This window comes from Streptococcus sp. 449_SSPC (assembly GCF_001073005.1).
In the GTDB taxonomy this organism is placed as follows: domain Bacteria; phylum Bacillota; class Bacilli; order Lactobacillales; family Streptococcaceae; genus Streptococcus; species Streptococcus salivarius_F.
The window spans coordinates 1-115,343 of sequence record NZ_JVGR01000022.1; the positions used below are offsets into that span (position 1 = coordinate 1).

114 protein-coding genes, 1 tRNA gene and 2 pseudogenes (1 of these 117 running past the window's edge) are annotated in these 115,343 nt (G+C 40.6%); 16 read left to right on the forward strand and 101 right to left on the reverse strand.

Annotated elements, in window-relative coordinates; translation table 11 throughout:
• Positions 1-354: 354 nt before the first annotated feature.
• The 15 genes from ADH51_RS04310 to ADH51_RS04380 form a co-directional block, all read right to left on the reverse strand.
• The gene (locus ADH51_RS04310; RefSeq protein WP_048674672.1) at positions 355-1,401 is read right to left on the reverse strand and encodes a D-alanine--D-alanine ligase; all 1,047 of its coding nucleotides are present in this window, start codon (positions 1,399-1,401) and stop codon (positions 355-357) included.
• Between the two features lie 138 nt (positions 1,402-1,539).
• Positions 1,540-1,743 (reverse strand): copper chaperone CopZ, encoded by a 204-nt coding sequence (gene copZ, locus ADH51_RS04315; RefSeq protein WP_002891592.1) that lies wholly within the window; start codon positions 1,741-1,743, stop codon positions 1,540-1,542.
• 74 nt (positions 1,744-1,817) lie between these two features.
• Entirely contained in the window at positions 1,818-4,046 is a 2,229-nt protein-coding gene (locus tag ADH51_RS04320) for a heavy metal translocating P-type ATPase (RefSeq protein WP_048674674.1), read from the reverse strand.
• 3 nt (positions 4,047-4,049) lie between these two features.
• Positions 4,050-4,481: a CopY/TcrY family copper transport repressor gene (locus ADH51_RS04325; protein ID WP_048674676.1), complete on the reverse strand. Its 432-nt coding sequence runs from the start codon at positions 4,479-4,481 to the stop codon at positions 4,050-4,052.
• A gap of 167 nt (positions 4,482-4,648) precedes the next feature.
• Positions 4,649-5,821: an MFS transporter gene (locus ADH51_RS04330; RefSeq protein WP_048674679.1), complete on the reverse strand. Its 1,173-nt coding sequence runs from the start codon at positions 5,819-5,821 to the stop codon at positions 4,649-4,651.
• A 715-nt stretch (positions 5,822-6,536) separates the two neighbouring features.
• Positions 6,537-7,319 (reverse strand): tryptophan synthase subunit alpha, encoded by a 783-nt coding sequence (trpA, locus tag ADH51_RS04335; protein ID WP_048674682.1) that lies wholly within the window; start codon positions 7,317-7,319, stop codon positions 6,537-6,539.
• 3 nt (positions 7,320-7,322) lie between these two features.
• Positions 7,323-8,531 carry a tryptophan synthase subunit beta gene (gene trpB, locus ADH51_RS04340; protein WP_002891598.1) on the reverse strand — a complete coding sequence of 403 codons (1,209 nt, stop codon included), beginning with the start codon at positions 8,529-8,531 and terminating at the stop codon, positions 7,323-7,325.
• A complete protein-coding gene (locus ADH51_RS04345) occupies positions 8,528-9,109 on the reverse strand; it encodes a phosphoribosylanthranilate isomerase (RefSeq protein WP_048674685.1) in 582 nt (193 codons plus the stop codon). Before ADH51_RS04345 ends, trpB begins: the two co-directional genes overlap by 4 nt.
• On the reverse strand, positions 9,096-9,863 hold the full coding sequence (gene trpC, locus ADH51_RS04350) for an indole-3-glycerol phosphate synthase TrpC (protein WP_048674687.1): 768 nt from the start codon (positions 9,861-9,863) through the stop codon (positions 9,096-9,098). The genes ADH51_RS04345 and trpC overlap by 14 nt, the downstream gene beginning before the upstream one ends.
• Positions 9,860-10,864: an anthranilate phosphoribosyltransferase gene (trpD, locus tag ADH51_RS04355; protein ID WP_003094346.1), complete on the reverse strand. Its 1,005-nt coding sequence runs from the start codon at positions 10,862-10,864 to the stop codon at positions 9,860-9,862. Before trpD ends, trpC begins: the two co-directional genes overlap by 4 nt.
• A gap of 89 nt (positions 10,865-10,953) precedes the next feature.
• On the reverse strand, positions 10,954-11,520 hold the full coding sequence (locus tag ADH51_RS04360) for an aminodeoxychorismate/anthranilate synthase component II (RefSeq protein WP_002884711.1): 567 nt from the start codon (positions 11,518-11,520) through the stop codon (positions 10,954-10,956).
• Positions 11,517-12,872, reverse strand: a complete 1,356-nt coding sequence (gene trpE / locus ADH51_RS04365; RefSeq protein WP_002884468.1) for an anthranilate synthase component I — start codon at positions 12,870-12,872, stop codon at positions 11,517-11,519. Before trpE ends, ADH51_RS04360 begins: the two co-directional genes overlap by 4 nt.
• Before the next feature lie 661 nt (positions 12,873-13,533).
• Positions 13,534-13,884: a PBECR2 nuclease fold domain-containing protein gene (locus ADH51_RS04370; protein ID WP_048674695.1), complete on the reverse strand. Its 351-nt coding sequence runs from the start codon at positions 13,882-13,884 to the stop codon at positions 13,534-13,536.
• A gap of 95 nt (positions 13,885-13,979) precedes the next feature.
• Complete coding sequence (locus ADH51_RS04375) at positions 13,980-16,328, reverse strand: cation-translocating P-type ATPase (RefSeq protein WP_048675003.1); 2,349 nt, start codon at positions 16,326-16,328, stop codon at positions 13,980-13,982.
• A 163-nt stretch (positions 16,329-16,491) separates the two neighbouring features.
• Complete coding sequence (locus ADH51_RS04380) at positions 16,492-16,998, reverse strand: hypothetical protein (protein WP_048674697.1); 507 nt, start codon at positions 16,996-16,998, stop codon at positions 16,492-16,494.
• A gap of 309 nt (positions 16,999-17,307) precedes the next feature.
• Here ADH51_RS04380 and ADH51_RS04385 point away from each other — a divergent pair, with 309 nt between their 5' ends.
• Positions 17,308-17,607 carry a YbaB/EbfC family nucleoid-associated protein gene (locus tag ADH51_RS04385; RefSeq protein ID WP_048674700.1) on the forward strand — a complete coding sequence of 100 codons (300 nt, stop codon included), beginning with the start codon at positions 17,308-17,310 and terminating at the stop codon, positions 17,605-17,607.
• A 119-nt stretch (positions 17,608-17,726) separates the two neighbouring features.
• Here the strand turns inward: ADH51_RS04385 and ADH51_RS04390 are convergent, their stop codons facing one another.
• Positions 17,727-18,344, reverse strand: coding sequence for a hypothetical protein (locus ADH51_RS04390; protein WP_048674703.1), 618 nt, complete (start codon positions 18,342-18,344; stop codon positions 17,727-17,729).
• A 1,102-nt stretch (positions 18,345-19,446) separates the two neighbouring features.
• Between ADH51_RS04390 and ADH51_RS04395 the strand changes: the two genes are divergently transcribed.
• Positions 19,447-20,148 (forward strand): ABC transporter ATP-binding protein, encoded by a 702-nt coding sequence (locus tag ADH51_RS04395; RefSeq protein ID WP_002884692.1) that lies wholly within the window; start codon positions 19,447-19,449, stop codon positions 20,146-20,148.
• Between the two features lie 14 nt (positions 20,149-20,162).
• Positions 20,163-22,805, forward strand: a complete 2,643-nt coding sequence (locus ADH51_RS04400) for an FtsX-like permease family protein (RefSeq protein WP_048674706.1) — start codon at positions 20,163-20,165, stop codon at positions 22,803-22,805.
• Positions 22,806-22,856: 51 nt separating this feature from the next.
• Here the strand turns inward: ADH51_RS04400 and ADH51_RS04405 are convergent.
• The 3 genes and pseudogenes from ADH51_RS04405 to ADH51_RS04415 form a co-directional block, all read right to left on the reverse strand.
• Positions 22,857-23,585 (reverse strand): annotated as a pseudogene (locus tag ADH51_RS04405) (MerR family transcriptional regulator).
• A gap of 174 nt (positions 23,586-23,759) precedes the next feature.
• Entirely contained in the window at positions 23,760-24,350 is a 591-nt protein-coding gene (locus ADH51_RS04410; RefSeq protein WP_002891650.1) for a 3'-5' exonuclease, read from the reverse strand.
• Positions 24,351-24,399: 49 nt separating this feature from the next.
• Entirely contained in the window at positions 24,400-24,936 is a 537-nt protein-coding gene (locus ADH51_RS04415) for a DUF536 domain-containing protein (protein ID WP_002884601.1), read from the reverse strand.
• 503 nt (positions 24,937-25,439) lie between these two features.
• Between ADH51_RS04415 and ADH51_RS04420 the strand changes: the two genes are divergently transcribed.
• A complete protein-coding gene (locus ADH51_RS04420; protein ID WP_037598415.1) occupies positions 25,440-25,799 on the forward strand; it encodes a metal-sulfur cluster assembly factor in 360 nt (119 codons plus the stop codon).
• Between the two features lie 156 nt (positions 25,800-25,955).
• Here the strand turns inward: ADH51_RS04420 and ilvD are convergent, their stop codons facing one another.
• Entirely contained in the window at positions 25,956-27,674 is a 1,719-nt protein-coding gene (gene ilvD / locus ADH51_RS04425) for a dihydroxy-acid dehydratase (RefSeq protein WP_155222567.1), read from the reverse strand.
• A gap of 112 nt (positions 27,675-27,786) precedes the next feature.
• Here ilvD and ADH51_RS04430 point away from each other — a divergent pair, with 112 nt between their 5' ends.
• Positions 27,787-28,968: an NAD(P)/FAD-dependent oxidoreductase gene (locus ADH51_RS04430; RefSeq protein ID WP_048674710.1), complete on the forward strand. Its 1,182-nt coding sequence runs from the start codon at positions 27,787-27,789 to the stop codon at positions 28,966-28,968.
• A gap of 109 nt (positions 28,969-29,077) precedes the next feature.
• On the opposite strand, the gene ADH51_RS04435 is transcribed toward ADH51_RS04430, so the two are convergent.
• The 5 genes from ADH51_RS04435 to ADH51_RS04455 form a co-directional block, all read right to left on the reverse strand.
• Positions 29,078-29,164: transfer RNA gene (locus ADH51_RS04435), tRNA-Ser, on the reverse strand.
• A 58-nt stretch (positions 29,165-29,222) separates the two neighbouring features.
• Positions 29,223-29,864, reverse strand: a complete 642-nt coding sequence (gene trmB / locus ADH51_RS04440; RefSeq protein ID WP_003096317.1) for a tRNA (guanosine(46)-N7)-methyltransferase TrmB — start codon at positions 29,862-29,864, stop codon at positions 29,223-29,225.
• A 9-nt stretch (positions 29,865-29,873) separates the two neighbouring features.
• Complete coding sequence (gene ccrZ / locus ADH51_RS04445; protein ID WP_002884270.1) at positions 29,874-30,665, reverse strand: cell cycle regulator CcrZ; 792 nt, start codon at positions 30,663-30,665, stop codon at positions 29,874-29,876.
• Between the two features lie 57 nt (positions 30,666-30,722).
• Positions 30,723-31,760 carry an ABC transporter permease gene (locus tag ADH51_RS04450; protein WP_048674714.1) on the reverse strand — a complete coding sequence of 346 codons (1,038 nt, stop codon included), beginning with the start codon at positions 31,758-31,760 and terminating at the stop codon, positions 30,723-30,725.
• A complete protein-coding gene (locus ADH51_RS04455; protein ID WP_048674716.1) occupies positions 31,757-32,488 on the reverse strand; it encodes an ABC transporter ATP-binding protein in 732 nt (243 codons plus the stop codon). The genes ADH51_RS04450 and ADH51_RS04455 overlap by 4 nt, the downstream gene beginning before the upstream one ends.
• A 64-nt stretch (positions 32,489-32,552) precedes the next feature.
• On the opposite strand from ADH51_RS04455, the gene ADH51_RS04460 reads away from it, so the two are divergent.
• Positions 32,553-32,972, forward strand: coding sequence for an HIT family protein (locus tag ADH51_RS04460; protein ID WP_004183267.1), 420 nt, complete (start codon positions 32,553-32,555; stop codon positions 32,970-32,972).
• Entirely contained in the window at positions 32,969-33,268 is a 300-nt protein-coding gene (locus tag ADH51_RS04465; protein ID WP_004183269.1) for a hypothetical protein, read from the forward strand. The genes ADH51_RS04460 and ADH51_RS04465 overlap by 4 nt, the downstream gene beginning before the upstream one ends.
• A 180-nt stretch (positions 33,269-33,448) precedes the next feature.
• Here ADH51_RS04465 and ADH51_RS10095 read toward each other — a convergent pair whose 3' ends face one another.
• The 23 genes from ADH51_RS10095 to ADH51_RS04570 form a co-directional block, all read right to left on the reverse strand.
• Entirely contained in the window at positions 33,449-33,616 is a 168-nt protein-coding gene (locus ADH51_RS10095; RefSeq protein WP_162837453.1) for a hypothetical protein, read from the reverse strand.
• Between the two features lie 574 nt (positions 33,617-34,190).
• A complete protein-coding gene (locus ADH51_RS04470) occupies positions 34,191-34,799 on the reverse strand; it encodes a DUF4230 domain-containing protein (protein WP_002884297.1) in 609 nt (202 codons plus the stop codon).
• Between the two features lie 17 nt (positions 34,800-34,816).
• Positions 34,817-34,942 carry a hypothetical protein gene (locus ADH51_RS10270; RefSeq protein ID WP_002884447.1) on the reverse strand — a complete coding sequence of 42 codons (126 nt, stop codon included), beginning with the start codon at positions 34,940-34,942 and terminating at the stop codon, positions 34,817-34,819.
• 436 nt (positions 34,943-35,378) lie between these two features.
• On the reverse strand, positions 35,379-37,484 hold the full coding sequence (locus ADH51_RS04475) for an AAA family ATPase (RefSeq protein WP_048674718.1): 2,106 nt from the start codon (positions 37,482-37,484) through the stop codon (positions 35,379-35,381).
• Between the two features lie 689 nt (positions 37,485-38,173).
• A complete protein-coding gene (locus ADH51_RS04480; RefSeq protein WP_048674721.1) occupies positions 38,174-38,428 on the reverse strand; it encodes a Txe/YoeB family addiction module toxin in 255 nt (84 codons plus the stop codon).
• A gap of 3 nt (positions 38,429-38,431) precedes the next feature.
• Positions 38,432-38,686 carry a type II toxin-antitoxin system Phd/YefM family antitoxin gene (locus ADH51_RS04485; RefSeq protein ID WP_013991075.1) on the reverse strand — a complete coding sequence of 85 codons (255 nt, stop codon included), beginning with the start codon at positions 38,684-38,686 and terminating at the stop codon, positions 38,432-38,434.
• A 140-nt stretch (positions 38,687-38,826) separates the two neighbouring features.
• Positions 38,827-39,918 carry a nucleotidyltransferase gene (locus ADH51_RS04490; protein ID WP_048674725.1) on the reverse strand — a complete coding sequence of 364 codons (1,092 nt, stop codon included), beginning with the start codon at positions 39,916-39,918 and terminating at the stop codon, positions 38,827-38,829.
• Between the two features lie 6 nt (positions 39,919-39,924).
• The gene (locus ADH51_RS04495; protein WP_342585656.1) at positions 39,925-40,665 is read right to left on the reverse strand and encodes a class I SAM-dependent methyltransferase; all 741 of its coding nucleotides are present in this window, start codon (positions 40,663-40,665) and stop codon (positions 39,925-39,927) included.
• Positions 40,666-41,107: 442 nt separating this feature from the next.
• Positions 41,108-41,461 carry a ribosome silencing factor gene (rsfS, locus tag ADH51_RS04500; RefSeq protein ID WP_014632696.1) on the reverse strand — a complete coding sequence of 118 codons (354 nt, stop codon included), beginning with the start codon at positions 41,459-41,461 and terminating at the stop codon, positions 41,108-41,110.
• A 23-nt stretch (positions 41,462-41,484) separates the two neighbouring features.
• Positions 41,485-42,075, reverse strand: a complete 591-nt coding sequence (yqeK, locus tag ADH51_RS04505; protein WP_048674731.1) for a bis(5'-nucleosyl)-tetraphosphatase (symmetrical) YqeK — start codon at positions 42,073-42,075, stop codon at positions 41,485-41,487.
• The gene (locus ADH51_RS04510; protein WP_002884372.1) at positions 42,072-42,704 is read right to left on the reverse strand and encodes a nicotinate-nucleotide adenylyltransferase; all 633 of its coding nucleotides are present in this window, start codon (positions 42,702-42,704) and stop codon (positions 42,072-42,074) included. The genes yqeK and ADH51_RS04510 overlap by 4 nt, the downstream gene beginning before the upstream one ends.
• A gap of 107 nt (positions 42,705-42,811) precedes the next feature.
• Positions 42,812-43,129: a ribosome assembly RNA-binding protein YhbY gene (yhbY, locus tag ADH51_RS04515; protein ID WP_002884193.1), complete on the reverse strand. Its 318-nt coding sequence runs from the start codon at positions 43,127-43,129 to the stop codon at positions 42,812-42,814.
• Positions 43,130-43,158: 29 nt separating this feature from the next.
• The gene (gene yqeH / locus ADH51_RS04520; RefSeq protein WP_048674734.1) at positions 43,159-44,277 is read right to left on the reverse strand and encodes a ribosome biogenesis GTPase YqeH; all 1,119 of its coding nucleotides are present in this window, start codon (positions 44,275-44,277) and stop codon (positions 43,159-43,161) included.
• A complete protein-coding gene (locus ADH51_RS04525) occupies positions 44,277-44,804 on the reverse strand; it encodes a YqeG family HAD IIIA-type phosphatase (protein ID WP_002891674.1) in 528 nt (175 codons plus the stop codon). The genes yqeH and ADH51_RS04525 overlap by 1 nt, the downstream gene beginning before the upstream one ends.
• A gap of 136 nt (positions 44,805-44,940) precedes the next feature.
• A complete protein-coding gene (locus ADH51_RS04530; RefSeq protein WP_048674737.1) occupies positions 44,941-45,858 on the reverse strand; it encodes a DMT family transporter in 918 nt (305 codons plus the stop codon).
• 76 nt (positions 45,859-45,934) lie between these two features.
• Positions 45,935-46,318, reverse strand: a complete 384-nt coding sequence (locus ADH51_RS04535; protein ID WP_048674740.1) for a hypothetical protein — start codon at positions 46,316-46,318, stop codon at positions 45,935-45,937.
• An 89-nt stretch (positions 46,319-46,407) separates the two neighbouring features.
• Positions 46,408-47,754, reverse strand: a complete 1,347-nt coding sequence (gene celB / locus ADH51_RS04540) for a PTS cellobiose transporter subunit IIC (RefSeq protein ID WP_048674742.1) — start codon at positions 47,752-47,754, stop codon at positions 46,408-46,410.
• Between the two features lie 58 nt (positions 47,755-47,812).
• The gene (locus ADH51_RS04545; protein WP_048674744.1) at positions 47,813-48,319 is read right to left on the reverse strand and encodes a hypothetical protein; all 507 of its coding nucleotides are present in this window, start codon (positions 48,317-48,319) and stop codon (positions 47,813-47,815) included.
• A 29-nt stretch (positions 48,320-48,348) separates the two neighbouring features.
• Complete coding sequence (locus ADH51_RS04550) at positions 48,349-48,663, reverse strand: PTS cellobiose transporter subunit IIA (protein ID WP_048674745.1); 315 nt, start codon at positions 48,661-48,663, stop codon at positions 48,349-48,351.
• 9 nt (positions 48,664-48,672) lie between these two features.
• Positions 48,673-50,649: a BglG family transcription antiterminator gene (locus ADH51_RS04555; RefSeq protein WP_048674748.1), complete on the reverse strand. Its 1,977-nt coding sequence runs from the start codon at positions 50,647-50,649 to the stop codon at positions 48,673-48,675.
• Between the two features lie 163 nt (positions 50,650-50,812).
• A complete protein-coding gene (locus tag ADH51_RS04560) occupies positions 50,813-51,127 on the reverse strand; it encodes a PTS cellobiose transporter subunit IIB (RefSeq protein WP_048674751.1) in 315 nt (104 codons plus the stop codon).
• A gap of 131 nt (positions 51,128-51,258) precedes the next feature.
• Complete coding sequence (locus ADH51_RS04565) at positions 51,259-51,498, reverse strand: SemiSWEET transporter (protein WP_004183305.1); 240 nt, start codon at positions 51,496-51,498, stop codon at positions 51,259-51,261.
• A gap of 52 nt (positions 51,499-51,550) precedes the next feature.
• Positions 51,551-52,987 carry a 6-phospho-beta-glucosidase gene (locus ADH51_RS04570; protein WP_048674755.1) on the reverse strand — a complete coding sequence of 479 codons (1,437 nt, stop codon included), beginning with the start codon at positions 52,985-52,987 and terminating at the stop codon, positions 51,551-51,553.
• Between the two features lie 157 nt (positions 52,988-53,144).
• Here ADH51_RS04570 and ADH51_RS04575 point away from each other — a divergent pair, with 157 nt between their 5' ends.
• Positions 53,145-53,510: a hypothetical protein gene (locus tag ADH51_RS04575; protein ID WP_048674758.1), complete on the forward strand. Its 366-nt coding sequence runs from the start codon at positions 53,145-53,147 to the stop codon at positions 53,508-53,510.
• A 102-nt stretch (positions 53,511-53,612) separates the two neighbouring features.
• On the opposite strand, the gene gatB is transcribed toward ADH51_RS04575, so the two are convergent.
• The 11 genes from gatB to ADH51_RS04630 form a co-directional block, all read right to left on the reverse strand.
• On the reverse strand, positions 53,613-55,055 hold the full coding sequence (gene gatB, locus ADH51_RS04580) for an Asp-tRNA(Asn)/Glu-tRNA(Gln) amidotransferase subunit GatB (protein WP_048674761.1): 1,443 nt from the start codon (positions 55,053-55,055) through the stop codon (positions 53,613-53,615).
• Entirely contained in the window at positions 55,055-56,521 is a 1,467-nt protein-coding gene (gene gatA / locus ADH51_RS04585; RefSeq protein WP_048674763.1) for an Asp-tRNA(Asn)/Glu-tRNA(Gln) amidotransferase subunit GatA, read from the reverse strand. The genes gatB and gatA overlap by 1 nt, the downstream gene beginning before the upstream one ends.
• A complete protein-coding gene (gene gatC / locus ADH51_RS04590; RefSeq protein WP_002884769.1) occupies positions 56,521-56,823 on the reverse strand; it encodes an Asp-tRNA(Asn)/Glu-tRNA(Gln) amidotransferase subunit GatC in 303 nt (100 codons plus the stop codon). The genes gatA and gatC overlap by 1 nt, the downstream gene beginning before the upstream one ends.
• Positions 56,824-56,962: 139 nt before the next feature.
• Positions 56,963-58,435 carry a glycosyltransferase gene (locus ADH51_RS04595; protein ID WP_048674766.1) on the reverse strand — a complete coding sequence of 491 codons (1,473 nt, stop codon included), beginning with the start codon at positions 58,433-58,435 and terminating at the stop codon, positions 56,963-56,965.
• Positions 58,416-59,714, reverse strand: coding sequence for an accessory Sec system glycosyltransferase GtfB (locus tag ADH51_RS04600; protein ID WP_048674769.1), 1,299 nt, complete (start codon positions 59,712-59,714; stop codon positions 58,416-58,418). The genes ADH51_RS04595 and ADH51_RS04600 overlap by 20 nt, the downstream gene beginning before the upstream one ends.
• A 50-nt stretch (positions 59,715-59,764) precedes the next feature.
• On the reverse strand, positions 59,765-60,646 hold the full coding sequence (locus tag ADH51_RS04605; RefSeq protein ID WP_037611917.1) for a glycosyltransferase family 2 protein: 882 nt from the start codon (positions 60,644-60,646) through the stop codon (positions 59,765-59,767).
• Between the two features lie 3 nt (positions 60,647-60,649).
• On the reverse strand, positions 60,650-61,858 hold the full coding sequence (locus tag ADH51_RS04610; RefSeq protein WP_048674772.1) for a glycosyltransferase: 1,209 nt from the start codon (positions 61,856-61,858) through the stop codon (positions 60,650-60,652).
• A 194-nt stretch (positions 61,859-62,052) separates the two neighbouring features.
• Complete coding sequence (locus ADH51_RS04615; protein ID WP_048674775.1) at positions 62,053-63,492, reverse strand: 6-phospho-beta-glucosidase; 1,440 nt, start codon at positions 63,490-63,492, stop codon at positions 62,053-62,055.
• A gap of 156 nt (positions 63,493-63,648) precedes the next feature.
• Positions 63,649-64,200: a cysteine hydrolase family protein gene (locus tag ADH51_RS04620; RefSeq protein WP_004183314.1), complete on the reverse strand. Its 552-nt coding sequence runs from the start codon at positions 64,198-64,200 to the stop codon at positions 63,649-63,651.
• Positions 64,201-64,265: 65 nt separating this feature from the next.
• Positions 64,266-65,051: a GTP-sensing pleiotropic transcriptional regulator CodY gene (gene codY / locus ADH51_RS04625; protein ID WP_002884784.1), complete on the reverse strand. Its 786-nt coding sequence runs from the start codon at positions 65,049-65,051 to the stop codon at positions 64,266-64,268.
• Positions 65,052-65,318: 267 nt separating this feature from the next.
• A complete protein-coding gene (locus ADH51_RS04630) occupies positions 65,319-66,533 on the reverse strand; it encodes a pyridoxal phosphate-dependent aminotransferase (protein ID WP_002884715.1) in 1,215 nt (404 codons plus the stop codon).
• A gap of 359 nt (positions 66,534-66,892) precedes the next feature.
• On the opposite strand from ADH51_RS04630, the gene ADH51_RS04635 reads away from it, so the two are divergent.
• Positions 66,893-67,345 carry a universal stress protein gene (locus ADH51_RS04635; RefSeq protein WP_002884397.1) on the forward strand — a complete coding sequence of 151 codons (453 nt, stop codon included), beginning with the start codon at positions 66,893-66,895 and terminating at the stop codon, positions 67,343-67,345.
• Between the two features lie 78 nt (positions 67,346-67,423).
• Here ADH51_RS04635 and ADH51_RS04640 read toward each other — a convergent pair whose 3' ends face one another.
• From ADH51_RS04640 to ADH51_RS04655, 4 genes are all read right to left on the reverse strand, one after another.
• Positions 67,424-68,176: a hypothetical protein gene (locus ADH51_RS04640; protein ID WP_002891688.1), complete on the reverse strand. Its 753-nt coding sequence runs from the start codon at positions 68,174-68,176 to the stop codon at positions 67,424-67,426.
• Between the two features lie 69 nt (positions 68,177-68,245).
• The gene (gene pflA, locus ADH51_RS04645; protein WP_002891689.1) at positions 68,246-69,046 is read right to left on the reverse strand and encodes a pyruvate formate-lyase-activating protein; all 801 of its coding nucleotides are present in this window, start codon (positions 69,044-69,046) and stop codon (positions 68,246-68,248) included.
• Between the two features lie 186 nt (positions 69,047-69,232).
• Positions 69,233-69,961, reverse strand: a complete 729-nt coding sequence (locus ADH51_RS04650; protein ID WP_048674778.1) for an LPXTG cell wall anchor domain-containing protein — start codon at positions 69,959-69,961, stop codon at positions 69,233-69,235.
• Positions 69,962-70,314: 353 nt separating this feature from the next.
• Positions 70,315-71,646: a hemolysin family protein gene (locus ADH51_RS04655; RefSeq protein WP_048674781.1), complete on the reverse strand. Its 1,332-nt coding sequence runs from the start codon at positions 71,644-71,646 to the stop codon at positions 70,315-70,317.
• A 109-nt stretch (positions 71,647-71,755) separates the two neighbouring features.
• On the opposite strand from ADH51_RS04655, the gene ADH51_RS04660 reads away from it, so the two are divergent.
• A complete protein-coding gene (locus tag ADH51_RS04660) occupies positions 71,756-72,538 on the forward strand; it encodes an ABC transporter ATP-binding protein (protein WP_048674784.1) in 783 nt (260 codons plus the stop codon).
• 98 nt (positions 72,539-72,636) lie between these two features.
• On the opposite strand, the gene ADH51_RS04665 is transcribed toward ADH51_RS04660, so the two are convergent.
• Complete coding sequence (locus ADH51_RS04665; protein WP_048675009.1) at positions 72,637-73,800, reverse strand: hypothetical protein; 1,164 nt, start codon at positions 73,798-73,800, stop codon at positions 72,637-72,639.
• Between the two features lie 256 nt (positions 73,801-74,056).
• Between ADH51_RS04665 and ADH51_RS04670 the strand changes: the two genes are divergently transcribed.
• Positions 74,057-74,377: a hypothetical protein gene (locus ADH51_RS04670; protein WP_048674787.1), complete on the forward strand. Its 321-nt coding sequence runs from the start codon at positions 74,057-74,059 to the stop codon at positions 74,375-74,377.
• 45 nt (positions 74,378-74,422) lie between these two features.
• Here ADH51_RS04670 and ADH51_RS04675 read toward each other — a convergent pair whose 3' ends face one another.
• The 14 genes from ADH51_RS04675 to dinB form a co-directional block, all read right to left on the reverse strand.
• On the reverse strand, positions 74,423-76,489 hold the full coding sequence (locus tag ADH51_RS04675; protein WP_048674790.1) for a cation:proton antiporter: 2,067 nt from the start codon (positions 76,487-76,489) through the stop codon (positions 74,423-74,425).
• Positions 76,490-76,497: 8 nt separating this feature from the next.
• Positions 76,498-76,740 carry a hypothetical protein gene (locus tag ADH51_RS04680; RefSeq protein WP_022495909.1) on the reverse strand — a complete coding sequence of 81 codons (243 nt, stop codon included), beginning with the start codon at positions 76,738-76,740 and terminating at the stop codon, positions 76,498-76,500.
• Complete coding sequence (locus ADH51_RS04685; RefSeq protein ID WP_014634968.1) at positions 76,737-77,285, reverse strand: tRNA (mnm(5)s(2)U34)-methyltransferase; 549 nt, start codon at positions 77,283-77,285, stop codon at positions 76,737-76,739. Before ADH51_RS04685 ends, ADH51_RS04680 begins: the two co-directional genes overlap by 4 nt.
• Entirely contained in the window at positions 77,282-78,226 is a 945-nt protein-coding gene (locus ADH51_RS04690; protein WP_004183328.1) for a TIGR01212 family radical SAM protein, read from the reverse strand. Before ADH51_RS04690 ends, ADH51_RS04685 begins: the two co-directional genes overlap by 4 nt.
• Positions 78,227-78,311: 85 nt before the next feature.
• On the reverse strand, positions 78,312-79,388 hold the full coding sequence (locus tag ADH51_RS04695) for a SepM family pheromone-processing serine protease (protein ID WP_048674793.1): 1,077 nt from the start codon (positions 79,386-79,388) through the stop codon (positions 78,312-78,314).
• On the reverse strand, positions 79,366-79,863 hold the full coding sequence (gene coaD, locus ADH51_RS04700) for a pantetheine-phosphate adenylyltransferase (protein WP_048674796.1): 498 nt from the start codon (positions 79,861-79,863) through the stop codon (positions 79,366-79,368). The genes ADH51_RS04695 and coaD overlap by 23 nt, the downstream gene beginning before the upstream one ends.
• Before the next feature lie 32 nt (positions 79,864-79,895).
• Complete coding sequence (rsmD, locus tag ADH51_RS04705; protein ID WP_082160359.1) at positions 79,896-80,495, reverse strand: 16S rRNA (guanine(966)-N(2))-methyltransferase RsmD; 600 nt, start codon at positions 80,493-80,495, stop codon at positions 79,896-79,898.
• A 90-nt stretch (positions 80,496-80,585) separates the two neighbouring features.
• Positions 80,586-81,539: a thioredoxin-disulfide reductase gene (gene trxB, locus ADH51_RS04710; RefSeq protein ID WP_255296714.1), complete on the reverse strand. Its 954-nt coding sequence runs from the start codon at positions 81,537-81,539 to the stop codon at positions 80,586-80,588.
• 32 nt (positions 81,540-81,571) lie between these two features.
• Positions 81,572-81,796, reverse strand: a complete 225-nt coding sequence (locus ADH51_RS04715; RefSeq protein ID WP_002884393.1) for a DUF4059 family protein — start codon at positions 81,794-81,796, stop codon at positions 81,572-81,574.
• A 211-nt stretch (positions 81,797-82,007) separates the two neighbouring features.
• On the reverse strand, positions 82,008-82,751 hold the full coding sequence (locus tag ADH51_RS04720; RefSeq protein ID WP_048674802.1) for an amino acid ABC transporter ATP-binding protein: 744 nt from the start codon (positions 82,749-82,751) through the stop codon (positions 82,008-82,010).
• Positions 82,751-83,497: an amino acid ABC transporter permease gene (locus tag ADH51_RS04725; protein ID WP_096832659.1), complete on the reverse strand. Its 747-nt coding sequence runs from the start codon at positions 83,495-83,497 to the stop codon at positions 82,751-82,753. The genes ADH51_RS04720 and ADH51_RS04725 overlap by 1 nt, the downstream gene beginning before the upstream one ends.
• 596 nt (positions 83,498-84,093) lie before the next feature.
• Complete coding sequence (locus ADH51_RS04730; RefSeq protein ID WP_048674808.1) at positions 84,094-84,924, reverse strand: transporter substrate-binding domain-containing protein; 831 nt, start codon at positions 84,922-84,924, stop codon at positions 84,094-84,096.
• 215 nt (positions 84,925-85,139) lie between these two features.
• The gene (locus ADH51_RS04735) at positions 85,140-86,030 is read right to left on the reverse strand and encodes a hypothetical protein (protein WP_048674811.1); all 891 of its coding nucleotides are present in this window, start codon (positions 86,028-86,030) and stop codon (positions 85,140-85,142) included.
• A gap of 100 nt (positions 86,031-86,130) precedes the next feature.
• Complete coding sequence (dinB, locus tag ADH51_RS04740) at positions 86,131-87,240, reverse strand: DNA polymerase IV (protein ID WP_048674813.1); 1,110 nt, start codon at positions 87,238-87,240, stop codon at positions 86,131-86,133.
• Positions 87,241-87,507: 267 nt separating this feature from the next.
• On the opposite strand from dinB, the gene pflB reads away from it, so the two are divergent.
• The 3 genes from pflB (at position 87,508) to ADH51_RS04755 (ending at position 91,403) form a co-directional block, all read left to right on the forward strand.
• Complete coding sequence (gene pflB / locus ADH51_RS04745; RefSeq protein ID WP_048674815.1) at positions 87,508-89,820, forward strand: formate C-acetyltransferase; 2,313 nt, start codon at positions 87,508-87,510, stop codon at positions 89,818-89,820.
• Between the two features lie 262 nt (positions 89,821-90,082).
• Positions 90,083-90,865: a carbonic anhydrase gene (locus ADH51_RS04750; RefSeq protein WP_048674819.1), complete on the forward strand. Its 783-nt coding sequence runs from the start codon at positions 90,083-90,085 to the stop codon at positions 90,863-90,865.
• An 85-nt stretch (positions 90,866-90,950) separates the two neighbouring features.
• Positions 90,951-91,403 carry a GNAT family N-acetyltransferase gene (locus ADH51_RS04755; RefSeq protein ID WP_048674822.1) on the forward strand — a complete coding sequence of 151 codons (453 nt, stop codon included), beginning with the start codon at positions 90,951-90,953 and terminating at the stop codon, positions 91,401-91,403.
• A gap of 16 nt (positions 91,404-91,419) precedes the next feature.
• Here the strand turns inward: ADH51_RS04755 and ADH51_RS10080 are convergent, their stop codons facing one another.
• From ADH51_RS10080 to ADH51_RS04775, 4 genes are all read right to left on the reverse strand, one after another.
• Positions 91,420-92,082, reverse strand: coding sequence for a hypothetical protein (locus tag ADH51_RS10080; protein ID WP_048674824.1), 663 nt, complete (start codon positions 92,080-92,082; stop codon positions 91,420-91,422).
• A gap of 87 nt (positions 92,083-92,169) precedes the next feature.
• Entirely contained in the window at positions 92,170-92,673 is a 504-nt protein-coding gene (locus tag ADH51_RS10050) for a hypothetical protein (protein ID WP_142255245.1), read from the reverse strand.
• A gap of 103 nt (positions 92,674-92,776) precedes the next feature.
• On the reverse strand, positions 92,777-93,721 hold the full coding sequence (locus tag ADH51_RS04770; RefSeq protein WP_048674831.1) for a serine hydrolase domain-containing protein: 945 nt from the start codon (positions 93,719-93,721) through the stop codon (positions 92,777-92,779).
• Entirely contained in the window at positions 93,721-94,476 is a 756-nt protein-coding gene (locus ADH51_RS04775; RefSeq protein ID WP_048674834.1) for a CppA family protein, read from the reverse strand. The genes ADH51_RS04770 and ADH51_RS04775 overlap by 1 nt, the downstream gene beginning before the upstream one ends.
• A 266-nt stretch (positions 94,477-94,742) precedes the next feature.
• On the opposite strand from ADH51_RS04775, the gene ADH51_RS09830 reads away from it, so the two are divergent.
• Positions 94,743-95,321, forward strand: a complete 579-nt coding sequence (locus tag ADH51_RS09830) for a CPBP family intramembrane glutamic endopeptidase (protein ID WP_226973127.1) — start codon at positions 94,743-94,745, stop codon at positions 95,319-95,321.
• 88 nt (positions 95,322-95,409) lie between these two features.
• On the opposite strand, the gene gla is transcribed toward ADH51_RS09830, so the two are convergent.
• Complete coding sequence (gla, locus tag ADH51_RS04785) at positions 95,410-96,276, reverse strand: aquaglyceroporin Gla (RefSeq protein ID WP_048674836.1); 867 nt, start codon at positions 96,274-96,276, stop codon at positions 95,410-95,412.
• A gap of 120 nt (positions 96,277-96,396) precedes the next feature.
• Between gla and ADH51_RS04790 the strand changes: the two genes are divergently transcribed.
• Complete coding sequence (locus tag ADH51_RS04790; RefSeq protein WP_048674839.1) at positions 96,397-98,664, forward strand: Xaa-Pro dipeptidyl-peptidase; 2,268 nt, start codon at positions 96,397-96,399, stop codon at positions 98,662-98,664.
• 78 nt (positions 98,665-98,742) lie between these two features.
• Here the strand turns inward: ADH51_RS04790 and ADH51_RS04795 are convergent, their stop codons facing one another.
• From ADH51_RS04795 to rsmH, 18 genes and pseudogenes are all read right to left on the reverse strand, one after another.
• The gene (locus tag ADH51_RS04795; protein ID WP_048674841.1) at positions 98,743-99,123 is read right to left on the reverse strand and encodes a hypothetical protein; all 381 of its coding nucleotides are present in this window, start codon (positions 99,121-99,123) and stop codon (positions 98,743-98,745) included.
• Between the two features lie 123 nt (positions 99,124-99,246).
• On the reverse strand, positions 99,247-99,663 hold the full coding sequence (locus ADH51_RS10085) for a hypothetical protein (RefSeq protein ID WP_048674843.1): 417 nt from the start codon (positions 99,661-99,663) through the stop codon (positions 99,247-99,249).
• A 606-nt stretch (positions 99,664-100,269) separates the two neighbouring features.
• On the reverse strand, positions 100,270-100,437 hold the full coding sequence (locus ADH51_RS10100) for a hypothetical protein (protein ID WP_048674846.1): 168 nt from the start codon (positions 100,435-100,437) through the stop codon (positions 100,270-100,272).
• 283 nt (positions 100,438-100,720) lie between these two features.
• The gene (locus ADH51_RS10305) at positions 100,721-101,122 is read right to left on the reverse strand and encodes a hypothetical protein (RefSeq protein WP_048674851.1); all 402 of its coding nucleotides are present in this window, start codon (positions 101,120-101,122) and stop codon (positions 100,721-100,723) included.
• A 282-nt stretch (positions 101,123-101,404) separates the two neighbouring features.
• Complete coding sequence (locus ADH51_RS04820; RefSeq protein WP_048674855.1) at positions 101,405-101,593, reverse strand: hypothetical protein; 189 nt, start codon at positions 101,591-101,593, stop codon at positions 101,405-101,407.
• 12 nt (positions 101,594-101,605) lie between these two features.
• Positions 101,606-101,839, reverse strand: a complete 234-nt coding sequence (locus tag ADH51_RS04825; protein ID WP_048674859.1) for a Blp family class II bacteriocin — start codon at positions 101,837-101,839, stop codon at positions 101,606-101,608.
• Between the two features lie 159 nt (positions 101,840-101,998).
• A complete protein-coding gene (locus ADH51_RS04830; protein WP_002891739.1) occupies positions 101,999-103,747 on the reverse strand; it encodes an ABC transporter ATP-binding protein in 1,749 nt (582 codons plus the stop codon).
• Positions 103,737-105,497, reverse strand: a pseudogene (locus ADH51_RS04835) (ABC transporter ATP-binding protein). The gene ADH51_RS04830 and the pseudogene ADH51_RS04835 overlap by 11 nt, the downstream one beginning before the upstream one ends.
• A 63-nt stretch (positions 105,498-105,560) precedes the next feature.
• Positions 105,561-106,007 carry a hypothetical protein gene (locus ADH51_RS04840; RefSeq protein ID WP_037611931.1) on the reverse strand — a complete coding sequence of 149 codons (447 nt, stop codon included), beginning with the start codon at positions 106,005-106,007 and terminating at the stop codon, positions 105,561-105,563.
• 102 nt (positions 106,008-106,109) lie between these two features.
• Positions 106,110-106,637 (reverse strand): VanZ family protein, encoded by a 528-nt coding sequence (locus tag ADH51_RS04845; protein ID WP_022495882.1) that lies wholly within the window; start codon positions 106,635-106,637, stop codon positions 106,110-106,112.
• A 1-nt stretch (position 106,638) separates the two neighbouring features.
• Complete coding sequence (rlmN, locus tag ADH51_RS04850; RefSeq protein ID WP_096832658.1) at positions 106,639-107,748, reverse strand: 23S rRNA (adenine(2503)-C(2))-methyltransferase RlmN; 1,110 nt, start codon at positions 107,746-107,748, stop codon at positions 106,639-106,641.
• Between the two features lie 63 nt (positions 107,749-107,811).
• Positions 107,812-108,534, reverse strand: coding sequence for a YutD family protein (locus ADH51_RS04855; protein WP_048674861.1), 723 nt, complete (start codon positions 108,532-108,534; stop codon positions 107,812-107,814).
• A 54-nt stretch (positions 108,535-108,588) separates the two neighbouring features.
• Complete coding sequence (locus tag ADH51_RS04860; RefSeq protein WP_048674863.1) at positions 108,589-109,944, reverse strand: bifunctional metallophosphatase/5'-nucleotidase; 1,356 nt, start codon at positions 109,942-109,944, stop codon at positions 108,589-108,591.
• Between the two features lie 95 nt (positions 109,945-110,039).
• Positions 110,040-111,383: a DEAD/DEAH box helicase gene (locus ADH51_RS04865; RefSeq protein ID WP_048674866.1), complete on the reverse strand. Its 1,344-nt coding sequence runs from the start codon at positions 111,381-111,383 to the stop codon at positions 110,040-110,042.
• A gap of 73 nt (positions 111,384-111,456) precedes the next feature.
• Positions 111,457-112,479 carry a phospho-N-acetylmuramoyl-pentapeptide-transferase gene (gene mraY / locus ADH51_RS04870; RefSeq protein ID WP_048674869.1) on the reverse strand — a complete coding sequence of 341 codons (1,023 nt, stop codon included), beginning with the start codon at positions 112,477-112,479 and terminating at the stop codon, positions 111,457-111,459.
• Position 112,480: 1 nt separating this feature from the next.
• Positions 112,481-114,748, reverse strand: a complete 2,268-nt coding sequence (gene pbp2X / locus ADH51_RS04875) for a penicillin-binding protein PBP2X (protein WP_048674872.1) — start codon at positions 114,746-114,748, stop codon at positions 112,481-112,483.
• Positions 114,749-114,751: 3 nt separating this feature from the next.
• The gene (gene ftsL / locus ADH51_RS04880; protein ID WP_002891750.1) at positions 114,752-115,072 is read right to left on the reverse strand and encodes a cell division protein FtsL; all 321 of its coding nucleotides are present in this window, start codon (positions 115,070-115,072) and stop codon (positions 114,752-114,754) included.
• Positions 115,073-115,074: 2 nt separating this feature from the next.
• On the reverse strand, positions 115,075-115,343 hold the 3' end of the coding sequence (gene rsmH / locus ADH51_RS04885) for a 16S rRNA (cytosine(1402)-N(4))-methyltransferase RsmH (protein WP_048674875.1). Its footprint extends 682 nt past the window's final position; the window shows 269 of its 951 coding nt (coding positions 683-951); its start codon lies beyond the right edge, outside the window — the gene reads right to left on this strand; it ends in the stop codon at positions 115,075-115,077.

Genomic DNA, 115,343 nt, shown 5'->3' on the forward strand with positions numbered 1-115,343 from the left:
AGTTTATCTTTTGCTCTAGGAATTTAGCCTGTGTTCAATTCTACAAGATACAAAAGGCGTGGAAAATTCCGTCAACACTTGCTGACTGCCATCTACTTCTAGCCCTTTGACCTTCACTCGCCTCTGATAATCATTGCGATACGCAAATCTTCATCAAACACGAACGAATTGCTTTATTTCATTTGAAACGTTAGATTTATTCTACCACCTGTTAGATTATTTGGATAATATGTATTTTTTATCGAGGTGATAAAGAAAAGATATAAATAAAATCTAGATTTCTGTAAAGAAAAAAACACCTTAGTCTCAGAGATTTATCCGAGACTAAGATGTCTGTGTTCTAAATCATAGTGCTTAAATCAAATGGCTTTCACGTTTATCAAACATTTCTTGTCCCAAGGCCACCAATTCCTTGATAAGGTCTGAGTAAGAAAGTCCCATATTTTCCCAAAGAAGTGGGTACATTGACCATTGGGTGAAACCTGGCATGGTGTTGAGCTCGTTAAGGTAGATGGCTCCATCCTCTGTCAGGAAGAAATCACAGCGGGCAAGACCACAACCACCGAGAGCACGGAAGGCCTTAGCCGCATAGGCACGCATTTGCGTCATGACTTCTGCAGGCACGTGAGCTGGGATGTCCATGGTAATCTTATTGTCGATGTACTTGGCTTGATAGTCATAAAAAGCCACGTCTTTGACCACTTCACCTGGATCTGTTGTCTTAACATTTGTATTGCCAAGGATACCAACTTCGATTTCTCGGGCAACCACACCTTGCTCAATCAAGATACGGCTATCATATTTGAGTGCTAAATCAATCGCTGCACGAAGCTCTGCTTCATTTTCAGCTTTAGAAATCCCAACAGATGACCCCATGTTAGCAGGTTTGACAAACACTGGGAAGGTTAATTTTTCAAGTGTCTCTGCTACTGCTGCTTCCAAATCTTCACCCTCGATGAAGACTGTGTAGGCAACCTGAGGCACACCAGCAACTTCAAGAATATGCTTGGTCATAATCTTGTCCATAGCCACACTTGAAGAAAGAACATTAGTACCCACGTATGGCAATTTGAGGGTTTCGAGGAAACCTTGGATAGAACCATCCTCACCCATTGGACCATGAAGAACTGGGAATACCACAGCGCCTGCTTCATAAATATCGCTCGGTTTGATAGCCTGACTAGCCACAACTGTGTCATTAGTCATGAGCTTCTCGTCATCACCTGGTGTTTCTGTAAATTCTTGTGTTTTAATAAAATCACCAGACTGAGTGATAAAGTAGGTTTTAACCTCAAATGCGCTGTAATCCACCGCACGCATAACACTCTCAGCTGAGAGTACAGACACTTCACGTTCTGCTGAACGTCCACCGTAGAGAAGGATAAGGATTTGTTTAGACATAGGTATACCGTTTTCTTTTCTTGATTTTCTAGTCTCAATTTTGAGAACATAATTACCTTAATCATATCACAAAAGAGAGGGATTTTCAAAAAGATTATGGGCAGAAAAAAACAGCCTGATAGCTGTTTTTTTCCTGTCTTAAATTTCATCACCAAGTTCGAACTTAGTGCCTTTAAGGGCACGTTTGAGAGACCACTTCCATGGTTTACCTTCGATAGTGACTTGTTTGTTTTCGAGGTCAACTTGAACCTTGTCTACGCCTTTGACAGCAGAGAGTTTTTCGGTAACGGTGTTGACACAACCTTGGCATTTCATTCCTGTAATATTATATGTTTTTGTCATTTTTCTTTCTTCCTTTTCTTTAATTATTTTTTTGATACACAGCTTAAGTGGCGGGAGTTATAAGTAACTGACGCTTAGACTTTGCGGCGTTTGAGTCGCAGAGCATTGAGAACGACGGAGACAGAGCTAAAGCTCATGGCCAGTCCTGCTATCATTGGGTCAAGTAGGGGACCTCCAAAGAGGTGGAGGACACCCATGGCCACTGGGATAGACAAGATATTGTAGATAAAGGCCCAAAAGAGGTTCTCTTTAATCGTTGTGATTGTCGCCTGACTAATTTTCAGAGCCTTAACGACATCCATGAGGCTTGGTTTCATAAGGACCATATCGGCACTTTCCATGGCAATATCTGTCCCTGAACCCATGGCAATACCGATATCAGCAGTCGCAAGGGCTGGGGCATCATTGATACCATCACCAACCATGATGACTGATTTTCCTTCTGCTTGAAGGTCGCTAATCACCCTAGATTTTTCTTGCGGAAGCACTTGACTGATAACACGCTTGATACCAACCTTTTGAGCGATGGCTTGGGCTGTTTGGTCATTATCACCAGTCAACATGATCACTTCCTTGCCCATTTGATGAAGGGCCGCCACCATATCGGCGCTATCCGCTTTAACCTGATCAGCTACACCAAAGAGTCCGATTAACTTACCATCTTCAGACAAGAAAATCGGTGTCTGACCATCAGCTGTCAAGTTTTGGAAATCAGCTTGTGCTGAAGTCAAGTCGACTTTTTCCTCTGCCATAAGGGTTTGATTCCCAGCTAGATAAGTTTTTCCTGCATAGCTAGCAGTTAGTCCTCGTCCAGTCAAACTTGAGAAATTATCCATTTCTAACAAGTCCAAGTTAGCATTCTCTGCCGCCACAAGGATAGCTTGACCCAAAGGGTGTTCAGACTTGGCTTCCAAGGATGCCAAAAGTTGCAAGGCTGCTCCGCTATTGCCATAAGTATAGCTAGAAACTAGCTGAGGTTTGCCCTGAGTAATGGTTCCTGTCTTGTCAAAGACGAGGACATCAGCCTTGTGAGCTAACTCGAGCACATCCCCACGCTTGTAGAGAATACCGTGTTCTGCACCAAGCCCTGTACCAACCATGATAGCCGTCGGTGTCGCAAGTCCCAATGCACATGGACAAGCAATAACCAAGACGCTAACTGCTACTGTCATAGCGAAGGTAAAGGTTTGTCCCATGACAAAGTACCAGAAGAGACCTGAAACAAGGGCGATAGCCATGACAACGGGAACAAAGACCGCTGACACCTGATCGGCTATCTTGGCAATAGGAGCCTTGGTTTGTTGGGCATCCTCAACCAATTTGATGATTTGGGAAAGCAAGGTGTCCTTACCAATCTTTTCCGCCTCATAAATCAGACTACCTTGACCATTAATAGAACCTGCAAATACTGGTTTACCAGCTGATTTTTCAATAGGAAGCGACTCACCTGTAAGCATACTCTCATCAATAGCAGAGCTGCCAGAAATCACTTGACCATCCACGGCTATCTTTTCCCCAGGTTTGACCACAATATGGTCACCAAGAACAACCTTATCCACAGGAAGCTTAACTTCCTTACCATCACGAAGGACAGTTGCTTCCTTGGCTGACAAGTGCATGAGTTTCTTGATAGCTTCTGAAGTTCGACCCTTAGAGAGGGTTTCAAAGTACTTACCAAGAGTAATCAGGGTCAAGATAACGGCCACCGACTCGAAATAGAGTTGGTGAACGTGATGGGCATGCCCCAATGAAATGTGGTAAGTACCATAAAGACTATAAAGAAAGGCTGCCGATGTTGCCAAGGCTACCAAGGCATCCATGTTAGGATGACCCTTGGCCAAGGTACGAAAACCATTACTATAGAAGGAACGGCCCAGCCACATGACGGGCACTGTCAAAACTAGCAAAACCAAGGCATAAGTCAAGGCTGCATGATGAGGAGACAAGAAGTTTGGCACAGGTAGACCGACCATTGGACCCATAGCTAGATAAAAGAGGGGAACGGTGAAGATTGATGACCAAATGAGACGCTCACGCACCTTGTGAATCTTGTCCTCTTCACGTTCTTCCTGACTTTTAGCTGTATCTGGGTTGTAGACTTCGGCCTCATAACCAGCGTCAGCCACAGCTTTTTCAATAGCTTCTGGACTGACCTTATCCCCAGCATAGTCCACAGACATTTTTTCGGTGGTTAGGTTAACCACAGCCTTGTCCACACCATCCAACTTATTAACAGCATTTTCAACATTGACTACACAGGATGCACAGGTCATCCCATTAACCACAAAGGTTTCTTTTGCCATTTCCTATATCACCTCCATATGATGCCCACAGGCGCATTGGCCTGGCACACAGTCACAAACCACCTGATCCACAGGTTTTTTTGCTAGAAGCAAGGCCTGTAACTTATCCACATCAGCTTGGGTCATGGGTGTCTTTGCCATGAGTTGTCCCAACAAATCGCTGTGTTTGGTCAAACAAATCTTGTCAAAAACAGCCTCTAAAGCTTGAAAATTCGCTTCATCTTCCCCCAAGCTAGCTTGATAGATAAACCCTCGTCCTTGACGCTGACTGGTTAGGTAACCCTTGTCCGCCAAACGCCCAAGCAAGGTCTTAACTGTCGAAGCCGACCAGTCAAGCTTTTTAGCTAGAATCGCTATAATCTCTGAAGAAGTCGCCTGCCCCTTAGCCCAGAGCACTCGCATGACTTCCCATTCCGCAGATGAAATTGTCAGCATGATATTTCCTTTCTGAATTTCGTTATTCGTTTACGTTTGTAAATTCATTTTAACGCTATCTTAGAAACGTGTCAAGAGTTTTGTTTACATTTGTAGATTTATTTTTAAAAAAATTTCCAAGATCACTTCAAGGACCTTGGAATGTTTTCATTATCTTTGGATAAAAGTTATGCCTCAGGATTTCTCTTATACAGTTTAGTCATAAGCATTATTCCCAAGACGAGTATAATGACTGGAAGACTGTATCCCAAATAAATCGTAGTGACCTGCAGACCTCTCTTAATAAGCATACCACTGACAAATACAACAATCCCTGTCAAAACCTGATTCAAGACCTCGATTTTCAAATAAAGCTTGTTGAGCTGTAGGGGATTCAACTTCTCTTGCAGGTAAACATTTTGCGAGATTCCAGAAATAGTTTGACCAACTGCTAAAAAGATATAGCTAAGCAAAACAGTCGGTAGGTTAGGTACAAATGGAAAGACGACAACGTAACCCAAATAGACAAGAGACCCCAACAAGTAAACGGTCATAGGGGAGTATTTAGTGAGACTTTTGAAAGATAGAATTGAACTCGTTGCTAGAAAGGCAATGGCCAAGAAGGACAGAGAGAAAGAATATGCCTGACTAGAAATACCGACATCTTTGGTCAGGAAGATAACCTCATATGCATCATATAAGACACCCACTGATTGTAAGAGTATAGTCATCATAACCATCTTAAGGACGACACTCTGCCTTCCAAAAATAGGACTACTTTGACTGGAAGAAACCTCCTCTTCTGAATCATTCTCACGGTCAAAAATAATCGGTCCCAGTTTAAACAACAAGAGGGTTGCTAGTAGCGTTAGCACACTGTAGACCAAAAATAAGCTCCCTAAATCAAGGCTACCCCAGAGACCAACTATCATAGGTGCTAAGAAATAGGAAGCCGACCCAATCATGGTATAGGTACTGTTAAATTTTTGTAAGTTGGCTTTTTTAACAAGCACAGGCACCGCTGAGGACAACAAACTGTTAAAGTAAGTCGTCAGCACTTCAGTCAAAACCACCAAAGCAAATACAAAAACACTACCCATGGCAAGATAAATCAAAGCCAGACAGACTGCCTTAAGCAATTCAATACCAATCAAAACATATTTTTTATTTGTGATTTTTCCTACAAATTGATGTCCCACATTGGCAAGAATCCCTCCTAAGAATTTGGCAATCCATAACCCTAAGACATAGTCCACTGAGATTTTAGAGAAAATAATGCTCAGTGCTATCGCATAACCGTACTCGATAATCAGCGACAAAAACCTATTAAGGAAAATAATTCTGGAATTGTTGGTAAACATTAACGATTTCTAAACCTTTTCTTTTTCATTGCCCTTATTGTAACACTGAGCATATTAGCCTTCAATAGTTCAACGCATTAAAAAAGCACCTCCTAAGAGGTGTCACACTTTACTAAGATAAGATTGAGTGGACGAGGCTACGTCCAAAATTCCTGCCTTCACCATACAAAAATGTAAACATGCCAGGATAAATAACAGCCAAGCAAATTATCATAAAGAGTATTGCTAGAGCTTTTTTATTTGATACAAAGAATGAAAAAATATAATCAATCATCTTTAGTGATACCTTCTCTTCTTTTTTTAGCTATAAAATCAGTCTATAGCTAAAAAAAGAAAAAAATAGTGACATAAATGTCACTAAGAAGGCTTATTCATTCGATACGAGATATACAAAAGCTGATTACGAGATTTAACTCTCAACTCAGACCTTTGTAGAGATACAAGGCACCAACCAAAAGAAAAATCAGTGCATAGTGATTCTCTCCTCGATAGAAAAAGAGTAAGGCTCCTATTAAGAAACAGACCCCTAGTATTACCCTCAATGATACTTTCATGTGTCTACCTTCTTTCTATAAGTAAGACGAAAATAAAAACAAGAGATAAATTTAATTCGCTACAATCCACCCATATTATAAGCTTGATAACTAAGAAAATCAAATTGTCCCAAAGAATGATTTGATAAAAAATACTCCCCATTTCTGGAGAGTATCATCTGCTATTTTTCAAAGTGTGAACCGAATGTAACAAATTCAGCGACGTCTTCTTCCTTACCGTCGTGAAGGTCACGGACGATTTTTGATCCCACGATAACACCGTCTGACACAGCGTTAAAGCGTTTGATGTCTTCCTCTGTTGACACACCGAAACCTGTGAGGACTGGAATGTCAGCATGAGCAGTCAAGTTAGCCAAGTGTTTATCAAGGTCATCACGGTAATTACCAGTCTTACCAGTAACGCCATTGATGGCAACGGCGTAGATAAAGCCTTCTGCACCATCAATCAACTGTTTCTGACGGTCAATACCTGTAGTCAAGCTTACCAAAGGCACGAGAGCAATATCACTGTCTTTCAAATAAGGGGTGATAAAGTCAGCGTGTTCGTCTGGCAAATCAGGAATAATGAGCCCCTTGACAGATGTATCTGCAAGATCCTTAACAAAGGCTTCGATACCATATTGATAAACTGGGTTGATGTAGGTCATGATAACCAAAGGTACCTGTGTTTTTTGTTCTTGAAGCTTCTTGATGATAGCTGTCAAAGTCACATCTTTAGCCAAACTACGTTGTCCTGCCAGTTCAATAACGGGACCATCGGCCACAGGGTCTGACCATGGAATACCCACCTCAATAGCTGAGACACCACTTTTTTCTAAGAGAGCGATAGTCTCAAAGAGCCCGTCTAGACCTTTTTCATGGTCACCAGCCATGATATAAGGTACAAAAATGCCACGTTTACTGTCTTTGATAGCTTGTAGGTGTTTTGTTAGTGTTTTTGTCATGGTTTATTTCCCTTCTGCTTCAGCTTCGAAACGTTCTTTAACCTGCATAACATCCTTGTCCCCACGACCTGAGAGGCAGACGATGAGGCTTTGATCTGGCGACATCTTAGCTGCCACTTTTTGCGCAAGCGCAATGGCATGGCTAGACTCAAGAGCTGGGATAATACCTTCTAAACGTGACAGAAGTTTGAAGCCTTCAAGAGCTTCTTCATCTGTGATAGAGTCGTAAGTCGCACGTCCAATTTCGTTGAAATAACAGTGCTCAGGACCAACCCCTGGGTAGTCCAGACCAGCTGAGATAGAGAAGGCTTCCATGATTTGACCATGGGCATCTTGGAGGACATCCATAAGCGCTCCATGAAGGATACCTGGACGGCCTTTGGCAAAGGTTGCGGCATGTTTTTCAGTATCAAGCCCCAAACCAGAAGCCTCAGCACCATACATGGCTACTGATTTATCATTAACAAATGGGTAGAACATACCGATAGCATTTGAACCACCACCGATACAAGCCATGACGGCATCAGGCAGTTTACCGCCAGAAATCTCTGCGTATTGACGTTTGGCTTCACGACCGATGACAGATTGGAAGTCACGAACAATTTCTGGGAATGGTGCGGGACCAAGGGCAGATCCCATGATGTAGTGAGTATCCTCGATACCTGCTACCCAAGCACGAAGGGCTGCATTTACAGCGTCCTTAAGCACGCGCGAACCATCTGTAACACTGAAAACTTTGGCACCAAGCAACTCCATACGGAAAACATTAAGCGCCTGACGTTTAACATCTTCCTCACCCATATAGATTGTACAGTCCATGTCGAAAAGGGCTGCGGCTGTCGCTGTTGCAACACCGTGTTGACCTGCACCAGTTTCGGCGATGATTTTCTTCTTGCCCATACGTTTGGCAAGTAAAACTTGACCAAGGGCATTGTTAATCTTGTGGGCACCTGTGTGGTTAAGGTCCTCACGTTTAAGATAAATTTGCGCTCCACCAATATGATCAGTCAAACGTTTGGCGTGGTAAAGAGGCGTCTCACGGCCCACATAGTTTTTGAGGAGATCATCCAATTCCGCTTGGAAACTTGGATCTTCCTTGGCCTCACGATAGGCCTTGTCCAATTCAATAACGGCTGTCATCAGCGTTTCTGGAACGAACTGACCACCGAATTTTCCGTAAAATCCTTTTGCATCAGGTTGTTGATATGTCATGCTTTCACTCTTTCTATAAATGCTTTAATCTTATCTAAATCTTTGTGACCATCTGTCTCGACACCTGAGGACACATCTAAGGCATAGGGCTGGAAAGTTTCCTTGGCCTCTGCCACATTGTCCACAGTCAAGCCACCAGCGATGAAATAGTCCTGTTCAATCTGTTTGTCCGCCAAGAGTTGCCAGTCAAAGGTCTGACCACTGCCAGCAATAGGAGCATCAAAAAGAAGATAATCCGCCTGGCTCTTGACTTGAGACTCACTATCCGAAATCTGAATAGCTCTAATAACTGGTACTGATATCTTTGGAATCAGAGCTTCATCAAAAGTTCCATGAATCTGAACGATATCTAAGGGAACCTGATTAATCGCTTCTTCCAACTCCTCAAGACTAGGTGAAACAAAGACACCGACAATTTTTGTCTGGCCTGTCACCCCTTTAGCCAGCTCGTGAGCTTGTTCAAGACTCACTTGACGCTTGCTTTTGGCGAACACAAAGCCAATGTAGTCAGCACCTGCTTCAACTGCAGTTGCTACCGCTTCTGGTGTCGATAGTCCACAAATTTTAACCTTTGTCAATTTGCAACTCCTTGACCTTTTCAGCCACATTTTCAGCTGTCATAAGGGCAGTTCCTACTAGAATCCCATTAAAATATGGGGCAACTAAGGCAGCATCCTGACCTGTAAAAATAGCCGACTCAGAAATATAAACAGGCTTGTCCTTGAAATGCGTTGATAACTCAAGACTGGTGTTGATATCTGTCTCAAAAGTGACTAAATTACGGTTGTTAACGCCGATAATCTCAGCACCAATACGATGAGCAACTTCCAATTCTGGCAGATTATGCGTTTCAACCAAGACTTCCAAGCCAAGGCTTGTCGCAAAATCGTAGAGCTCCTTGAGGCGAGCCTCTGGCAAGGCCGCTACAATCAAGAGAATGACTGTCGCACCCGCATTACGACTACTCACAATCTGTTTCTCATCAATAATGAAGTCCTTAGCCAAGGTTGGAATAGCCACCTGTGACGAAATTTCTTTCAAATAGGAAATATCACCCTTGAAGAAGACTTCGTCTGTCAAAACAGAAATCATAGCTGCCCCATTTTCTTCATAGGTCTTGGCCTGAGCCACAATATCCACATCTAGGTTAATATCACCCATGCTTGGACTGGCTTTTTTCACTTCAGAAATAATTTGCAGCTTGTTTTGATTTGACTTGAGAAAATCATAAAGACGATAGGTCTGACGCAAGGGCTGCAAGTCTTCCATGACCAACTGAGCCACTTCTTTTTCTTTTTGTTCTAAGATTGTTGGGAGAAAGGCTTTACTCATACTTGTACCTCTTGGAGTTGGCGAAGTTTTTCTAGGGCTGAGCCGTCCGCAATCAATTGACGAGCAAGCTCAACACCTTCTTTAATGGTCGCAACCTTACCATTGGCAAAGAAGCCAAGACCTGCATTAAGCACTGTTGTTTCAAGATAAGGACTAGCTTCATTTTTCAAGACACTAAGGAGAATCTCTGCATTTTCCTTAGCATCACCACCTGTGATATCAGACAACTCAACCTTTTCCATACCCAAATCTTCATAAGTGAAAGTGTGCTGGCTGATGTGACCATCTTCCAAAAGGGTGTAGGTGTTGGTGCCATAGAGGGCAGCTTCGTCCATATTGTCAGGACCTGTGATAATAACCGCACGTTTACGTCCCAACTGTTGAATAGCATTAGCAACAATTTCTTGTAATTCCACACGATAAAGCCCCATGAGTTGTGTCTCAAGGTCAAGTGGATTAGCCAGTGGCCCAACCAAGTTCATAATCGTTGGAATCCCAAGAGCTTGGCGGGCTGGACCGATAAAACGCATAGCTGGGTGCATGGTTTGAGCAAAGATAAAGGCCAAACCAACCTCATCAAGTGCTTTAGATAGGGTTTCTGGTGATGCTGCAACGTTGATTCCAAGGGCTTCAAGGACGTCAGCCGAACCAGATTTAGAGGAAATCGAACGGTTACCAGCCTTGGCCATACGAATACCACCTGCTGCTAGGACAAAGCAAACCGTTGTCGAAATGTTAAAGCTATAAGACTGGTCCCCACCAGTTCCACAGTTACACATAGCATCTGTGAAGGTCTCAGGCAAGACAGTCGCATGTGATTTGAGGGCACGCACGATACCTGTGATTTCATCTGCTGTTTCCCCCTTAGTCTTAAGCCCCATAAGGAAGGCAGCGATTTGGCTTTCTGAAACTTCATTTTTGAGAATACGGTCAAAGACTGCTTGGACTTGATCTTGAGACAAGTCTTGGCGGTTTGAGATTTGTAGGAATATTTCTTTCATATCTGTTTTCCTTTTAAAAACTGTTCAATGTTTTCTGATGCACGCGAGAGATTTTGAGCATAGACAAATCTAGTCCAAAGACTGTCCAACTAGCCTGCAACGATTTTTACGAAATTTTCAACCATCTTAAGTCCATCTGGACTTCCAATGCTTTCTGGGTGATATTGCAAACCGTAAATAGGTAGCTCCTTATGTTGAATGGCCATGATTTCTTGATCATCAGTTGTGATAGCTGTCACATCAAAGCCCTCTGGCATTTGGTCAACAACGATGGAATGGTAACGCATGATTGGGACATCATTGTCGATATCCTTAAAAATAGGCGATGGTGTTTCAAAAGTGATGTTACTTTGTTTTCCATGCATGACATTTTTAGCCAAGCCAAGTTTACCACCAAAAGTTTCCGCAATAGCCTGATGCCCCAAGCAAATTCCCATCATCGGTTTTTTACCAGCGAAATCCTTGATCAAGGCTTCCATTTTACCCGCATCAGCTGGCCAACCTGGACCCGGTGAAAAGACTAGCCCATCAGCTTTTTCCGCCTCTTCATAGAGGTTCTCATCATCGTTACGCAAGACCTTTACCTCTGTAAATGTCCCTAGGTATTGTGCCAAATTATAGGTAAAAGAGTCATAGTTATCAACTAATAAAATCATTGGGCATCTCCTATTCTTGTCATAGCTTTCGCCTTGTTAATCGTTTCGTAAAATTCATTTTCAGGAACACTATCGTAAACAACACCTGCACCTGCTTGAACATAAGCTTTTTGATTTTTGAGAATCATGGTACGGATGGCAATGGCAAAGTCCATATCTCCTGTCGCAGACAGATAACCAATAGCTCCCGCATAAATACCACGTTTTTCCTGCTCAAGCTCATAGATACGGCGCATGGCACGAATCTTAGGTGCTCCTGATACGGTTCCAGCTGGTAGGGTTGATTTAAGCGCATCAAGTGCTGTCAATTCCGGCAAGAGTTGCCCCTTAACCACACTGGTAAGGTGCATCACATAGCGGAAATACTCAACCTCCATATACTTGGTCACCTTGACCGTACCATTTTTAGCAATCTTACCAATATCATTACGTCCCAAGTCAACCAACATACGGTGTTCCGCAGTTTCTTTAACATCATGTGAGAGTTCATCTGCCAAAGCAGCGTCTTCCGCCTCATTAGTACCACGAGGGCGAGTTCCAGCAATCGGATTGGTTACCACCTCTCCATTTTTCACTGAAACCAAACTCTCTGGGCTAGCACCAATCACCTGATAATCTCCAAAATCGTAGAAATAAAGATAGTTTGATGGGTTGGTCACACGCAAGTTACGGTAATAATCCAAAGGATCTCCCTCAAAGTCCGCCGAAAAGCGTTGGCTAAGCACACATTGGAACATATCTCCCTCACGAATAAGTTTCTTGGCCTTAGCCACCATATCCATGAAGACTTCTTTTTCGATATGATTTGAAAATTGCAAGGCTTGCAAGGCCTGAGGTGTAAACTCGTTTGGCGCCTGAGTCTGGAGATTGGTTACCACCTGACCAAGAGCTTGACGCACCGCATCGTTGTCACGACCAGAGTAGATATTGTCTTCAACCACATATACCTTTTCCTTCTTGTGGTCAAAAATCAAATAAGACTCATAGATGAAGAAATGCATATCAGGTGTTCCAATCGTATCTTCTGGAATCTCACCGATATTTTCATAGAGACCAATCATGTCATAGCCTGCAAACCCGATAGCACCACCTGCGAAAGGTAGGTCAGACTTGATGCCCTTGACTGTTACTTGGTCCAAGTATTCGAAAGGATCTTGATCAATCGCCTTACCATTTTCATAAAGAACACCATCCTTGAAGGTCACTTCAAAGACCGGATTGTAGGCAACAATAGAAAAACGTGCATTTTCCTTCTCACGAGGAATAGATTCAAGGATAACCTTGTGTTCCCCTTGAACACGCATATAAGCCAAGATTGGTGTTAAGGTATCGGCTGGTAAAATTTTTCTCATAATATTTCCTTTCAAACTGGTTTATCGAGAGTAAGAAGACTGATGCAAAATCCTGTCACAGCTTGCAAAGACTAGCTGCCACTGGAGCAACTAAATCTCCTTTAGATGTAATCATAGCAACTATGATTGGACAAAACTAAACAAAAAACCTCACAGAGAAAAACTCTGTGAGGGCATTAAATCTAGTTTAACACGGTACCACCTCAGTTAATGGTCTCCAAAAAAACGACCATCATCTCTATCTCCTCTAACAAGGAGTTGCACGGTAAGGGGTGCCAACCGAGAAGAATATGTATTACCTTCTCATTATCATCCAATCAGCCCAATGTTCGCTCATCTCGATTACCTACTCACAATCACCGCAGGCTCCCTGAAAATCTAAGACCAGTTACTTTCTGATTTACTAACTATTGTACTCCTTTTTAGAGGGATGTCAAGAATTTTCTGTTAATTTTGACAATTCCTCCCTTATAAGATTCGTCCATACCTAAGCCAGAGAGCTATATATTATCGTCCTCTTAATTTACAAAATAAAAAAGCCCCAAAAGGGACTTCTCGGTTTGATAAACAACGGCAGGGTGACAGTCCTGCATCTCTTTCAGACCCGAAGGTGCGGCGGCTGCCTCTTCCGCCCTCGTTGTTAACTCTTACCTATATTATATCACATTTTCTTAGCTCTACCAGCATTTAGATAGTTTTTCAGCTTAGAATCTTTAATCACGAACATGGTACGGACATTAAGTTTATCACATAATCTGACAGCCACTAGAACGTTACCATCAATGCGTTTGATGTATTCCAAGGACTGGCCATTAGGATGGCGACCGATATAGTCCGGATGAGCAATAATCTCTGGAATACGCTCATAGGTGGCATCAAAATCACTGAATTCCTGGCGATGTTTTTCCATATGCTTCTTACGTTGTGCAGACAGCGTGATTTCTTCGCCAGGCTTGTAGTCCAAATCAAAAGCTTTAATGGCTTTTGGTGTCAAGTGCCCTACTATTTTCATGCCTCTATTGTACCATACCTCATACACATCAAGGTCTTTCCTACTGTTGAGGTATCAAAAAAAACTCAAGCCTGTTACCAAGCTCGAGTTTTGACTTATGTTTTTTGGAAAGCACCTTGTTTGTAGCTAATCCAGAAGAAAAGCGGTGTACAGATAGCCATTGCTACCAGATAGATTGGCAAGGTGTAGCTATTAAGTGTCGAAATTTCAATCACATCTCGAAGATAGTAAGAGCTAATTAAGAAACCAAAGACTGAGTAAATAATCAAGGCCACACGCCCCTTATTCAACGGGATACAAGCACGAATAACGGCAAGAACACCCGTTGATCCCATCATATAGTAAGACAGCGTCAGCATGTCCGTATTGCTCATACCAAGATAGACCTGAGATAGATGGAAAATAAGAACACTGATAACCAGCATCAAGGCATTAGGAATAGACAACTGGAGCGAACGTCTGAGGAAATGTTTCTCAACAGGTCGTATATTACGTTCGAAGGTCAAAATAAATGGTGGAAGACCCTCGATAAATTGCCCCGCTAAAGTCATCTGAACCTGAATGAATGGGAAGACCAAGAGGTACTCTGCCTTTCCAAAAACAATACTGGCAATACAGATAAGTCCCAAAAGGAAGGAATAGACCGTTTTAATGAGGAAAATAGGTGCAATGTGGGCAATATTATTAACCACACGACGTCCCTCAAATAGAATTTCAGGAATATCCTTAAACTCCGAATCCATAAGCACCAAGTTGGCAATCTGACGAGTAGCGGGATCCCCTTCAGCCATAACAATCGAACAGTCCGCTTCACGTAGTGCCAAAATATCGTTGACACCATCACCAGTCATAGCTGTGGTATGCCCGTTGGCATTAAGGGTTTGGATTAACAACTTCTTCTGATGTGGAGATACGCGGCCAAAGATTGCCGTATCTTCAGCCAAAGCCTCCAACTCCTCATCACTGACCTTAGAACAGTCAATATAGCTTTGATAATCCGCAAAACCAGCCTGGTGGGCAATATGAGAAACCGTCACAGGATTGTCACCAGAAATAATCTTAAGCGTCACATCTTCTGAACGTAGGTATTCCAAAGTTTCTGCAGCATCCTCACGAATAGGATCGGCAATTTCGAGCAAGGTCAAGCCTTCAACATCATTCGGCAAACTCATGGTCTCTGTATCAACCGCTGACTGACTCCATGCCAAAATCAAAACACGAGAACCACGAGCCTGAGCCTGATCGACTGCTTTTGGATTTTCCTTAAGAAGCATCTCAGGCGCTCCCAAAAAGAGAGTTCCTACCCCGTCAATGCTCATAGCACCCCATTTACGATCACTTGAAAATGGAATAATATCCCCTACCTGATAGTGATGCTCCAGACCTTCATAGGCATTCCGAATCGCCTGAGCCGTTGCATTGTTATCCTTGCTATGCTGCATGTAAGCCGCAAGCAAGCGCTCCAACTCCTCTTTAGTGAAACGCTCTGACAGTAGTTTCAGACCCTTAACGGTCATCTTTCCTTGCGTAATTGTCCCTGTCTTATCTAAACAAAGCACATCGACACGCGCCAAGGTTTCGACAGAGTACATCTCCTGCACCAGGATATGTTTCATTCCAAGCTTAATAACGGCCGTCAAAAGAGAGGTAATTGTCAAAAGGGCAATCCCCTTAGGCAACATTCCCAAAAGGGCTGTCGAACTGGTAACTACCGACTCTTGAAGAGAGAGCTGTTTAATCAAGTAAGCCTCAAAAAAGAGCGCAAGCCCAAACGGTATCACAATCTTGCCCGTAAACTTAGCAATCTTATCCATATTATAGAGGATACGTGACACGATTGGCTTATGCGTCTTGGCCTCTAGCATGAGTTTATTGGCGTAATTGTCCTCGGCTACGTTAATAACCTTAGCATAAACTTGACCACTTACAAGGTAAGAACCCGAGAGCAACTCCTTCCCATCCTTCTTGAGAATAAGGTCACTCTCACCCGTCAGCATAGCCTCGTTGAGCTCAGCCATCCCATCAACAACCACGGCATCACTAGGCACCTGTTCACCCGCAGACAAGAGCATGATATCATCCAAGACAATATCCTGAGGATCAATAGAAGTCACCTGACCATCACGCACCACACGGATCTGATCCTTATTCATAAGATTGAGCTTATCAATCATGCGACGGGCACGCAACTCTGTCATCATCCCCGTAAAGGCATTAAGCACAATGATTCCGAAGAAAAAGAGATTCGACCAAGCCTGAACAGCAATCAAGGCCACAAAAATAGCAAAATTGAGCATATTAAAGGAGTTAAAGACATTACGTCTAAAAATCTCCCAGTTGCTGGAGCCAGTTTTTGCTTTAAAATGATTTGTTTTACCGGCATCTATCCGCCGCTTGACCTCCACCTGCGTCAAGCCTTGTAACTGTTTTTTCATAACTTTCATAGTAGCATAAAAATGAGGTGTTTTCAAAGGTTAGCCGTCATAGATAGCCAGGAAATAGACCTATTATATCGAACCGCTCTTCCGACTATTTCACTCAACCTAAACTACTTTCAAATAGCAAAGACAGGAGTCCCTACAAAACACTTCTATGCTATCTTATTTCCTAATTAAACCTACTTTGGTAAATTAAATTAAACAACCATTGAAGATTGATAAAGGGTTTTGTTTGAACCTTCATAATTGGGGAAAAATCTTCCCTAATCTCTCGTTTAATTTGTGATTCATTAACTTTAGTTCTTTTTGCTTCTTCTGAAAAATAACTGACGTCCTCAAATCTAAACGTACTGTCAAAACCGATAGTCATATTATCTTTATCATATAAAAAACTTCCTAAGCTTTTTGTTAAATAAGATTTGCTTTTAGTATTTATAATAGCATTTGTTCCATCATCGTCGTATCGAATACCATCAATCTCCGGCGTATAAATCCATCCCATATTCTCTACCAACATAACTAGATCTGGCTCCGTCCCCACCTTATGAGGGATATGCTGAGCATAATAAACAGAGTGGTATTTTAAATTAAAAAAAGTAAATAGGCTCATTCCTAAGACTGTATACAGCCCTATAATTAGTCCTACAAAAATCGTCAAAATATTTCTTTTTTGCATTCTTATCTTCTCTTTCTTTTTTATCTCCAATCGAATCTTGACTGGATTAACAATAAACCATTGTACACTATTTATAACAAATCTTACAATTTAAGGATTTATGGCTTTTGTGATTGCTCTAACATTTTTTTGAATAAGAAAAATGAAGTCTTACCAAATTTCCCTCAATACTCCTTCTACTTTTTCAATCAAGCTAAACATGGTATAATAGTTGAGGTTTTGACTGCCTATTCTATAAGGCAAAATAAGGCAGTATAATTTAAGAAACAGGGGCTAAACCCTTGATATGAAAGGAATCTAGAAAATATTATGATGAACATGCAAAACATGATGAAGCAAGCTCAAAAGCTTCAGAAACAAATGGAAAAAAGCCAAGCTGAATTGGCTGCTACAACTTTCACTGGAAAATCAGCACAAGACTTAGTTGTTGCTGAATTAACTGGTGACAAAAAAGTGGTTAACATCACTTTCGCTGATGCTGTCGTGGATCCTGATGATGTGGAAACACTTCAAGATATGACTGTTCAAGCACTTAACGATGCTCTTGGACAAATTGACGACGCGACTAAAAAATCAATGGGTGCCTTTGCAGGTAAATTGCCATTCTAAAAAATGATAAGGAATCTCGCGGTTCCTTTTTTCTATACACTCATTAAGCAATTCAGTCATAACATACAAAAGACTTGGACAAGAAATCCAAGTCTTTTTGTGATAGTCATATAAAAACTTTATTCTTCAACCAAAGCAAGGCCTGACTGTGCGTCTTCTTCGTTGGCTAATTTATAGCGATTCTTTTGACCTAAGTAGATGCTCGCCGAATTTAATGAACTTTCTAAAGTAGGGTAATTCACATCCTCATTCGCTGTTTGGGTAGGTACAGGTCCTGAAATTAATAGCTCATCATCATTCTTGACATAAATCTGGTATTCCCCAACTTCGCTAGTTTGAGCTAAAATCTCATTCAACAAGTCTGGGTTAAGCGTTTGAGCGACGCCATCAACCACTTGATTAGAGTCCTGCTTATGCTCCGACGAATCCACTACTTCAGTGATAACGATGTAATCAGGAGTTTCTTCATCTGAAGTCTTAGATTCGTCAGTTTCTGGCTGTTTTTGTCCAGGTGTATCTTGTTTCTTCGTATCTTGAGCTTGCCCATCATGAGTCTTCAATTCCTCATCACTAACGGTTTGAACCTTAGTCTGATTGGCATCTAAATCAAGTTTTGGCGCTTCTTTGACATCAGCTGAAGCTCCACTGGTACCCATGAATAGAGCTAGAGTCCCCAAAGTAGCAATCAAGCTGATTATTGCTTTGCCGATAAAACCATTATCTTTGTTCTTAATCATAAATCCCTCACTATTTGTTTGGTTAGCTCTAACTAGCTAACAACGAGTCTAATTTGCTGCTGTAGGAGGTAAAAGGTTGGTTGAGCTGTTTGACCAACCCTTCACCCAGATAACAATCTTAGCATGCAAAACCCTTGATTTCAAGCATTTCTTTAATTTTTAAGCATTTTAAATAAATGACAACTTCATGTCTTAAAATTGATGACAATCTATTATCAGATTAGCTTTTTTAAGCTATGCAAATGGTAATTTCTTTAAGTAGTACTTAGGGAAATAATACTTGTTTTTTAGACAGATTCTTCAAAAACCACTTTTGCTGACTCATCTCCCCCAAAATTTTATCGGATAGCAAAATTCTGTCCAAACACTTTAAATGTAACTATAAAATAGAATTCTTGAGTAAGAATGTCGAACTCTCAATACCCTAAAATAAGATTAGAAACTAAAGTCCCTCGATTAGTTCAAAGAAAGTTACAACAAAAGGATTTATAAACAACTTTATAAACCACCTCCCAATAAACAACTCATTCTAAAAATGTACATCCCTCATTTAGATATCACATTTTAAGGTAATCGCAACTTCTTTAAAAATAACTAACACACAAAAAATCATTACGAAAAGCCCTCTATTTCCCCATAAATAACTTTCCCCATATAGAAAATCTATCCTCCAAATTAAAAAAAATGTCCGTATTCTGGATACGTCATTGCTAGAAACTATGAAAAAACTCTTTATCTATCATCAACTTTGACGGAAAACTAGATCCCCTTTGGCACCCCTATGATGAAGTATTTACCGACCTAAACTCTCCGATAATTATGGAAATTGAAAAAAATAGTATATCCACTCCGTAAAAGACTAAAAATAACCTAACTTTATAACTATTTCACCAAATCTTCACCTTACTCAAAGCTCATTTGAAATAGTATTTTCTCATATGTAAGCGCTTCGTCCACATTTCTGTCACATGTAAGAAGAACTTCTCCACTTTTAAACCTTTTTTCCCTCAAAACCTAGATATTCCAAGGAAAATCCGTTACAATAGAGTACGGAAAGATAGGTAATTGTCAGCATCATTATTTTCGTATGAAAGGGAAATTCATGGCTTATATTCAAATGAAGCATAGCTATAAACGCTATAAAACCGGTGATCTGGAAATTATCGCAAACAACGACGTAAGCTTTGATATCGAAAAAGGGGAGCTTGTCGTTATTCTTGGTGCCTCTGGCGCTGGGAAATCAACTGTTCTTAACATCTTGGGTGGTATGGACACCAATGACGAAGGCCGCGTCATTATTGATGGTAAGGATATCTCTGAATACACAGCCAAAGAACTTACAACCTATCGTCGTGAGGACGTTGGCTTTGTGTTCCAATTTTACAACTTAGTTTCTAACCTTACGGCCAGGGAAAACGTCGAACTAGCATCTGAAATCGTTCCAAACGCTAAAGATGCTACTCAAACACTGGTCGAAGTCGGTTTGGGAGACCGCTTAGACAACTTCCCATCACAACTATCTGGTGGGGAGCAACAACGTGTCGCTATTGCACGCGCCGTTGCCAAAAATCCAAAGATTCTTCTTTGTGATGAACCAACAGGGGCTCTGGATTATCAAACAGGGAAACAAATCCTGACCCTCCTTCAAGAAATGGCTCGCAAACAGGGAACAACTGTTATTATCGTGACCCATAATGCTTCTCTAGCTCCAATTGCCGATCGTGTCATTCGAATGCACGATGCCAAGATTAAGAGTGTGGAACTTAATCCTAATCCACAAAAAATCGAGGACTTGGAATACTAGAAAGGAGCAACGTCATGAAAAAAACAACTTATTGGAAAGATGTTTGGCGAACCTTTATAGCTTCTAAAGGGCGTATGCTCTCTATTGCCTTACTTATGGCACTGGGATCCTTTGCCTTGATTGGTCTTAAAGTAACTTCTCCTAATATGAAGAAAACTGGGGAACACTTCTTCAAGACGCATCAAACAGCTGACTTGAGCTTAATCAGTACTTACAATATCAACCAAACCGATCAGGACCTTCTCAATACAATAAAAAAGAAGAATGTAGACATTGAGTATGGTTATTTCAAAGATGCTGTCGTCAAGGGAACGAATACGGCATTTCGTATCTTCTCTAAACCTAAGAAAATCTCCACTTACGACCTTATTGAAGGGAAACTTCCTACTAAGGACGGGGAAATCGCTCTTTCCTCAACTTATAAAGAAGAATATAGCGTCGGAGATAAGATTAACTTTTCTGAGCCAGTAGATAGCTCTGGGCAAAAACAGTTAAAGGAACAAACATATACCATTACGGGTTTTGTTAATTCCTCTGAACTTCTCTCTAGGAACCGTCTTGGTAATGCCAGTGCTGGTACGGGGAAACTAGATGGCTACGCCATTGTTCCAGAGACGGACTTCACCTCTAACGATTACATGATTGCCCGCATCCGCTACAAGGATTTGGAAAATGTTAGTCCTTTTAGTGAGGAATACGCAAATAAGATTTCTGAACGAAAGGCTGAACTTAAGAAACTCTTTAAAGATGAACCTGAGAAACGCCTAACTGAGATCAAGTCTCAGTCTCAAGCTCAAATTACTCAAGTTAAACAAGAACTTGAAACAGCCCTCGCACAGACCCAGCAAATGGCTACAAGCAACGCTGCTGAAGCTGCTAGTGTCAAAGAAGCTACTACCAAGATTGAAGCCAAGCAAAAAGAACTCGAAGAAAGTCAAGCAATGGTTGATAATTTACCAGCGCCTAGCTATCAATTCTACTCACGTCGAGAGATTCCGGGTTCCGAGGGATATGTTGCTTATGAAAGTAATATTAACATCATTCACGATGTGAGTAACATCTTCCCTGTCGCTCTCTACTTTATGGCAGCTTTGGTTACCTTTGTAACCATGGGACGCTTTGTTGAAGAAGAGCGTGGTAAGGCTGGGATTTTCAACGCCCTAGGCTACAGTAATTCGCGAATTATCCATAAATTCGTCATTTATGGTTTGATAACGAGTATTACTGGTACAACCGCAGGTGTTATTACCGGTCATACACTACTTCCGATTCTAATTCACAACACTTATAAGAGCGATTTGCAGCTTCCTGCTTTTGAATTGCACTTCTACTTAGGACTTACCCTTGTGGCCTTCCTCTTAGGTCTCTTATCTGCTGTGCTACCTGCCTTTGTGGTTGCCAAGAAAGAGCTCTGGGAAAAACCTTCCCAACTCCTCCTTCCAAAACCACCTCGAGCAGGAGCTAAGATTGTCCTAGAGCGCATCACACCGCTTTGGAAACGTCTCAGCTTTACGGAAAAAGTTACCATGCGTAATATTTTCCGCTATAAGCAACGGATGTTTATGACCCTCTTTGGTGTCGCAGGTTCTATTGCACTTCTCTTCGCAGGTTTAGGAATTCGATCTTCTGTATCTAACCTTAACCAGCAACAGTTTGAAGACATCATTCACTATGATATGATTGTTGCCAAGCAACCAAATGCGTCAAGTGCTCTGGATGAGGAACTCACTAAACTCCTCGATAGCAAAGACGTCAAAGAATACTTGAGTGTCCATTTTGAAACCTTGCAAAAAATTGCCGGTACCAATAAGGACACCCAAGAAATCTCAACTCTTGTCTTTAACGACCGTGACGAAAAACTCATTGACAGTTACGTTAGCTTACATGACCGAGACCGTAATAAAACTCTCAGGCTATCTAATGACGGAGCAATTATCTCTGAAAAAATGGCAAAACTTCTAAACCTCAAGGTCGGAGATACCATTACTGTGCAAAACAGTCAGGATGAATCTGTCAAGATTAAGATAGCTGGTATCACTGAAATGTACATGGGGCATTTCCTCTTTATGAATGCTAGCTACTACCAAAAAGCTTTTGGTACACCTTCAGTGAACAATGCCAACCTTGTTACTCTCGCTGAACCAACTAAGCAAAATGTTGAAAATATGGCAGCCAAATTCATCAACTTGCCAAATGTTTACGGTGTTGTTCAAAACAACAACCTTAAACTGCAAATCAGCACTATGGTCAATTCATTGACACAGGTTATTGGTATTTTGATTACGGTTTCCATTCTCCTTGCTGTGGTTGTTCTCTATAACCTAACTAACATCAACGTTTCAGAACGTATCCACGAACTTTCAACCGTTAAGGTTCTTGGTTTCTACAATAATGAAGTATCCCTCTACATCTATCGTGAAACTATTTACCTGTCTATCATCGGTATCTTCGTAGGGTTTGGTCTTGGACAAGCACTCCACCAATATATGGTAAGCATCATTCCGCCAGATCGTATCATGTTTGATCCATCTATCGGTTTGGCTACCTACCTTCTACCAGCTGTTCTTATCGGCTTCATTCTTATTATCCTTGGCTTCGTTGTTAATAACCGCTTAGCCAAGCTTAATATGCTCGAAGCTCTAAGTTCAGTTGAATAAGCTAAAAACGCCTGAGAAGTAATTCTCAAGCGTTTTTTATATTCGATAAATTTATTTCGTTTTAGTCTTAGCCAACTCCAGACAGTAGGTCTTCACATGACAATGAGGACAAGTCAGTTTACGAGTCCTAGGAGTATGCCCTGCAAGAGCAAACTCTTTAAAACTAGGGTCAAAAGCCTTATGACAATTAGGACAGAGGTATTCGAACTGCTTTCTATAGTGAAACACCACTAAATTTGTGGCTATGATAAATGTGGGGCAGACAATAAACAAACCTCTCGGATCCTTAAAATAATAAATAACTATCAGTAGACCTATCAGATAAAGAAGGGAGATTAGAACGACACTCCCATACATTCTCAACTGCAAATTTCGCCATGATTTTTGATTTTCCATAAGACGTGAAATGTCTGACAAATCTTCTAGTGAAAGTTGACGCCACTTAGCAGTTTCTTTTTACAAGTGACGGGCACGTTTTAGTTTGACCTCTATTTCCTTCGAAGACTTTTCCAAGCTCTCGATTTGATCTGTCAACAAAAGCTCTAAAACCTGTTCCCTATTCTCCTCTTGCAAGAGTTTCTTGATTTGATTAATTGAGAAATCCAAATCTCTTAAGAAACAAATGACTTGCAGGCGTTCCAAGTCTGAGTCGTGATAGATTCTCCGACCACCTTCTGTGACTTCAGATGGCGTCAAAATACCACGTTGATCATAGTACTGGATAGTCCTAACAGACACCTCTGCTGCTTTAGCCAACTCTCCTGTTGAAAACTGCGACATCTCAGTCACCTCCTTTTAAGATTTTCTATCAAAGGAGGACCTTGGCCACCCTTGATACCTAGATTCTACCTTATAACGCTAGGTAATATGCAAGCCCTAACCCTAGAGGATTTTCTTTTCTTACAGAAAAAGTTAGCTATCACTCTTTACAACCTTTACAGCTTCTGTAAATCCCTAGTCGAAAAGGCCACCCAAACCTAAGGCAGCAAAAGGATTGTTACTGACTTCTTCCTGTTGCTCCAAAAGTTTAGCATTCTCATCTAATTCGAGAAACTTCTCGTAAATCTGTGCGGTCATACGAGCATCCTCCAAGCTGTTATGACCGTGTCCCTTGATTCCAAAGAAATCTGCCACACTTGTCAACTTGAGGTTAACAATACCGTTCAAATCAGAAGCACGACGGTCAAAGGCCTCATCGAAAACATCTAAAGCATATTGCTCTTCCAAGTCTAAACCATTTTCAGCTAGAATAGGCAAATCTGATTTAAGAGCATTGTAGCCAATAAGTGGAGTGTCACCAACAAATGATTTAAAATCCGCTAAAACAGACTCTAGCTTTGGTGCCTTGGCAATCTTATCCGCTGTAATTCCAGTCAAACCATTGATAAAGGATTGCAAAGGAACATCCGAATAGACGAAAGAATCAAACTGGTCCACTTCCTCATGCTGGTTCAGCTTAACAGCCGATACTTGGATAATATGGCTAACACCATCCACTGTGTTAAACTCCAAATCAAAGGCAATATAAGTTTCTAAATTTTCCATTTTAATCTCCTACAATAGTTAAAGCTGAGACTGAGTCCCAGCTTCTTTTTTATTTTCCAAATAGACGTCCAAAGAAACCTTTTTTAGAAGCTTCTTCTTGTTTGGTCTGGATTTCTTCCACTTGGGCCTTGGCTTCATCAACCTCAACCTTAGCCTCATCAAGTTCCAGCTTAAGCTCTTCCTTGTCCTTCATAGCAGTCAAGGTCAATTGCTGCTGTTGATCAATTTGCTTGTCCTTTTCGGCGATTTGAACGTCTTTGACACGCAATTGATCATCCATATTAGACAACTGCTCGTCCTTAGCCTTCAACTGAGCATAGAGACGGGCAATCTCAGAGTTTTTCTCGTCTACAAGAATCTCCAACAACTCACGTTGTTTTGTTTCTTCATCGATTGGCTCATCGTCAAAGATGGTTTTCTTGTAAATTTCCTCCAACTTAATTAAGCCACTGCGTTTAACGACAGTAACCCCTTTAGCATTTTTTTCTAGATCTTCTTCTGGAAGTTGTTTGACACGATTATTGACTGCTTGACGACTAACACCAAGGATTTCAGCAATCTCGCTGACTGTCTTTTCAATACTCATAATAGCCTCATTTTCTCTTGAAATGTCTTACTATGAGAATATCACAATCACTCCTTTCTGTCAATTTGACTAGTTATTCTGGATATCTGAAGGACTTTTTTCCTTTCACTCTTCAAACAATTTACTTGATAGGAAGCTAAGCTTTTGGTAAACTAGGTGTGGGTATAAATGTATATAGAGGGAAAGTCCTTGACTTAAACAATCGGTACTTCCAAATTGGGTTTGGTCGGTATCAGATCTGTTGTATCTAGGAATGGTGGGAACAATTCCACAAGGTTTGGGATTTTCATTCTTGCTCCAATTTTTGATGGTATTCGAGCAACCTTGGTTGCAAAACGACTTGATATTGAAGCATAAATCACATTATCTTCAACGGTTTGACTGTTGGAGTTTTTTTATTGTTACTTTACTCGCTTACTAAAGCCTCATATTGCCATCCGAGATTGAAAAAAGCCTTAAATTATGCCATAATAAACAAAAGCAAAATAGAAAGAATGAGTCCTATGAAAAACTTCCGTGATGATATTAAGGTCAATGATTTGGCCCAGCCCTTCTTAGAGCCAATCGTCGAACAAATGACCACTGTATTCGATCCTGAGATTGAGCTAGACATTTACAACCTTGGTTTGATTTATGAAATCACTGTCGATGAAAATGGCCACTGCTACTTCCTTATGACCTTTACTGATACTGGTTGTGGCTGTGAAGAGACTATGCCTTATGAAATCGCTGAAAAGCTAAAATCCATTGACGGTATTAACTCTGTCAAGGTGGAAACCACTTATTCACCGGTCTGGAAGATGACACGCATCAGTCGTTATGGACGTATCGCTCTTGGTATCTCACCTCGAGGCGGAAAATAAAAGGAAAACCGGTTGGACATTTCCAACCGGTTTTTTACTAGAGTAACAACAGACAAACCATTACTTGTCATCACACTGCCAACAACTGTCTTAGAAATTAATATCAAAAAATCACATCGAACAAATGTCCGGTGTGATTTTGTTGATATCATTTCATTAGGCTTTACCTGATTTATCCATATTCCAGAAGTCGGTAACGGCACCACGTGACGCTGAAGAAACGATGTGAGCGTATTTACCGAGGACACCACGGCTATAAAGTGGTGGCAACTCAGTTTCCGCTTTACGTTTCGCCAACTCTTCGTCTGAAACGTGCATCGTAATTTCTTTGGTATCTTGGTCAACTGTAACCATATCACCTGTACGGAGGTAGGCAATAGGTCCACCAACCTGAGCTTCAGGAGCAATGTGACCAACAACGAGTCCGTAAGTACCACCTGAGAAACGTCCATCTGTCAAGAGGGCAACCTTGTCCCCTTGACCTTTACCAACGATCATTGAAGACAATGACAACATTTCTGGCATACCAGGACCACCCTTAGGACCTACAAAACGTACAACAACTACATCGCCATCAACGATTTCATCAGAAAGAACTGCTTCGATGGCATCTTCTTCTGAGTCAAATACTTTAGCAGGACCAGTGATGTTACGAACTTTAACCCCTGATACTTTGGCAACCGCACCTTCTGGAGCCAAGTTACCTTTCAAGATAATCAATGGACCATCAGCACGTTTAGGATTTTCAAGCGGCATGATGACTTTTTGACCTGGTGTCAAATCATCGAAGGCCTCCAAGTTTTCTGCAACAGTCTTACCAGTACATGTGATACGATCACCGTGAAGGAAACCATTCTTAAGAAGGTATTTCATAACGGCTGGTACACCACCAACATTGTAAAGATCTTGGAAGACATATTGACCTGAAGGTTTCAAGTCAGCCAAGTGAGGCACACGCTCTTGGAAATCGTTGAAATCTTCAAGTGTCAAATCAACGTTAGCTGCATGAGCAATAGCAAGCAAGTGAAGTGTCGCATTTGTTGAACCACCAAGTGCCATTGTGACAGTGATGGCATCTTCAAAGGCTTCACGTGTCAAGATATCTGATGGCTTAAGACCTAGTTCAAGCATCTTAACAACTACACGACCTGCTTCTTCGATATCTGCTTTCTTCTCAGCTGATTCTGCAGGGTGAGATGATGATCCTGGAAGGCTCATCCCCATTACTTCGATTGCTGTCGCCATTGTGTTGGCAGTATACATACCACCACAACCACCAGGGCCAGGGCAGGCATTACATTCAAGATCTTTAACCTCTTCTGCGGTCATATCACCGTGGTTCCATTTACCGATACCTTCGAAAACAGAAACCAAGTCGATATCCTTACCATTAAGGTTACCTGGTGCAATGGTACCACCATAGGCAAAAATCGCTGGAATATCCATGTTAGCAATGGCAATCATAGAACCAGGCATGTTCTTATCACATCCACCAATAGCAACAAAGGCATCGACGTTGTGACCACCCATAGCTGCTTCGATTGAGTCAGCGATGATATCACGAGATGTCAATGAGAAACGCATTCCTGGTGTCCCCATGGCAATACCATCTGCAACAGTAATCGTACCAAATTGAACTGGCCAAGCACCCGCGTCTTTAACACCTTCTTTGGCAATTTGACCAAAACCGTGCAAGTGGATATTACATGGTGTGTTCTCAGCCCAAGTTGAGATAACCCCAACAATAGGCTTTTCAAAACTATCATCCGTCATCCCAGTCGCACGAAGCATGGCACGGTTAGGTGATTTAACCATACTATCGTAGACAGATGAACGGTGTTTCATGTTATTTTCAGACACGATATTTTCCTCCATAGTTAATAACTATTCTAATTTAAACTTCTACTCCTATTCTAACATAAATTATCTAAAAAAACTGACCATTTACAAACTATTCTCCCTTTTTAAATTATGCTAAAATAAAGGCATGAAACATTTTGATACTATCGTTATTGGTGGGGGGCCTGCTGGCATGATGGCGACCATTGCCTCAGCCTTCTACGGCCAACAAACCCTTCTAATTGAAAAAAATAAACGTCTCGGAAAGAAGCTGGCTAGTACTGGTGGTGGACGTTGTAATGTTACTAACAACGGGACTTTAGACGATCTTCTAGCAGGTATTCCAGGTAATGGCCGTTTCCTCTATAGCGTCTTTTCACAATTTGATAACCACGATATCATTGCTTTTTTCGAGGACAATGGTGTCAAACTAAAGGTTGAGGATCACGGACGTGTCTTCCCTAAGACAGATAAATCACGGACCATCATCCAAGCTCTGGAAAATAAGATTCAGGAACTTGGTGCTAGCATCCTCACCAATACAGAAGTTGTCTCCGTCAAAAAGGTTGATGAGCAATTCCAAGTTAAGTCTTCGGACCAGACTTTTACCAGTGATAAACTCATCGTTACAACTGGAGGAAAATCTTATCCATCGACTGGTTCAACTGGTTTTGGACATGATATTGCCCGCCATTTTAAGCTCCAGGTCACTGATCTTGAAGCTGCGGAAAGTCCACTCCTAACCGACTTCCCCCACAAGGCCTTACAAGGAATTTCTCTTGATGATGTCACTCTGTCCTATGGCAAGCACAAGATTACCCATGACCTTCTCTTCACCCATTTTGGCCTATCTGGCCCAGCTGCCCTACGTCTTTCCAGTTTTGTCAAGGGTGGTGAGATAGCCCATCTAGATTTTCTTCCTAACCAAAGCCAAGAAAATCTCAAAATCTACTTTGAGGAGAATCGCGAGAAATCTGTTAAAAATACTCTCAAAGGTCTAGTGCCTGAGCGTGTCGCTGAATTCCTAGCAGAAGACAAGGCTGATAGCAAGGTTAAACAACTGCATCCCAAAGACTTAGAAAACATTATCAGTCAGCTTAAGGGCATGGAAATTCCAATCACAGGTAAAATGTCACTTGCCAAATCCTTTGTGACTAAAGGTGGCGTTGACCTTAAGGAAATTAATCCCAAGACTCTAGAAAGTAAAAAAGTCCCTCACCTACACTTTGCAGGAGAGGTCCTTGACATCAATGCCCATACTGGTGGCTTTAACATTACTAGCGCCCTCTGTACTGGTTGGGTAGCAGGGATTCAGAGCCCTTGGGACTAAGGATTGAGTCCTCCTATCATAAAAAGCTGTTAAAACCATCTTCTTTTTTATTACTATACCTAAAAAGTGTCCCTTCTAAAACGGAAGGGACACTTTGTCTATTTCTCAAAGGAGAGGAGGGGATTCGAACCCCCGAGCCCCGTTAAGGACTACACGCTTTCCAAGCGTGCGCACTCGGCCTCTATGCGACCTCTCCACATCAAACGATTAGCCATCAATAGGCTAATCGTTATTTTTAATCAAGTTTTCAAGAGTTAATCTTTAAACTGGGCCTCTACTCGATAGATGACCTGACCTTTTTCTGAGAACTTACGCTCGTATTCAGTCATGACGTTGCCTTCATAATCACTGGCATGAAGGTCCAACCAAACTTTGTTGAGAACCATTCCATACTGTGAAAAGCTCGCCAAACTGTATTCAAAAAGTCCACGATTGTCTGTCTTAAAGTGAATCTCTCCATTTTCAGGCAAAATTTGCTTATAAGTATCTAGGAAAGTCTTGTATGTCAAACGACGTTTCTCGTGGCGACTCTTAGGCCATGGATCTGAGAAATTCAGATACATCATATCCACTTCGCCATCTTCAAAATAATTGGTCAAGGCTGAACCATCCACGCGCAAGAGTTTGACATTTTCAGCACCCGAAGCCAAAACCTTATCCAAGGCATAGCTCAATACAGACAGCTGAATATCAATACCAATGTAGTTGATGTCAGGGTTTTGTTGGGCCATACCAGTAATGAAGGCCCCTTTACCAGATCCTACCTCGATATGGATAGGATTGTCATTACCAAAAAGCTCATGCCACTTACCTTTAGCAGCCTCCGGCTCAAGGATAACGTACTGAGGATGGTTAGCTAGGTGTTCCTCTGCACCTTTACGTTTTCTAACTCGCATGTCTACTTTCTAATATCTGTGCAAGGTCTCTCTGAATTTACGAAGTTCATAAATTTCTCGGTTGGCATGTTCCATATCACGACTATCAAAGAATTTTGAAATCTGTGTCAAATATGAAAACTGCCCATACCAATAAATCTTGTCCATCACAAGGTCGTTGTTCTTATAGCCATAGTATGACAACCACTGTGGCCAATGTGCCAATGGAATGTAATGGCTGAGGATCTGCGCCACATCATACATACGATCTGTTAGACGTACAGAATCCCAATCAACCAAATAAATCAATCCTGAGGTTGTGATGACAAAGTTACTATGACGAGCATCTCCGTGAACAATTGTTGCAATTTCCGCACGAAACTCTGGAAGATGACGTTTCAAATCTCTAACAACGTCTTGAAGGAAGCCATTTTCACGCAATTGGTAAGCGGCATTTTCCTCCCACTCGTGTAGAAGATCGAAAGGATTTTCAATATGATAATCCAACTGCAAGAGTTGATTAACCAAGTGTTTAGAGCGGTGCAAATTACCAAGAATTTGGATAATCTGTTTACTGTTCATGTCATGTTTGGTCAAAATACGACCATCAAGCCACTCCTGTGCACTCATCATGTCACCATTTCCCAGACGCTTAGCCCACAAGAGCTGTGGTGCAATCTGTTCCTTGGCAAGAGCTGCCAAGATTGGTGTTGTATTCATCTTCACAAAGACGCGATCTCCGTTTGGGTAAGTTCCCATATAGGCCTTACCACTATTTCCTTTGAGAGGAGTCAGGCTCAAATCTTTATCTGTTGATGTCACCTAGGCATCTCCTTTTTCTTTAGTCATTCGTTTCTATTTTAACTTATTTAATAGGTGTTAGTCAATCATCTTCTTAAGCTTGGCTGGTAGGTAAACAAGGCTCAGAACTAGCATCATTCCAACCAAAATCAGGCTAAACTTAAGGTCGAAGAGACAAATAGCCTGTACCAGAGTCATCCCAAGTACAATCTGGCTAATCAAGCGCTTAAGATTGCTTACCTGCATGTCTTTTCCAACTGGCATAAGGTTAGCCATTCTCTGATAAGCAAAGTGCGATTTAAGTGCCGTGAGCTGAAAGAGCAAGAGGTAATCAAAAACAACCACAAGCACCATAGCCAACCATTTTTCAGGAACCAAAAAGATAACTAGAAGTGTTAGGGCAAACAGGCGTAAACTAAGGGCAAAGTAATCCCCAGAACGCAAGAAGGCTCTTAGGTAAAGATTGTACCAAGTATGTTCCTTGTCTTTCTTTGTACGTTTGAGAATACCATCCAAATAAGCACGGCGTTTAACACTCGACGTAATCCCTTTAACATTGGTAAAGAGTGAAAAGAACTTCAAGATCGATTGTTGACGCTTATTTTCTCCTGCAATAGCCTCAGTCCAATTCAGTCCAGACTGCTTATAAAAAGGTTGAGCCTTTTTCTGGAAAATAATATACTTAAGAATAGCCATAGCCACAGCTACAAGGATAACTCCCCAAACTGGAAGTCCCAAGGCTAAAAAGAGAGGAATAACCAAAATAAAAATCAGGGTTTGTACTATTACCCAAAATCTAAAAGCACGCCCTGTTGCCTTCTTAACATGGTCTAGCACCTCTTCTTCCTTAACCAAAAGGTAGTGCTTGTCCGCAGGTTCTAGATAAGTCGCAATATTCCCCCAGAAAGGTAATAACAGACAAAGCACAAGCAAGCCAAGAATGATTGCCCACGGATTTTTTGGAAAATGCTTCAGCAACTGGCTATACTGAACCAAGACAAAGCCTAGCAGAAAGAGAAGAACCAAGATAAAATGATCATTAAAAACGTAGCGACTATACTTAGCACAGCGGGCATTGAATCGCTTGCTACGCTCCTTAAATAGCTTAGCTATCATGACAATTCTCCCTTAGTTAACTGCATGTAGATATCGTTAAGACTAGCACTATCGTCGCCAAAAGTCTGACGGAGCTCCTCGAGAGTCCCCTGTGCTAAGACTTGACCGTGATGCAAGATCACAAAGCGATCACACATCTTCTCAGCTGAATCCAAAACGTGGGTAGACATGAGAATCGCCTTGCCCTTAGCTTTTTCCTCAGCTAAAAGCTCAATTAGGTCGGAGATTGCCAAGGGATCCAAACCCAAGAAGGGTTCATCAACAATGAAAAGACTGGGGTTAACAATAAACGCACAGATAATCATGACCTTCTGCTTCATTCCCTTTGAAAACTGAGTCGGGAACCAATCTAACTTTTCATCTAAGCGAAAGAGTTTGAGGTACTTGTCCGCACGCGCCATCCCCTCAGTCACATCAAGACCATAGGCCATCAACACCGTTTCCAAATGTTCACGAAGCGTCAACTCTTCATAGAGACTTGGCGTTTCAGGAATATAGCCAATCTTCTGACGATAGCTAGCTGAATCTTGTTGAATAGTTAACCCATCAATGGCAATCTGTCCCCCATAAGGTGTTAAGAGACCAATAATCTCGTTAATTGTTGTTGATTTCCCAGCACCATTAAGACCAATGAGACCAACCAATTCACCATCAGCCACCTCAAAAGTCACATCTTTTAGGACGGGAATATTAGCGTAACCACCCGTCACCTTTTCTAATTTAAGCATTATCTTTTCTCTCTTTGGTATGATATAATCTATTATAACAAAAACTCATGGAAAGGTCGTTATTATGGATAATTGTATTTTCTGTAAAATTATATCTGGAGAAATCCCTTCATCAAAAGTCTACGAGGACGACAAGGTTCTAGCCTTCCTCGATATTTCACAAGCTACAAAAGGACATACCTTGGTTATTCCTAAAGAGCACGTTCGTAACATCTTAGAAATGTCTGCTGAAACCGCAGAGACTGTCTTTAGCCGTGTCCCAAAAATTGCTCGTGCCGTCCAAAAAGCAACGAAAGCTATCGGAATGAATATCCTTAACAACAACGAAGAAGTTGCTGGACAAACCGTCTTCCACGCTCATATTCATCTCGTTCCTCGTTACGGTGCAGACGATGGTATCCACATGGGATTTGACGAACACGAACCAGACTTCGCTGCCCTGGCCGACCTTGCTGACAGCATCGCTAAAGAGGTAACAGAATGAAAATCGGACGCTTTCTAGCTCTTGGAACTCTTGCCTACGGTGCCTACTACGCCTATAAACGACGTGAAGACATCAAAGAGGAAATCCTAGACCTCAACCAATCACGAGAAAATATCTCTCACGATCTGGACAATATCAAACGCAACCTTGACATCATCAAGGAACAAAACCTTGTTCTCGCTGACATCAAACAAGACCTTAACTATAAAACACGCGTCTTCAAGAAAGACCTCGAACCCCGACTCAACATCATCCAAGAACGCTTGAAAAAATATCAGGGTGAGGATAAAGAATAAAGGTAAGTAGCCTGTGCTACTTACCTTTTTTATCAATGATGAAAACTTATAAAAAGTTTATGGATAGTGTAATAGTCACTCAATGTTCCTTTTTTTCACAACAGAAAGTACCATTCAATAATAAAAGGCACCACTAATCTGATTAAAGAGAACACTACTAAACCTATTTTCATATAATTACTATTTCTTTTTTAAAGCATTAATAATAGAACGTGTTGCTGATTTCGTTAAGCCTTGATTTTTAGGATGTGTCCTTAAATAGGAATGGACCTTGGTACCAGTATCTGAACGTGTGTAACCATTTGTATTAACAATCTTATTACTTAACAGTTTATCCAATAAATCCATTCTGCATCTCCTCACAATTAGTAATTAAAATTTATACTAAATGAATTCATTGTATCATAGTTACCATTCTGTATATTAGCAGTCCACCCAATATTTTCACCGCTCTTCATTTTATGCTTATAGTAGTTTGCTTTTTTTGCTTTTTCGTCTGATTCCTCAACTTTCTGTCCTGGATTAACTGCAACAAATTCTGATATAGATACTGACTGCTTTCCTTTCGGATCGATACTAGATTGTGACGAACTAAATGGTGTTGCTTCAATACTATTGTTAATTACAATAGTTGATTCAATATTAATTTCTTTATCCGTTAAGTTATCAATAATAATATCTCCACCAGTTCTTGTTATTTTAATATTTTTATCACTATATAGTTCTTCCGTTTTTGCTACTTTTTTTTCGAACCCGTAATACTTTGTCCTACTTTTGACGTATTATTGCCATTAGTAGAATTTTCATTCGAAGAATCTCTAATAGCCAAAAAAATTATTAACAATGTAAATATAAATCCAAAAACTGCAAATACATAAACGCTAACATTAAAAATTTACTTTAACATATCTTTTCCTTACCTTTATTTTTGAGTTTCAATTGTCACTTTTGCCTCGTGGTCCAAAGATTTAATCATTGTAGAGTAGTACTTCTCGGCTGACTCCTTTAATAATTTTTTATTGTCCTTTATAAAACCTTGTTGTTCCTTATTTGAAAAACCTTCTGCAACAGCCTCACCAGTATCTATGTCTTTAGTCGAATAACTAAGAATCCCTCCACTAGTATCGTAGAGTGTATAAGGTTTGTCTTTATCTAATTCAACACCAATAACTTCAAATTTGGGTAATGTAACTTGATAATTATGATTACCATTATCTTTAATGGTTACATCATTCTTAATACCGAATTTTGCCGTATAATTTAGAATAATGAGTGCTTTCTTTTCTGAACCAGGTATTACAAAGTTACTACCAAATAACTTTGTATTATTTTCTATTGACTTAACTTTTTGAATAGATGCATTGAGTAAAACTAACTCACTGACCTTTTCCAAAGATTTTACATTTACTATGATTTCTGTCTTTGGTTTTTGATTACCAGATGACTCACTCCCTTTATATACGCTAAGAAAAATGAATCCTACGACAATCACTAATAAAATCGCTAAAATACCATATATTATCTTTTTCATACTTTTTCCCTATTAACTCATTTCTTCAAAAACAACTGGATTAACAATCCTGCAATCACAATACCAGCTGCAATTAGGGGGTTCAACATTGCTATTCCTACAAGAAGTAGAATAGCCAAAATCCATAAAACTACTTTTAACATTATTTCTCCTTATCAAATAACAAAAGATTGTAATATTAAACCCAAGAAATCACTAACTAAAATTTAATTTTACACAAAAATTATATAGCGATATGAATGCGTTGTCAACGCTTTCTTGAAAATAGAATATATTTTTAACTATTTATCATATTATCATAATTTAAACAATTTTATCTCATTTTATATTTAAGAATAAATATAAAAGTCACAGCTATACACAAAACAAGACTTTCTGCTGTGCTAAAAGTAAGAGAAGTCCTATTGCTTCTCTCACTCGGAAGATTTGAGACCCAGACTCAAATCTTAGGAATGGAATTCCGTTAGGAAGTCGCTTCCGTCCCTAGCACCCAAGGAAAGTCTTAAATAAAAAAGAAAAAAACAGAGATGTCTACTAACATCTCTGCTTCATAAATAGGATTAGGAGGTTTTATGCTTTTTATTTAGAATCTTTTTCTTTGATAACCAAGACACCATCTTCCATATCAGCTTCTAGATGTTTAGCATCAAGGTTATCCAAGTGGAAGTCTGTGACTTTGTCACGGATTTGTTGTTCAACCACACGACGGAGTGGACGAACACCCATGACTTCGTCGTAGCCTTCTTCAGTCATGTATTCTTTAGCAGCTTCGCTAACTGCCAAGTCAATGTCTTTCTTAGAAAGCGTCTTGTTAACTTCAACCAACATAAGGTCTACAATCTTAGAAAGATCTTCTTTGCTCAAGTGTGAGAATTCGATGACAGCATTGAAACGGTTAAGGAATTCTGGACGGAAGTAAGGTTTCAAACGATCCATAAGTTCTGGTTTATCAGCATCTTCTGTCAAGTTAGCTTCGTAACCAAAGCCTGCGTTTGAAGTTGCGATAATCACAGTATTCTTGAAGTTTACAGTATTACCTTGACCATCTGTCAAACGACCATCGTCCAAAACTTGGAGGAGAAGGGTGATGACTTGAGGGTCAGCCTTTTCAATTTCGTCGAGAAGAACGATTGAGTATGGGTTACGGCGAACACGTTCTGTCAAAGTATTGCTATTGTCATCATAACCAACATAACCAGCTGTTGTACCAATCAATTTAGAAACGGCTGTGCGGTCGCTGTATTCTGACATGTCCAAACGGATAATGGCATCTTTAGTACCGAACATATCAAGAGCCAATTGTTTAGCCAACTCAGTTTTACCAACACCAGTAGGTCCTACAAAGAGGAAGCTACCGATTGGACGGTTACCTTCGTCAAATCCTGCACGGTTACGACGGATGGCACGTGCCACTGCTTCAACGGCCTTATCTTGACCGATAACTTTAGTTTGCAAACGGTTGCCCATATCTTTCAAACGTTCGATATCAGTTGCTCCCATTTGCGATACTGGGATACCAGTCATACGTTCTACAGATTCAGCCACATCGTTAACAGTTGCAGTGACTTTAAGGTCTGCTGTATGGTTAGCAATTTTCTTTTCAAGTTCTTCAATACGAACCTTAGCGTTTAGAGCTGCTTCGTAGTCTTCTTTGGCAGCTGCAGCTTCTTGTTTAGCTTTTTCAGCTTCAATTTCATGTTCAACAGCATTCACATCAGTCACTGGGTGTTGAGCAGCTAAGTGAGCAGCTGTTACATCGACAAGGTCGATAGCCTTATCTGGCAAGCTACGTTGTGGAATGTATTGTACAGAGAAATCTACCGCTGCCTTCAAAACATCATCTGGCAAGATAACATTGTGGTGTTTTTCATAAAGATCACGGATACCTTGGAGAATCTTGAAAGTATCTTCAGCAGAAGGAGCATTGACCTTAACTTCGTTGAAACGACGAGCTAGGGCAGCGTTCTTCAAGATAGTGTTACGGTATTCATCTTGAGTTGTTGCACCAATCACTGTCAATTCACCACGTGAAAGAGCTGGTTTCAAGATATCAGCAAGACCTTTAGACCCTTGACCATCACCAGTGCTTCCGGCACCAAGAATTTGGTGGATTTCATCGAAGAAGAGGATAATGTTTCCAGCTTCTTTGACTTCGTTTACCAAGTTTTGAATGTTTTCTTCAAAGCTACCACGGTATTGAGTACCAGCTTCAAGTCCAGAAATATCAATTGAAATGATTTCTTTATTCTTGATAGCAGCTGGGACATCACCATTGACGATGGCTTGAGCCAAACCTTCAACTACGGCTGTTTTACCAACCCCAGCATCCCCGACAAGGACTGGGTTATTCTTGGTACGACGAGCCAAGATTTCGCAAGCTTCTTGGATTTCTTTGTTACGTCCGATAACAGGATCCAATTTACCTTCGCGAGCTTCTTCAGTCAAGTTACGACCAAGTTTAGCAAGAATACCATCTTGTTTAGGTCCTTTACCTTGTTGTTGAGTTGGGTTCACTGCTTCACCTTCATTACCAGGCAATTGACCTGTTTGACGGTAAATCGCAAATTCTTCAGGTGTCACTTCACGACCGTTAATCATGTAGCGACGGTTTTCTGAACGGTAACCACCCATGTTACCCATCAATTGATTGAAAAGATCATCCATATTGTTAAAGTTGTTGTTCATATAATTACCTCGTTTTGTGTTTTCTTGTGAAATTTTTTAAGTGTTATTTTTATGTTAATGTGTTTTTTGACTTTTACTGACCAAAACCCTAAAAATTTTTAGTAGCTTCAACTACTCTTCTAATAATTTCAGGTTTTGCTCTTGGTAGGAGACTGAGAACTTTCACAGCCTTAAATAAATTGTCATTTAGCATAAGAGCCACCTTCTTTCTGTGAATCTCTCAATATAGCTAACTTCCAAGCCTCTTTCAAAACTATGAATAGCTTTTTTCAGAAAGAAACTTGTACAGTAAGGAATCCTTTTTCCTTACAATTTTATCATATACCTTTCATTTGACCAGGTCAAGAATTTAGTTTTGACTTTTACTGACCTTTTTATTGGTATATGGGCTATTGACACAGCCTTCATAAGGATTTCATTTCCTTATGTTTATATTGTACAACATTGGTCAGTAATAGTCAATAGTTTTTTTTGACTTTTTTTGACCTTTGTCATAAATTTTTTTGTAGCCAAACCAAAATAACTTTATGACAAGTATTTAGGATAGCACTACAAGATTTATAAGGAAGATAAATCCTTATGTGACTATCATACACTATTAGTCAGTAAAGGTCAATGGTTTTGTTTGATCTTTTTTGACCTTTTTGAGAATATTTTCCGAAAAGTAAAAAAGCCTACCAAGGGTAGACCTAATAATGATCTTTAAAAGATAGAAAAGCGACGCTCTTACCATCAATCATATAAATCAAACGATTTTCAGCATCAATTCGTCGAGACCAAGCTCCTTGAAAGTCATACTTTAAGGGTCCTGGCTTACCAATACCTGAAAAAGGATCCCGTTGAATATCTTTAATTAATTTATTGATTCGCTTGAGGATCTTCCTATCTTGATTTTGCCAATAACAATAATCTGTCCACGCATCTTCAGTAAAAGTGAGTAACATTTTCTACTCCTTTATTGCATGTTCTTGAGTCTCTCCAGCACGTACCTGAGCCATTCCTCTTAAAACCTTGTCTGATAGTTCTTTATTTTGAACAATACGCAATGTTTCTTGAATGCTATCCCATTCACTCTTTGAGACCACTACAATATCTTCATCAGGATTTTTATTGACTACAGCTAGAGGTTCAAATTCATCATTAACCTTTTTCATATAATCCTTTAAATGATTTCGAAACGTTGAATAGACGACTGCTTCCATTAGCATACCTCATTTTCCTCTTTTCCTATATTATATACCAAAAGGACAAACTTGTCAGGAACTTGTACAAGTTCATCCTTTCTATTACATTTATTCGAAAAAAATTTAAAAAGCCTACCAAGGGTTGGCCTTCTATAAAACTATTTTACTCTAATTGGTATGCGTCCGAAGTTTTGTTGAGAAAGCTCGGGATTACCTAATTGATAAACATTATCTGCTTGCTGTGTAAGCATATCCCAAGGCTCCCTTCCAATCCGAGCCACTATATCCACAGATTTTTTCACAGATTTGAGATGAGCCTGCCCTTTTTGAGAAAATCCAAGAACATGAACAGCCTGGGGTAAAGGATTTTCCACAGCTCCAACTAGGATATAGGTCAAAAGACGACGTACCCGTGCTTTTGTATAGCGTTTAGTCGACACCTTATCCACTAGTTCCTCCACAGAAGAAACCTCACGAATAGCAGCTTTTAAACGACTAGCAATCTCTTCATTCACCTGGAAAACACTGGTCAAATCAGAGTTTGTGAGAATCTGATAAACCAGCAATTGGAAATAATTATCCCAAGAGACCTGTGGAGAAGTCTGAAAAAGTTTGCTATTTGGCATGAACTTATCCACAAAATCACTATCTTGCTTGTGGAGACGTAGGCTGGTTGCTGAGGCGAAAGATACTTCCTTGTCTGAGGAATGATAGCCAGCCCCTTGTCTCTGGATAGGATTCAACTTAATGTCCTTACCAGCACAAGCTTTAGCATAGGCTAAGCCTAGGATATGATTGGGTGTATTGCCAGTAAAGGCTACACCAGCAAACTTTTCCCACATTTTTTGTGTCTTCTGTGGATAAGATAAGTCACTTGGTAAATTTTCCACAAAGGCTTCCATGTCCTCGGACTTTTCAGCATAGACATCCGCTATAGACTGATAGTCTAGGACTTCTTCCGTACCAAAAGTAAGGCTATCAATTCCCAGTCGGGACAAGATATCAACGGCCCCAGTAGCAAAATAATCAGCAGACTGGACTGAAGTCAAGAAAGGTAACTCAACCACGAGGTCAGCTCCATTTTCCAAAGCCATCTGAGCCCTAGTCCACTTATCCACAATAGCTGGCTCACCTCGCTGAACAAAGTTCCCAGACATGGCAACGATTTTTACGCCCTCAGCCTGATCCAAGAGATACTTGTGGCCGTTATGAAAAGGGTTGAACTCAGCAATAATACCTGTAACTGTCATAGGCTCTTACTTTTGGGCCACAAAGAACCAACGGGCACTAGTTTCAGTCGGTTCCTTGTCCTCGAAATCGGCATAAAGTTTGAAAGATTTGAAGCCAGCCTGCTCCAACAAAATATCATAAGTCAAGACCTCATAAGTGCGTTCCTCATGGACCTCATCATAACGGCTAAAGCTTCCATCTTCCTCTTGGACAAAGAAAGTTAATTCATGGACAATAGAATGCGGAGCCGCATCCTCATAGGTATCCCAGAGCATAGCGAAATCCTCAGCATTTTCATGGTAGGAATAGCCAGGGAAAACCTCATCCGTCTGATAGGTTGAGTGCACATCAAAGATAAAGACGCCATCTTCATTCAGTGCATTATAAACCTCCTTGAAGACGTCCCCAACCTCTACTTCATCCTGCATATAGCAGATTGAATCTGAGTAGCAAGTCACAAAGTCGTACTTACCAGCTTGCGATAAATTCAACATGTTGCCTTCAATAAAGTCAATTTTCTGTTTGGCGGAAGCCGCACGCTTCTCCGCAATCTTCAACATATCAGCACTCAAATCGAGTCCAGTTACATCAAAACCAGCTTGAGAAAAGCGAACAGACTGAATTCCAGTTCCACAAGCCAATTCAAGCAATTTCTTTTTATCCTTAGTCTTTGGCAAATGACGGAGGGAGAAATCCGTCCATAAATCGTAAAGACTATCATCCATGACAGCGTCGTAGACCGCCGCAAAAGTTTCATAAGTAGCCATAATGATGATACCAAGTTCGCCCGTAATCGGAAAGAAAATTAGGGGGAGTGAGACAGAACGAGTTTTCTTAAAAAAATCGTTCGTTGTCTCACCCCCGCAAGGCTGATTAGGTACTCTTCCGAGCTTAAAAAGCGAATGAAGAGTCCAATCAGCTACTGCGCCAAATAATAAATTTTAATATTGATAATTTGACATAGAACTGTCTATTTTCCGACGATTACAGGACGAGTTCAAATCCTTTCTAAGATACAAAGGGCGTCAAAAGCACAGAGAAAATAGGAAACTTTCTGCCATATCGCTAGATACAAAGAAAGTTTATCTTTTTCTCACAGCTTTTAGCTCGTGTTCAGTTGACAAATTAACTAAACACGAGGCCCTATCCTTCCTATTAAATCTTTATTTTAAGCAACAAAACCCAGTTGTCGCCAACTGAGTTCAATTTTTATGCCAAATAAGCTGACACATCCACCATTGGTGCTTCATGCCAGAGTTTTTCGAGGTTATAGTGTGCACGTTCATCTTCTGTAAAGATGTGAACAACAACATCGTTAAGATCCAAAAGAATCCAACCACCCTTATTGTCACCTTCCATGTGACTGGCATCAAGGCCAGCTTCTTTCACTTTCTCACGGATGTTGTCGGCAATAGCTTCCAACTGACGGCTGTTCATTGCACTCAAAATAACAAAATAATCTGTTAGGCTTGTAAGGCCGTACAAATCAAGGGCAACAATGTCTTCAGCTCGCTTTTCATCAGCAGCTTTGACAACCAATTCAAGTAATTCTTCTTTAGTCAATGATATTCTCCAGTAATTTGTTATTAATCTTTTAAGCAATGCACAAAAGCATTATAGGTTTCCAAGGTTTGTGGGAAAATCGGCAAGGCCTGGTGGGCCAAGTGTTCTACCGTATGGACTGTTTCAAAAGCAACTGCTTTATCCAAAGATTGCTCAGCTACTTGTCTAGCTTCCTCTACCAAAGGGAAATTACGGTTATGCTCAATATAATCAGCCACATAGACAATTTTATCTAGGGTTGACATTTCATGGCTTCCGACGGTATGGATCTCAATACTGCGTAGAATCTCAGAATCAGTCAAACCCAAATCTTCTTGGATTTTGTAAATCCCAACCATGCCATGCCAGACATTGTTCCCCCATTTTTTCAATTCAGGGTCGAGCTCATACTTATCGATTAGCTCTAAGAATTCCTGATCCGGAAGTTCCTTGGCATAATCATGAAGGAGGCCAGCCAAACCAGCTTTTTCAGTATCGTAACCATACTTTTCAGCAAGAGCAACGGCAGCTCGCTCAACTCCCAAAACATGATTGAAGCGTTTAGGACTCATGACCGCTCGAACTTTTTCAAGGAGTTCTTCACGAGAATAGTCTAGATATTTTTCATAGGTCATTTATAGAGCCCCGCTTTCTTGATGTAGGCAAGTACAGACTGCGGCACCATAAAGTTAGGTGTACGATCCTTCTTAATGTAGGCTCTGACTGCACTCGAACTAATATCCATAAGGGGCACATCCACCCAAATAACTGGGTAAGAGGTTCCAGCCTTATACTTAGGACGCTGAACACCAACAAATTGGACCATCTCGATTAGTTCATCAATACGATGCCATTTTGGTAGGTATTCGACCATATCCGCTCCAATAATAAAGTAATAATCCGTATCAGGATTAGCCTCTGTCAAAAGCTTCATGGTGTCATAGGTATAGCTGATTCCCTTACGTTCCAACTCGATGGTTTCAATATCCAAACCTTCAATGCCGTTAATAGCCAACATGAGCATATTTAGGCGGTGTTTTTCATCAATGGTTTCTTTTTTATCGACATGAGGTGGCTCATATTCAGGCATGAGAAGAACTTCATCGAGACCTAACTGCTGACGCACCTGATCGGCAACAACCAAGTGGGCATTGTGAACAGGATTGAAATTTCCACCTAATATTCCAACCTGCTTACGGCCGGTATCCTTAATTTCTTCCTCTAGTTGAACCTTTGTAAACGGGGTTACAAGATCTAATGCCATGTTCGTCTCCTCTTATTCAAGCATTATACAACTGACTTAAGGCCAGCTTTAATGATTCAAAAGTGTTCCTATACCTTAGTTTATCCTTCACCAAGCAAAGTCAGCAACTATTTTTGGATAGCTTTGACCTTCGGTGACAACTTACGATTTTCTTTTTTAGCTGACTCTTTATAGAGAATCAAGATACGTCCAATCTTAAGAACTGTATCACAGCCAATTTCTTCTTCCAAGATTTCAGCAACTTCATGGATATCTTCCATAGTATTTTGAAGAAGAGTAACCTTAATTAACTCACGGGCATCAAGGGCGTTACGAACGCTAGTTTTGATATGATCGTTAAGACCATTTTTCCCGATTTGTACAATAGGTTTAAGGGTGTGTGCTTCCGATTTGAGGAAGGCACGTTGTTTTGATGTTAATGACATGTTTATTCCTTTTAACTACTTAATTAAGTTTAAATAATCGCTTTTCGTACGACAACGCCAACACCTTCTGGTGCCCAAGCAGCAACGATGGTTGGTTGGTCAGCTTTTCCTTGGACACGGATCCATCCTAATCCTGAGAAGACAATGTCTGTCTTATCTTTGACAGTGAACTCGTGACGAACAAGTTTTGGAAAATCAGCCAATTCCTTTGGTCCAGGAGGCATGAGAAGACTTCCAACATGCTTATCATAGAAGGCATCTGCGCCTTCAAGTTTGGTACGATGTAGCTTCAAGTTATTATCAAAGAAGGCTGTAAAACCTTGTTTATCACCATCAATAAAGTCAAAGCGACCAAGACCACCTAGGAATAGAGTCTGCCCTGCATTTAACTGGTAAGTTTTTGGCTTAATTTCCTTCTTAGGACTAACGTATTTGAGGTCCTTAGCTGACAGATAGTGCGCCATCTGGTGTCGGTGAATAATTCCTGGTGTATCAAAAATATAGCTACCGTCATCTAATGGGATTTCAATCTTATCAAGGGTCGTTCCTGGGAAACGAGAGGTTGTGATAACATCTTTATCACCAGTAATTTCTTTGATAATGGCATTGATTAAAGTTGATTTACCAACATTCGTAACACCAACAACATAGACATCACGACCCTTACGGAGTTTTTCAATACGTTGAATCAACTCTTTAATGGCGTGGTGGTTTTGGGCAGACGTCAACATAACATCCACCGGACGCATTCCTTCTTCGTGGGCACGTTCTGTCAACCATTGGGTTACCTTACCATCTTTAACAGATTTAGGCAGGATATCCTTTTTATTTCCAACCAAGAGCACATCATTATCCGAAACAAAGCGTGATAAGCCTGGTATGATTGATCCATTAAAATCAAAAATATCAACGACATTGACAACGAGGGCATCACTATCACCAACTTCATGAAGCAATTTTAAAAATTCATCATCTGTGATGTGGACATCCACAATCTCATTGTAATGACGAAGACGGAAACAGCGTTGGCAGTATAACTCACCTGTTTCTTCGGCCTTTTTAATAGAGCTAGCAGGTGTGAAACCTGCTTTTTCTTTATCTTCTGTTTGAATTTGGGCTCCACACCCAATACAAAATAATTCTTCCATTAAATTCCTTTGTTGAAGGTCATTGGACCATATGCTTTTTCAATCTTTTTCCACATGCGACGTTCACGCCAACGGTTAAACTTGGTTACCCAAGCATCTGATTTCACCAAAGGCTTGACCAAAATCGATCGAATTCCAGCTCTGTGGCTAGCTCTGATGTCAGTCATTAGCTGGTCTCCCACCATAACGACCTCGTCTCGATTAAAGTGGTAACGCTCAATCGCTTCATTAATACCTTTAGTGAAAGGCTTCATGGCACGACTCACGAAATCCACATGGAAATTGGCAACCGCACGTTCAACACGTTCATATTTATTGTTAGAGACCACAACTACCGGAATATCAGCCTCTGTCATCTCATCCAACCAAGCACGTAGCTCAGGAGTCCCATCAGGGTTGTTCCAAGCAATCAAGGTATTGTCTAAATCGACCAAGACGGCACGAATACCGTGTTCACGTAGCTGGTCAGGTTTCAAATCATAAACAGCCTCCACCATAAAATGGGGCCTATAATCGTCTATAGTCATTTTCTCTCCAAAATGTTAGTTTACCTCTTATTCTACCATATTTTTAAGGTTTATGTGTGGGACTTAAGTCCTATTTTTTAAGAACATCCTTTACAGAACAATAAAGAAAAGAGCCACAATCACTCGGGCTCTATCTTTATCTTTGAATTTTCTCTTGTTTTTTAAGGGCTACTAAATCCTTAAGCGAAATGAGAATGACGGCAAGAACAATTAAAATCATTCCAAGCACATCAATGGCAAAGAAGTGGTCACCCATGATTAAGACCGTTAAAATGACCGATGCCACAGGTTCTACCGAAGCTAAAAGACTCCCTTTTACGGCTCCAACCATGGTCGTCCCCTTAAGGAAAACCGTATAGGCAAAGACTGTCCCGATAAAAACCAAACCAAAGAGAGCTAGAAGATTTCCACTAGTCAAGGGTAACTCATACTTCCAGGCTTGGATAGCAATCGGAAAGACCAGACCACCGAGCAGCATTCCTAGACCGATGACAATCATACTGCCCCACTTTTCAATAGCCTTAGCAGGCAATAAGATATAAAGCGCATAGGTCACCGCTGAAAAGAGGCCCCAGAACAAGCCAATAGGTGTGATGGCCAACTCTGTCACTTGACCATGTGTGGCGATGATAAAGGTTCCCGCAATAGCCATGATAATCGCCACAAGCTCTGAAACCGTTGGAAATCTGCGGTTCTTAGCACACACAAAAGCCAGAATAAGGACTGGTGTGACATACTGTAGAACAGTCGCAGTCCCAGCATTAGTATGTTGAATAGCACTGAGATAGGCATACTGATTTAGTACCAGACCAAAGAGTGCAAATAGGGCGATGCTTACTAAGGTGTTCTTATCTTTAAGAGCTTGAACCAATTTTTCTCTCTGCCTAAAAAAGACCGAAGCTGTCAGCAAAATTCCAGCTAGAATTAAACGTAAACTCGTCAGAAGATTGACGTTAACCCCATGAGCCATCAGGTATTGACCAGAAACCCCTGAGATTCCCCAGGCAATTCCTGCTGTCAATACCATCAAGCTCCCTTTTAGTTGTTTAGACATGTGTTTTCCTCGATTATAATAATGCCCATTTATTATAACACAGGGAGTCGTAAGTCAGGCGATAACTTCAGAAAAATTAAACTCTTTTTCTTGAGGAGTTTTCAAGCCACCAACCTACAATCCAGCCAAGGACTAAAAGATAATTTTCAAGTGCACCTATGGCGTTGACTGAGTGATGATGTTGAAGATAGCTAAGGAAATGATTGGTCCCAATTCCAAGGCCTCCAATAATCAAAGCTATCAGTACAGCTCTCAGATAAAACCAATCGTACTTGAGATTCACAGCAAGAAGGATGATTAGAACTGCCACATTCCAGATACCAATCTCCCTCTGCCAACCAACTGAAATGCCATACCCCGAGTGACTTCCCATATAGGTTGGGAAAAATAGCTGAAAAATAATGGCACCAGTCATGGCGAGAATGACGAGGATAAATAGGACTCTTAAGAATTTGTTCATAGGGTTGCCTCCTACTTAATAGATGTTTTATTGAATACCATTAGTATAGCAAAAAAGACCTTAACAAAGTTAAGATCTTTAATCATAAATTAAGCTTCTTGTTCCTCTTTCAACAATTTCTTATCGTAAACACGAATGAATGGGAAGTAAACAAGGAAGGCAGCAACTGCACAGACAAGAGCAACTAAGACAGCACGGAGATCTGCTGTTCCTAAGAAGGCTCCGATTCCCACTGGGGTTGGCCATGGAACTTGTGCAATAACAGGATTAATCAAATGCAATGCATTAACAAAGTAGTAAATAGTAGCTGTAACCATTGGAGCTAAGATAAATGGAATCGCTAATGCTGGATTATAGATAATTGGTAAACCAAAAATCAAAGGTTCATTAATGTTGAACAATGCTGGAACAACTGAGGCACGTCCAATCGCTTTAAGTTGCTCTGACTTAGCAGCAAAAGCAATGTAGAGACACAGACCAAGAGTTGCACCTGATCCACCAGCGATAACGAACATGTTAGAGAACTCACCAGCTACAGCATAGTGTCCTCCAGCAGCATTTTCTGCCATATTAGCAAGTGCGATAGGGTTAACGAAAGCAAAGATAATGTTAGCACCATGAATCCCTACAATCCAGAGGAGTTGAGTTAAAAGATAAATAATCATTAATCCAATCCATGAGTTAGTTAGGTTAGCAACAAACCCAAATGGAATAGCAATAACTTTAAAGATGTCAGTTCCCAACGCCACGAGTGCACCGTTAATAAAGATAACTACAAATGCAACGACGAATCCTGGAATCAAGGCTGTAAATCCGCGAGAAACTCCTTCTGGAACAGCTTCAGGCATTTTAATGACCCAATTACGTTTTACACATGTCCGATAAATAAGGACTGTCACAATAGCCATGATAATAGCTGTGAAAATACCAGTAGTACCAAAACGAGTAACTCCATTGCCCATTGCCCAACCGTCAACAACGACTGCACCTTCTTTAAGACTACCTACAGCTTTCATCATTCCACCGTCAAAAATGATTTGTGGAACTGTCATAATGAAAGCCATGAGTGCAAGAAGAGCACCGTTAAGAGGATTCATATTTAGTTCTTCTTCTTCTGCATAGATTTTAGTTAACTCATAAGCAAGTGAGAGAACAAAGTAAAGTGAGAGAGAGCCCATGGTAGCATAGTTTGCAACCATATATAGAGAAGTAAACTTATCAAATGAAGCTGAGAAAATATCTGCTACAATTGGCCAGAATGAGAAAGCTTGTGGCAGAATACTAAATACCAAGAACATTGACCCAACAATAGTAAATGGTACAGCTGCCATACCTGCTGCCGTGATGGCACGTACAACTTTAAACTGGGCAAGTTTTCCCATTGGTCCCATGACATGATTTTCAAGGAAACCAAATAATCCGTTTTGTTGATCCATAATCGGACCTCCTTAATAATAATTATATTTATTTCAATAGCAATCCTTTTAAAAGGTATTATAAGGTTATAGAACTCTTTTCTAACTGGATAAAGCGTTGATATGCCTTATCTTTACGTTCATATATTTCTTGAATTCTTTTAAGATTCAGTAAGCAAAGTCCCAATCCTAGTAAAAGAATGACAAAAACAAAGAAACGTGCAGCTTGATTATTTTCAAAAATCGGGAAAAGAGTTGTGAACCAACTTGTCCAAGTTAGAACAAGTAGTCCCACCTGAATAACAGCTTGCGAGCGAACAAACATCTGAGTTACCTTCAAACGTTCATCACGCTTGCCATACAATCGAAACTGCTCAACAGTAGCCAAAATCGCTAACACAATTAATGTGATAGGGAGAACAATGACAAAAGAAGGACGAATAAATTGATTCAAAAGCCAATAAATATTGCCAAAAAAGAAAAGTGCTATTGTATAACGTAGAAGAAGATAGCGGTTAAAGAAAGTATTTTTCAATGCTGTCTCCCGACGTTGACGCTCAATTTCTAGTTGTTCTTTTTTTGTCATTGTCTTCCTCCTTGTTTCACTATACCTGTTTAGCCAACCTTTCTATGAAGAACTAGCATTTCTTTTGCTACTTCCAATAGAGTCATTGTAGTCATTAAATGGTCTTGAGCATGTACCATGATAATTTCAATCTTAATTTCTACACCACTTGCATAGTCTTGCAGAAGTTTTGTTTGTGCATGGTGTGCTTCTAAAATTTCTTCATTTGAACGGTCTAACTTAGCTTCTGCTTCGTCAAAGCGACCTTCTCGCATATCTGCAAACGCTTCATGAATTTCTGTTCTAGCAGTACCTGAATGAAGAATGATTTCAAAGGCTGCAACCTGTAGTTCTTCTTGATTCATATGAACCTCCTATGTTATTTTTTCAAATATTGTAATAAACTCATCAAAATCCTTGCAATTGATTAATTGCTCTTGTAAATCATCATTTTCTGTTAAGGAAACAATTTTTGTCGTCACATCCGCCAATCCTTCATTTCCATATTTAGATGGTGATAAAAGAAAAACGAGTTGAACATCTGAACCTTGATTATCCCATGATAAAGGCTCTTGGCAGATAGCAACTGAGACCTTGACTTCTTTTCCCAAGGGCCTAATTGGGTGAGGAACTGCAATTTTTTCGGAAAAGACGACTGAGCTTAATTTCTCACGCTGTTTTATTTCATAAAGTAAAGACTGCTTGAAGTCGTCCTTTTCGCCAACAGATAGAGACTCAGCCATTTCTTCCAATAGTCGTTTTTTATCGCATTTCGTCCACACAAAGAAATTATCTTGACTAAAGTACTGTTTAAAATTGTCGTCTTCAATAGGGGCTACTTCTGAACGTTTCCTAATTCTCGAGACTTGCATCTGATTCATAGCATGACGAATCTGAGATATTTCCTCGGATTTAAGAAAGACACTCACCGTAAAAACTGGTATCTGAAAGTAAAGGTTCGATAAATCAACAGCCGATACAATAAAATCAATACCATCTATCTTTTCTTGGTTCAACTCATAGTAACCTATGACATCTACCACTTCGATACGATTCCCAAGCTCAGACTCAAGACGACCTCTAAGCATTTGAGCAGCCCCAAATCCTGTCGCACAGATCGCCAAGACTGAAAATTTATGGTTTTCTTTTCGACGTTCGATAGCAGCCAAGAAATGAAGACAGACATAAACTATTTCATCATCAGATATAGTAGCCTGTGAAAAAGCTTCCATATTTGCAAGAATTTCCTTGGTCATGAAGAATACGTCACTATAATTCTGTTTAACCTCATCTACCAATGGATTACTAAGATTAATATGACTGGCTAAACGTACCTGTAGGGTCATCAAATGAGTTATAAGACTCTCAATAAGTTGAAAATCCGAAGAAAAGTGATATATATCCTCTAACCCTAAGGTTTTAAAGCTTTGGACCACCGAGTCTCTCAGTGCCTCTTTAGAAAACTCTGTTTGATTGTTTTGGGGTAACTGACTTTTAGCTAACAGATGTAGGGTAATATAATCAATCTCTTGAACTGGAAATTGCTGATTGGTTACTTTACTAACTCTTGAAAGAATCCTCTTAGCAACCCGGCGTTCGATGTCATTATCTGTCATCTGACAATCTAAGTTACTAATTTCAAAACCAGACTTGATACGGCCTATTGCTAAGGCTATATGAACAACTAAATTTTGTAAGACAAAATCCGATAACTTCAGATTGGCTTCCTGACATTCTTCTAGAACAATCTTTGCCAATTCCTCTAGTGGAAGATTCTGCTCAAAAAAACTTGACTTCACATAAGTATGCATTGCTTTAAAAAACTGGTTCTCCAAGAAATAACTCATAATAAAGCGACGCTTGTCTCGTTCTTCACCAGAAACATAGACACCTTTATTCGCTCTACTTTCTATAGTTAGGTTATACTCTGCCAACATATGGCGTATCTTTTTAAAATCATTAGACAAGGTTGAGCGACTAACATATAGCTCCTCAACTAAATCATCAAAAAGAACTGGAACCTGTTCAAACAAGAGCTTATTTAAAATGAAAGCTAGCCGATCATCACCTTTGGACATAGACGCTTTTGTATTGTAATCATCCCCTAATTCATATATCAGACGAAACGTTTGACAAGCTTCTTGGCTTTCAAAAATTAGTCGATAGCCTTGTCCTTGTTTTGACACCAACCTGACACCTTGAAGGTTCAACGTTTGATCAATTGATTTTAAGTGATTACGTACAGTCCTATCCGAACAGGACAAGTAATCCGCAAGCTCCTTACTTGTAACATAACGTTCCCTATGCTTTATTAAGAATTGAAGGATGTTTTTTTCCCTAGTTTTTGACACTCACATATCCTCCTAAAAATGATATCTTCACCTTCTATTATAGGATATTTTCACATCTCTACTTCTTTTTATTGAGCATAAGTTAGATTATGAATCATTTATAATCTCTCCAACAGATAATATTAATCAACCTTTATTGTTTGAATTGTTTATTTAGCAAATATTAGATATTTTCTAGAATCAAATTAGCCATTTTTTCAATTCCCATTGGAATTGGAATATAAGCTTGTGGTGGAATTTGAACAACTGGTTTTCCAGCTTTAGCACCTGCTTCTTCAAACTGTTTAAAATACATTTTTGTTTGAGGACTTACAAGATACAAATCAAACTCTGCTGCTGCAATAGCTTTTCCACCTTCATTGGCACCAATAGCATCAACCTCAATATCCTGACCTTTCCCTTTTAGAAATTCAGTTGTTTTCTTTGCCATGAGTGATGAAGACATTCCTGCTGCACAAATAATCAATGCTTTTGCCATAAGATTTTCTCCTTTAATCTAATCCCATCAAATTGATACCTGATTGGGCTATTTCTTATTTACACTATAATTATAAAATAAAGCGCTTACAATTACCATTGCTGATTTTTCCTCAACGATACGGAAAATAATTATTTGTACTTCAATTTATAAATCAAAATAATACCAGATAGCAAAAATGAAACACTATTAGCTAAAATCAAAGGTAAGTCACCAATGTGAAGACCATGAGCAAGCCACAAAGCAATACCAATAACCTGCATAACATACATCCCTAAGGCAATTGATTCAGTATCTTTTGTTTTTACCACACGCACAACTTGGGGCAAAAAGGCAAATGTTGTTAAAATTGCTGCAATACTACCGATCATATCTGTTCTCCTATTTAATAAAGAAGCTGGGCATCTTCCCAGCTTCCTAATACTATTCTACTGTTGCGCCATTGGATGCAATAACTTCTTTATACCAATTAAATGATTTTTTCGGTGAGCGTTCATAACTTCCTTGTCCATTATCATCCTTATCAACATAGATAAATCCGTAACGTTTTCTCATCTCACCGGTACCTGCTGAAACTAGGTCAATACACCCCCAAGGTGTATAGCCCATTAAATCGACGCCATCCTCAACTACAGCTTTTTTCATTTCACGAATATGAGCACCTAGGTAATCAATTCGATAATCGTCATGAACCATGCCATCTTCTTCAACTTGGTCTATAGCACCAAAACCATTTTCAACAATGAAAAGTGGCAAATGATAGTGATCAGTAAACCAGTTTAATGCATAACGTAAGCCCTCTGGGTCAATCTGCCACTCCCACTCAGATGCCTGAACATAATTATTTTTAACCAAATCTTCTGTTTCAAGGTAATCGAAATAAGGATTATTCTCACGATGAGAATCGATAGCGAAAGACATATAGTAACTAAATCCAATATAGTCTACCGTTCCTCCAAGTAAATCCTCTTTATCTTGATCTGTAAAATCAACTGAGATTCCTTTACGTTCCCAATACTTTAGAATGTGTTTAGGATATTTACCCAAAACATGTACATCAGTAAAGTAATAACGTTTTTGCATAGCCTTCATAGCCATTAAAATATCTTTAGGATTACAAGTTGCAGGATAAATAGGACACATGGCAATCATACAACCAATTTGAAAATCTGGATTAATTTCATGACCAATTTTTACTGCTCGAGCAGAAGCTACTAACTCATAGTGTGCTGCTTGATACATAATAGCTTCTCGGTCGTCACCTTCCTCATATACAATACCAGAGTTCGTAAATGGTGCAAAATCTTCCTGGTAATTGGCCTGATTGTTGATTTCATTAAAGGTCATCCAGTATTTAACTTTATCTTTATAACGTTTGAATACGACTTCCGCAAAGCGAACAAAGAAATCAATCAATTTTCGATTTTTCCAGCCACCATATTCCTTAACCAAATGATATGGCATCTCAAAATGAGATAACGTAATTACAGGTTCAATTCCATACTTCAAGCACTCATCAAAAAGATCATCATAAAATTGCAAACCTTCTTCATTGGGCTCTAACTCATCACCTTTGGGGAAAATACGTGTCCAGGCAATCGATGTTCGGAAGCACTTAAATCCCATTTCAGCAAAAAGTGCAATATCTCCTTTATAACGATGGTAAAAATCTATAGCCTCATGGTTTGGATAATATTTACCTTCCAAAACGCCCGGGGTAATTTCACGGGCAACTCCATGACGACCAGCTGTCATCACATCAGCAACACTGATTCCTTTACCACCTTCTTGCCATCCACCTTCAAGTTGATGAGCAGCAACAGCACCGCCCCACAAAAATCCATCTTTAAAAGTAGTCATCGTTTTTCCTCCTGACTTTGATACTTTTATTATAAACTCCATAAGCGGTAATGAAAACGCATTCTTTTTCCATAATACTACGGAAAGTAATAGGTCATCTTTTTCTTGAAAACGTTTTAGATAAAGAGTATACTATGTCTCATAAGGGGGCTATAATATGAATTTTATACAGTTTTTAATTGCTTTTGCAGGACTTGTTGTTGGAGTTAGCGCTGTTGCTATGCTCTTCTGGTACTTAAGTAAGACTTTGAAGAAAAACGTCATTGTACGTAATAGTGATACCTTTACTATTATTCATCTTAAAGAGCTAGATCAATACCCTGACTTACTTAAGAATACTGATTTTAAGAAAATGGGAGACTGGACTGTCCATGATAACGGACATGAATTCCGAGGGACTGCTAATGTCTCTAAAGAAAAACTTCGTCAATGGATTATTAATAAATATCAATTAAAAGCTCATCAAGTTATTGTCACTGTTCCTGAAGAAATGAAGGTTGCTTCAGCTCTTCCTCACTTTTAAAATTACATACCCTATCTCACAAACTCCTACCAACTTTGTTCGTTAGGAGTTTTTATATTCACTTAAAATAAAAAACCAACCTTTCGGCTGGTTCTTTATCTACTATTCTTCTTTCAACTTCGCCAATTCTTGGGCAAGTAACTTGAGGGCTACTTGTGGGTTGGCTTGGCCTTTGGTTGCTTTCATGAGGAAGCCTGTGAAGGCCTTGTCAGCGTTACGTTTACCTGACTTAAAGTCGGCTACGGCTGCTTCATTATCTGCGAAAACTTGGTGGATGATTGGGATCAAGACTTCAGGGTCTGAAATCTGTACCAAGCCAGCTTTTTCGACGTATTCACGCGCACCGCCACCGTTTTTCGCCAAATGAACGAAGACTTTCTTGGCAATCTTAGAAGAGATGGTTCCATCTTCAATGATGGCAATCATTTCTACCAAGTTTTCTGGTGTCAACTTGATTTCTTCCAGCGTTTTACCTTCTGCGTTCAAGAATTGAGCCACTTCACCTTGGAGCCAGTTAGACACTTGTTTAGCGTCTCCTCCAAGGGCTACGGCTGCTTCAAAGAAGTCAGATGTGACCTTAGTAGCTGTCAATTGGTTGGCATCATAGTCAGATAAGCCAAGCTCTGCCACATAGCGAGCACGGCGGTCTTTTGGAAACTCAGGCAATGATGTACGCATTTCCTCAATCCAGTCATCTGAGATTTCAAACAAGGGAAGGTCTGGTTCTGGGAAGTAACGGTAATCCGCTGCCCCTTCTTTGACACGCATAAGGATAGTGCTCTTGTTGGCCTCATCATAACGGCGTGTTTCTTGACGAATGACACCACCCGAACGCAAGATTTTCGCTTGGCGCTGCACTTCGTATTCAAGACCTTTACGGACGTTTGAGAAAGAGTTCAAGTTTTTCAACTCTGTCTTGGTACCAAATTCCTCTTGACCGTATGGGCGAAGAGAAATGTTGGCATCCACACGCATAGATCCTTCTTCCATCTTAACGTCAGAAATGCCTGTGTACTGGATGACTTCTTTCAAAGCTGTCAAATAGGCATAGGCTTCTTCTGGAGAACGCATATCGGCTTCAGATACAATCTCAATCAATGGCACCCCCTGACGGTTGAGGTCTACATAAGAGAAACCGTCTGTTCCGTGGGTGTTCTTACCGGCATCTTCTTCCAAGTGAGCACGTTCAATCCCAATTTTCTTAGTTGAGCCGTCTTCCAATTGCACTTCAATCCACCCATTATAACCGATAGGCTCATCAAATTGCGAAATTTGGTAGGCCTTTGGATTATCAGGGTAGAAATAGTTCTTACGGTCAAAGTGCATGTGCTGATGGATATCCATATTCAGGGCCAAAGCAGCCTTGATACCAGCGTCCACAACACCCTTGTTCAAGACAGGAAGCACCCCTGGGAAAGACCAGTCAATCACATTGGTATTGGCATTTTGCTCGTTCCCAAAGTGAGCAGAGGTTGGTGAGAAAATTTTTGAGTTTGTATTCAATTCAACGTGGACCTCAAGTCCGATGACTGTTTCAAAGTTCATTAATTGTCACCTCCGAAAATAAGGGGTTGTTGCTTGTGATAATCCGTTGTTGCTTCAAAAGCAGCTGCAGCTTGATAGATTGTTTCTTCCGAATACTTAGGACCAATCAACTGCAAACCAACTGGAAGTCCTTGCGCAAATCCTGCTGGAATCGAAATTCCTGGAAGACCTGCCAAGTTAACTGGAATGGTCAACAAGTCCGCCAAGTACATGGCAACCGGATCATGGTTAAGCGAATCCAAATCAAAGGCCACGCTTGGAGCTGTTGGACCAAGGATGAGGTCGTAATCCGCAAAGACTTTTTCGAAGTCTTGGATAATAAGTGTCCGAACTTGTCCGGCTTTCTTGTAGTAAGCATCGTAGTAACCAGATGACAAACTGAAGGTACCCAGCATGATTCGACGTTTCACTTCATCACCAAAGCCTTGGCTACGGGTGTTCACGTAGATATCATCCAAGTTCTTGGCATCTTCCGCACGGAAACCATAACGAATCCCATCGAAACGTTGCAAGTTTGATGAAGCTTCAGATGAAGCAATGATGTAGTAAACGGCAACCCCGTATTTAGAATGAGGCAAGCTAACTTCTTCGACAGTTGCTCCCAATTTCTCAAAGTGCTTAGCTGCATTAAGGATAGTTTCTTTGACTTCTGGGTCAATTCCTTCACCGAGGTATTCCTTAGGAAGGGCAATCTTCATGCCCTTGATGTCTTGACCAATCTTAGCAGTAAAATCGGCTACACGTACTGGCGCTGAAGTTGAATCTTTGGCATCTTCACTGGCAATGACATTGAGCAAGAGGGCATTTTCCTTAACGGTTTGTGAGAAGGTACCAATTTGGTCAAGTGAGCTACCAAAGGCAATAAGACCGAAACGTGAAACAGTTCCATAAGTTGGTTTGAGACCAACAATCCCGTTGAAGGCAGCTGGTTGGCGGATAGAACCACCAGTATCAGAACCAAGAGACAAACGAACTTGCCCTGAAGCGACAGAAGCTGCTGAACCACTAGAAGATCCACCAGGCACCTTGTTGTGGTCCCAAGCATTCTTGGTTGGTCCATAGTATGAAGTTTCACCAGATCCACCCATAGCAAACTCGTCCATGTTGGTTTTTCCGACAACAATCATACCTTTAGCCTTTGCATTGGCAACAGCTGTCGCATCAAAGATGGGCTCATAGTTATAGAGCATTTTTGATGCTGCAGTCGTCAAGATGCCATCTGTTGAGATATTGTCTTTGACAGCGAGTGGAATCCCTGACAGGAGGTTATCTTTATCGATTCCTTTTTCATCAATGGCCTTGGCTTGCGCGAGGGCCGCTTCTTCAGCCACCGTCACAAAGGCATTGACTGCTTCTTCACGCGCCTTGATATCGTCAAGTGTCGCTTGAGTCAATTCGGTTACTGAAATTTCCTTAGAGACAAGGAGGTCGTGCAACTCTTCAATGGTTTTATGGTTGAATGACATTAGGCATCTCCTCCATCTTCTAGGATAGCTGGTACCTTAATGTAATAGTTATCTTTTTCAGGTACATTTTTAAACAAGCGGTCACGGTCTGTCCCTTTTTCAGCAACATCCGGACGCAATACGGTCTTACGGTCAGCCATGGTCGTTGTTGGGGCAACACCTGTTGTGTCCACTTCTTCCAACAATTCCACCATGTCGACAATTTTAGACAAGGTTGTCGCAAACTCAGCTGTCTCTTCTGGAGAGAATTTCAATTTTGAAAGATTGGCAACGTGGGTTACCTCTTCTTGCGTAATTTTCATCTTGCTTCCTTTCGTGAAATGATGATTTTTCAATACCTTCTATTTTACCATAATTTAGCCTATTTTGCTTGGAGGATAAAAAAACTGTAGTAACTTTTTTGTCACTACAGTTTACAGAGATAGAGCTTTTTCAAAACACTTATCGTATGGCTATCAAGAGCTTTCTCCAAGCCTCTAGAATTTCAGGTTTCAAATACTGTTTTGCCAGGTCATATGAAACTTGGTGCATAGACTCAAGATCACTCTCTAAGGCAAATACAATTTTATCCGCCATCTGAGAAACAAGCAGGTCCTCATCCATAGTCTCGCTATAAGTAACCAGATAGCCATTCTCACCATCTTTGATGAAGGTTGGATTGCCGTAACGGGCATCAAAACCAACCAGGGCTAAACCTGCTCCTACTGCTTCCATCAGGGTCAAACCAAAGGTCTCCCACTGAGAGGTAGTGACATAAAGTTCGTACTGTGGGTAGACATCACGTAAATCCGCATGTCCTCTAAGTTGGATGTAATCATTCGCCCCTAAAGTATCAATTAAATCTTGTAGATTCTCTTGCTCCCCACCTTTACCGTAGATGTCAAAGCGAAGGTTAGGCTCTTTTTGATGGGCAAGGGCAACGGCTCTTATAGCCAAATCCAAGCGTTTACGTGGGTCCAATCGCGAAGCCGTCATCAAACTAAGAGGCTTCCTCTGCTCCTCTGGAAAACTAAGTTTATCCAAATGTCCCACTGCTAGGGCATAAATAGCGGCGTCTGTGACACCTTGCTTTTGCAGGGTATTTTCTAAAACAGCCTTTTGTGCCTCAGTAGCTGTGATAAAGAAGTCAAAGCGTTGGGCGTACTTAAAGATGTAATAATACTCATAGTAGAGGTCCCCATTTTCAAACTCATGCTCTGAATGAAAAACAAAACCTAGCTTTGCAGGTGAGTCCAGTTCATAAATCGGTCGCATAAATTCCATCAAGGAAGCCCTATCCAGCAACAAGGTATCCTCAGCTGTCAAAGGAAGCCTTGCTAGAAAACGACGCATGACCTCTGTCTTGGTCACTAAAATCTCAGTGCCCAGCCTATATAACCAACTGGCTCCTTGCTTGAGTTCTTCAAAGGCAATGCGACCATCTTTATTATGATAACTTCTCCTGATGATGATGCCTTTTTCAAAGTATTCTGTGACTAATTTACTTGTTCCATACCACTCACGCTTCAATAGCATACCATTAACGTGGTAGTCTACATACCGCACACTACCTTTTTGGTAGGGATCCATCTTGAAGACCAAAGAAGTACCATCAGAACAGGTATACACAGAGTCTGTTTCGCTTTGGCTCTTCAAATCTAGACGTGTCAACTTAAATTTTTGCTGCAAGGCCCCCACTGTCAAAGATGGGATATGACTGTCTTGATCTGTAAAGCTAAGATAGGCATGGAGGAGCTCCTCGTAGCGATGTCCTAAAGAAAGATAGTAATCTAATTTATAGGGTTGTGGCCAGGTCGTAAAGACAAACTTAGCAGGCTCATTTAATTCACGTAGCATCAAAGCTCTAGACGCCTGGGCCACATCCACACCATTGGGCTCATAGCCCACCAATAGGTTAAAGGTGTAAATCGTCATCTTTTTCCCCCTCCAATCTAGTAAAGAAAGCTAAGATTCCTTCCCTCTCGACGAGTTTCAAAACCTCTTTCTGACTTTTAAGAGCCTTAGGGTAAAACTCTGCTTGCTGTATGAGTTGTCGGAACCCCTGCTCTAGTTGCTCTAAGGAAGTATAGACCGTTGGTAAGTCCTTATAGTAGTGACGATGAACCGTTGATTCTAAGCCAAAAAGCAACTGCCCATTTTCAATCGCATCCAAAGTTACATCAGACACTTCACTTCCATAATTCAAGTCTAAATAAATGAAACAATTCCTTAGTAGCTCTTGATATTTCTCCTGACGAATTCCTGGATAAAGATGGACATTTCTCTTATCTTCGAGACAAGTCAACTTTGGTCCCATACTAGTTTGAGCTCCGATATGAAAGTCAATATCCGGAAAAGCATCAACTAAGTCAGCTAGGCCCTCAATATTTTCAGAAGCAGTCATCACCATGGCTTGAGGCACAAAAGTCTGAGAACCGTCTTGTTCTGCACCAGCTAAATAAATCATGCCTGACTTACGTTCCTCTTGTGGATAATAATTAGTAACCAAAACATGATTCACTTGATTTTGAATAAACTCAAGACCATCATGACTGTCGGAGCAATAAACCAGACGATTAGCATTCAAGGTCTGCAATGTCGGGATTAAATTGGAATCCATACAGATGATAGCTTCGTCTAACTTCAGGATTTGATTCAAAACAGCCTTAGTTAATTCTTCCCTACCTGAAAAAATCCTATCTCTTCCTTCAGATCCCTGATCAATTAGGTATCCATCTTGAACATAGTGAAGCAAGACCTCTTCTTGATTACGATTAAAGTAAATATCCATAATGCCTTGCCCCTGATCATCCAGAAGACGCTGTTTGGTCCGCCAGCCATAGCGATTATAGTCGTCTATCGCAACAACTTTTTCCCCTTGTCCAAACCATTGGACTTGTTTGACTGTACGTTCCTTTAGATTGTCACGAAAAATGACACTGGCACGGCGGTCTTGACCATCAAAAATGTAGGTCGTAATCCCTAAAGTCCACAATTCCCAGTAGAGGGGAACTGACAAATCGTTAAAAAAGAGTGGTGTCCCGTGATAATCTTCCTCAGAGGAATAAATAAATAACGATGCTAAACTGATAGTGTCCTTAGCAAGATCCGTTTCAAAATTCGTGTAAAACACACGGGATTGGATACCAAAGGAGTCTAGTAATCTTCTCAGTTTTTCCGTTGCCTGACTAGGTTCTTGTGCAATAATAAGCATAGTTATCCTTTCTGACTAATCCAAGCAATAAATAGCTTAACCCTCGACCTTTATTGCTCCAAAAATCTCAAGTTAACCTGCGCCGTCTTATAGGTCTCAGTATCTTGAAGATTAGCTTCTTCCATTTTTTCAATGGCCCGCTTCAGACGTGTCTTATAAATATAACGGTGCCAGGTCAAATCATAGCCCAACATACCTAGTAAAGCTAGTTTTTCATTCTTGGCTTCCATCTCATCTAAGACACGCTTCTCTGTCCAGACCTGCGACAGCGTATCCTTACGACCCACTCGGTACCAGTAGATACATTTTTCAGTATGAACAACACGATTGGCCTTTAACAAGAGTTTGTACATAAGGAAATTATCTTCGACATTCTTCCCGACAGGAAAACGAAGGTCCTCAAATAAGGAGATTTTGTAGAGTTTCATCATGGCACAAGCCCAAGCCATATCTCTTGTCTCTTGAATGGCATCCTGGTCTATAATCTCTCTCCCCTCATAAAGGGTTTCAGAATAATCGTTCTCCGTTACCTTAATCAAAAACTTACTGGTACTCTCGTTGAACAAGTTATAATTGGCAATAGAAACATCCGCCTCATACTTCTTAAGCTGAGTGTACAAGGTCTCCACATAATCCTCTGTTACCCAATCATCTGGGTCTACAAAAGTGATGTAATCACCTGTGGCTAAATCAATTCCTGTATTTCGGGCTGCAGATAGGCCACCATTAACTTGTCGCACATAGCGAATACGTGAATCTCGCTTAAAAAACTCCTTGCAAATCTCCTCTGACTTATCAGGAGAGCCATCATTGACAAGAATGATTTCAAGGTTTGGATAAGTCTGATTCACTATCGTTTCCAAACACTGCTTTAAATAAGCTTCCACATTATAAATGGGAATAACAATACTAACTACTTCTTTATTTTCCATGGTCTATCTCTCAATCGTATCTATATAATCTCGAACAGCCTTTACCATTTGGTCTACTTGGTCATTCTTGAACACTTGATTTTTCCCAGTTTGGTCGTGATTTGTTCCTTCAAAAGAGAAAATCGGAAGCCCCAACTGATGAATCGTTTCTGTGATATGATCAACCTCATCAAATGGGTTGATATCCATATAGAAATCTATTTTTTCCAAGACCTTTCGACTGGTCAAGGGATCAAAGGACGGATAAAGAATAAGGTTGGGATACTGCTCCAACTTCACCAAATTAAACCCGAAATGAGAATGAGCCAAAACATGAAAAGCTACATCTGGAAGAGCCTGCAGCAAATGTTCCAATTCAAAGATGTCTGCAGTGTTAGTATAAATCGCCGTATGGTAAGGAAAATCACCTACCATATCACTAAAGCTAAGCTTTAAGGATGGCTTTCTCAATAAGATTTCTTCCCAAGATAGGGCATAATAAAACCACCAAATATCCCTGAAACGATTGAAGCGTTTCGACGTCCAAGGCTTATTGTGGGAAGTATAATGAATAACCGCTGGTACCCCTTTAAAAGCATCATACCATTCCAAATCTCCATAACCATACTGGTCCTTATCAGAACCCACTTGGAGATTATAGGTCCATGGGAGTTGATACCAAGCATCCTTGAAATAAAGATTCAAGATTCCTTGATCCCCATAAACATTTTGATGATGCTCTTTTGTCAAGTCAAAAAGAGACTCTGTCACCTTGTGTTGTCGCCACCAATCGGTATCAATAACCATCAAGCCAGCGTTAAAACCATCTGTCGTCGTCGGACGGTCCGCCACCGCTCCAATACCAAATCCGCCAAGATCCACTTCAAAAAGTGGTGACAAATCCTGCGTAAAAATCATATCGCAATCCAAATAGAGAACGCGATCTTCTTGAACAAACTCAGGAATTGTATAACGGAAAAAAGTCGCATAATGAATATGCGTACTTGGAAGCGAAAATTGTTTAAAGCTTTCGGCAGACACACGACAATTGAGAATTTCAGAATCAATAGCCTCTAGACGACGATTCATCAGTGTAAACCATTCTGTTGGTAAATTCTCATTTAGCACATAAATTTTCCACTGCCCTTTATGTGCACACAAAGATTTTAGAGCCACCTCTAACTTTTCCATATAGGATAGCTCTGCTACAAATACAACTGATTTTTTCCCCATGTTTTCTTCCTCTCAAACTCTAATAAGAATATCATTTTTTAGAAAACATTACAATTTCTATCTCTTACAAAAAAAGCCAACCCTAAGGCTGACTTTAATTGGAGATCAATTTTCTTTTAGTGTTCGTTAAACGCGTAAAATAGAATTCAGACTAGCACGTGGTTTAAAACAGCGAACACCTCTCAACTCATAGACTATTCTACAGAGGCACCGTTACTTGCGATAACTTCTTTATACCAGTTAAATGATTTCTTCTTAGAGCGTTTCAGGCTACCATTACCATCGTTGTCACGGTCTACATAGATAAAGCCATAACGTTTCTTCATTTCACCAGTTCCAGCAGAAACAAGGTCGATACAGCCCCATGTTGTGTAGCCCCAAAGCTCTACACCATCTTCATTGATAGCATCACGCATGGCCTTGATGTGGGCTGCCAAGTAGTCGATACGATAATCATCTTCGACATAACCATTTTCATCTGGTGTATCCACAGCACCGAGACCATTTTCAACAATAAACATCGGTTTTTGGTAACGATCCCAAATGGCGTTAAGGGTAATACGAAGACCTAGTGGATCAATTTGCCAGCCCCACTCTGAAGCTTCCAAATATGGATTTTTAATAGAGGCAAAGATATTTCCAGCGGTCTTTTCATTAACTTCTGGATCACCTGAAGCCACACGACTTGCATAGTAAGAGAAAGAAATAAAATCAACAGTATGCTCTTTAAGAAGGGCCAAATCTTCTTCAGTCATCTCAATCTCAATGCCATCACGTTCCCACTGCTTCTTAGCATAATTTGGATACTCTCCACGAGCCTGAACATCAATAAAGAAATAGCTACTACGATCTTCTTGCATGGCTGCCCAGTAATCACGTGGGTGGGCTGTATTTGGATAATATTGACCTGCTGCCAACATACAACCAACCTTATTTTCAGGATCAATCTCATGGGCCAACTTCGTCGCCATAGCTGAAGCTACCAACTCATGGTGAGCTGCTTGGTATTTAACCTGTTCCTCATTCTCACCCTCTTCAAAGCAGAGTCCTGCTCCCATAAATGGTGCATGGAGAATCATATTGATTTCATTGAATGTGAGCCAGTACTTCACCAAACCTTTATAACGTGTGAAAAGGGTACGGCAAAGATTTTCATAGAAACCAAGCATCTTACGGTTACGCCATCCGCCATACTCTGTAATCAAGTGCATGGGAGAATCAAAGTGTGTGATTGTCACCAAAGGCTCAATGCCATACTTGTGACATTCTTTGAAGAGGTCCTCGTAAAAGGTAAGCCCAGCTTCATTTGGCTCAGCCTCATCCCCTTTAGGAAAAATACGTGACCAAGCAATAGAAAGACGATAGGTCTTAAATCCCATTTCACCAAAGAGAGCAATATCTTCCTTGTAACGATGGTACATGTCGATACTTTCCTTAGCTGGATAGAAATAGCCATCCTCAAAATCAAACATCTTACGACGTCCAGTGATAATAGAAAGGCGATCCTCACCAATTGGCACCACGTCAACATTAGCTAAACCACGCCCATCAGCATCATAGGCACCCTCACATTGATTGGCCGCTGTCGCCCCACCCCACAAAAATCCATCAGGAAAAGTCATTTTTTTAGTCATTGTTCTACCTCTTTATGATTCAAGATTATTTCAGTAATAGTATATACTAATCTGGAATCGTTTTCTTATAGTAAACTACGAAAAACTGATACTATCCTATGATTTTGACAAAAAAACGAGAGTAGGACAGATTCCTACTCTCGATCATAAATCTTCTTACTCCACAATTGTTGCTCCAAGCACATTCTTAAAATGCCCGATAGCAAAGTCATGAGCTTCAGGCGTCAAGGAAGCTGTTGCACTTGCTACAACCTCGATATCATAGCCCAAATTATAGGCATCAATGGCTGTATGCAGCACACAAATATCTGTTAAAACTCCTGTCAAAACAACTGTCGTCACACGACGCTCACGCAAACGAATATCTAAATCTGTTCCCGAAAAGGCTGAATAGTGTCTCTTATCCATCCAAAAGACACGATTATCATCCTTGATAGCATCATATACACCAGCTAACTTACCATAAAGTTCTCGCCCAGACGTCCCTGCAATATTGTGCGGTGGAAAGAGCTTGGTTTCAGGATGGAAGGTATCTCCCTCATCATGTCGGTCCATAGCAACGAAGATATAGTCCCCATTGTCATAGGCCTCTTGAGTTACCTGGGCAATGCGGTCTTCAATGGCTTGGGCAGGCTTTCCAGCCGTCAACTTCCCATCATCTGCCACAAAATCATAAGAGTAATCAATTGAGATCAATGCCTTTGTCATATTACTTTCTCCTTTTAAAAAAGTGGGGCAGTTTCCTCCTACCTCACTTTCTTTCAGTATTCTTCTTATTCGTATTCTTTCAATTTATCGTAGATACCTTCGTTAAGGACTTTAAGATAAGTCCCTTTCATACCGAGTGAACGGCTCTCAATAATACCAGCTGATTCCAACTTACGAAGGGCATTAACGATAACTGAACGTGTAATTCCGATACGGTCAGCGATAACAGACGCTGTCAAGCGACCTTCCAAACCGTCCAACTCATTCAAGATAGCTGAAACTGCCTTGATTTCTGAGTAAGACAAGGTATTAATTGCCATGTTGATAGCTGTTTGTTTACGAATTGTTTCTTCCAAGTTCTCTGTTTGAAGGTTCAACAACTGCAAACCAACAACCGTAGAGGCAATCTCAACCAAGATAAGATCTTCATCCACAAAATCATGGTCGTTACGCCAAATGATGAAAGAACCAAGACGCATCCCACCACCATAGATAGGGGCAATTGTAGTCAAACCATCTGGGAAGTCATCTTTTGATTCCACAGGGAAAATGGTCAAGTCACTGTCAATACCAATGTTTTCTTGAGTGTCATAAACACGGCTGATTCCACGTGTGTATTCTTCTGGAAGTTGTTTAGCTTCAAAAAACTCTTCTACACGATCATTGTTGGTTTTGTACTTCATGGCAAAACCAAGGAGAGCACCACCACCATTAACGATAGCAGCGTTACAATCAATGATATCCGCCAATTGAGCAGCCATATTGTTATATGGAAGATCTCCTTCCAAGCTGTCTACTGAGCGTTGCAAGATAGATGTAATTTTACGTGTTTTAGCCAGCAAATTTGCCATATTTATTGTCTTCACTTTCTATTGTAATCATAATAATATCAAGCCTTGTACTAATCTTCTGCGTCAAGACCTACTAGCCCTACTATTATAGCACACTTAACCTAGAAATTGCAAACAATTGTCTGAAAATTATTTATTATTCTACTATTCATTATATTAAGTATATTATGGCATTTTTAGGAAAAATGTTCGGATTTTGCTCAAATACATCCTCTTTTTAGAGACAATAAAAACTGGACAAGCCTTTTTGTCCAGTTTTTTAAGAAATTAACGCTTGTAATATGACAAGACTCGTTCGATTTTGTTACCGAGATCAGCCAACTCTTCCACACGAGGAAGGTAGACAATACGGAAGTGATCTGGTTCATTCCAGTTAAAGCCTTTACCTGGAACTAGGAGAACCTTCTCCTTCTTCAAGAGACGAAGACAGAATTCTTCATCATCTTCAATATCATACATGTTACGGTCAATCTTAGGGAAGATGTAAAGCCCTGCATCTGGCTTAACAGCTGAGAGGCCTGGAATAGCGTTTACGGTATTCGTGATAAACTCACGTTGTTCATAGATACGCCCACCAGGGATCAAGAGTTCATCCACGGATTGGTAGCCACCAAGTGAAGTCTGAATAACGTGCTGAGAGAGCACATTAGCACAAAGACGCATGTTGGCCAACATATTAAGCCCTTCAATATAGCCTTTGACATTCTTTTTAGGTCCAGAGAGAACCATCCAACCTACACGGAAACCACAGATACGGTGAGACTTAGAAAGACCATTCATAGACACACAGAAAACATCTGGTGCAAGGCTCGCAATCGCAGTATGCTTTTTACCATCCATAACCAAGCGGTCATAAATCTCATCCGCAAAGATAATCAAATCATTTTGTCGAGCAATATCCACAATCTGTTCAAGGACATCCTTAGGATAGAGTGAACCTGTAGGATTATTAGGATTGATGACTACAATTGCCTTAGTATTTGACGTAATCTTTGATTTGATATCATCAATATCTGGATACCAGTTAGATTTTTCATCACAGACATAGTGTACGGCATTACCGCCTGCTAGACTGACACAAGCTGTCCAAAGAGGATAGTCTGGCATTGGGACCAAGACCTCATCTCCATCATCAAGCAAAGCCTGCATAGACATGGAAATCATCTCTGAAACACCATTACCAATATAAATATCATCAATATCTACATTTGGGAATCCCTTTAGCTGGCAATACTGCATAATCGCCTTACGAGCTGAGAAAATCCCCTTACTATCCGAATACCCTTCACTGTTACGAACATTCATAATTAAATCACGAATGACTTCATCCGGTGCTGTAAAGCCAAATTCCGCAGGATTTCCTGTATTAAGACGAAGAATCTTTTCACCATTGGCAATCATACGGTTGGCTTCATCCAAAACTGGTCCACGAATATCATAGGCAACGTGATCCAACTTTGATGATTTATCAAATGTTTTCATAAGTTAATCCTTTCAAAAGATACTAAAAGTAGATACATCTAGCAGAAAATAAGAAAATTCAACACCTGATGGGGATTTCCACTTTTATTGACACCAACTTTAGGCTTGGCCATTTGGTATCATTTCTGAAGACTTTTCTTCCTCTTTTTTAATTATCATGTTTCTTACGAAGCTAATAACAGATTGTATTATACCTCTTTTTCAAGCAATCTTCAATTTTTAGATAATACTGAAATCTTCACATTACTAAGAGCGTCCTAAAGTAAGCAGTCAAAAAAAGATTTCAGAAAATCTATAACAACGCTTTCATTTTTTAGATTAAAGGAGTATAATAAAGCTAAAGATAGGAGGTAGAGCTTATGTCTCAACAATATGAACGTATTATGGTAGCTGTCGACGGTTCTTACGAATCAGAACTGGCCTTTATTAAAGGTGTGCACGTTGCAAAACGTAATAATGCTCAGTTACTATTGGTACACGTTATCGATACACGCGCCCTTCAAAGCGTTGCGACTTTCGACTCTTATATCTATGAAAAACTAGAAGACGAAGCTAAAGCTGTTTTGGCTGACTTTGAACGCCAAGCCAGAGAAGCTGGTTTAACCAAGATTCGCAAAGTTATTGAGTTCGGTAATCCTAAGAGCCTCTTGGCTGTTGATATCCCTGATAAGGAAAATGTTGACCTTATTATGGTTGGTGCCACTGGTCTCAATACTTTTGAACGCTTGCTTATTGGTTCATCTTCTGAATACATTCTCCGTCACGCAAAAGTTGACTTGCTCATTGTTCGTGACTCTGAAAAAACACTTTAGTCACCTCTCACAAGCACCTCTGGTGCTTTTCTCATACAAAAAAAGAACTGAGATTTTAACTCTCAGTTCTTTTTTGTTCTATTTTTCAGACTTTGCTGATTCAGACATCACTTCAGACTCTGAAGTTGACTGGCTTTCTTCGACCAAGTCTTCACTAGCAGATTGACTTGAGGCACCTGCTTGCTCCAAAGCAAGGCTAGTTGAAAGGCTCTCACGCTCTGCTTCCTGACTAAGGCTAGCTTCAACAATCATGAGTTCCTTTTGACGTTCTGTTTCACGAAGGTATTCACGTTCTTCTAGCTCTTCCTGACGACGTCTTTCCTGCTCAAGTCTTTGAGCTTTTTGACGCTCACGCTTAGCATGACGTTTTTGCGTCTCATCAATCAAGACCTTAGTGTTGTCTTTAATATGCATCCACTTAATAAGACGAACTAAGAGTCTCCATAGGAAAACAATAATCGATTCTGCGAAAAGAAGAATCTCAACCAGAATAACACCTAGCAAGCTCCAAGCCATGAAGAGTGTAATCAATAATTGCGTAAAAATCTTCTTCAAGTCACCCAAATGATTGTTGTGAATATTAAGAGTCTCAAGGAAAAGATCTAAAATTCCTTGCAAGAGATGTGATTTAACAGATTTGTCTCCCTCTAAGCTCAAGTCCGTTTGAACTTCTGCCGGAGTAACAACGGTCAAGTCCCCATCTTGGTAGACATCAATACGGTCTCCTAATTTTATATCAAAATCAAAAAGCTTGCGATCTATTTTCTTAAGTCGCCCGTCAGGATGACTGAGATAAACAAAGTCATCATCAAATTTTAAAATACGAAACATAATTTACCTGCTCTTTATTGCTCCTTAAATAATAGCAAAGTTAAAAAGCCCTTGTCAAGAGGTTCTTTTTCAATCCAAGGTTTTAACACCGATACGATTTTTATACTCTTGATACGTTTCAGTGTGCATGAGAGCTTTGGCATTTTTGACACGATCTGCTGTTGGTGGTTTGACCCCTTCCAAAGGATAGGGAATGCCGAGCTCACGCCATTTGAACTCACCCATTGTATGGTAGGGAAGGATTTCAAATTTATCAACATTTTTCAAGGTCTTTACAAACTCGCCGAGCTTAATCAAGTGTTCGTCAAAGTCTGTCAAACCAGGTACCAAGACATGGCGAATCCAGACTGGAACTTGTTTATCAGACAGATATTGAGCAAATTCCAAGATATTCTTATTAGGTTGACGGGTCACAAACTTGTGTTGTTCAGGATCAATCTCTTTGATATCCAGTAGAACCAAGTCAGTTACAGCCAAAAGTTTGTCAACAACTTCATGATACTCAGGAGTATTGCGGTAAGCAAACCCACAAGTATCAAGCGTACAGTGAATTCCTAGCTTCTTAGCCTCTGTAAAGAGGGCAGTGACAAAATCAATCTGAAGCATGGCCTCACCACCTGATACAGTGATACCACCATGCTCACCCCAGAAATGACGGAAACGAAGAGCCTCATCTAAGACATCTTCAACCGTACGTTCAACAGCCTTATTTGACTCCATAGCCCAAGTATCTGGATTATGACAATATTGGCAACGCATCTTACAGCCTTGCATGAAAACAATAAAACGTATACCCGGACCATCTACGGATCCAAAACTTTCGGTTGAATGAACAAGTCCAGTCACCTGACTGTAATCAATTTCTGCCATGGCAGCCTCCTTGTAAACGCTTTTTACATGTTTTTATTATACCTCTTTTATCGGAAACATGCTCCATATCTGCCTGAATTCAAGCAAAGGTTATACTATAATACATCTAAAATTAAATGATATCTATACTATACCAGAAGAAAAACAAAAAAACTGGAAAAATCCAGTCTTTTATCATCTATATTATTAGGCACGTCTCTTAAGCCCCAAAAAGGCTGCAGCAGCAAGGAAAAATGTTCCTGCCAATGTCAAGATTACTGTTGATGCTTCACCAGTCTTAGGAAGTGTAACTTCCTTACCTTTAGCATCTTTACCAGTCAAAGTACCGTCAGCATTCACTTTGAATCCTACTGCTTCAGGAGCGACAACACTTGTTGTACCATCAGTGTTAGCGATGACAATTTGGCTGTTTTGTGTAGACACAATTGTTTGACCAGCTGCAGTGATAACTGGAGCTGTTGGTGTTACAGTAACAACAGGTTGTCCATTAACATTCACTGCTGGAGTTTCAGGGTTTTGAGGTGCTTCGCTTGTCCCTTTATCAGTTGCTGAAGCTGGGTCTTCCGGCTTATCGGCTGGTTTATCAGCTGGTTTTGTTGATGAATCAGCTGTTGGAGCCGGTGTCGCAGGTGTTTCTGGAGTTGCTGGTGTTGTTGGCTCAGCTGGTACTTCAGGAACTGTAGGTGTTGGTGTTGCTGGCGTTGCCGCACCTGTGTTTGAATCATTGCTACGAGCCAAGTCACCATCACTTGGGGCTGTTGAAGGACCAGTTGCTGCATGATCTGTCGTTGGTTGTGTAAGAACAGCATCATTTGTCGCAATACCATCGTCCGCAAAAGAAGTTACTGGTACAAAAGCTCCTAGGGTAAGGGTGAGTAAAAGCAAGCTACTATATATAGATTTTTTAGAAGCCATTAAGATTCTCCTTTTTTCATTTATCAGTTAATTTATATTCTACCATAAAAAAGTAATAAAAGACTGTTTTAATTAAAATCTTATTTATTTTTATTCTAAATCTATCAATACACTGAAATATGTTAGAGTGTCTTCAAAATTATGGTTGTTTTTCTGACATAGTCTGGCAGTTTTGATAGGTAAAAAAGGCTTTATGCCGTACTTTACAGGCGTCTTCTAATCTTATTATTTTGATAAGCTGATATTCCAAGATAGATAAGAAAAAGCACTTTCACTCATAATGAGAGAAAGTGCCTAATTAGTAAATAGTCGCTTTTAAGTTCCAATATTTTCTAATAAAAACATGTAGAAAACTATTCTTCTGCATCTTCCGGAGCTGCCGTGATGATTACCTTAAGTTTGGTTACACGACCATCCTTAACCTTATCATTGATAAATTCGAGGTGTTTGTCCTTGTTGATAACTGCATAGTGTTCCTTGACTTCTTGAGTTGGGATGGCTCCCACACCAGTCAAATAATAACCTGCAATAGTATCAACATCATCACTCTCAAGTTCTGTATCAAAATGTTCATTGAAGTCGTTAAGAGTCATAGCTCCTTCGACAATATAGGTATTCTCACCAATTTCACGAACTTCCACACTAGATTTATCTGTTTCGTCGTCAATCTCACCAACGATTTCTTCCAAAAGGTCCTCGAAGGTAACAAGACCAGCAACGCCACCGTATTCATCAAGCAAGATAGCCATCTGATTATTGGTGTTACGAAAGGCTGCCAAGAGATCATCTACGAAGATAGTCTCAGGAACAAAGAGTGGTTCATTCATGATTCGACGAAGTTTGATATTTTCAAAACCAAGTTCAAAACCTGCTTTTAGAAGGTTTTTGGTATGAATGACACCGATAATCTTATCCTTGTCATCTTCGTAAACAGGAATACGAGAGAAACTTTCCTTGAGAATAGCTTGGATATTTTCTTGAGTGTTGTCTTCAATATCAATCATGAAGGCATCTGTACGAGGGACCATAACCTCACGCGCCATCAATTCATCAAGAGAGAATACCCCCTGGAGCATTTCAATTTCTTCAGCCTCAAGCGTATCCTCACTCTTGGTCAACATGTACTCAATCTCATCACGTGTCATCTGCTCATCTGCATCATCAAAGGTAGCAGGTGTCAAACGAGACAAAAGATTGGTTGACGCCGAAAGAATCCAAACAAAGGGACTAACAATCTTACCTGTAACAATAATGACAGGTGCCGAGTAGATGGCTAGATTTTCCTTGAGATTCATAGCGATACGTTTTGGATAAAGTTCTCCAAAAACGATAGAGATATAGGTCAAGACAACCAAAGAAATCATGCTACCCGCTGTCTTAGCCCAAGCCGCATGACCAAACCAAGTCGCTATCACTGCACCTAGTGACGCAGAGAGACTGGCCCCTTGCAAAAGACTGATAAAAGTAATACCAACCTGAATAGTTGATAAGAAGTTATTGGGATTTTCAAGAACCTTGAGCAGGCGAATAAATTTCTTGTCGCCTTCTTCAGCCTTTTGTTCCACACGTGAACGGTTTAGTGATACTAAAGCCATCTCAGACGCTGAGAAAAAGGCCGTAAGCAAGGTTAAAATTAATAATAAAATAAATTGAAATAATAAGGACTGACCACTAGAGTCTTCCATTTTATCTTCTCCTCTAAAAAAATTCTGACTTCCATTATATCACAATTTTCCAATATAGGTTCCTATTTTATGCTATAATTAGAGTAATTTATCATCGAAGGAGAGACTTATGTCACTTATACGCTTAGAAAATGTCAGCTTGGCCCGCCAAGGAAAAACACTTTTGTCTGACCTTAACTGGACAGTTGAAAAAGGACAAACCTGGGCTATCCTGGGACTTAACGGTGCTGGAAAATCAACCCTCCTACGTTTGTTGACAGCTGAATTCTTCCCTTCTGAGGGAAAGGCTGAGATACTAGGCTACACCTTTGGGAATGGAGACATCACAGGTCTTCGTCAACATATCGGTATCGTCAGCTCCTTCATCACTGAGCGTTTGCCTAAGCATATGACTGCTGAAAAAATCGTCCTTACTGGTAAATACAAGAGCTCAATCCTCTACAAGGCATATGGGGATAAGGAGTTGCAAGAAGCCAAGGACATGCTGACCTCACTTGGTGCTGGAGATTTGATAGGTCGTAAATACCATGGCCTGTCTCAAGGAGAAAAACAAATTTGTTTGATTGCTCGCAGTCTCATGGAAGATCCTGACATCATTATCCTTGACGAAGCGACTGTTGGCTTGGACCTATTTGCCCGCGAAAAACTTTTACGTCAGATTGACCGTATCACCTCGCTTCCACATGCTCCATTGGTTCTTTACGTCACCCACCACGCTGAAGAGATTACTGAAAAAATGGACCACATTCTCCTACTCCGTCAGGGAAGAATCGTGGCACAAGGATCAAAAAACGATATTATCACACCGGAAGTTCTAGCTGACTTCTACCAAAATCCTGTTCAAATTATCCCAATTGACGACCATCGTTTTTACATTAACCCTCTTTTATAGAGACAAGTCATAAATTAACTTGATTTAGAGCCAATTCTAAAACAACATCAAAACAACAAGTCCCCCAGACTAGGTCTAGGGGACTTGTTGTTTTATGGCTACTCCTCTTTTATTTTCGATACACCGTACAAAATTAAGGCTGGAACGATGAGCTGTTCTATAGAGCTTCTTGCAACTAAAATAAATAACATAGCAACTATATATAGACGGTTTTTGTCAGCAGTTCTTATGGCATTTGGAAGCATCACAGTAGGAATAATAATTAATGGAATCATCACGATGAAGTACATAAACCAACCGATACCTGCTAAGGGATTGGTTTCATCAGTAGGATAATTGAAAACTGCAATTATATTAAAAACTAAATTCCTCAAGGATAGAATAAAAGCGGTCCAAAGCCAAGGAGAATGAAGACTTTGAGGATTTGGTTGTCTTTGGCTCTCCGCATAATCATAAACCTTACGCTTTTCAATTACTGGTTTGGTTCTTTTCTCCTCCAGTAGGTCATCCTCACTCGCCTCAAAACCGTACTTCTTCTGCCATTTTTCAACTAGTGTGGAAGCGTTGCCGTTTACACGATAGACAAGATAGAATGATACTACTAGAAGAAAAAGAGAGACATCAGTAATAATATGGTCAACCAAAAATCCATAAATCAGCTCAAGTAAACTAATGACTATGATAAGTATTGAAGAGATTCTTAATTTCCTTTGGCTTTCTTCAGTCATCAAGTTAAGGAATAAGAAGATACTCGCACACTCTAGTATTGGATACAGTATGTAAGTAAGACTACTTAAATCATCTAAATCAATATTAATATAGTGTGTGCTCCATACCACAGCAGCCATTCCTAGGCCAAGGATAGGAACGGAGGACTGCCAAGCTGAAGGGCTTTTAAAGGAGGCTAAGAGTGTTGGAAGCTCTGTCTTCCTAATCGTAATGACAAGCCAAATTAGGCAAATAACAGTTAAAACTGGTGAAACCAACCAGGGCTTAAAAATGGAAGCTGGTATTATGAAATAGGTAACTAGCTGACAAACATGGAAGGCAAGCACAGCTAAGATGCCCTCAACTTTCCGCTTGTCCTTCATAAGCCTAAAAACAAACCAGACTAAAAAGAGTTGCTGTGGAAATTGAGAACTTAGTAAGGATACAGAATTGAGCGTTTCATACTCAAAATGCAAACCATAAGACCTAAGCATAGAAAGAGCCAATAATACTTCAAAAAAGATAAGTATATAAAAATGAATTTTTCTAGACATACAACCACCCCGCCTTTCATTTAATCTTAGAGAAAACATCTTTCAACACCATTATACTCTTTTTTGTATAAGCGTTTTATTTATATGGTAAAATATTTTCCCTTTTCTTTACTTGATCATAAGACGCTCTTTTTTGGCCGAATAGAGCCTAGAATTAACCACATAGACATATGATATTGTCTGCGAGGTAGCCTTTTGATAACTTAGTAGGTGTTAAAGCAAAATAGCTTTCAGACATAGAAAACGAGGTAAAAAAATGACTAAAGTAATAGGTTTTGGATTAATTGCTACAGCTGTAACAGTTATCACGTACAGTATTCTCGGCTTCCCCAAAATGGAGGTGTCGCTTTGGCCACTATTTCCTGTTGTTCTATTTGCCTTCTTTGCAATAGAAAATCTTATCAAAAAAGACTATAAATCTAGCCTCATGAGTACTTTGATTGGTTTAATGATTGCTAATGCAATCTATGACATACTCCCTATCTCAAATGGTATTCTGATTGTAGCAGGAATCCTAACATGCCTAGGACTAGGCTTTCTTTTTCCAAACCATGAGACGGAAAAAAAGAGACATTAAAAAAAGCCAAGGAAATTTGGCTTTTTTGTGTTATAAATTCTTTGCTTAAGCTCGACCTCGAGCAAGATTAATCATATCATAGGTTAAAGTATTGCTAGTTTCTTTAAGAGAGTAATCCTCCAAAGTATTGACTTCCTTACGAAGCTGCTTGGCATAACGGCTAGAGATCAGTTCGGCCTGCTCATACTCGTTAATAACCTTGCGTTCCAAATAATAACCACGCAACATTTCATCGATATTGTCCGGATTGAGGTGGGTGATAACCCGCTCTACAAAGGCTCCTGATTGGATGATTTCAGCTTCCTGAAGACGACTACGTTTCATATAAGACAAGAGGTCTGAGTGGTAGACACCTTCCAAGTTACTTAAGGCTTCCAAAATTTGCTCCGTATTTGTCAAATATACCTCAGCTATATGGTCACGATTCTCCTCTGTCAAACGAGTAACACGCAGAATTTCATCATGATCAAGGCTAAACCTAAAGGTTAAAACCAAGTGTAAGAGTCGACGAAGACCACGCACAAAGACAACGAAGGCATAAGAAAGACTAGAAACAAAGCCACGGTTGATACGACGCTCCAACCCCTTGATATAACGTTGATAAAGGTTATATTCGAGTTCAGAAATCTTGCCCTTCTTGTAGGCATATTCCAGACCTTCACTCTCGATTTCCATAATCATGACACGGATATTAGCCAACTCTTCTTTGACATTATTGGATTCCTGCTCCAAGATTAGATTTTCCAAGCGTTGGTTATAATTGTCAATAGTCGCATAGATAGCCCCTTGATGTTTAGACTGCTTGAGGTCCTTCTCTAGCTCTCCAACCACATCATTGAGAATGGCAATCTGCATATAATGGTTGGTCGTGTGAGCTGGTCCAGTGGCTAACTTAGGTAGGACTAAGATACCAGTTAAGAAACTCAATAAGGTTACACCCGCTACTGTAAAGAGCAAGAGACTATGTTCCAGAGCAGTCATATTGGCAACCGGAAGCAAAAGAATGGTTGCAATCGAAACTGTTCCTTTGACACCAGAAAAGGTTAAAAGAGTAGCACTCTTCCAGATTTTCTTCAATGGTCGTTTAGTCCGCCAAGATCTTTGGGCAAAAACTGCACTAATCATAACAAAGCGAATGCCAAACATAGTCGCTGTTAAGAGGATGATAGCAAGAAGCATCCAGAGATTATCGTAGGTACTACTACGTAGCACTGGAGCTGCCAAGCTCGGCAGTTCCGTACCCAAGAGGAAAAAGACCATGCCATTAAGCATAAAGGTAATGGTTCCCCAAATCGTATGGGAAACATTATCCAGCTTGGCATCAAAAACGGTGATTTTTTTGAAACGACTGGCAAGCGAGATCCCTGCTACTACCACAGCAATAATTCCAGAAGCATGAATTTCCTCAGCGACAAAGTAAGAAGAAATCGGTAATACTAACTCTAGTAAGAGGGCACCTGTAACATCTGCAGCATCCATATTGTCCAAAATGGTCAAAAAGAGGCGATTAAATAAGGCTGTAATCAAGCCAACTAAAAAACCACCAAGCACAGAAATAAGCAAATTCCAGCTCGCACCAAGTAGGGAGAAGGCACCTGTCGTCAAAGCGGTCACTGCCACCTGAAAGGCAACCAAGCCAGAGGCATCGTTTAGAAGACCTTCCCCCTGCAAAATGTAGCTAATCCACTTTGGAAAACTGAAACGTTTAGAAATAGCTGAATAGGCCACTAAGTCCGTTGGTCCAAGGGCCGCCCCAATGGCTAGGCAGGCAGACAAAGGCACCGCAGCAGGCAAGACGGCCTTAGCAAGATAACCGATTCCTAGCGTAGAGACAAAGATCACTGGAAATATCAAAAATAGAATCAACTTCCAGTTGCGTAAAATACTAGTAATATCACTCTCTCCACCTTCACGAAACAGCAAAGGAGCAATAATAAATGCTAGAAAAAGTTCTGTTTCAAGCTCAAAAGCTTTCCCTTTAAAAAGTAAACTGATACCCACTCCAAAAATAATTTGAATCAAGGGTAAGGGCAGACGAGGGAAAACACGATTGATAACATTCGATAATATCAAGCTAAAAAGAAGAACAAGCAAAGCTAATGATAAATGCATAGCTCCTCCTACCCTTCCTTATGGCAACAATTTGAGAATAATTCTTTTTGCTTACTAATCTTTTTATCAATAGCAGTCACGTCTTCCTTGGCCAAAAGTTTATGACAACGTTCGACCTCAAGACTAGCTAGTTTCTTCTTAATTTTAGCTGTTTTACGATTATCGACCTTCTTCAAAGTGTCCTCATCGCCCTGTTTATCTATATATTTGGCCTGCATATTTGCAAGTTTTTCTTTAATATCTGTAATCATTGTAATTTCTCCAACATCACCAAAAATGGTGGGGTATTAATTTGATTGAGGGGTTGGTAAAGCATGGCTGTAAAATCACGCTGATCTAAACCGATAACGTACTCAAGCACAGCATCCTTCTCCATATCGCCGCCATCATGACCATAGTAAATCATAATAGCTAAACGACCACCCACCTCTAAGCGGTCAAGAATTTTCTCAATGGCCTCAAGAGTCGTGTGGGGTTTGGTGATAACACTCTTATCTGCAGATGGCAGATAGCCCAGATTGAAAATAGCTGCACGAATCGGTTCCGTGACATAACGGTCCAGATTTTCATGACCATCTAAAATGAGTTCCGCATTTTCAATTTCCAAGTCCGACAAGCGTTGACGAGTCTTTTCGAGCGCCTGCTCCTGCACGTCAAAGGCATAAACCTTCTTGGCAAGACCAGCCAGAAAGGCTGTGTCATTACCGTTTCCCATGGTTGCATCGACAGCAACACTCTCATCATCCAGCACTTCTGCTAGAAAGTCATGAGACAGATGAATTGGTCGTTTAATCATGCTTTTTCCTCCTTCTCGTTAGCTACTTTGCACCCTTGCCATGAGTCACGACGTTCCATCTCTTTGTCAATGGCATTGAGGACTTCCCATTTGTTGAGACTCCACATAGGACCAATCAACATATCTCGCGGTGCATCACCTGTGATTCGATGAATGACGATATCCTCAGGGATGATTTCCAACTGGTCACAGATGATGGACACATACTCTTCCTGACTCAGCAATTTAAGACGACCCTCGTGGTAGTCCCTTTGCATACGCGTATTGGTCATCAGGTGGAGGAGGTGGAGTTTAATCCCCTGAATGTCATTGTCCGTCACACAACGGCGAACATTCTCCACCATCATCTCGTGGGTTTCCCCTGGCAGCCCATTAATCAGATGCGACACAATCTCAGCCTTTGGCGCACGCTCACGCACACGCTTAACCGTCTCCACATAAAGATCATAGCTGTGTGCTCGGTTAATGAGTTCTGACGTTTCTTCATAAGTCGTCTGCAAGCCAAGTTCAACGGTCACATGCATACGTTCTGTGAGTTCTGCCAGATAATCAATCACATCATCTGGCAAACAGTCTGGGCGGGTACCGATATTGATACCAACAACACCAGGCTCATTGATAGCCTGTTCGTAGCGTTCCTTGATAACTTCAAGCGGCGCGTGGGTATTGGTAAAGTTTTGAAAATAAACCAGATATTTCTGAACTTCTGGCCACTTGCGGTGCATGAAGTCAATCTCATGGTAAAACTGCTCACGAATCGGTGCCTCAGGAGCTACAATGGCGTCCCCAGACCCCGATACCGTACAAAAGGTACAGCCACCATGAGCCACTGTGCCATCACGGTTGGGACAATCAAAACCCGCATCTATTGGTAGTTTGAAAATCTTTTCGCCAAAAATTTCACGATAGTAATCATTGACTGTTCTATAACGTTTTTTCATAAAGACTATTATAACACTTTGACCTAAAAAAGAGAGTAAGACTCAGACAAAAATCATGGATTTCTGCCTGCCCTACTCTCTCTTCTTATTTAGTCTTTTTCAAATAATCAATGGCTTCTTGAGCTGTTTTAACAGGGACGATTTTCATCTTGGTTCCCAGTTTCTTGGCAGCTTCCTTGGCCTCTTGATAGTTGGTTTTGGCATCCGGATCAGCCTTTTTCATTTCCTTGGTTACCGGATTATTTGGTACAAAGAAAATGTCTGCACCACTATCAGCCGCTGATTTCACCTTAAGGTAGGCACCACCGATATCACCGACAGAACCATCCTTTTCAATGGTTCCTGTTCCAGCAATCTTACGACCAGCCTTAAGATTTTGACCAGACACCTGATCGTAAATAGCTAAGGTAAACATAAGACCCGCACTTGGGCCGCCAACACCATCAAGTTTAAACTTCACATTTTCAGGACTTTTGACCTCGGTATGATCTGTCAAACCGATACCAATACCATTTTTACCATTGGCAATCTTGATAATCTTACCAGTGGCAGTCTTTTCTTTGTCATCTGTCGTATAAGTGACCTTGACTTTTGAACCCAGCTTAAGTCCTTGAACGTATTTAATCAAGTCAGCAGAATTATCAAAGGTCTTGCCATTGACAGCTGTCACCGTATCCGCAATATTGAGGACACCCTTGAAGCTAGAATCATCAGCCACCTGAAGCACATAGACACCCATATACTCCAAGCTAGCCTCCTTACCGGCCAGAGTCAAGCCCTGATAAATCGCTTGGTTTTGGGAAGTCTCCATGTAAAATTGGTTGATACGCATGAAATCTTCATCAGAGTAATTTCCAGTTGCCTCTTCAGCTGTTTGAAGCTTTGCAAAATCATTAAGCTGAGCATAGAGCATCAAGGCCAAAGTCGCCTTGGTTTGAGCCACTGCCACAAAATTGTAGGATCCTTTTGAATCATCAGCTTTCTTATCTACAGTCAAGACTTCCTTGGTATCAAAAGCACCACCCGGAAGCTCAACATAATAATTATTTAGCGGGAAAAAGAGGGCAAATAGGAGGAAAAGTACCGTAAAAATACTTAACAACCACCACTTAATCCGCCAAAGTTTCCCTAATAGTGATTTAGATTCGTTCTTGTTTGCCACGCTTGGCCTCCACTTCCTTAACAACTGCTTGAGGAACATAAGAACTAATGTCTCCCTCAAAATAAATCAACTCACGCACACGACTTGAAGAGACTGGTGTTACCTCATGACTGGCAATCAAATAAACTGTTTCTAACTCAGGTGCCAACCCCTTATTGAAATAATCCATATTGGCTTCATAGTCGAAATCTGTCGCATTACGAAGGCCTCGAACCAAATAAGTCACCCCAAGATCTCTAGCTACATCTACAGCCAGACTATCGTGGGCCGTTATAATCTTGACATTGGGAAGATCTGCCACAACCTCTTCCAGGATACGCTTGCGAGTCTCCACATCCCAGAAGCCCTGCTTATTTTTATTATAAAAGAGACCGATATAAAGCTCATCAAAGAGCTTGCTGGCTCTGGCAATAATATCCATATGCCCATTAGTAATCGGATCAAAAGACCCCGTAAACATAGCAATCTTTGTCATAGCATTCCTTTCTACAACTTCCCTATAAAAGGCTAACGCACGTAAACGGTCACCTTACTGATACCATAGGTTTTCTGTTTCCAAATCCAAAAGTTTGAAATTTCTTCAGGCAGGTCCACAGCCTTATCAGTTTCACAAACCAACATAACTTCCTCAGCCAAGAGTCCTTGCTCCTCTAACTGAGTAATATTGGCCACAATCTGCTCTTTGGCATAAGGTGGATCTAAAAGCACCAAGTCAAACTTTCCTGTCAATTGTGTCAGCGCACGTACTGCATCCATCTTCAAAAGCTGGAACTGTTTCTCACTCTTTGTCATCTTAATATTTTCCTGGATAACAGCCTGTGCCCGACGATCCTTTTCCACGAGGACAGCAAAAGACATGCCACGACTAATTGCCTCAATGGCCAGACTACCGCTCCCCGAGAACAAATCCAAAACACGTCCTCCATCAAAGAAAGGACCAATCATATTGAAAATGGCACCCTTGACCTTGTCCGTTGTTGGACGAGTCGTTTTGCCTTCTAACGTTTTAAGCGGACGCCCGCCAAATTCACCTGCTACAACACGCAAGTCGGTCACCTCGTTTTTACTGATTTTTAGTAAGACTTTTCTATTATAACAAAAAATCACACTTAGATGTTGGTCCAAAGGGGACTAGACAAGCTAAATCCCCCCAAGAGAACACAAAAAACTCGAGAAGCTCCCGAGTTTTCATTCATTTTACTTATCACCAAGTGCAGTCACGTAGTTATAAGCTTCGATACCAGCTGTGGCACCATCACCTACGGCTGTTGTAATTTGGCGAAGGTCTTTCTGACGGACATCCCCAATGGCAAAGATACCAGGAATACGTGTCGCCATCTTATCATCTGTAATTACCCAACCGTCCTGGTCAGTGATGTCGAGACCTGTCAAGTAATCTGAAACAGGATCAAGTCCCACATAAACGAAGACACCGCCAAATTCGTGGTTAGTCACCTCACCAGTTTTGACATTCTTGATATCAACACTGCGAACCTTGATGTCATCACCCTTGATTTCTTCAACGACTGAGTCCCAGATAAACTTAACCTTTTCATTGGCGAAGGCGCGGTCTTGAAGAACCTTTTGAGCACGCAATTCATCACGACGGTGAACAATGGTCACGCTATTGGCAAAGCGTGTCAAATAAATTCCTTCTTCAACGGCAGAGTCTCCACCACCAACAACCAAGAGGTCTTGATTACGGAAGAAGGCACCATCACAGACCGCACAGTAAGATACACCACGACTATTGTACTCTTCTTCGCCAGCAACACCAATATGACGGTGTTTGGCACCAGTCGCAATGATTACTGTCTTGGTTTGGTACTCTTCATCACCAGTTTTGACAACTTTATAGTCACCCTTGTCTTCGATACCAGACACGATACCGTAAAGATTTTCAACGCCCAATTTTTCCAAAGGTTCGAACATCTTCATTGATAATTCTGGACCAGAAATACTTTCAAAACCAGGGTAATTTTCAATATCAGACGTGTTATTCATCTGTCCACCAGGAGCGCCTTGCTCCAAAGTTGCCACTTTAAGGTTGGCACGTGCTGCATAGAGTGCTGCAGTCATCCCCGCAGGACCAGCTCCAATAACAATTGTATCGTACATGAGTAACTCCTTATATGATTTTCTTGTAGAGATATCTTACACCTAATGTGCCAACAAAGCTAGAATTATGCATTCAGCACAATCAGAATCGCCATAAAAGCAAATGCCAAAACGGGAATCGACACCATCGACATCATAATAGCATCATAGAGGGCACCTTGACGCTCCTTCACAGTTTTGTCCGCACGACGTAAAGCACGCCATCCAAGCCAAATGGCACCAATCACCAAGCACACAAAGAAAGCAATCACAAGGCCTAAGAGGTAAAATTTAAAAATATTTAATAACATAAATCATCCTAAAGTGAGAAATAGAAAAGGCTGAGATAACATTCTCCAACCCCTAAATTCGACTAGTAATAACTGCTCGATGCAGTCTCTGATTGGACTATAGTCGCCTTTGAAACATTCAAAAGTTCCTAATCATCCTTGTGGGACTTGTACTATGGACTAAAATGTCGCCCACTCCCACCACCTTTTCTATTGTAACAAAAATCCCATCTTAAAGATATTGTTTTGAATAAGAAGCGAAAAATTCTTTTGTTCGTTCTTCTTTTGGATGGTTAAAGATTTCATCAGGTGTTCCCTGTTCAAGGATACGACCTTTTTCAAGGAAGAGCACCTTGTCAGCCACTTGATAAACAAAGTTCATGTCGTGACTGACCAAAATCATGGTTTGACCTGACTTAGCTGCATCAGCGATTGATTTTTCAACCTCACCAACCAACTCAGGGTCAAGAGCAGATGTTGGTTCGTCAAGCAAGAGCACATCAGGCTTCATTGCAAGGGCGCGGGCCAAGGCCACACGTTGCTTTTGACCACCTGACAAGTGACGTGGGTAGTGATTTTCACGATTAGAAAGCCCAACCTTAGCAAGCTCTTCTTTCGCAATCTTAGTAGCCTCTTCGTCAGAAAGTTTCTTAACAATCTTAAGACCTTCCTTAACATTATCCAAGGCTGTACGACGTTCAAAGAGGTTGAACTGTTGGAAAACCATGGCCAACTTGCGACGAAGAGTAAGGATTTGTTCTTTGGTAATTGTTTCGAAATCTACCTTGAAATCATCAATGGTAATAGTACCAGAATCAGGTTGTTCCAAATAGTTTAAGCTGCGAAGAATTGTTGATTTCCCTGCACCAGAGGCACCAACAAGAGCCACAACTTCACCCTTTTTAATGTCAATATCAATACCATCGAGAACCTTTTGACCTGAAAATTCCTTGGTCAAATTTTTGATACTAATCATTAGCGGTCACCTCCAATTCCAGAAATGTCAGTCACTTCAGGCGCCTTAATGGCCATGTGATTTTCAACTGAACGACCAATATACTCAATCAAGATTGAGATTACCCAGTATACAAGGGCAACTGAGATATAACGTTCAAAGTAACGGTAGTCGGCACCACCCAAGATTTGAGCCTGTGCATACATTTCGACGATACCAGCACTAAAGGCAAGTGATGTTCCCTTAGTCAAACCAATCAAACTGTTAATCAAGCTTGGTGTTGCAATAACTGCCGCATTTGGAATAATAACACGACGGTAAACCTGTGCTGATGTCATCCCAAGAGAACGGGCAGCTTCGATTTCCCCAGCATCAACAGCCTGAATCGCTGCACGAATGGTTTCACTCATGTAAGCTGCTTCGTTAAAGGCAAAGGCTGTAATCGCGAAGATAGCTGGTGGAATCTCATTAATATTCCAATCCAAACCAAATTCACCATTCAAATAACGAAGGAAGAGTGGAATACCATAGTAAGTCAACATGAGTTGTACAAGGATTGGTGTCCCACGCAAGAAGCTTACAAAAACTGCTTGAATTGGATAAAGGATACGTACTCGATTGATCTTAACGACCGCAAAGACAAGGGCCAAAATCAAACCGAAGAAAGCACCTGCAATGGTCAATCCCAAAGTCAAAGGCAAGCGTTCCACAATCTTAGGAACAGCATCAAAGACTGCCTTCCATGAGAAGAGCTTACCAGCTGGCATCCAAGATGAGATCCACTTGAAGACAATTGTAATCAATTGCAAAACATAGCCCCAAAGAATTTCTACTAGCCAAGACAAGGGAATGGCTAAAGCAACAGCTACTGCCAAACCAACCAAGCCAATGATAACTTGGAGATACCAAGGTGACCGATTAAATGCTTCTATACTCTTTTTCACAATGTCGCCCTTTCTTTCTAAAAAAGTAGGTTAGCCTAGTGCTAACCATTCAAATATCTTATCATAATTTTATAGTATTCATTTTAGCACGACTCAGAAAGTCTGTGAAATAGTCTTTTCTTATCATAGTGATAAGGAAATCATATCACTGATAATAATACCTTGTTAAGACCAAAAAGATTTGAACTCATTCCTTATTTTACGAACAAAGTGAGCATAAACCGAGGCTTTCCGGCGTGAGAAAAACACCTGAAACTTTAAAGTTTCAGGTGTTCGGAAGTTTTGAGACCTTAGGCTCAAAACTTAGTCATGGAACTTCGAAGAAGGTCGCTGACGTCCGTCATCACCTCAGGAAAGCCTCAAAAGAAAGCTTTGTGTTTAATCCACAGCTGAGATGGCAACCTCAACCTTCATCAGTCTTATTTCAAATCACTGACGTAATCGCCACCGAAGTATTCCTTGCTGAGTTTGGCAAGGGTTCCATCCTTCTTAAGCTCTTTGATACGCTTATTAACAAAGGTCTTGAGTTCCTTACCTTGCTTATCATTTGAGAATAGAAGATATTCAAGACCATCAGTCTTCATACCGATATCGTCTTTAATCTTGTTTACAGCTAGCTTATAACCTTGATCTTTGACAATGTACTCAGACGAAATCGCATCATAAAGGATAAAGTCAATCTTTCCTTCTTGAATGTGTTGAATACGTGTTGAAAGACCCGTTGAGCTAGAAGCATAGTTGATAGTAATTGGTGTCTTGTCCGCATTGGCATGGTTCCAATTTTCAAGCAACTGAGCATAGTTAGAGCCAGGAAGCACCTCTGTTGTCTTGCCAGACAAATCATCTAGGCTAGTATACTTGGTACCCTCAGCACTAGTGATGGCATAGTTAGAACGTGAAATCGGATCTGAGAAACCATATTTCTGAGCACGTTCTTCATTGTAGTTGAAGTCATTAGCCGCAATCTGATAACGTCCAGAATCCACCCCTGTCAAGATGGAATCAAAAGGTGTCGTTACAAACTTGACCTCATATTTGTCCGAATCCTTGAAAATAGCCTTGACCAAATCAATATCATAACCCTTGAAGTCATCACCCTTTTTGAAAGTGAAAGGCGCCGTATCAGAGTCTGTCGCAACAGTAATCGTCTGCTTTTCACCAGATGCCTTACTGTCACTCTTGTTCCCACAAGCAGCCAAAGTCAAAACCGACAAGCCAAGAATCCCTAAACCTGCAAGCCATTTTTTCATATCTATAATCCTCGATACTTTCATTAATAGTTAGTGATAACAGTTTACCATCTTCCTCCAAACTCGTCTAATAATAAAAACCTAAGTGGTGATAGAAAATGGTTATAGGGGGAATGGATACAACGAACAATAAGAAAAGAGCTGCCACTGGTGTGACAACTCTTCTCGTCCAAAAAAGCTTTCCGTACATGTTTAACATCAAATGCAATAAAACTCTACTTATCCTTACTTGATGACTTACTGCTTGAATCGCTACTGTCTTCAGGTTGATAATCTGACAAATTCTTATGGATGCGTTCAGCGTAAACGGCTCTGCTTCCTGATTCATCATGGTCAACCAAGGCTTCGGCAAGCTCTTTATAATCTTCTATAGAAATCGTCCAGTTGCCTCCATCATCTTTGGTTAGCTTGAAGGTCTTTTCTAGATTATCAGCACCGGTCAAGGGGGTATAGGCCATTTCTTTATCAATATCCTTAAATTGTGTCAAATCGCCGTTAAAGTTTTCACCATAAAGGAATTTCGTTGTGAGATCTTTGGCTTTACCTTTTTCCACATCGTTGTTATCAGCTTGATTCCATTGTTTCAACTTGTCAATGTCGTTGTCATAGAGACTCATAAGGAGAGTACGAACAGCAGCTGCAGCACCATAGGCACTAACAGAGCGTGAAGTAAAGGTAACTGTCGCTTCATTTCCTTTAACTTTGACATCCTTCAGCTTATAGTCCTGAATCTTACCAATCATATTACGACGGACCTTGAGGAACTTAGAAAGCACTTGAGTTGGGGTCTTAGCATCATAACCTTCAATGTATTTAAACGTATACTTTTCTTCCGGTGTATACCCCTTTTCTTCGATAGTATCTGCAACTTGTTTTTCAAAGACTTTCGTTTCCGTCCAGGTTTCGTAATTTTCACCGTAGAGTTTTGAAAAACCGTTACTAGATTTTCCAAGCATAGTATCAATTAAAACTGTCGCATCAGCCTTGGCACGTTCTGTCGGAGTTGGTGTCGCTTTTTTCTTCTCAGCTGGCTTATTGGAAGCACAAGCTACGAGAACCAAGCAAGCTGCCAGAATCAGTCCTAAATAGGTAAGAACTTTTTTCATTAAGATTATTCCCTCATTTCTTTTAGTTACTATTTAAGATAGCATAGGTCTGATAATTCTTCAAGGTCACTTTCCAAAAGAAAAAATCAAAACTCTACTATTATAATGACTCCAAATCATCTAGGTCCAATTGCCTGCCTTCTTGATCTTCCAGCCCCGTCAGCGTCACACCGAGCAAGCGAACACCACTGCTATTTTCCTCCAGTTGGTCAAAAATGGTATGGGCAATCCTTTCGATGGTGTCGAAATCCTGGGTCGATTTGTCCAAGGTCATACGCTTGGTTAAGGTCGAAAAATCCGAATAACGTACCTTGATGACAATAATTCGACCGACTTTTTTATTTTTCTGAGCACTTTCAGCTACCCGCCTAGCATTCTTAGTCAACTCAGCCTTGATGTCATCTTCATTATAAAGAAGCTTGCCGTAGGTTCGCTCACTTCCGATAGATTTACGGACACGATTGGGCCTAACAGGACTATTGGAAATCCCTCTAGCCTTTCGGAAGAGATCAAATCCAAAACGTCCAAAACGATCAATCAGCGTCATCTCAGGAATCTTCAGAAGATCGGCACCGGTGTATATTTCCATGTCATGAAGACGTTCAACTGACTTTTTACCCACCCCATGAAACTTTTCAATAGGTAGCTTTTCCAAAAATTCCTGAGCCTCCTCTGGGAGCACCACCGTCAAACCAGCAGGCTTTTGAAAATCAGAAGCTAGTTTGGCGATAAATTTATTGTAGGAAACGCCTGCTGAACAAGTCAGGTGAAGTTCCTGCCAGATATCATACTGGATAAGTTTGGCTACCTTAACCGCCGATTTGATACCAAGTTTATTTAGCGTCACATCAAGATAGGCTTCGTCGATAGACATAGGTTCTACCAAGTCGGTATAGCGTTTAAAAATCTCACGAATCTGCATTCCTACCTCTCGGTAATGACTATAATTTCCTGAGATAAAGACAGCATTTGGACAACGTTCATAAGCTTCCTTAGAAGACATGGCTGAATGGACACCATATTTTCTAGCCTCGTAATTACAGGTTGATACCACACCACGTCCCCCTGTTTTTCTAGGATCGTGACCGATAATAACCGGTTTGTCCTTAAGACTGGGGTCATCCCTCATCTCGACCTGAGCAAAAAAGGCGTCCATGTCAATATGGATGATTTTCCGACTGATATCATTTATTAGAGGAAACTCTAACATGGCTCCCTGCCTCCTTTCTCAGATTTATCTCATTGTAAAGCTTTTCACATAAAACTTTGGGACTACAAAGCATTCTCCCCTTATGATACCAAAATCTACCAAAAAACAGAAATTTATAATACAGATTTGTCGTTTTCAAAACTGTATTATAAAAGAATGTCTCTAAAAACACAGTTTTAAAGTTGTGTAAGCGGTTACTGTGTGATAGAATACTTCTAGAGAATGTAACAGATGATTTTGTTACTAGAATTATAGGAGATCCAAACTATGGCAACGGTTAAAACTAACACAGATGTTTTTGAAAAAGCGTGGGAAGGCTTTAAAGGAACTGACTGGAAAGAAAAAGCTAGCGTTTCACGTTTCGTTCAAGCAAACTACACACCTTATGATGGTGATGAAAGCTTCCTTGCAGGACCAACTGAACGCTCTCTAAAAATTAAAAAAATCGTAGATGAAACTAAAGCAGGCTATGAAGCTGAAGGACGCTTCCCAATGGATACTCGTCCAACTTCAATCGCTGACATTGACGCAGGATACATTTCAAAAGAAGATGAACTTATCTATGGTATCCAAAATGATGAGCTCTTCAAATTGAACTTCATGCCTAAAGGTGGTATCCGTATGGCGGAAACTGCTTTGAAAGAACACGGTTATGAACCAGACCCAGCTGTACACGAAATTTTCACAAAGTACGTAACTACAGTTAACGATGGTATCTTCCGTGCTTACACTTCAAACATCCGTCGTGCACGTCACGCTCACACGGTTACTGGTCTTCCAGATGCATACTCACGTGGACGTATCATCGGGGTTTATGCTCGTCTTGCCCTTTACGGTGCTGACTACTTGATGCAAGAAAAAGTTAACGACTGGAATGCTATCAAAGAAATCGACGAAGAAACTATCCGTCTTCGTGAAGAAGTTAACCTTCAATACCAAGCACTTCAAGACGTTGTTCGCCTTGGTGACCTTTACGGTGTAGATGTTCGTCGCCCAGCCTTCGATACTAAAGAAGCTATCCAATGGACAAACATCGCCTTCATGGCAGTATGTCGTGTGATCAACGGTGCCGCTACATCTCTTGGACGTGTGCCAATCGTTCTTGATATCTATGCAGAACGTGACCTTGCTCGTGGTACTTACACTGAATCAGAAATCCAAGAATTCGTTGATGATTTCGTTATGAAACTTCGTACAGTTAAGTTTGCTCGTACAAAAGCTTACGACCAATTGTACTCAGGTGACCCAACATTCATCACAACTTCTATGGCTGGTATGGGTGCTGACGGACGTCACCGTGTTACTAAGATGGACTACCGTTTCTTGAACACTCTTGACAATATCGGTAACTCTCCAGAACCAAACTTGACAGTTCTTTGGACTGACAAATTGCCTTACTCATTCCGTCGCTACTGTATGCACATGAGCCACAAACACTCTTCTATCCAATACGAAGGTGTAACTACTATGGCTAAAGACGGATACGGTGAAATGAGCTGTATCTCATGTTGTGTATCACCACTTGACCCAGAAAACGAAGAACAACGTCACAACATCCAATACTTTGGTGCTCGTGTTAACGTACTTAAAGCCCTTCTTACTGGTTTGAATGGTGGTTACGACGATGTTCATAAAGACTACAAAGTATTTGACATCGATCCAGTCCGTGATGAAGTTCTTGACTTTGACACTGTTAAAGCTAACTTCGAAAAATCTCTTGACTGGTTGACTGACACTTACGTAGATGCCCTTAACATCATCCACTACATGACTGATAAGTACAACTACGAAGCTGTTCAAATGGCCTTCTTGCCAACTAAACAACGTGCTAACATGGGATTCGGTATCTGTGGTTTCGCAAATACTGTTGATACATTGTCAGCAATCAAATACGCTACAGTTAAACCAATCCGTGACGAAGATGGCTACATCTACGACTACGAAACAATCGGTGAATACCCACGTTGGGGTGAAGATGACCCACGTTCAAACGAATTGGCAGAATGGTTGATTGAAGCTTACACTACTCGTCTTCGTAGCCACAAACTCTACAAAGATGCAGAAGCTACAGTTTCACTTCTTACAATCACTTCTAACGTTGCTTACTCTAAACAAACTGGTAACTCTCCAGTTCACAAAGGGGTATACCTCAACGAAGATGGTTCAGTGAACTTGTCTAAATTGGAATTCTTCTCACCAGGTGCTAACCCATCTAACAAAGCTAAAGGTGGATGGTTGCAAAACTTGAACTCACTTGCAAGCCTTGACTTCGGTTATGCAGCTGACGGTATCTCACTTACTACTCAAGTATCACCTCGTGCCCTTGGTAAGACTCACGACGAACAAGTTGACAACCTCGTAACTATCCTTGACGGATACTTCGAAAACGGTGGACAACACGTTAACTTGAACGTTATGGACTTGTCAGACGTTTACGAAAAGATTATGAGCGGTGAAGATGTTATCGTACGTATCTCTGGATACTGTGTAAACACTAAATACCTCACTCCAGAACAAAAAACTGAATTGACACAACGTGTCTTCCACGAAGTTCTTTCAATGGACGACGCTTTGGGATAAAATAACTAAAGAGCTCGCAATAGCGGGTTCTTTTATTTTTGCAAAAAGCTAGTTTTCATTATATTTTTCTAAATCTACTATAATCTACATTTGACTTTTTATCAGATTAGCTATAAAATAAAAGCGTTTCCGTTTGGTATCTCCAAACGCTTCCTTCTCAGAAGCACCTTAGAGAAACGATACTCAATGACTGTCAAACGGATGGTTTCTAATAACACGTAAACTATCATTGTTATAAGATTAAAGAGTATAAGGAGGACAAATGAATAAGAAAAGTTTTAAGATAATTGGATTAGTCTCTCTCGTAGCAAGCACTGTCCTACTCGTAGCCTGTCAGTCTGATACAAAAAACGAATCCTCAAAACACAAGGATGTTCAATGGGGCTATACTGGTGCTACTGGTCCAGACCATTGGGGTGACCTTTCTAAAGATTATGAACTCAGCAAAAATGGTAAAGAACAATCTCCAATCAATATCACCGGGGCTGAGGACGTTGATCTTCCAGAACTAAACCTTAAGAATCAAGAATCAGAAGCTCAAGTTGAAAATAACGGGCATACAATTGAAGTCAGCTTTAAAAATCCAAAGAATACCCTAACGATTGGTGATGATGTCTATAAATTACAGCAGTTCCATTTTCACGCACCTAGTGAGAATGAAATTGATGGTCAGACTTATCCTCTAGAGGGGCACTTCGTCTATAAGACAGATAATGGGAAAATCACAGTTATCTCAGTTCTCTATAATTATGGCGATGAAAATCAAGCCTTAAAACAAATCTGGGATAAAATGCCTCAGGCGGCCAATACAGAAACTGAGCTTCCTCAGGCTATCTCACTAGATGATTTCTATCCTGAAGACAAGGACTACTACAACTTCGAAGGTTCCTTGACAACACCACCATGTACTGAGGATGTTAACTGGATTGTCTTCAAGAATCAAGAAACCGTTAGCAAGGAACAAGTGGAAAAATTCACTCAAACCCTTGGATTTGAAAACAACCGTCCTATCCAAGATACAAACGGTCGACAAATTAAAGAATAAAACAAGATAAAAAGCTTGATGGTAACTCCTCGCATCGGGCTTTTTTTCGTTGACAATTAGTTATAGACTTTGTTACACTTGCCCTATGATTATCAAACATACAAGAGATACACTCTCAGAAACTTATCTCGATGCCGTAGCCATCCGAAACACTGTTTTTGTTAAGGGGCAAGGTGTTCCTCGCTCCATCGAGATTGATGCGAATGAAGCCTACTGCATCCACTTTGTTCTATATGATGACAAAGGCAAGGCCGCAGCAACCGTACGCCTACTACCGAATAAAGACTTGACTCAGGTTACCCTTCAACGTATGGCGGTGCTTGTTGACTACCAAGGTCAAGGTCTGGGGAGCATTCTCCTAAAAGAAGCTGAAGATTTTGCACAAGAACAAGGCTTCCAGACTATTTCTCTCCATGCTCAACTCGGTGCACTTAAGTTCTACCTCAATAATGGCTATCAAGAAGTCGGTAACATCTTTGAAGAAGCTGGTATCCAACACATTACTGTTGAAAAATCCTTAATAAGTAAAAAAGCTTAAGCAGTTGACCTACTGCTTAAGCTTCTTCTTTTGTCGCAAATATAGGATAACCATGCTCGACAGCTAGAACTGTCACATTTTTTCTAGCTTTTAATCTCTCTGTGATTTTTTTCCAGCTACGATTTCCCATAATGATAACGATCATCGTTACCATATAAACTAAAAAAGCAGGATATCTAGCAAAGTCGGTAAATGTCAATTTTAAGGACTCCAGAATTTTCCTGAGTATAAAGGCGTAACCAATCACAATATGAGTGAGTGCACAAAAGTACCCTAAACATATAAGCAAATACTCTATTTGAAGCTTCTTGGAACGCCTCTTGTAGAGCAACTTATAGTCTTGACCATACTTTTCAAACACAGGAAAATGAATATCAAACCCTCTTCTCATACGAAGGACTTTTAAATCGGGTTGGGCACGATACCCAAGGCAATGAATCAGTTTGTATAGTAGTTCTCTTATCAAAATATAAAAAGAAATAATAAGGTTAGATAACAAGCTAATAAATACCAAAACTACAAAAGAGTCTACATCTCTATCCGTCGTCAAAAAAATGATCACCACTGTAAAACACATACCACAGACAAAGAGACTACTCCCGTTAAGCATGCAAAAGAGAAGACTCAGAAACCAGGAGACAAATCTACTTTGTTTAGGTGGCTTAAGCGACCGTTCCATTATGAACTCCTTCTTCATGATTCCAATCAAAACATGGTAATTTTTGATTAACTTGGTGAGCCCTTCGTATAAGCATCACTTTAGTCTTTATTTCTTTAGAAAAATAGGGTAAAAATACTCCTCTGAGATAACTTTTAAGTTAAAATAACGGACAAAGTGACTTTTCAGATGTATGAGCCATCTTACAGAAAAAATCAAAACACCACATAAGAGCAAGAAGATTATATAGCCAACTTTTCCTAAGGTGAAGCTATAACCGATTAGAATAACTAAGATGATTAAGAGGTAGAGTCTACCAAGAGTCGCTAGGAAATAAAGAAATTGATGTCTAAGAGAGCGCTTATCATATAGTATTTTGTAGGCATCTGTCGTTTTTTCAAAAAATACTATATATGACGTTCTACCTCGGTAATCCTCTTCTCCAAAGGGGCGGGCATGGTAACCACAGAAATGAAAAAGTTTAAATAAGATGCCATTCCACATCCTATAAAATGTCACAACCAAAAGTATGACAGCAATAACTTTTGGAATATCCACCTTTTGCCCGACCTGACCAACACCAAATAGATGCTTCAGCCATACAAATGTCACATAAGACAAGACTATCAAACATATCTTCAAAAAGATAAACAATTGTGTCGCCCCGACACTAATCTCACCTTCTAGAGGATTAAAAGATGTCCCTCTTCTATTTTTATTTGTCAGAATGTACCAACTCCTTCTTCATTATCTCAATTAAAACATCTCTGTCCTTAATCCATTGAGCTCTCTCATCCTTGTAGTAAGTACGATTACTGAGGAAAATCGCCGCACGTTGAGCTGGGATGTTAATCAGAACAAAGGTACCTGTATAACCAGTATGAAGAATCCACTCTCCTTGAAGGTCCCAAGCGACACTACGTTCCTTGTTGGATTGGCTGATATTCTGCGTCATATTTTTAGCAAAATCATCCGTCAAATAGTGGTTAACAAAAATCTCTAAGTCTTTTAAGGTTGAAAAGAGACCTGCCGACCCTGTGTGTTCTTTGAGAACTCGAGCCTTGGGATCATGAACAGTCCCACCCGGAACCCCCTCAACAGTTGGAACAGCAAGGTCAACTGGCCCAAACCGTGTTTCAGACATACCAAACGGTTGGAAAATTTCGGAGTCAAAAAGCTTATCCAGTGTTTGTCCTGAGACTTTCTCAAGCATCAAACCTAGGAGAATAAAATTAATATCTGTATACAAGAAAGGTTTATCAGCCTTAACTTTGATAGCATTAATAGCAGCAATCAAGCCAGCTTGGTCTAAGTCATCACGATTTGGAATAAAAGGATCAATTCCGCTACTGTGAGAAAGAAGCTGACGAAGGGTTAACGTCTTATCCACTACTTCAGGATAGTAAGTCGATAGTTTCTCATCCAAGTCCAATTTTCCAGCCTGCAAGTAGAAAAGACAGAGGGTCCCAACTCCGACTACCTTGGAAACACTAGCCAGATCATAGGTCAGTCCTGGAACTACCGGATGATTTCCATCCTGAGTTCCTAGATAATGCTCCTGCCAATCTTGTCCGTCATAAAGTGCAAGGCTGGCACCTGGAAAGATGTCAGCCTTGATGTAGTCTGTAATTGTTGACAATGTTTGTTGAAAATTAGTCATTACTTTGTAAACCAAACCTCAATATTGCTCATGTCAGTGAGTGCGAGCAAGTTCCCTTTGCTGTCTAGGTAACTAGAGAACTGTTCTTTTTCAAGTTTATCATGCAAGGCAAGCAAGTCATAGTCTTCTGCTACCTTAAACTCTAGAATTTCCAAATCCCAAGTTTGGTCTGGACTCACTTGGAGGTCAGGACCTTCTGCTTTTTCAAAGTGGATAGACAAAGGCAATTCTTCGCCAAAAAGATTATCGTAGAAGAAAGCTGCTTGGGCTGTATCAACAACGTTCAAGGTCAAAGACTCAACCGTAAAGTCTGACACTCCTTTGAAATCTTCTTTTTCTTCAACATCTGCGTATTCAACTGTCTTAAGAGTAGACAAGTCATCTTCGGCATGCATCAAAATAAGACCATTCTCAGGTGAGATTGTTTCAAAGGCATAGCCCTTTTCCCCTTGGAAAATAGCCTTGGCTTGGTGATCATCACGCGCCAAAAGGTATTCAATCTCAAGTGGATTTGAAACTTTAATGACCACTTTATTAATTTTCTTAGGACCTTCAACAGCGCGACAACGATAAGCTGGTGACTCCTCAATCACAAAAAGTGAGTTACGGTCTGTCCAATCTGTGAAGACCGCAAGGGCATTTTCCTCAGTCAAAAGCTTAAATCCTAATGTATTTTGGTAAAAATCAATATTTTCTTGTCTGTTATTTACACGAAAAATTGGTGTATGAAACTTAAAATTCCCTGATTGCGTCATGACAACCTCCATTCTTCTCTATTTTATCCGAAAAGAGCCTGTGTGACAAGGATTTTCCTAAGAAAAAACAGGATTGTAATTTTTTCACTTTATTTCACACAAATTATGAAAGTCATTACATTATCTTCACTTTTGGGCTAGCATTTCCCTCATTTTAGAGTATAATAGAGTCTATGAAAACTCTTGTCAATAATCTGGCATTTAGACATGCCTATCAGGGATTTTTTTTACTGCTGATGATAGCTATCCCAAACATCACCTTAGGTATGACAACCTTATATAACAATCAGACTGGGTTGACCTTCACTAGCCTTGAAAGCTGGGGGATTATCGCTGTCAACCTCATTATTTTTTATATTACCTATCTTTGGGCTAAAAGCGAAAGATTGATTCACAGCTTTAGCTTAAATCGAAAGGACATCAAAGCCATTATCTGGGGCTTTGTCATTATCTTCTTGATGGGACTTATCGGAAGTAACCTCATGTTACTGACCCACACCAACTACCATGCAGAACTTCAAAAGACCCTAACAACCATACCTATCCTACCTGTAGCGATTGGTATGATGACTACAGCCTTCCTACAAGAACTACTCTTTCGTAAGTGGATTTTCACTTGGTTGTCGCCTTATTCAACAGTAGCTGTTTTAGTGAGTTCTGGTCTCTTTTGTCTCTTCCACATGCCTACCAATCTTGCCCATCTCCTCCTTTATATCGGAATGGGTTTGGCCCTCTCTATGGTCTACCAAAAAAGAGAGAACTTATCTACAAGTATCACACTTCATGTTTTGTGGAACCTTTACACCTTAGGTGCTACAATTCTGGTTATAACTACTCCTATGTAACTGAGAATGCTTTCTCAGTTTTTTGTTGCTCTCAAAATTTTAAGCATAAAAAAATCTGAAGCTTGAACTTCAGATTTTTTTATATTGATTAAAGGTAGAGGGCTTTGAACAAGTATACAGCCAAAATCCCTGCAAGGATTGGAGCCACAACTGGGACCCATGAATACCACCATTTAGAATCACCTTTGTGCTCACCAAGAACTGATGTTGGCAAGATGTGGTGAAGAAGACGTGGCATCAAGTCACGGGCTGGGTTAAGGGCTGGTCCTGTAGGTCCACCAAATGAGAGAACCAAGGCACAAACCAAGAAACCAACACCGATGTGAGCTACAGCAAGAGATCCATTCGCCATTTGGCCTGTTACAGCTTCTTTATCATACCCATATTGGACTGCTTGTGAGACCAATTTGTGACCAAAGTAGTTATTAGTCAAGGCAAGAGCACCAAAGAAGAGAAGGAATGAACCTGCAAACTCGTTGGCAAAACCGTTAGCCCATGCACGATTACGATTTTCTGGAGTGTCGTCATGATCGTCAACTGCTGAAATCGTTGAGAAAGTACCAAGAATATTGTTTGGATTCTCAGTTTGTACATAGTAAGGTTGGTGAACCCAAACCACGATAGCTTGACCTACAAAGGCACCAAGAAGTTGTGCAATAAGGTATCCAGGAACACCCACCCATGAGAACAAGCCAGATGCAGCAAGTCCAAGTGTGAAGGCAGGGTTGATGTGGTTACCAGAAACATCACCAAACATAAGGGCTGGCATCATAACACCAAAACCATAACCAAAGGCGATTACAATCCAACCAGATTTGTTACCTTTTGTTCCCTTAAGCTCAACGTTGGCAACGGCACCATTACCAAGGGCTACAAGAAAAGCAGTCGCGATAAACTCAGTGAGGTATTTCAAGACCCATTCACTGCTGAGCGCTTCTTTTAGAAAATCATTCATTTGTCTCTTTATTTCCTTTCGATTTTACAATAATTTAGACATCTATCATTTTATCAAGTATAATGTCTGATGTAAAGATATTTCTGAAATGTTTATGTATTCTTTTTGAGGTTTTTAAATATGAAATTTAACCAGTTTAGTTACATCCCTGTTAGTCCTGAAATTGCTTGTCAGGAACTTCGTTCTTTAGGCTTTGAAGTCTCTCTAGATGCCAGTGCCAAAGCCAATTTTGAGGCTTTTGTTCGCAAGCACTTCCTTTTCTTTGAAGATACTGATTTGGCTTTGAAAAATTGGATCGCTGATACAGAGACTGATCTCCTAACCTTCTTCCAATCAGACCGTCCTTTGACTGCTGACGTCTTTGGTTTGGTAGCTCTTCAAATGCTAGGATTTGTCCCTAATGTGGACTTTACAGACAGTGCTGCTTTCCTAGAGGAAATGGCTTTTCCAATTACTTTTGATGGTAGCCTTAATAACCTCCATCAATTGCTAGCAACACGCACACAGTCTGGCAATACCTTAATTGATCAGTTAGTAGCTCAGGATTTGATTCCTGTAAGTAATAACTACGTCTTCTTTAATGGTAAGAGCTTGGCAACATTTGACACTAATCAGCTTCACCGTGAGGTGGTTTATGTCGAAACACCTGTAGATACCGATCAAGATGGACAGTTAGATTTGGTCAAGGTAACTATCTTACGTCCTGATGTGGACTTCCCAGTTCCAGCCATGATGACCGCAAGTCCTTATCAACAAGGGACTAACGAGCCTGCTTCAGACAAGCTTACCCACAAGATGGAAGGTGATTTGCTCGTCAAACCAACAGGTGAAATCTCCCTTAGCCAACCAGAAATCAAGACACCAGAGGCAGACCTTACGCCTATCAATCCTGTCACGAAGGCTCAGGAGCGTTTTGCTCACACAGATACCTACACGCTTAACGATTACATGTTGGCTCGTGGTGTGGCTTCTATCTATGTGTCGGGTGTCGGTACCTTCAATTCTGAAGGCTTCATGACCTCTGGAGACTATCAGCAAGTTCTGGCCTATAAAGCTGTCATCGACTGGCTCAATGGTCGTGCACGCGCCTTTACTAGCCGTAGCAGACAGCATACCATCACTGCAGATTGGGCATCTGGTAAGGTGACTACTACTGGACTTTCATACTTGGGTACCATGTCCAACGCCCTTGCTACAACTGGTGTTGACGGTTTGGAGATGGTTATCGCTGAAGCAGGTATTTCTTCTTGGTACGACTACTATCGTGAAAATGGACTCCTCGTCAGTCCTGGAGGCTATCCTGGTGAAGATCTCGACACCTTGACTGAATTTACCTATTCTCGTGCCCTATTAGCTGGAGAATACCTACGCCACCAAAAAGACTACCAAGCCTACCTCAAAGAGCTAAGCACAGCCATTGACCGTAAGCATGGTGATTATAGCCAGTTCTGGCATGACCGTAACTATGTGCAGTTCGCAGACCGTGTTAAAGCTACTGTTGTCTTTACACATGGTAGCCAAGATTGGAATGTCAAACCGATTAACGTCTATCAAATGTTCAATGCTCTTCCAGACTCTCTTGAAAAACACCTCTTCTTCCACAATGGTGCCCACGTTTACATGAATGCTTGGCAGTCTATTGACTTCCGAGAAAGCATGAACGCCTTGATTTGTCAGAAACTCCTTGGTTTGGAGAATGGCTACACACTGCCTACTGTTATCTGGCAAAACAACCAGTCTGAACAGACCTGGGAAGTTCTCGATAACTTTGGACACGACAATGGTAAAAGCATTCAGCTTGGTGAGACTGAAGCCAGCATCGCTAACCATTATAAAGAGGAAACCTTCACCAAATACGGTAAAGCATACCAAAGCTTCAAGGATGCCCTCTTTGCAGACAAAGCCAATGCCATTACCTTGGACTTTGAACTGGACCAAGACATCCAGATTAATGGCCGTGTCCATCTAGAGCTCAAAGTCAAATCTAGCACAAACCGTGGTCTCATTTCGGCCCAAGTTCTGGAAATGGGTGACAAGAAGTATCTCGCACCTATTCCCGCACTCAAACGCATGAATTTAGATAATGGCCGTCTCTTCAAGGAAGAAGCCTTACGTGAATTGCCATTCAAGCAGGCAAAATACCGTGTCATTACCAAGGGACACCTTAACCTGCAAAATCGTAAAGACCTCCTCACCATTGAGGATGTCACTCCAAATGAATGGATGACTATCGGTTTGGATTTGCAACCAACCATCTACAAACTCAACAAGGGCGACAAACTCCGACTTGTTCTCTATACCACAGACTTTGAGCACACCATTCGTGACAATAGTGACTACGAATTAACTGTGGACCTAAGCCAAAGTCAGATGACATTGCCTTATTAGTCTTTATCGCAAAAATCCCATAGGATGAGAACTCCCATGGGATTTTTTTATTGTGTGGAAATAAACAAGATTTAGTCTTCAATTTTTACGATTCATTTTAATGTTATTTAAACAAATGATGTAGCCAAGACAGTGGAACAACACAAAGATATGCCAGTAAAAATAAAGCATAAAGCTATCAGATTTAGTCAGCGTATAAAAAAGTAAAATGGCAACTAACAAAATGGAGAGCCACAGCGTCTTCTTAAAGAATAAAAAGTATTGATGCCATATCTCTTTATCGCCCAAAGTAACTTTAGATTTTTTGATTAGGAAAAGATGCATCAAAATCTCTGCTAGACTGCTAAGTACTGTTAAAACCAGAATCTTACTTAGAGGAATACCTAAAAAGAATCCCATCCACTCAATAAGCAATTGGGACAAAACAATGGCCGTAATGGCACGTAGATTTTTTGACATAAAACTTAAACCTCACAGTTCTCTCAAACAGAAAGTTTTCACAACACCTAGAAAGTTACCAAAGCATAGATAAGAACTTACAGCATCGCAATTTTTATAGGCGTGTCTATCATAAACTGAATTCTAGCCTCGTTCACTTTGTTTAATAACTTTAAGCACTCTAGGTGTCAGAAAAGCTAGCAAACAAATATCCAAAACAATCACAACAATAATGATTAGACGCCATTCGGCATCTCTCACCGTCAGCAAACGATAAATACCAGCTAAAATTATAGCCAAATGCGCCAAGCCCATACCAGCGTAAATTTGTTTAAGAGTAAACTGTCGTTCTTCAAGTGGACGACGGTCAAGCTCTTGCTTAATCAACAGGGGCAACACAAGTAAAAAGATTGATAGCAATGCCAGAGGTAGCCAAATCCAGATTGGATGCTGACTAGATAGAGTATTTAAAGCTATATTCCCAATGACTACTCCTAGGATTGCTGATACGACACGTAACGAACGTAACACAGCAGAACTAAATTTTTGTAATATCACCATTTTAACTCCTTTTTTACTAGGACTATTTAAACAAATTATAAGGTATTATCATAGAAATGATTGGCTATTATTTCTGAATCTAGAATAGCTAAAACCTCGTAAATATCACATTAATCGTGACAGATTAGAGTAACGACATCACTTCTCATTTCTACAAATCAGCTGACTAAGATCATCAGAGAGCGATGAAGAAACATAAAGTGACAAGGTATAAAATAAAAATGTTCTTTCTTGATGCCAGAAAAATGTTATCACACATTGAATACAGACAGCCAAGATAAATTGTAGGATAAATTTTATATATTTTCTAGAAATAACAGATTGTTCCAATAGTAATCCTCCTTTCACGACATTTTTTGAAGACCCAGACCCTGCAAGTTTTGTCTATACGATAGAAGAATATCCTTCAAACATTGGAAATTCACTCTAATTTTCACATGTTTCATTAATCACTTTCTTATTATAACACTTTTATGCAACGTAAATTGAATAATGTCACAAACGGTTACTATATTTTCTGAATGGTGGGGTTAGAGTGAGCTTTAGAGTCTTTTCCTCTCAAGATAGTGACAAAACACAAGTAATCGGATTATCTAGGACTCAACATTATTTCTTAAATTGTGTCCATTTTTTAAAAAGCAGACTATAAAGAAGCAAGGTTAGCCCCAACAAGTTAATGGTATGGTGGACTGCATCCAAACTTCTAAATAGATTAGCGAGGCCCATTCCGATGAGAATGGTAGCCAGTAAATACGGTTTTGAGTTTTTGAACATACTTTTCTCCTTAAAGTGTTTTTAGCTTTCTGTGCAAAGCTATGATTTTTATTATAGATTGGAAGCCGATAAAAAAGTAGTGACATAAATGTCACTACTTGTCTGACCTTATATCCTTGATAATCGTACACATAAGAAAGAGAAAAAGACATAACCCAATAATATTTAGGCATTGAAGTCCAAAATTCAGTTTTTCTCCCAAGTTATGTAAGGCAACAAGGATGAAGCCCATAGACATCATTAGAGATACTAGGTGTTTTTTAGTCATGATTATAGATACCTTTTATCTTTTAAAATATTTTTTGACTTGCAAATAAGCTAGAAAATCACAGAGGATTAACAAAAGCATTAATACGGCTAGTACTATACGGTCTGTGGTATCACTGAATGTAAGTAATGTGTAAAACTCTACACAAAGCACTAGAAATGAGATGACCAGAAAGACAATGAAGGACTGCCGTATTGTTAACGGATTCACTGAATCTGGACGCTTCTTAAGAATATGGTAGAGCAGCCCATTTACAAAAATGACTACTAAAGCTAGTGCTCCGACTGCTAACCAAATCTCTGGAGAGGTCTTGCTTTTGTAGAGAGAAATACTGGTACTTATAAGGAAAACTGCCAGTACAGCAGTGACGACCCTAGAAAATCGCAATACTCTCGAACTAACATTCTTTAACTTCATGATAAAACACCTAAATTATGAATAACCTCAGTCAGTCTTGTAAACTGAATAAGCTATTACATTAAACTCTATTCCTTTCTGTATTTTTTTATACTGCTGTAAGATCTCAAAAAAGACCTTAGCGATTACATTCTACTGGAGATGTAATACAGTAGCGTCATTAGTACTGATACTTTAAATAGGCGAATATACATATCTTTGTTTTTTCTATTACTAAGATATGCAATCAAATATAATATAATCTCCGCTATTATCAGCAAGAATAATTTTACTTCGGGAACATCAAAAATAAGCATTTGCAAGCCCCGAAGTAGCACATATCATAGTATAACCCCCTGCGGAAACAGGTCCTGCTGCCCATGCCATGAGCATACCACCTAGACAGCCACCAATTACTGCTCCAACTTTCACACCACCAGAAATAATTTCTAGCTCAGCATCGCACATCTTATTATACTTAGTCACATTCATTTTTTAACCTCTCTAAAAGCTCGCTCCGATACATGCTAGCCCACCAGCAACTGCTCCAACATGTGCTCCTACAAATGCTCCTGGAAATGCTGTAACACCAAATGCTGCCATACCACCTGTAAATCCAGCACCTGCGCCAGTTAAAGCTCCTCCAAAGATTAAATCTTTACATCTATTTCCACCTTCAACGTTTGCAAGTGCCTCGAGATCGAGTGTTTCAAAATTGTTCATTGTTTGTGTTGTCATTCTAACAACCTCCTAAAATATTATTTTTTAGCTTTTTCTCTCAAGCTATGGTTTTATTATAAGTTGTAGGCCAACAAAAAAGTAGTGACATAAATGTCACTACTCGATTTTGATTTTTAAGAAATCTTTTCGAATATAAAATCTATGGTCTAGATTAGCTTACGCTCCTTCCATTGCACCTGCTTGTAGGCTGTACATCTTATGATAGGTACCACCAAGGGCTAGGAGTTCCTCGTGGCTACCGTGTTCGATGATGCGGCCCTTGTCTAAGACATAGATGCAGTTGGCATCTTGGATAGTCGATAGGCGGTGGGCAATGGCAATGGTTGTACGTCCTTGACGCATTTTTGCTAGAGAGTTTTGGACAATAGCCTCTGTCTCCGAATCAATATTGGCTGTCGCTTCATCCAAAATCAAGATTTTAGGCTGACTAGCAACGGTCCTAGCAAAGGCTAGAAGCTGACGTTGACCGGTTGAAAAACTTGAACCTCGTTCGGAAACTGGAGCTTCATAACCTTCTGGAAGTTTGTCGATAAAGTGGTTGGCATCCACAAACTCAGCAGCGGCTTTGATTTCTTCATCAGTTAAATCTTGATACATGGCAATATTGGATTTGATTGTACCATGATAGAGAAAGGGTTCCTGAAGGACAAGACCAATGTTCTTACGTAGCTCTGCCTGACTATAATCGCGAATATCCACACCGTCAAGAAGAACTCGTCCTGATTGGAACTCATAGAAACGCATAAAGACATTGATAATAGAGGATTTTCCGGAACCTGTAGAACCGACAAAGGCGATGGTTTCTCCTTTATTGACAGAGAAGGAAATACTATCTAAAATCTGGTGCTTGCCATCATAGGAGAAGGAGACATTTTCAAAGCGAATATTCCCCTCAGTAACCTTGGCATCTGTGCCTCTCTGCTCAGGTTCATAGGTGCGCTCGTCGATCAAGGCGAAGACCCGACCTGCTGAGACCATCGAGGTTTGCAAGGTTGAGAAGTTTTGTGTCACTTCAATCAAGGGATCAAAGAGGCGGTTAATGTACTGGATAAAGGCATACATGGTCCCCGCTGTGATGCCCAAATAGATACCTCGGTAGCCAAAGTAGGCCATGAGAACAGCATAGCCCAGGAGCTTCAGTAAACTCATGGCTGGGCGTAGAAAGAGAGAATCCAGTGACATGGAACGGCTGGCGTAAATCAGGTGTTCCTCATTAATGGCATCAAACTCTTTTTTGAGGCGTTTCTCTTGGTTAAAGGCCTGAATGATGCGAATCCCTTCGATACTCTCTGACAGTTTGGCATTTATATCTGAAAGCAAGGCTCTGGTCTTTTCAATGATGACCACTGATTTTTTGCGGTAGAGATTAACCAAAAGAACAATCAGAGGAAGAAAGAGCACAATAAGCCCGGTCAGACGAATGTCCAAGATCATCATGGTGTAAAGGGTGGTAACAAATATAAAGATAGCCGAAATAAAGCTAGACAGAATCCCTGAGAACATCTCACTAATAGTCTCTGTATCATTGGTCAAGCGGGAAACGATAGAGCCTGCTGGAGTTTTGTCAAAGTAAGACATGCCTAGTTTCTCCATATTGGCAAAGGCATCTCGGCGAATATCCCTGACAATGCTGTAGGACACACGCGCAAAAAAGAGATTTCCCAAATACTGAACTAGTGTCTGCAAAAGATAAAGACCATAGTAACCAATCAGAATTAAACTTGCCGCCTGATTCATATCATGAAGATAGTGGTCAATAAAATAAGAGGCCACAAGGGGAATAATACTCTTGATAACCGTTGTGGACAAGAGGAAGGCTAAAGCTAGAAAGGTCAAGAATTTGTAAGGCTTGAGATAGGTCAAGAGACGCTTAAACACAGACCATTGGTTTTGATTAGGCATCATCTTCTTCTCCTCCTTCCATTTCTAACTGTTGAGACTCATAGGTCTTGGCATACCAACCACCCTGAGCTAGCAAATCCTCATGACGGCCACGTTCAATGATACGACCATCCTGCATGACTAAGATAAGGTCAGCGTGCACCACCGCACTCAGACGATGGGCGGTAATGATAGTTGTCTTGTCCTTGCGGGTATGTTTGAGATTGTCAATAATAGCATATTCTGTCTTGGCATCAACCGCAGATAGGGAGTCGTCCAAAATCAAAATATCTGGATCCAAAATCATGGCCCGACTCATGGCCAGACGTTGTTTTTGACCGCCTGATAGGCTGACACCCTTTTCACCAATGATTGTTTCAAAGCCTTCAGGCATATCCTTGATGTCATCATAAACTTGAGCTAACTTAGTCGCTTCTTCTACCTTGTCAAAGGAGAGATCCGGATTACCAAAGCAGATATTGTCTAAAATGGAGCTGGCAAAGAGAAACTGGTCTTGAGGAACATAGCCCATCAAGCTACGCAAGTCTGATAGGCGATAATCTCGGATGTTATGACCATTCAAATAGATGGCTCCTTGATTAACATCGTGCTCCCGCAAGAGCAACTTGACAAGGGCCGTCTTTCCTGAGCCAGTCTGTCCAACCAAACCAAGGGTTTGCCCCTTGTCCAAGGTGAAATGAATATCTCTCAAAGTATCCTCATCCTCAAAGGCAAAGCGGTCAATCGCATATTCTAAGCGACCATTTTCAATACTTGGGAGAGGGTGCGCAGGATCTTGAACATCTGATTCCTGCTCCAGAAGATTTTCAATACGTTGGTAGGACACATTTCCTCTCTGTGTGATATTAAAGAGGAAGCCAATGGCCATTAGAGGCCAAACCAGCATGTCCAAATAGGTAATGAAGGTTACCAAATTTCCGACCGTTATCTGACCAGCCTGAATCATAAAGGCACCGACAAGAAGGGTCAAAACATAGGATGAGCCAACAAAGAGTAAGACCAAAGGATCAAAAAGGCTATCATACTTCATGGTATGCATATTCTTTTTAAAGGTCATCTTATTGGTCTCTTGGAAGGACTGAAGCTCAGCCTCCTGATAGCCAAAAGACTTGGTTACCTTGATACCTGATACCGACTCTTGGACCTTATTATTAAGTTCTGAAAAGGCTGCCTGGGATTCTCCAAAAGCTTTATGGGTCTTGCGTCCTAAACGACTAGTCGCAAAAGCCATGAAGGGGAGGGGTAAGACAGCCACCAGTGTCATCTGCCAGGAAATGCTGAAAAACATGGTGATTAGGGTTACCAAGGCTGTGATAGAGGCATCCACGGCTGACATGACGCCCCCGCCAGCCAAGCGGGTTAAAGAGTTGATATCATTGGTTGCATGGGCCATGAGGTCCCCAGTTCAGTACTTTTGATAAAAAGAAGGCGACATCTTAGTAAAATGCTCAAAAAGGCGTGAACGCATAATCTGGCCTAAGCGATAAGAAGTCGCCAAGATATACATGCGCCAAACATAGCGCAAATAGTACATCCCCAGAGCTGCCAAAAGCAAATATACGAGATTCAGAAGCAAGATCTGATTGGTCAATTTTCCCGATGTGATAGCATCAATGACCCGCCCCATAACCATAGGAGGAATTAGATTGAGAACCGAAACCAGACTCAGTGCCAAGATCCCGACAATATAACGACGTTTTTCTAACTTGAAAAACCACCAAAGTTTTGCAATGATTGATTCTTTAAAAGACAAGTTACTCCTCCTATCCTTACAAATGGTTAATAATAGACCTCGTATAAGTCTCGTATGATAAGGTTACTTCCAATAGCGATAGATTGTGCCATCTTCTAACTGAAAGTGACCAATATAAGATAACTTCCCAAAATCAGTAGACTCTGGCAATTGATAAGCAAAGGAATCAAAATTATATACCTTGTTCCCACCATCCATAGAGTAGCTATCCTTATCATGGATAACGGATTCATCTTTCTTAGGGCTCCAAATGCGTCTGATTTCATCAGATGTCTTATACTCTCTGACAAAATTGTACAATTCAAAATTAGTAGCCTCACTGAGATAGCGACCATCGGTGTTGTAGTTGGCTAATTGAGGCTCTCTCTTAGGCTCAGAATAATTCCAAACCTGTCCTCTTTCTCGCATGATATCGGCATCACGGCCACTTTGATAAGTATCTGCCTTAACCATCGTCATTGTTGCTCCTAACGTTAATACGGTGACTACTGTCATCATTAAGTGTTTCATTATTTCTCCAAACGTGTTTATTCATTTTTCCCTCTTTTGAATATGTTGTATTTGTATGATAGAAAATAAGTGAAACCTGAGACGCGTAAGCTCCCAGGTTTTTTACTCTTTAAAATGCGTTTGAATCAGTTTTACAAGAAGGTGGTAGACACCCAGTGCCACCAAACCACCCAAAGTATTGGTCCATAAATCATCTAACTCAAAGACACGATTAGCATCAATGAGAAGGTCTAGAATAACTTGTCCAACCTCAATCGTCAAAGACATGACAAAGGTCGCTAAAAGGACCTTTTTCCAAGACCTGAATCTGGGGTACAAGGCTAAAAGCCCTAAAATCAGCGGACTAAGCAAGAAAATATTGGTCACATTTTGCCCAAGGACAAAGACAATCTCTTTAAGACTATCTAGCTGATAAAAGTTGGTCAAACTATTGAATGGGGTTAATAGGACCACGACACGACCAAAATGTTGAATACCAGGGGTTTCAACACCTTCAACTAGCCCGTACTGGGGTGTCCAACATAGGAGCACTAAACAAAGGAGATAAGCACAGACCAAAACTCGGCTTAGCTTTCTTCCTTTTGGTGTCAGTTCTCCATCCTTATCTACCCAAGTCTTAAGCCGAAACATCTTACTTACCTTCTGATTTACCAGAAGCTTCTGCCACTGCCTTTTGACGGTCGCGTTTCATAGTGTTTGAACGCAATTGTCCACAAGCAGCATCGATATCTGTACCGTGCTCTTGACGAACCACGCAGTTAACCCCATTTTTCTTGAGCACATCGTAGAAGGCAGCCACACGTTCTTTCGTTGAACGGCTATATTGGTCGTGCTCTGATACTGGGTTATATGGAATCAAGTTGATGTATGACAACTTACGGATTTTCTTAGTCAAATCAGCCAACTCTTGTGCATTTTCAGGATGGTCATTGACCTCATTAAGCATGATATACTCAAAAGTTACACGACGGTTGGTTGTTTGGATGTAATACTCGATAGCTTCAAAGAGTTTTTCAAGTGGGAATGAGCGGTTGATACGCATGATGCTTGAACGAAGGTCATTGTTAGGCGCGTGAAGTGATACGGCAAGGTTAACTTGAACACCTTCGTTAGCAAATTCCTTGATTTTTGGTGCCAAACCAGATGTTGATACGGTAATGTGACGCGCTCCAATGGCAAGACCATTATCATTGTTAATGGTACGCAAGAAACGAAGCACATTGTCATAGTTATCAAATGGCTCACCGATACCCATAACAACCACGTGGCTTACACGTTCACCGTCGCCACGATCGTCAAAGTATTTTTGTACCAACATGATTTGCGCCACAATCTCACCAGCAGTCAAGTCACGTTGTTTCTTAATCAAACCACTGGCACAGAAAGTACAACCGATGTTACATCCAACCTGGGTTGTCACACAGACAGACAAACCATAGTGTTGACGCATCAAAACCGTCTCAATCAACATACCATCTGGCAATTCAAAAAGATATTTAACGGTACCATCTTTAGATTCTTGAACGATACGTTGTTTCAATGGGTTCACACAGAAATTCTCATTCAATTTAGCAATGAAATCCTTAGAAATGTTAGTCATTTCTTCGAAAGATTGCACACGCTTCTTGTAGAGCCAATCCCAAATTTGAGTAGCACGGAATTTCTTTTCACCGTGTTCCATAGCCCAATCAATCAACTCGTCACGAGTAAGACCATAAATAGAAGGTTTGTAGCCTTCCATATCCTCTAACTTCTGACGTTTACGACGTTCTGGTTTTGCTTGTGTTGTTACTTCTGACATAGTTTAATTTCCTTTTTTTCTGATTGTGAAATGCTGACCATCTGACTTGGTCTGGCTTTGTTTCTTCGATGGAGTGTTTTGACCTTTAGAATTTGGAGCTTGCTTCTGACTCTTCTTGAAGTTAGGCTTACGCTCACGACCACCATCCTCAGATCTAGATTTGAACTTAGGACGACGCTTGATTTTCTCAAAGCTTGGACCCTCTTGATCCCTATCTCTTCGTTTGGACTTGTCTGGCTTTTGCTTAGCAGAAGCTTTTTGCCCCTTATTCTTTTGAGAAGCATTGCGCTCTCTAGATTCCTGAGAAGCATTACGACGATTATTAGAACGACGGCGCTTGCGACGAGGTTCTGTCTCCTCTTCAAAGACGATTAATTGCGGCTCTTCATTTTTCAAAATAAAGTAGGCGCAACCAAAGGCACAGTATTCACGCAAATACTCCGACAATCGGCTAATGCGGTCTGTCTTACGCGTATTAGGGCGCTCGTCCTCGTAAAATCCCTTAAGGCGAAGCTGATCATTGGACCAGTCCCCAACGATATAATCATACTTGAGCATGATTTCAGAAAAACGTTGCCCAAAGCGGGTAGCGTCTAAAGCATCCTTGTGATTTTCAAGAACTGTAAACTGACAGGCATCTGATTTCAGAAGATCAGCCACATACACAAAGTCTGGCCCTGGATATTTATTATAATTAAACATTTCTGGCAAGATTTCTTTACGCATGTGCCATCCTTTCTGCTCTCTCTTATTTTCTATCATGATGCTGTAATAAAGTCTCTATATCTTATCCCAATTGGCACCATTTTTTCCTAAATACTTGGCCACAAGTTCCCTTAACAAATCTGGAAAAAGAAGAGTAACTTCCTTTTCCTTAATTGTAGGAAAGTAAGAAGCAAAGTAGTACTGGTCCACAAGGACCAAACTAAACTTCTCATTGGAATCTACAACCCTTCTATTATACAACAAATTACCGTTTTTGTAAGCAAAATTCCCCGTGATTACTTCACCAAATGTCTTCCCTCTAAATCCCATACCTTTAATAGCTTGATTTTTAAGGAGTTCAGCCTTAGTAAAAACTTCCTGACAGATTTCTTTGAGCTCTTGTCCTGTCACGACTAGACGAGCCATCCGCATCTGATGAGGAAGGGCTTCTTGCAGGTCTGCCATGGTCACTTGAGGACCCAAAGTCTTCATGATGAGTCCAGTATTTAAAAGCGTTAATTGGCTATGAGTCTCCTGACAAACAGCCTGCAAAACCAATTGACAGGTCTCATCAAAATCTAGTTCTCGACCTAGATTAGCTACTTTTTTCTGAGCTAAACGACGATGGCCTTCCTCACGCATAGCCTTGATAAAGGCTTCGTCCTCCTTGTCTAAATCCAAGATGTAGGACTTGGTGGGGATAGCCTCAATCTGACACTCTATCAATTGCCCATTTTTCACAGTAAGGTCAATACAGCCAAGATAATAACCATATCTGTCAGCAGCTGCTAAATAGGTTTCATTGACTAATTTGCCCTCTTCAAAAAGGTGATGCGTGTGGCTTCCGATGACAAGATTTACCTGTGGATAAGTCTCTGCAATCTGCTCATCATAACGTACACCTAGGTGGCTAAGAACGACGACTATATCTGCATCCCTTACCTCGGGACGAGCCAAATCCTCTTCCAACCGAGCCATAGGCTCTAACACTTGCCAACCGTTGGGAGCATAGGTGATGTAATATGGGAAGGTATAGGCCAAGAAAGCAATGTTTGTACCTGCTTTAGTTTTGTGGATAAGATAGGGCTTAGCCCATTCAGGTTGTCTCCCCTCATCCTTGAGATTTCCTATGATCGGCTGAAACTTAGCCTGCTCATAAAGACAGTCTAGCTCCTCCTTGGCCAGACCAATCCCCTCATTATTTCCAATAGTCGCATAGTCTATCCCCAACTCATTCATCAGGGCTACATTAAAACGCCCGGCTGTCGCATCAGATAAGGGATGGGACTTATCCACATTGTCCCCAAGATCTACCTTGATCAACTCTCTATCTGTCTGACTCAAATCATCCACAGCTCGCTTGAGTTGTGGATACTGTTCAAAATGAGAGTGTAAATCATTGATATGAAGAATTCGAATCTTGTCTTTCATGACTCCTATTGTAGCACTTTTGCTATAAAAAAACTTGACAATCATTCTGCCAAGTTTTTACATATCTAAATTTTCTTACACCTAGAAGCCAATACTTAGAAACTTTGCTTCTTAGCTTTACGCTCAGCACGCCCCTTAGCACGGTTAGCCGCACGACGTTCACGTTTGCGTTTTTCATCAACCTTCCACTGAATTTTCTTCTTGTAGCCAGGCTTGATTTTTTTCTTTTTCTTCTTAACCAAACCGATCATTTCCGTATCAAGTTTTTGATAGGCTTTTTCACGGTTGGCACGACGGTCACGGTCATAAGTATCTTGAAACTCACCGTCCTTATAGACTTTAGGGTCAAAGGTAATCCCCATCTTTTCAAGCTCACGAATATCTGAGTCGTCACTTGGTTGATAAAGGGTGATGGCTGTTCCTGACAAACCATTACGTCCTGTACGCCCTACACGGTGAACAAAGAAGGACAAATCTTGAGGGATAGCATCATTGATAACATGGCTAACCCCTTCAATGTCAATCCCACGCGCTGCAAGGTCAGTCGCTACAATATACTCAAAATCAAGCTTCTTGACTTGATTCATGATACGCTTACGTTCACGTGGTGGAATACCTCCATGAATTTTTGCAACCTTAAGACCATTTGACACTAGGTAGCTGTGCAAATCGTCAGCACGTTCCTTGGTATTAACGAAAATCATTGCCAAATATGGCTGCATTCCCTTAAGCATCTCAAGAATCTGTTCATTCTTGTTTCGCCCCTTGGTAGATACCAACCAGTTATCAATGGTATCTGCAATAACTGTTGAAGTTTTGATTTGTTCTATGACTGGATTAGTCAAATACTTCTTCAAGAATGGCTGCAATTTTTGAGGAATGGTTGCTGAGAAGACCAAAATTTGCACTTCTTTAGGAAGGCTTGCCGCAATCTTATCCACAGTATCCAAGAATCCCATGTCCATGGTCATATCAGCTTCATCAACAACAAAGGTATGGGCCTTGTGGATAGCCAAGTCACCAGACTTAACTAGGTCATAGATACGCCCTGGTGTCCCGATAACAATATGAGGTTGGGCTACCTTGAGTTTCTCAATCTGACGTTGCTTGTCTGTACCACCCACATAATTGACTACACGAATTTCAGTCTCAGAGTGTTTGGCAATTTGTTTTGTCGCTTGGTAAATTTGCGTCGCCAATTCACGTGATGGCGCTGTAATAACAACTTGAACATCTCCACTTTTTGGATTGAGCTTCTCAAAAATTGGCAAGAGGAAGGTATGTGTTTTCCCTGAACCCGTCTTTGATTCACCAACCAAATCACGACCTGAACGGACTACAGGAATCAATTTCTGTTGAACAGGCGTCGGCTCCTTAAACTTAATCTCATCAAGAGCCTCCTGAATAAATGTTTTAAAATTAAAATCTTTAAATGACATGTTTACTTACTTCTTTTCTATCTAGTCTATCCTTATCATTATAACAAAAAAAGAGCATTTCTGCTCTTTTCATTTATTTCATAACGTTTCCAAGAACCATCCAAAGGGTAATGGCACTTGCAAGCGCTCCAACTGCCCAAAGGAAAGCATCAACCTTCCACTCTGACCATTTGTCACCCTTACCTGAAAGACCACCCAATTCGAGGTGATGGTGGAATGGTGTCATACGGAAGATACGACGACCTTCTCCATACTTACGCTTAGTGTATTTGAAATAGCTGACCTGTAGCATGACAGAAGCTGTCTCAAAGACATAAACCACACCAATCAAGAGTAGCGTCCACTCTACACGTAGGGCAATAGAGATAACTGCAAGCATAGCTCCAAGTGACAAGGAACCGACATCTCCCATAAAGACCTTGGCTGGCTTGTGGTTAAAGACGAAGAAGCCAAGAAGTGCCCCAATCATAGTGATAATGATGGTCAAGATAGCGAACTCACCCTTGACAAAAGCGATAATCCCATAGGCAATCAAGCTGATAACCACAGAGATAGAAGCTAAACCATCAATACCGTCTGTCAAGTTCACAGCATTTGAGAAACCAACAATCCAGAATAGGACAAAGAGAACATAAAAGACACCGAGGTGAATGGTTAATCCACCAATAGCTAGGCTATCTGTCCCATTAGGGAGTACGTGGATAAAGTAGAAAAGCAAACCCGCAATAATCTGCAAGGCCATCTTTTGCCAAGGTTTAAGTCCCTCATTGATTTGACGGAAAATCTTAAGGAAATCATCAAGGAAGCCGATGATTCCATAAATCAAAATGACAAAGAGAATCCCCGCTGTGGCACCATAGGCTTGGTGCCCCTCGCTAAAGACGTGGAGGTTGAAAATCAAGCTAACCAAGATGGCAACTACTAGGAAGACTGTCCCTCCCATAGTTGGCGTCCCAGCCTTAGCCAAATGCTGCTTCACATCTTCATGCATTTGTTGGCCACCGATTTTCTTGATTTTGTAGTAAGTAATAAAGTGAGGCATGGCTAGCACCGTCAACACAAAGGCGGCCACGCCTGCTATCAGACTCATAGTCATCTTAGTCTCCTAAAGTAATGGTAATCTTCTTAGTTTTAGACAGGGCTTTTCCTGCCGCAACACTTTGTTTGGTAACAGTCCCTGACTTGCCACCCTTATAAGTAATTTTAATGCCTTTCCATTTAGCAAAGGTTTCAACGTTCTTCTTGGTCCAACCATACATGTCTGGAAGTTCTGTGAAGTCATTGGTCATGATAAGAATCTGTTCATTAGCCTTGATATTAGCTTTGGCATCTACAGAAACCTTCTCAATCTTATCACCAACCCCCAGAACAATCGGATGAATCAAGTTTTGACGAAGGGTGTTAGCTGTCTCACCTGGACTCTTACCGATAATATCGCCGGTTTGATAACTCGTTTCCTCGGTCTTTTCACTACCTTCAGACACAGAAGTATCTAGGGTGTCTCCCATAGACATGGCTTCTTCCAAAACCGGGTTAACCACAGTCGCATAAAAATTATTATCCCAAGTCTTAGGCTCCTGAACAGTCACATACATGATGTATTCTGGATTATCTGTAGGTACCATAGCTACAACTGAATTGAGGGTTTCATTGGAACCAACTTTGTAAGTCCCAGTCTTCTCATCAGCAACCTGAGCCGTTCCAGACTTAACTGAAACATCATAATTGCCAACTTGGATAATAGGTGACCCTTCAGATTTATTGTAAAGGGTACCGAACTCTGGATCCGTACCAACGGAAATCATATAGTTACGCGTTTCAGAGGCAGCTTGCTTAGAAACTGGCTTACCGATAACTTCCTTCTTAGCTGTACGAGCTGTACCTTGGTTAACATCGGAAACTTGTTTGATAAATTGAGGTTCCAACATTATACCGTTGTTTGAAATAGCGGTAAAGGCTCGAAGCATTTGGACCTGAGTCACCGAAATCCCTTGTCCGAAGGATGATTGAGCTATATTAACAGAGTTACGAGAGACAACCCCTGAAGACTCACCAACCATCCCAAAACGGGTTGGAAGACCAAATTTGTAAAGAGATAAGTAGTTAGACCAAACTTTGTCTCCCATCTCTTGTTCCAACATGGTCATACCAACGTTACTTGAATAAGAGAACCCTTGGGCAAATGACATGGTACGACCTGTTGAGATACCTTCATTGATTGACCAGTCATTAATTTCAACGTCGTCAACCTTAATACCATTAGCATTACTGTAGGTCGCATTCGGGTTAAAGCTGCCATTGTTAATAGCAGCTGACAAGAGCATGACCTTCATGGTTGATCCAGGCTCATACTGGGCTTCGTAAAGACGGTTAACCCAGTCATAGTTCTTCTTAGCCTGTCCCTCAAGGGTATCCGAATTATAGGTCGGACGTTGTGTCGTTGCAAGAATCTCACCTGTCTTAGCATTAACAACTGTCGCTGAAGCATTTACCCCTTGCGTCTGCTCCATAAAGGTATCCATCTGCGTTTCTAGGAAGGTTTGAAGAGGTGCTGACAAGGTTGTATAGATGTTCTTACCATCAATAGCTTCCTTGGTAATGGTTTCCGTACCTAGAAGCGTGTTACCGTTTTTATCCTTCTCATAGATGGCCTCACCATCTGTCCCAGTCAAGAGGCTATTGAGCGAGCGCTCCAAACCAGTTTGACCAATCAAAGAATATGAGCCGTCTTTTTTATTTTCAACAGCTTCGGCACGACCAAGAAACTCTGACGCGAAGGTCCCATTAGGGTACATACGTGACGTTGTTGCTTCAAAGGCCATCCCCTTAATTCCCGCATCTTTAAAGGCTTTCTCTAGTTCTTCTTTAACAGAGTAGGTAATTCCCTTCCCCTTTAGTCCAAAGGAAACCTGATAGGCACCCTTGGTACGTAATTGGGCCAAGGCATCACTCTTTTCAATTCCTAGCTTATCCTTTAAAATATCGGCAACCTTGTCAAACTGACTATCTTGGACATAGAGTTTTTCTTGAGTTGCTGACACATAGCTGGTCGACACAATAGCGTAAATGGCATAACTGGTTGAATCCTCAGCCAAAACATTTCCATTTCGATCGTAAATCGTTCCACGCTTGGCAGCCACTGTGGTCTTAGTGTTATAAGACTTAGCAGCCTGGGTCGACAAATCGACACCAAACTTACTGTCTGTTCCGATAATCACGACAAAGTTGATAATAAAGACAAAAAAGATAAAGATACTGAGAACCATAAGGTTCTGACCAACGTGCTGTCGGTTCTGGGCTGGCTTTCGCCTATCCCTAACGACATAGTTTAGAAATAAATGTTTAAGTTTTCTTAATCTGTTCATTGGCTATTTCACACTCTTAATACTATCGTTATTAATAGACAGGCCTGCCTTATTAGCAATCTCTTTAATACGGTCAGAGTTAGTCAACTCATTAACCGCCTGCTTAGCATTGTTAAGCTCTGTTTTTTCATCACTAATCTTGCTATTAAGGTCTGTGATTTGTTGCTTGATAGCCTGATTACGCCCTTGTAAAAATACAACAGCGATACTCATCACAATAGCTGTCAAAACAATTGCCGAATAGAAGGCCTTTTCCATACGCGTCATAAAACGAATATGGTTTCTAATGGCTCTATTAACAATCTGATGTTCCTTATTTTCCATAATTATTTCCTGATTTTTTTAGCCACACGCAATTTAGCAGAATGCGAGCGGTTGTTAGCTTCTAATTCTTCCTGACTAGGTAGGATTGGCTTACGATTAACTAAGGCTACCTTAGGTTGGAGGTCTTCAGGAATAAAAGGTAAACCTTTAGGCACATCTACCGTACTGGCTTCCTTGAAAAGCTGTTTAGTCAATCGATCCTCCAAAGAATGGAAGGTAATGACCGAAATACGACCATCTACAGCAAGTAAATCCAAGGCCTCTTGAATAG

What these genes read in the sequence shown, in the direction of transcription:
- ADH51_RS04360 (WP_002884711.1), bottom strand. Translation starts at nt 11,520, where the DNA reads ATGATTTTATTAGTTGATAACTATGACTCTTTTACCTATAATTTGGCA.
- ADH51_RS04615 (WP_048674775.1), bottom strand. Translation starts at nt 63,492, where the DNA reads ATGACTAAAAAAATGACTTTTCCTGATGGATTTTTGTGGGGTGGGGCG.
- ADH51_RS04550 (WP_048674745.1), bottom strand. Translation starts at nt 48,663, where the DNA reads ATGAATCAAGAAGAACTACAGGTTGCAGCCTTTGAAATCATTCTTCAT.
- ADH51_RS04495 (WP_342585656.1), bottom strand. Translation starts at nt 40,665, where the DNA reads ATGGCTACTTATGAAACTTTTGCGGCGGTCTACGACGCTGTCATGGAT.
- trpC (WP_048674687.1), bottom strand. Translation starts at nt 9,863, where the DNA reads ATGAGTAAAGCCTTTCTCCCAACAATCTTAGAACAAAAAGAAAAAGAA.
- ADH51_RS10080 (WP_048674824.1), bottom strand. Translation starts at nt 92,082, where the DNA reads ATGGAACGGTCGCTTAAGCCACCTAAACAAAGTAGATTTGTCTCCTGG.
- ADH51_RS04685 (WP_014634968.1), bottom strand. Translation starts at nt 77,285, where the DNA reads ATGATTAAACGACCAATTCATCTGTCTCATGACTTTCTAGCAGAAGTG.
- ADH51_RS10095 (WP_162837453.1), bottom strand. Translation starts at nt 33,616, where the DNA reads ATGGATTTATTGGATAAACTGTTAAGTAATAAGATTGTTAATACAAAT.
- ADH51_RS04655 (WP_048674781.1), bottom strand. Translation starts at nt 71,646, where the DNA reads ATGGAAGACTCTAGTGGTCAGTCCTTATTATTTCAATTTATTTTATTA.
- ADH51_RS04455 (WP_048674716.1), bottom strand. Translation starts at nt 32,488, where the DNA reads ATGCTTAAATTAGAAAAGGTGACGGGTGGTTACGCTAATATTCCCGTC.
- ADH51_RS04480 (WP_048674721.1), bottom strand. Translation starts at nt 38,428, where the DNA reads ATGTTACTCACTTTTACTGAAGATGCGTGGACAGATTATTGTTATTGG.
- celB (WP_048674742.1), bottom strand. Translation starts at nt 47,754, where the DNA reads ATGGATCAACAAAACGGATTATTTGGTTTCCTTGAAAATCATGTCATG.
- ADH51_RS04325 (WP_048674676.1), bottom strand. Translation starts at nt 4,481, where the DNA reads ATGCTGACAATTTCATCTGCGGAATGGGAAGTCATGCGAGTGCTCTGG.
- coaD (WP_048674796.1), bottom strand. Translation starts at nt 79,863, where the DNA reads ATGACAAAGATTGCTATGTTTACGGGGTCTTTTGATCCGATTACTAAT.
- ADH51_RS04490 (WP_048674725.1), bottom strand. Translation starts at nt 39,918, where the DNA reads ATGACAGTTACAGGTATTATTGCTGAGTTCAACCCTTTTCATAACGGC.
- ftsL (WP_002891750.1), bottom strand. Translation starts at nt 115,072, where the DNA reads ATGGAAAATAAGGAACATCAGATTGTTAATAGAGCCATTAGAAACCAT.
- pbp2X (WP_048674872.1), bottom strand. Translation starts at nt 114,748, where the DNA reads ATGAACAGATTAAGAAAACTTAAACATTTATTTCTAAACTATGTCGTT.
- ADH51_RS10085 (WP_048674843.1), bottom strand. Translation starts at nt 99,663, where the DNA reads ATGGTGATATTACAAAAATTTAGTTCTGCTGTGTTACGTTCGTTACGT.
- ADH51_RS04660 (WP_048674784.1), top strand. Translation starts at nt 71,756, where the DNA reads ATGTCACTTATACGCTTAGAAAATGTCAGCTTGGCCCGCCAAGGAAAA.
- ADH51_RS04380 (WP_048674697.1), bottom strand. Translation starts at nt 16,998, where the DNA reads ATGCAAAAAAGAAATATTTTGACGATTTTTGTAGGACTAATTATAGGG.
- ADH51_RS04545 (WP_048674744.1), bottom strand. Translation starts at nt 48,319, where the DNA reads ATGACAAAAAAAGAACAACTAGAAATTGAGCGTCAACGTCGGGAGACA.
- dinB (WP_048674813.1), bottom strand. Translation starts at nt 87,240, where the DNA reads ATGTTAGAGTTTCCTCTAATAAATGATATCAGTCGGAAAATCATCCAT.
- ADH51_RS04630 (WP_002884715.1), bottom strand. Translation starts at nt 66,533, where the DNA reads ATGAAAACATTTGATAAATCATCAAAGTTGGATCACGTTGCCTATGAT.
- ADH51_RS04375 (WP_048675003.1), bottom strand. Translation starts at nt 16,328, where the DNA reads ATGAAAGTTATGAAAAAACAGTTACAAGGCTTGACGCAGGTGGAGGTC.
- ADH51_RS04795 (WP_048674841.1), bottom strand. Translation starts at nt 99,123, where the DNA reads ATGTCAAAAAATCTACGTGCCATTACGGCCATTGTTTTGTCCCAATTG.
- ADH51_RS04725 (WP_096832659.1), bottom strand. Translation starts at nt 83,497, where the DNA reads ATGCCAGCTGGTAAGCTCTTCTCATGGAAGGCAGTCTTTGATGCTGTT.
- ADH51_RS04845 (WP_022495882.1), bottom strand. Translation starts at nt 106,637, where the DNA reads ATGTTTCGGCTTAAGACTTGGGTAGATAAGGATGGAGAACTGACACCA.
- ADH51_RS04310 (WP_048674672.1), bottom strand. Translation starts at nt 1,401, where the DNA reads ATGTCTAAACAAATCCTTATCCTTCTCTACGGTGGACGTTCAGCAGAA.
- ADH51_RS04330 (WP_048674679.1), bottom strand. Translation starts at nt 5,821, where the DNA reads ATGTTTACCAACAATTCCAGAATTATTTTCCTTAATAGGTTTTTGTCG.
- ADH51_RS04650 (WP_048674778.1), bottom strand. Translation starts at nt 69,961, where the DNA reads ATGGCTTCTAAAAAATCTATATATAGTAGCTTGCTTTTACTCACCCTT.
- ADH51_RS04840 (WP_037611931.1), bottom strand. Translation starts at nt 106,007, where the DNA reads ATGAAACACTTAATGATGACAGTAGTCACCGTATTAACGTTAGGAGCA.
- ADH51_RS04865 (WP_048674866.1), bottom strand. Translation starts at nt 111,383, where the DNA reads ATGTCATTTAAAGATTTTAATTTTAAAACATTTATTCAGGAGGCTCTT.
- ADH51_RS04620 (WP_004183314.1), bottom strand. Translation starts at nt 64,200, where the DNA reads ATGACAAAGGCATTGATCTCAATTGATTACTCTTATGATTTTGTGGCA.
- ilvD (WP_155222567.1), bottom strand. Translation starts at nt 27,674, where the DNA reads ATGGAGGAAAATATCGTGTCTGAAAATAACATGAAACACCGTTCATCT.
- ADH51_RS10270 (WP_002884447.1), bottom strand. Translation starts at nt 34,942, where the DNA reads ATGTTAAAAGTAGTTTTATGGATTTTGGCTATTCTACTTCTTGTAGGA.
- ADH51_RS04775 (WP_048674834.1), bottom strand. Translation starts at nt 94,476, where the DNA reads ATGACGCAATCAGGGAATTTTAAGTTTCATACACCAATTTTTCGTGTA.
- ADH51_RS04525 (WP_002891674.1), bottom strand. Translation starts at nt 44,804, where the DNA reads ATGACTATAGACGATTATAGGCCCCATTTTATGGTGGAGGCTGTTTAT.
- ADH51_RS04825 (WP_048674859.1), bottom strand. Translation starts at nt 101,839, where the DNA reads ATGACAACACAAACAATGAACAATTTTGAAACACTCGATCTCGAGGCA.
- ADH51_RS04390 (WP_048674703.1), bottom strand. Translation starts at nt 18,344, where the DNA reads ATGATTAAGAACAAAGATAATGGTTTTATCGGCAAAGCAATAATCAGC.
- ADH51_RS04530 (WP_048674737.1), bottom strand. Translation starts at nt 45,858, where the DNA reads ATGTCTAAACAACTAAAAGGGAGCTTGATGGTATTGACAGCAGGAATT.
- yqeK (WP_048674731.1), bottom strand. Translation starts at nt 42,075, where the DNA reads ATGACCTATGAAAAATATCTAGACTATTCTCGTGAAGAACTCCTTGAA.
- gatA (WP_048674763.1), bottom strand. Translation starts at nt 56,521, where the DNA reads ATGTCATTCAACCATAAAACCATTGAAGAGTTGCACGACCTCCTTGTC.
- ADH51_RS04680 (WP_022495909.1), bottom strand. Translation starts at nt 76,740, where the DNA reads ATGATTACAGATATTAAAGAAAAACTTGCAAATATGCAGGCCAAATAT.
- ADH51_RS04450 (WP_048674714.1), bottom strand. Translation starts at nt 31,760, where the DNA reads ATGATAGCTAAGCTATTTAAGGAGCGTAGCAAGCGATTCAATGCCCGC.
- ADH51_RS09830 (WP_226973127.1), top strand. Translation starts at nt 94,743, where the DNA reads ATGACAACCTTATATAACAATCAGACTGGGTTGACCTTCACTAGCCTT.
- ADH51_RS04535 (WP_048674740.1), bottom strand. Translation starts at nt 46,318, where the DNA reads ATGAACAAATTCTTAAGAGTCCTATTTATCCTCGTCATTCTCGCCATG.
- ADH51_RS04600 (WP_048674769.1), bottom strand. Translation starts at nt 59,714, where the DNA reads ATGCTTATTATTGCACAAGAACCTAGTCAGGCAACGGAAAAACTGAGA.
- ADH51_RS04410 (WP_002891650.1), bottom strand. Translation starts at nt 24,350, where the DNA reads ATGGAAAATTTAGAAACTTATATTGCCTTTGATTTGGAGTTTAACACA.
- trpB (WP_002891598.1), bottom strand. Translation starts at nt 8,531, where the DNA reads ATGACATATCAACAACCTGATGCAAAAGGATTTTACGGAAAATTCGGT.
- ADH51_RS04385 (WP_048674700.1), top strand. Translation starts at nt 17,308, where the DNA reads ATGATGAACATGCAAAACATGATGAAGCAAGCTCAAAAGCTTCAGAAA.
- yhbY (WP_002884193.1), bottom strand. Translation starts at nt 43,129, where the DNA reads ATGTCATTAACATCAAAACAACGTGCCTTCCTCAAATCGGAAGCACAC.
- ADH51_RS04735 (WP_048674811.1), bottom strand. Translation starts at nt 86,030, where the DNA reads ATGAAAAAAGTTCTTACCTATTTAGGACTGATTCTGGCAGCTTGCTTG.
- ADH51_RS04465 (WP_004183269.1), top strand. Translation starts at nt 32,969, where the DNA reads ATGAAAATCGGACGCTTTCTAGCTCTTGGAACTCTTGCCTACGGTGCC.
- ADH51_RS04415 (WP_002884601.1), bottom strand. Translation starts at nt 24,936, where the DNA reads ATGAGTATTGAAAAGACAGTCAGCGAGATTGCTGAAATCCTTGGTGTT.
- ADH51_RS04750 (WP_048674819.1), top strand. Translation starts at nt 90,083, where the DNA reads ATGAATAAGAAAAGTTTTAAGATAATTGGATTAGTCTCTCTCGTAGCA.
- codY (WP_002884784.1), bottom strand. Translation starts at nt 65,051, where the DNA reads ATGGCAAATTTGCTGGCTAAAACACGTAAAATTACATCTATCTTGCAA.
- gatC (WP_002884769.1), bottom strand. Translation starts at nt 56,823, where the DNA reads ATGAAAATTACGCAAGAAGAGGTAACCCACGTTGCCAATCTTTCAAAA.
- ADH51_RS04605 (WP_037611917.1), bottom strand. Translation starts at nt 60,646, where the DNA reads ATGGAAAATAAAGAAGTAGTTAGTATTGTTATTCCCATTTATAATGTG.
- ADH51_RS04860 (WP_048674863.1), bottom strand. Translation starts at nt 109,944, where the DNA reads ATGAAAGACAAGATTCGAATTCTTCATATCAATGATTTACACTCTCAT.
- ADH51_RS04730 (WP_048674808.1), bottom strand. Translation starts at nt 84,924, where the DNA reads ATGAAAAAATGGCTTGCAGGTTTAGGGATTCTTGGCTTGTCGGTTTTG.
- ADH51_RS04320 (WP_048674674.1), bottom strand. Translation starts at nt 4,046, where the DNA reads ATGGCAAAAGAAACCTTTGTGGTTAATGGGATGACCTGTGCATCCTGT.
- ADH51_RS04790 (WP_048674839.1), top strand. Translation starts at nt 96,397, where the DNA reads ATGAAATTTAACCAGTTTAGTTACATCCCTGTTAGTCCTGAAATTGCT.
- ADH51_RS04475 (WP_048674718.1), bottom strand. Translation starts at nt 37,484, where the DNA reads ATGAACAACAACTTTAACAATATGGATGATCTTTTCAATCAATTGATG.
- gla (WP_048674836.1), bottom strand. Translation starts at nt 96,276, where the DNA reads ATGAATGATTTTCTAAAAGAAGCGCTCAGCAGTGAATGGGTCTTGAAA.
- ADH51_RS04670 (WP_048674787.1), top strand. Translation starts at nt 74,057, where the DNA reads ATGACTAAAGTAATAGGTTTTGGATTAATTGCTACAGCTGTAACAGTT.
- trpD (WP_003094346.1), bottom strand. Translation starts at nt 10,864, where the DNA reads ATGAAAGAAATATTCCTACAAATCTCAAACCGCCAAGACTTGTCTCAA.
- mraY (WP_048674869.1), bottom strand. Translation starts at nt 112,479, where the DNA reads ATGACTATGAGTCTGATAGCAGGCGTGGCCGCCTTTGTGTTGACGGTG.
- ADH51_RS04640 (WP_002891688.1), bottom strand. Translation starts at nt 68,176, where the DNA reads ATGTTTCGTATTTTAAAATTTGATGATGACTTTGTTTATCTCAGTCAT.
- ADH51_RS04755 (WP_048674822.1), top strand. Translation starts at nt 90,951, where the DNA reads ATGATTATCAAACATACAAGAGATACACTCTCAGAAACTTATCTCGAT.
- ADH51_RS04400 (WP_048674706.1), top strand. Translation starts at nt 20,163, where the DNA reads ATGAAAAAAACAACTTATTGGAAAGATGTTTGGCGAACCTTTATAGCT.
- ADH51_RS10100 (WP_048674846.1), bottom strand. Translation starts at nt 100,437, where the DNA reads ATGTTCAAAAACTCAAAACCGTATTTACTGGCTACCATTCTCATCGGA.
- ADH51_RS04420 (WP_037598415.1), top strand. Translation starts at nt 25,440, where the DNA reads ATGAAAAACTTCCGTGATGATATTAAGGTCAATGATTTGGCCCAGCCC.
- ADH51_RS04855 (WP_048674861.1), bottom strand. Translation starts at nt 108,534, where the DNA reads ATGCGTAAAGAAATCTTGCCAGAAATGTTTAATTATAATAAATATCCA.
- ADH51_RS04560 (WP_048674751.1), bottom strand. Translation starts at nt 51,127, where the DNA reads ATGGCAAAAGCATTGATTATTTGTGCAGCAGGAATGTCTTCATCACTC.
- ADH51_RS04690 (WP_004183328.1), bottom strand. Translation starts at nt 78,226, where the DNA reads ATGAAAAAACGTTATAGAACAGTCAATGATTACTATCGTGAAATTTTT.
- ADH51_RS04770 (WP_048674831.1), bottom strand. Translation starts at nt 93,721, where the DNA reads ATGACTAATTTTCAACAAACATTGTCAACAATTACAGACTACATCAAG.
- ADH51_RS04610 (WP_048674772.1), bottom strand. Translation starts at nt 61,858, where the DNA reads ATGGGGAAAAAATCAGTTGTATTTGTAGCAGAGCTATCCTATATGGAA.
- gatB (WP_048674761.1), bottom strand. Translation starts at nt 55,055, where the DNA reads ATGAACTTTGAAACAGTCATCGGACTTGAGGTCCACGTTGAATTGAAT.
- ADH51_RS04675 (WP_048674790.1), bottom strand. Translation starts at nt 76,489, where the DNA reads ATGCATTTATCATTAGCTTTGCTTGTTCTTCTTTTTAGCTTGATATTA.
- ADH51_RS04470 (WP_002884297.1), bottom strand. Translation starts at nt 34,799, where the DNA reads ATGAAAAAGATAATATATGGTATTTTAGCGATTTTATTAGTGATTGTC.
- ADH51_RS04575 (WP_048674758.1), top strand. Translation starts at nt 53,145, where the DNA reads ATGAATTTTATACAGTTTTTAATTGCTTTTGCAGGACTTGTTGTTGGA.
- ADH51_RS04635 (WP_002884397.1), top strand. Translation starts at nt 66,893, where the DNA reads ATGTCTCAACAATATGAACGTATTATGGTAGCTGTCGACGGTTCTTAC.
- trpE (WP_002884468.1), bottom strand. Translation starts at nt 12,872, where the DNA reads ATGAGAAAAATTTTACCAGCCGATACCTTAACACCAATCTTGGCTTAT.
- yqeH (WP_048674734.1), bottom strand. Translation starts at nt 44,277, where the DNA reads ATGGAAGAATTATTTTGTATTGGGTGTGGAGCCCAAATTCAAACAGAA.
- pflB (WP_048674815.1), top strand. Translation starts at nt 87,508, where the DNA reads ATGGCAACGGTTAAAACTAACACAGATGTTTTTGAAAAAGCGTGGGAA.
- ADH51_RS04720 (WP_048674802.1), bottom strand. Translation starts at nt 82,751, where the DNA reads ATGATTAGTATCAAAAATTTGACCAAGGAATTTTCAGGTCAAAAGGTT.
- ADH51_RS04510 (WP_002884372.1), bottom strand. Translation starts at nt 42,704, where the DNA reads ATGGCATTAGATCTTGTAACCCCGTTTACAAAGGTTCAACTAGAGGAA.
- ADH51_RS04665 (WP_048675009.1), bottom strand. Translation starts at nt 73,800, where the DNA reads ATGTCTAGAAAAATTCATTTTTATATACTTATCTTTTTTGAAGTATTA.
- ADH51_RS04395 (WP_002884692.1), top strand. Translation starts at nt 19,447, where the DNA reads ATGGCTTATATTCAAATGAAGCATAGCTATAAACGCTATAAAACCGGT.
- ADH51_RS04460 (WP_004183267.1), top strand. Translation starts at nt 32,553, where the DNA reads ATGGATAATTGTATTTTCTGTAAAATTATATCTGGAGAAATCCCTTCA.
- ADH51_RS04370 (WP_048674695.1), bottom strand. Translation starts at nt 13,884, where the DNA reads ATGAAAATAGTAGGGCACTTGACACCAAAAGCCATTAAAGCTTTTGAT.
- ADH51_RS04715 (WP_002884393.1), bottom strand. Translation starts at nt 81,796, where the DNA reads ATGTTATTAAATATTTTTAAATTTTACCTCTTAGGCCTTGTGATTGCT.
- trpA (WP_048674682.1), bottom strand. Translation starts at nt 7,319, where the DNA reads ATGACAAAAACACTAACAAAACACCTACAAGCTATCAAAGACAGTAAA.
- rlmN (WP_096832658.1), bottom strand. Translation starts at nt 107,748, where the DNA reads ATGGAAGGCTACAAACCTTCTATTTATGGTCTTACTCGTGACGAGTTG.
- ADH51_RS04570 (WP_048674755.1), bottom strand. Translation starts at nt 52,987, where the DNA reads ATGACTACTTTTAAAGATGGATTTTTGTGGGGCGGTGCTGTTGCTGCT.
- trmB (WP_003096317.1), bottom strand. Translation starts at nt 29,864, where the DNA reads ATGCGAGTTAGAAAACGTAAAGGTGCAGAGGAACACCTAGCTAACCAT.
- ADH51_RS04430 (WP_048674710.1), top strand. Translation starts at nt 27,787, where the DNA reads ATGAAACATTTTGATACTATCGTTATTGGTGGGGGGCCTGCTGGCATG.
- ADH51_RS04565 (WP_004183305.1), bottom strand. Translation starts at nt 51,498, where the DNA reads ATGATCGGTAGTATTGCAGCAATTTTAACAACATTTGCCTTTTTGCCC.
- ADH51_RS04830 (WP_002891739.1), bottom strand. Translation starts at nt 103,747, where the DNA reads ATGATGCCTAATCAAAACCAATGGTCTGTGTTTAAGCGTCTCTTGACC.
- copZ (WP_002891592.1), bottom strand. Translation starts at nt 1,743, where the DNA reads ATGACAAAAACATATAATATTACAGGAATGAAATGCCAAGGTTGTGTC.
- ADH51_RS04485 (WP_013991075.1), bottom strand. Translation starts at nt 38,686, where the DNA reads ATGGAAGCAGTCGTCTATTCAACGTTTCGAAATCATTTAAAGGATTAT.
- ADH51_RS04595 (WP_048674766.1), bottom strand. Translation starts at nt 58,435, where the DNA reads ATGACGATTTACACCTTTAACCTATTGGTGGGCTATGAGCCCAATGGT.
- ADH51_RS10305 (WP_048674851.1), bottom strand. Translation starts at nt 101,122, where the DNA reads ATGAAGTTAAAGAATGTTAGTTCGAGAGTATTGCGATTTTCTAGGGTC.
- pflA (WP_002891689.1), bottom strand. Translation starts at nt 69,046, where the DNA reads ATGGCAGAAATTGATTACAGTCAGGTGACTGGACTTGTTCATTCAACC.
- ADH51_RS04820 (WP_048674855.1), bottom strand. Translation starts at nt 101,593, where the DNA reads ATGAATGTGACTAAGTATAATAAGATGTGCGATGCTGAGCTAGAAATT.